The sequence below is a fragment of the Bacteroidota bacterium genome, assembly GCA_016713925.1.
Lineage (GTDB): Bacteria > Bacteroidota > Bacteroidia > AKYH767-A > OLB10 > JAJTFW01.
The window spans coordinates 874,215-989,557 of sequence record JADJOH010000007.1 but is presented as its reverse complement, the minus strand read 5'-3'; the positions used below and the strand labels follow the sequence as shown (position 1 = coordinate 989,557).

Here is a 115,343-nt window from a genome sequence, read left to right as displayed (position 1 = left end):
TGTTTGCCAATCAACGCACCAGATGGGTAGCAGCACAATTCGTCTACTTGAAGAAATATTGGCTAAAGGGATTATTAAATCTACTCATTGGTCGATTTGATTATGCCAATAAAGTAATGCATTATGCACTCGTTCCAAAAGTTATTTTAATTGGTGTGCTGGCTATTATGGGTAGTTTGAATCTCCTTTTTACTAATCTCTTGCCGGGTGCTACCGCCTGGTTTGTTCTATTGCTCTCGTACTTTTTAGCCTATGCGATTGCCATACCCCGCTCCTACTGGAACATGGGTATGATACAGGCCATCCTCAGTTTACCGAAAACAATTTTAGTCATGTTTGGAGCTCTTCTGCAAATAAAAGGAGCGAATAAAAAATTCATACATACACCTCATTCAGCATCATTCGAAAAAACTACCATTTAATTCCCTAATTCATGAATAGTCATAAAATCAAAATTCTTGAAACCATCCGACAAGGACAAATTGGAGGTGGCGAATCGCATGTCCTGGATTTGGTACGTAATCTCAACAAAGACCAGTTTGAGCCGGTGGTCCTTTCCTTCACACATGGCCCCATGGTAGATGAGCTTCGAAAATTGAACATCAAGACTTATGTCGTTGAAACATTAAAGCCATTCAATATCACCACGTACAAGGCTGTTAAAAACATCATCCGAAAAGAGGAAATAGATATTCTGCATGCTCACGGAACGAGATCATTAAGTAACACTATTTTTCCGGCAAAATCGATGGGAATCCCAATTGTATATACTGTACATGGCTGGTCGTTTCATCAGGATCAGGCTTTTCATGTCCGACAGGTAAGAGAACTTTCAGAAAAATTTCTGACAGATAATGTAGATGTCACCATCAGTGTTTCCCGTTCCAATCAACAGGATGGACTTCAGCGTTTCAACATGAAGAGAAGTCGTGTGATTAACTATGGAATCAATCTGGAAAAATTCGATCCCCAACGTAAATTAAAGGATCTGAGAGATGAATTAAAAATACAGCCGGGAAAAACTGTTGTGGGTTATTTAGTCCGGATGACTGTACAAAAAGACCCTTTTACATTGATCAAGGCTATAGCCGAAGTGTCGAAATCTACAAGGGATATACAGTTCTTGTTCATTGGAGATGGGGATTTGAAAAAAGAAAGCATGGAAATGGTAAGTCAAATGGGGATTAGCGACATGGTCACTTTTCATCCCTTCCGTACTGATATTCCTGAAGTCTTAAACACATTCGACATCTATACATTACCATCACTTTGGGAAGGCTTGCCTATTGGAATGCTAAAAACAATGAAATTCTTTACAAATCTCTAATTCCGGAAATCAGAGCAGTAGCCTAGTGAAATCACAAAAATGAGAATAGGTATTGAGGCGTTCAGGATTTTTCGTAACCATAAACATGGGATGGATATTGTGGCCATCGAACAAATAAAGAAGCTTCAATCTTTAGATAAAATCAATACCTACTATTTATTCTGCTTTCATGGTCCGGATCATTTTTTAATTCAGGAAAGTGAAAATTTTAAGATTATCAGATTACCTCGTCTGCCAAGTCCCTTTATGGAGCAGGTAATTTTACCAATACTTTCCTTCGCCTATCAACTCGATCTTTTACACTCTACGGGAAACACTTCTCCCCTATTTCTATCCTGTAAAAGATTAATCACACTACATGATATTATTTATCTGGAGAATAATGAATGTTCCTTTGGCGGATCCATCTATCAAAAGATTGGGAAATGGTATAGAAGACAAGTTGTACCCATAGTCATCAAAAAGGCGGAAATGCTGGTTACTGTTTCCGCTTCTGAACAACGAACAATTGAAAACTTCTCCCCTGAATTAATTGGAAAGGTCTGTTGCATTTATAATGCTGTTTCTTCGCATTTCATGTTGAAACCAATAGCGCAAACATTAACATCCGCGCTTCACTACAAACTTCCCCGTGAACCCTATATTCTATTTCACGGTAATACGGACCCAAAAAAAAACACCATCAATGTACTGAAGGCTTTTGACATTTTCAAAAGAAAGAGTGATAGTAAAATTAAACTAGTTATCACAGATTTATCATCAGGTGTTCTAAATCAACTTCTGAAAAATCATCAACTGAGTGGTTTGAAGTCGGAAATTCATCTGACCAACTACGTCCATAATTCTGAAATGCCGGATTTGTACAACAGAGCTTTAATTTATCTCTATCCCTCCTTACGTGAAAGTTTCGGGATACCTCTGCTTGAAGCGATGGCTTGCGGTACTCCAGTGATTACTTCTGATTGTTCGGCAATGCCGGAAATTGCCGGAGGAAGTGCACTATTGGCTAATCCTGCTTCACCTGAAAATATTGCGGATGCCATTTTGAAATTATATAAAGACGAGAAGCTTAGATGGATGTATACTCAAAGGGGTTTGGAGCGGGTTAGAAATTTTAATTGGCATTCTTCCACCGAAAAATTGTTACAACTGTACTCGACTCTTCTTAAGCCTGCGCTTTCCAAAACACCAAATCTCTCAAAAAGCGAAGGCCAGCCTGCATTTACAAGCTGACCTTACAATTCGATTTATTTATTATTAGTACTTTCTCCAGGCAGTATTGAAACCGCTTGCCATAACTGATGGCAAATAATCAACAACTGTATTATCAAATTTGGAAAGTAATTTTACATTGCGTGTCAACATGGAATAAGGGAAAACCTTTTCTATGCAATTGGAATGTCCAAACTGTAATAAATCAAATCCATGTTTGCTGATCAGATTGGTAATGGCCTGTCGTGTAAAAAACTGTACATGGGTCAAATCTTCCGACTGACTTTGCACAGTGCTATTACTATAACCCAACATCTTTTTTGAATTGGAAATCATATTTCCCATCCACCCTTTTGACAACCGTTGCACCGGACGGGTGATAAGCAATTCCTTGGTCCTACTCCGTTCGGTACACTAGCAATAAAAATAGCCCCCGGACGAAGGATTTCTGATATAGTATTCATTAATCCCTCCGGATGATGTAAATGTTCCAGTACTTCGCTACATATAATAGCATCAAACTGATCACCATCGGTCACTTCTTCAGCGCTACAAACCTTAAAATTCACATTAGGAAGTGTATTCTTTGATTTGGCATAATTTATAGCATTCGCACTAAAGTCGATGCCCGTAACCTGATAACCCAAACTTCCAATTCCCCTTGCAATATTTCCATTACCGCATCCAATATCCAGAATCTTTGCACCGGAATGACAATATGTTTGGATAATTTCAGCAATAAAATTCAATCGTTTTATATCAACAATCTCCGTAAATTCGGTGAATTGACCGACATTAATTTTTTTATTAGACATACATTTATTTTTTAGTAATGTGTTTTTACGTCAATTAATTCTTTTTGTTCTATCAGTTTACTAATTGCTTCAACGTTGGCTTCCCAGGTATGCGTCAAAGCAAATGATCTCCGTGATTTTTCCAAATCTTCTCGATTATCCTCTAAAGCTTTTGCAATCAATGGTTCAAATTCGGCTGCCGATTTCGCGAGATAGGTGTAATCTTTAAAGTACTCCATAAATGGTGTATAAGTGGCCACCACCGGTTTGCCCAATGCGAGATACTCATCAATTTTACGAGGATAATTGCCCATGGTAACAGCATTCACCACTTGCGGATTAATAGCTACATCAAAACTTTTTTATGTAAGAGGGCAAATTCTCCGGTGATTTATTTCCCAGAAAATGAACATTGTTCATCTTGTGCAGGGCGGAATTTTTAAAGGCATCATCCTCCGGTCCTACCAGCACTATCTGCCAATCCGGACGATTTTCCGCAACACGTTCCAGAACGCCTATGTCAAGTCGAATTGAGGTTAAAAAGCCGGTGTATCCAATAATAGGTCCCTTCATATCTATTAACTCCTTGGCAAAAGGAATTTCGGCAGCATCAGCATAAAGTGTAAAGTCACAACCTTGACCTACCATTTCAGCAGCAGGATTGAACTTTCTTGCGTAGGTGGCCAGATAGTCGGAATTAGTTGCGACGATATCTGCTTCGGCAATCAATTTTTCTTCTAAATCCAATGCATGCTTTTGAAAATAAGGGATGGAGCTCAAATTGTCTCTTATATAATAAATGAACAGCTCCGGTTTTAACATCTCTTTCAAATGAAAACTACGAATCATCGATTGATCATTGAAGAGAATAAAACGACGCATACGAATTCTATTCATGGCAGAACGAATATCACTGGAAAAACGACGGTTGTTAATTTTGTTTAACCAGTGAAACATTGAGGAATTGTTAATCCAATTGATTGACTCTGCCAATTGTTTTGGATACAACGTCCATAAATTTTCTGAAACCCTTGTCAAGCCATCCTTTTTGCCTCGTACCACTTCAATACGACGCTTTACCCTTTCATCATTTCGCCCTTTTATATAGGTACTCCTGTCTAAAGGTGGATTCACATAGAGGACACGATTATATTTAGAAAGTTCCTTTGCAATATTTATACAGTTACTTCCTATGGGAATATCCCAGGGTTGAAGTCCTACTATTACTATATCCTGATCTTTAATCATTGGTTCCGCATCTTGATCATTCTACGGATTGCATTTTAAATCGTTACTGCATTTTTTTGCAATTTTCTTATCGAAAGAGGGAGAACATTTTATAAAATATCCCGTAAAATCGAAGAAACAGGTAATAATGTCAGTGGTTGATAACATAAAACGAAATCCGTCCTTAAAAAAACTGGGTCTTCGTCTGCTCATGCCTAAAAATCAGGCAAGACCGAGATGGTGGGTGCAGTGGCTGATCAACCCCTTCGTCCATAATAAGGGAAAAGGGTCAAGGATATGCCAGCGTACACGAATGGATGTGCTTCCCTTCAATAAATTTTCATTGGGAAATAATTCCACTATCGAAGATTTCGCTGTTGTGAATAATGGAATGGGTGCTGTGCATATTGGATCAGGTAGCAGAATTGGAATAAGCAATGTATTAATTGGTCCACTTCGAATAGGCGATAATGTTATCATCGCTCAAAATGTAGTGATCTCTGCATTGAATCATGGTTATGAAGATATTCGTACTCCAATTCGTTTACAGCCGTGTACAACAGCAGAAGTTACAATCGGAAATGATAGTTGGATCGGAGCAAACGCTGTCATAACAGCGGGAGTAAAAATCGGTAAACATGTTGTTGTTGCAGCCGGAAGCATCGTTACTAAAAGCGTACCCGATTTCACTATAGTTGCAGGAAACCCCGCTAAAATACTTAAGCAGTACAATCCAATAACCTCAAAATGGGAAAAATTTGAAAATCCCGTATCACCATTAAAAATTGCTATATGACCTTCCCCGAAATTTTATTCTGGCTCTTTCTTACTGTAATTTTCTACGCCTATTTCGGCTATGGAATTGTGCTGTTCGGCCTGGTGAAAATAAGAGAAATGTTCAGAAAGGACAGAGAAATCATCAATCCGCATTTTGAACCGACGGTAAGCTTTATCGTACCCTGCTTTAATGAAATGGATATTTTAAGGGATAAAGTGACCAATTGTCTGAATTTAGATTACCCAAGAAGCAAAATTCAACTTATATTTATAACGGATGGCTCTTCCGATGGCTCGGAAATATTATTGGAAGAATATCCTGAAATAGAAGTGTTGCATAGTCCTGTCAGAAAGGGCAAATCAGCCGCTGAGAACAGATCCGTGTCTCATGCTAATGGAGAGATAGTAATATTTTCGGATGCCAATACTTTACTTCCCGTCCATGCGGTAAGGTCACTGGTTAAGCATTATATTAATCCTGTTGTGGGCGGAGTCAGTGGCGAAAAAAGAATTATGCAAACCGGGAAAGAAAATGCTGCCGGGGCCGGAGAGGGATTTTACTGGAAGTATGAGTCCATGTTAAAGCGGTTTGATGCAAGACTACTCACTATTGTTGGAGCTGCCGGAGAATTGTTTTCCTTTCGTCGACATCTCTACAAACCTCTTGAGGAAGATACCATCCTCGACGATTTTGTACTATCACTCCGCATTACTCAAGCCGGATATAGAGTTTTGTATGATCCTACAGCAACAGCTACAGAAACGGCATCGGCTAATAGTCATGAAGAACTTAAAAGAAAGATTAGAATTTGCGCCGGTGGATGGCAGGCAATGAGCCGCTTAAAAAGTTTGTTTAATTTCTTCAGTCACCCTGTTCTTACTTTTCAATATATATCCCATAGGGTACTCCGATGGACTTTGGCTCCTCTTTTTTTATTGCTGGCCATCCCTCTGAATATTTTTCTTGCTATCAATGATACATTTTATGCTTCCGTACTCTTTCTTCACGTATCATTCTATCTTCTGGCTGCATTTGGAAGGCACTTTGAAATGAGAGAACTCCGGTTTAAAGTATTTTTCATCCCTTACTATTTTCTGCTTATGAATTATGCTGCAATTGCCGGATTTTTACGGTTCATGAAAGGAAGTCAATCAGCAGTCTGGGAGCGTTCAGAGCGGAAAATTATGATAAACGAAGAGGTGATGTGATATTTTCTGCCATTTGTAAGAAATCGGATAGAAATTTATTTTTCGTTATTCATCTAGCTGTATAATTGGTACGGATTAAGTCCTTCCATTGTATATGCAATCTAAACCACTGAAGTGTCTGTTTTACGGAATTGTGACAGGCCTTCTTATCTTAAGTTTTACCTCTTGTGTTAAAGAAATTGATAAGTATCAGGCACCCGATGTTTCAGCTACACAGGTAACTGATATGAATGAGCTATTGGTGCCTTCCGGATTTAATTTTAACCTTGACAGGGAAGTGACCTTTGAAATCCGGTTGAAAAACAACACTGATGGTCCACTTTCAAAAGTGGTGGTGGACATTATGACTGATCTACCTGAAAATAATGGCAAAGTGCTTTACAGAGGTGCTACAAATTCCGCCGGAATTATTTCCGGAAAGTTCAAGGCCCTTAAAACATTAAATCAGTTTATCATTAATACCGATTATATAGGTATTACCAATAATGCTGTTGTTACCGTAAACAATAACCATATCCAACTGACACTGGGAGGAAGTAATCCACAAAAAGTACTATTTAAGGATATCACTACTATCGGTAATGGATATTCTACTTCTGCGAACAGGACTTCATCCATTCCTAATAAAATGTATTTAGGTACCTGGAATAATCAAGGTGTACCAAATTATATGGAACCTGTTCGGGATATCGTAAGTTCAGCGTTGCTTTCACGCATCAATTATTCATTACCTGAAAGACAGCCTGTACCCATATCACATCCGGAATATATTGCTATAAATACAGCAAGCAATCTTGAAATTACTCAAACAGCAGATGTCTGGATGACATTTGTACATGAAGGTGCGGGTTACAGGAACACCATTGGCTATTATAAATACCATAAAAACAATCCACCCGCTTCAACCAGCGACATCACGAACATTCATATTGTATTCCCTAATCTATCTTACCAAAACTCCGGTGGTGGCCTGGTGAGTGGAGATAAAGTTCATTTAGGAACATGCGGCCCTGATAGTATGATTGGCTTTGTTCTTCTGGCCGATGCCTTCTCCATCAACTCTGCACAAGTAGGAAATGGAAATGGACAATACTATTCCAATGATGATTTAAATCCGGAAGCTTCAGCGACCTTACGCAGTCATAATGTATTACTATGGGATGCTGTTGAAGAAAAAATGATAATAGCCTTTGAAGATCTCCATCGTGGTGCAGGAAGTGATGATGATTTTAATGATGCATTGTTCTATGTCACCACCAATCCATCTGCCGCTATTTCCACTAACCGCGTTAATCCGACGTCCAACCCGAACGATACGGATGGCGACGGAGTAGATGACCTGTACGATGAATATCCCTTTGATATTGATCTCGCTTATAATGATTATTATCCAAGTGCAAACACATTTGGATATCTCGCCTTCGAAGATTTATGGCCTTTCAGAGGAGATTATGATATGAATGATTTACTCATTGGCTACCGGATGAATTCGATCCGAAATGCAAACAATGAAGTCATACAAATTCAATCCAAAATATTTGTAAAAGCAGCCGGAGGTTCATTTCAACATGGGTTTGGAATTGAACTTCCGATACCACCTTCATTTATTGAAAGTGTCAATGGACCTATACTTACTGAAAATATCATCAATGTAAATGGAAATGGTACCGAAGCCGGACAAACAAATGCCGTAGTGGTGGTATTCGATAATTCTACAGCACTTGCACTACGTCCTGCAGGATATTATATCAATACTGAACCGGGATCGCCGGTTGTTGCCAGTGATACCATTCGTTTAGCCATTCGATTTATATCAGGTATTTCGCCTGCCACATTGGGCACGGCTCCTTACAATCCCTTTCTCATCTCCAATAAAAGAAGAGGTTATGAAATTCACATGGCCAATTATGAACCCACTGATTTAGCTGATCCTGCTTTGTTCAATACCGGCCAGGACCGAACGAACCAAGCCATGGGACGCTATTATAAATCAGACAGGAACTTGCCCTGGTGCATAAATATCCCTGGAGAATATGGAATTGTGATTGAAAAGGCCCAGATCATGGATGCCTATTTGAAATTCGCAGATTGGTCTCAATCCGGAGGAACATTATACAATAACTGGTATAGCAATGAGCCCGGTTTCAGGGACCCCACGAAAATTTTAATCAGGTAAATCAATACTATTTATGAAGAATCTTTTTATCCGCATCCACCTCATCAGCGCATTCTTCCTGCTAACTCATACGAGTAAGGCTCAAAAAACAATTGCTGCAGACTCGCTAAAAAATGTTATTGACGGAAATCTATATCCATTTTCAACACTTCATCGGAGATACCATATTACTTTTACCCGGTATCAGACCATTTATCATCTTAAAAAACATCAATGGTTCTCCGGAAAAACCTATAATCATTTGTAACAGTCAGGGAGAAGTGGAAATCAACAGCGATCATTATTTTGGAATTTCTATACGGCGATCCTCCCATTTAAAACTTAGTGGAAAAGGAAGTGCACCTGTCAAATACGGAATTCGTATCTTCAATAAAGTCGGGAGCGGATTGAGTATTGGTGATTATACCTCCTTTGTAGAAGTAGAAGGTGTTGAAGTCGGTTACTCGCAATATTCAGGAATTGTAGCAAAGACAGAACCTTTCTGTGGATTTCTCCGAAGCAGTTTCATTCAGGAAAACACCTCCATTCATGACTGTTACGTCCATCATACCGGCACGGAAGGAATGTATATAGGAAGTTCGTTTTATAACGGGCAGGTCATTCAATGTAACAACACCGCCGTAACCATCTTACCGCCCTTACTCAGGAACGTTGAAGTCTATAATAACATTGTTGAATATACAGGATGGGATGGTATTCAGGTTAGCTCTGCCATCAACACAAGGATTCACCATAATTTGATCCGTTATGATAGTCAGTCAAAAACAGATTGGCAAATGACCGGCATCATCCTCGGAGAAGGGTCGACCGGTGAAATTTATAACAATGAAATAAAGGATGGTGAAGGTTCAGGAATATTTACGAATGGATTGGGCGACATTTACATCTATAATAATAAAATTCTCCGACCCGGAAAAAATAATAACTTATCCAGCGGAAAATACGGAATGTATATCGATGAAAAATCAGCCATATCCGGTATGTACTTTTACATCTTTAACAACCTCATCTTAAATGCGCGAACAGAAGGAATACGGTTTCTAAGTCATAAGGGTAAGAAAAAGAATTTTATAGTAAACAATGTCATTTTAAAATCAGATCTATCTGCCGGTAATTTAGAAGAAGGGTATATAAATATTGTTGGAGAAAAAATAACCTTAGGATCTAATTTCACCACAACGGACCTGAGTCTATTACGATTTCATGATTTTGACAAGGACGATTACCGGATCGAGGCCGGATCGTTATTAATTGATGCAGGACAACTTTTACCATTTAAAAATTTGCTAAACGACTTTGAAGATCACACAAGACTACAAGGGACCGCAATAGACATCGGACCACATGAGTCTTCATTTGAACGCGAAATTTATTCGAACTCTACTACTCAGGATGTGGCCTACCCTAATCCGGTGTCCGGCGCAGACAAAACGACCATAAGTTTTCAAAATCCGGTGGAAGGATGGATTGAATTTATTCTGGTGGATCATACCGGTAAAAAAATAAAGCAGTTGGATCGCAATTACTTTACGGTAGGGACACAATACAAAATCATACAGGTTTCAGAATTAAAAAGTGGTTTGAACTTCATTCAAATCAAGAAACGTATGGACAATTCGATCGTCAGAATTTCAGTCAGCGAACGATAGTTTACAATGTATTATTGAGTATCTTTATAGCCTCAAAAGTCCGGATGACATATGGCTGTTAAAATCGTTGCAGGTAATTGGAAAATGAATTTAAACCGTGGGGAAGCACAAGCTCTGGTTTCCGAGATCACAGGAATGCTTTCCGATGAAGTGACTCACCCTGTAAAAGTCATATTGTTTCCGTCGAACATTTACATTGGTGCCATTACTCAACTCACCTCTTCCGATCATCGTATTGCCATAGGTGCGCAAAACTGCTCCAATAAAGAGTCGGGTGCTTTCACAGGTGAAGTATCTGCCGGCATGCTTAAATCAATGGGGTGCCATTATGTTTTGATCGGTCATTCGGAAAGAAGAGCATATTTTGGTGAAACAAATACCTTGCTCTCTGAAAAAATTGATTCGGCTATTAAACATCTCCTGCATCCTGTGTATTGCATTGGTGAACAGCTGGAGGATAGAAACAATAAGAAGCATTTTGAGGTGATAGAAAATCAATTGAACGAAGGGATATTTCATTTAGACGCACCTGACTTTGAAAAATGTATTATCGCCTATGAGCCGGTATGGGCCATTGGCACGGGTCTGACCGCTTCTGCAGAACAGGCGCAGGAAATGCATGCCTATATTCGTCAGTTGATTGAAAAAAAATATGGAGCCGTCATCGCAGAAAATACATCTATTCTATATGGAGGAAGTTGTAATGATCAAAATGCAAAGGAACTCTTCGCGCTCAAAGATGTTGATGGAGGTTTAATCGGTGGCGCTTCTCTGAAATCCAGAAGTTTTGTCAATATTATTAAATCACTACCCTGATCAGGCGTTTTGCTTTGAAGTGGTGAAGTAAAAATGCAAGCGCGATATTTCCTTTCTCACCCTTTTCCAGATCATTTGATGCAGCTGACCATCCATATCTAATGTTCGCGCAGTAGTCCAGATTCTTGAACTTCCCGATTTAATCATTTTCACGTTTCCAAAACGTTTCATGGCTAAAACCATTTGGCCATCCTCTCCCCTTCTCACATCCGTTCTCCAGCCGATTTGTTTTCCCATTCTGGTATAGAAGGCAAGACTTGTTCCACCGGCAACTAATTCCGGACGGTTAATAGCACGCAGACCAATGGCGATATCTTTAAAGAACTCATAGCATGCGAGACTGAATCTCGACATGTTACCGTCAGGAAGGAAGGAGACACGACCATACGTACAAATAGCTTCTCCCTGCTCCATAGGTGCAATCATCTGATGTACCCAATCCGGAGGATAAATACTATCGGCATCAGCGCATAAATGATACTTTCCTTTTGCCATTTGTAAACCCGCATCTCTGGCATATCCTACACCTTGCAAGGGCTGAAAAACCGATTTAACACCGCAGCGGTCCAAAATTTCCTGCGTACGGTCGGTGGAGTTATTATTGGCTACAATGACTTCCACGGGATATTCCGTATTCAAGGCCGCCAGTGAAGAAAGTGATTTTAAAATCGTTTTCTCTTCATTGTAAGCAATTACTACAATACTCACCAGAGGATTTTTTGAATTCTGACGGGAAAAACCATCTTTAATTCTCTCAATGATTTCCACCGGAATATCATCTACGGAATTATAACTAATGTAATGTTGTTTTACCCATTTCGGCATCCATGGTTGATACATACTGCAGCTATTTATTTGATTACAAACTAGTGGTTAATACGAAAAGAAATGTTCGAAGTTTCAGCCTTTATTACAATCTATTTGTCTTTTGTACTGACTATCTTTGTGCATGCCCCGGTATTTCGCTCATCTCTCCTATAAGGGAACACATTTCCATGGATGGCAATTGCAGCCGAATGCAGATACCGTTCAGGAGCGGTTGAACAAGGCTTTAAAGACCATTTGCAGGCAAGATGTTGAAACAGTTGGTAGTGGCCGGACAGATACCGGAGTCCATGCAACTCAATTCTTTGCCCACTTTGATTTAATAGAAGAACTGAAAGATCCGGCCCACATCACCATTCAGTTAAATGCAGTCCTTCCCGCCGATATCCGGGTTTTTGAACTTATTCATGTAAGTCGTGAGGCACATGCGCGGTTTGATGCCACACAGAGATCCTACAGCTACTATATCTTACAGGAGCCGGATGCTTTTCTCTACGAGTATGGCTGGTTTCAACACCTTCAGCCGGATATTGAAATAATGAATAATGCAGCGCGTCTTTGCCTTGATCGCGAAGACTTTTCCTGTTTCAGCAAAAGCGGTGGACAGCAACTTACCAACAACTGTCATATTCAGGAATGTCGATGGATAAAGGAAGGGAAATGGCTTCGTTTCACTGTTACGTCTAACCGTTTCCTTAGAGGGATGGTGAGAGCTATGGTGGGCACCTTTTTGGAAGTGGGAATGGGAAAAATCAGTGAGCAGGAGTTTGCGGATATACTACGTAGTGGAGACCGGAAGCAAGCAGGTCAGGCAGTACCACCGCAAGGACTCTTTTTAGAGGAAGTATCGTACCCCTATTTCAATGGAAAACGTGTATTCCCTTTTAACAAATGAGTACAGCCGGAAAAGCCTTTGATGGTAATTTATTAAAAAGGATATTCCGATATGCGTCGCCCTACAAGAAGATTTTCAGGTCGGCACTTTTGCTGACCATTGCACTCTCCTTATTGGGTCCGGTAAGACCATTAATGACGCAACAAATACTGGATCATTATATCGCCGGCGAAAATGTTAAGGGAATCATATGGATGAGTATGGGCATGATTGGCGTCCTGATCCTGCAATCCTTTTTACAATTTTTTCATTCGTGGAACACCAATCTTCTGGGACAAAAAGTCATTCGGGATCTCAGAAATACGCTCTTTGAAAAAATGCAAAGTTTCAATTTGCGTTTCTTCGATAAAACGCCCATAGGCACCAGCGTGACCAGAAGTGTATCAGATATGGAAACGGTTGCCGATATTTTTTCGGAAGGATTAATTATCATTATAGGCGACTTCCTTCAATTGACAGTCATCATCACCGTTATGTTTATCGTGGACTGGAGATTGGCGTTGATCAGTCTTTCTACCATTCCATTGCTCTTTATCGCGACCAATATTTTTAAGAATAAAATCAAGGAAACTTTTGGTGAAGTTCGTACGCAGGTAGCGGCCCTCAACACCTTTGTACAGGAGCATCTTACCGGAATGAGAATGGTGCAGGTTTTTGGGAGGCAGGAAGAAGAATTAAGCAAGTTCAAAGCCATCAATCACCTGCATCGTAAAGCGAATAATCGTTCGGTTTGGTATTATTCTATTTTCTTCCCTGTGGTAGAAATACTTTCAGCAGTTTCCATTGGATTAATTGTTTGGTGGGGAGCGGGAGGCGTAATCAGAGAAGAAGTCACCTTTGGAAATCTCATCGCCTTTATCATGTACATCAATATGCTCTTCCGGCCTATACGGGAGCTGGCTGATAAGTTCAATACCTTACAAATGGGAATGGTGAGTTCAGAACGCATTTTCAAAGTGCTGGATGAAGAAGAAGTAACAGTAGATGAAGGAAAACGCGCCCCGGAAAAAATACAAGGTTATATTGAGTTTAAAGATGTTTGGTTTGCCTATGATTTTGATAAGGAAAAACCGGAGGAAGCCAATTGGGTCTTGAAGGGAATAAGTTTTAAAATCTTACCCGGAGAAATCATCGCCCTGGTGGGTGCCACAGGAGCAGGAAAATCTTCCATTATCAATCTGCTCAACCGGTTTTACGAAGTCAGCAAAGGAGAGATTTTGATTGACCATGTAAACATCAAAGAATACAAACTTCATCTGTTACGAAAACATATCGGTATGGTGCTACAGGATGTGTTCCTCTTTTCAGATTCGGTAATGAACAACATTACACTCTACAATAGTTCAATATCAGAAAAACAAGTGCACGAGGCAGCCATTAAACTGGGCGCTTCTGCTTTTATAGAGCAATTGCCTGAAAAATATCATTTCGTCGTCCAGGAACGCGGTAGTGTATTATCGACCGGTCAGCGACAACTCATTTCATTTATCAGAGCTTATGCCTACAATCCTTCCATCTTAATCCTGGATGAAGCCACTGCCAATGTAGATTCTGAAACGGAAGACCTTATTACTAAAGCAACGGAAAACATCACTTCAAAAAGGACTTCTATTGTCATTGCGCATCGATTAGCAACCATACAAAACGCTCATAAAATTATGGTCATGGATCATGGGGAGATCATGGAAAGCGGTTCACATAAAGAGCTATTGGAGAAAAGCGGCCATTATAAAAAACTATTTGAAATTCAATTTAATACACTGAACAACTAGCCGTAAATTTTAAACCATACACTATCAATACTTTACATTGAGCATACATTTCTTTTTGCCTATATTTGCAAGTAGTTATGACTACTAAAAAGAGAGTATTAATGGCCATGAGCGGAGGGATCGACAGTTCCGTTGCTGCCATACTTTTACATCAGGCGGGTTATGAGGTGGTAGGAATAACCATGAAAACCTGGGACTATGCCGGAGCCGGAAAAAACGGAAAGGAAACCGGATGCTGTAGCCTCGACTCCATCAATGATGCACGAAGTATTGCTGTCCAATATGGGTTTCCTCATTATATTCTGGATATACGGGAAGAATTTGGAGAATCGGTGATTGACAATTTTGTAGATGAATACCTGGCAGGTCGAACACCGAATCCTTGTGTCATGTGCAATACGCATATCAAATGGGAAGCACTTTTAAAAAGAGCGGATATGTTAAAATGTGATCATATCGCCACCGGACATTATGCGAAAGTAAGAGAAGAAAATGGACGTTTTGTGATTTCCAGAGGATTGGATCCCGGTAAAGATCAGAGTTATGTTTTATGGGGTGTGACGCAGGAATGCCTCTCCCGCACACTCTTTCCTATTGGGGGTTATGAGAAGAGTGTGATCCGGCAAATGGCCCGTGATATGGGTTTGCACGATCTCGCGAATAAAAGTGAGAGTTATGAAATTTGCTTCATCCCTGACAACGACTATCGGTCCTTCCTGAAGCACCGGGTTCCGGATCTGGAAGATAAACTGGAAGGAGGTTCATTTATTGACAAGAACGGAAATATCCTTGGCAAACACCGAGGGTACCCTTTTTACACCATCGGACAGCGGAAAGGACTTGATATCGCAGTGGGTTCTGCCTTGTATGTTACCGAGATCATTCCAGATTCAAATACAGTTGTACTTGGAGATATCGAAGATCTGGAGCAGCAGAAAATGTGGGTGAGAGATGTAAATCTGGTCAAATATGATCAGCTTCCTGATGACCTTGAAGTATTGACAAAGATCCGTTATAAAGATCCGGGTACCATGGGAAATGTGACCCAGCATGGATCACGTATTGAAGTAGGGTTCTATTCTCCTGTAAAGGCGGTTGCCCCCGGGCAAAGTGCTGTGTTCTACGAAAACGACGATGTAGTTGGCGGAGGATTCATTGAATTGACCAAAAAATCTTTGAACTAATTCATGAATAAATCGTAAAAAAGTTCTAAACTTACGCTCATGACATCCGTACTCAAGTACACCGCTCTGATTTCCCTTGCACTATTATTGAACTCCTGTAGCAAGGACGATGATGGAGGTCAGAATTCCCCGGTAGTCATTTCCGGCTGGGAATATTTTCCTGTTGATTCGGGAATGACACGTTATTATCAGGTGGACTCAGTATATTGGGATCCATTTACGGGAGTGCATGACACGGTCAGTTATGAATTAAAGGAAACTATAGCCGGAGATTTCATCGACAACCAGGGAAGAACAGCTCAGCGCATAGAGCGTTTCCGAAAGGACCTAAGCGGGAATTGGATAATTTATAAGGTTTGGTCGGCGGTACGCACCAACACCACGGCTGAAAATGTGGAAGACAATATCCGTATTCTGAAACTCACCTTCCCCTGCTCTACCGGTGTCAACTGGAATGGAAATGCCTATAATGCACTCGGCGAAAAAACATTTGAATACACGACCTGCAATGTTGGTGGGTCATCCTATTCGCTTCAATTCACTCAAACATCTACCGTTAATCAGGATGATGAACCCGGAAATTTACTCAATGACCGAAATGACCTTGAGAAATACGCAGCGAATATTGGAATGTACTACCGGTTGAATTCATTCGTTGAGTTCAATTTCATTTCCGGCGACACTGTTTCCGGATTCATCTATACTGAAAAGTTAACCTCCTATACCCTATGAAATTCAAATTGATTATTCTTAGTCTGATCTCGCTTCTGACACAAATTACAAAAGCACAGGATCGCTATGTGATTCTGTTTTCAGATAAGAATAATTCACCTTACTCTATTTCCAATCCTTCACAGTTTCTTTCTCAACGTGCCATCGACCGCAGGAATTTGCAAAGTATTTCCATTGACAGTAGTGATCTGCCCGTGAATCCATCCTACGTGCAAGGCGTGATGAATACCGGTGCACAAATATTGAATACGAGTAAATGGTTCAATGCGGTCATTATTCAAACGGCCAACCCTTCTGTACTGGCTGCTATCAACCAATTGCCATATGTTGTTTCAACTACCACCGTTGGACGAATTGCTGCTCCTTCAGATAATGACCCGAAATTTGGCAAAGAACAGCTGATGACGAAGAGTACCATGCGATCGTCACAAACCACCTCAACAAGTTCGCTGAGTTATGGCTTTGGTTATGATCAGGTAAACATGTTAGGATTGACACAACTGCACAATGCCGGATACACGGGGACAGGCGTGTTGATTGCAGTGCTGGATGCGGGATTTCTGGATGCCCCTTTAATGACTTGCTTTAATCACCTATTCACAAACAATCAGATCAAATACACATGGGATTTTGTAGATAATGAAACGGATGTATATGACGACCATTATCATGGTGCTGCGGTGCTCTCCTGCATTGCCGCCTATGTTCCCGACACATTGATTGGTACTGCACCCGATGCGGATTTTATTTTACTACGTTCAGAAGATGCCAATTCAGAATATATCATTGAAGAATACAACTGGTCAGTAGCAGCAGAATTTGCGGATAGCGCCGGTGCGGATATTATTAATAGTTCATTGGGATATACCCGCTTTGATGATTCCACACAAAACCATTTTTACGCGGACATGAACGGTGACCTGAATCCTTCCACTATAGCTGCAGATATAGCGGCTAAAAAAGGAATGGTGGTATTAAACAGTGCAGGCAATGAAGGAGCTTCTTCCTGGAATTATATCAGTGCGCCTGCTGATGCAGATTCTATTCTTTCTATAGGAGCTGTGGATCAATCCGGGAATTATGCCAACTTCAGTAGCAATGGTCCAACTGCTGATGGCAGAGTGAAGCCGGATGTTGCTGCTGTGGGGCAAGGAACCTGGTTGTATTCCCCTTACAGTAGCAATCAGGCTGTGCAGGGAAATGGCACGTCCTTTTCCTCACCGGTGATGGCAGGTGCTGTTGCATGTCTTTGGCAGGCCTGGCCTCAAAAGGGTAATATGGACATCATTCGGGTCGTAAAAAGAAGTGCGAGCCAATTCTCTAACCCGGATACTTTATTAGGCTATGGCATTCCTAACTTCTCACTGGCCAATAGTTTTCTAGATCTGGAAGAATATTCAATTCCTTCGAATATTATTCTTCATGCATTCCCGAATCCCTGGCAGGGAAATACTCCTCTTACCCTTTTGTATTATGCGTCTGGGGGAGCAACAAAGGCAACGATGAAAATATTCGATCTAACCGGCCGTTTGACTTATGAAAATAATTTCAATGTGATTAACGGAGCATACAATCAGCTACAATTGACTCCGGAGCTTTCCAATGGCTGCTACATCATTGAAATCAATGATGAGTTTTCAGTAAATTCAATCAAGTTAATCCGACTTTAGTTTTTAAGCAGCCAGAGCATATAAGCCGATTATTCCCGCGATAAAATAAGGAACCAGAGTAGCCGCACCGGAATAATCCTTTGTAACCCGTAGACCGAAAATCAACATGATCATGGTGAGTGTAGAAAACCAGGCTCCCCAACGGGCGATGTATGGATTATCGCTTATCAACACATGAATGGCACCAATAAAGGACAATGCACCACTGATGAGTTCAAAAACGGTGAGGGAGATGAACAAAAATCCCACATAGCTATATAAAGCATTTTTAACAAATTTCTGCCTTATCCATCCTGATTCGGTTTTGTAATTAATCATCTTATCAATTCCCGATTGGAGAAACACAATCGCCAGAAACGCTGAACAAAAAAATCCGGCCCAGTTAATATCTTGAAGTATCATAATTTAATATTGAAAGGCTAAGATATATAAAATATCAATAATTGAACGGCAGAATTTAACGAGGAAATTCTACTTTCCATCCACTTAAATTTTCAACAGGTCAAAACGCTTATTCAGAATGGTTGACGCATCGGCTTTCAGCCATTTTTCAAGGAGGGTTGCATAGATATTTCTAAAGTCGATCGTATACTGTAAATCGCCTTGATCCAGCATTGACAAAGAGGACATCTCGTTATACATACCCGGTTTATTCAATGCCCCGCCATTCAGGAAAACGCAATTGGCTTTTCCATGATCTGTTCCTCCGCTGGCATTTTGTTCCACTCTTCGCCCGAACTCCGAAAAGGTCATGATCAGGGTATTGTTCCATTTGCCCGAAACTTTTAACTCTGCGGCCAAAGCCCCCATTCCTTCACTATAGATCTTCAATAAGCGCTCCTGCTGATTCTTTTGATTGTTATGTGTATCGAATCCACTAAGCGAGACATAGTACACCTTAGTTTCCCCACCACTGCTGATCAACTCTGAAATCAATTTCAGGTCTTTTCCGAATGCCGTATCCGGGAAAGTAGTCTTGGCTTTATAAATTCTTGATTTATTGTAGAGATAGTTCACGGATTGCTTCGCCTCAGAAAGCACTTTATACAAATAGGAAACCTGTTCCTGTTCCAGATGGTGGTGATCCACATCGGCTAATTGTCCGATGAGTGTTCCCGACAATGCCTTATTCATTTTTTCCGGATGAGAAACCGCGAATCCGTTAACAGTATTGCCTTTTAACGCCAGACTTAATGAATCATCTACTTCGACAGCAGTATGCGGTAAAGCGCATCCGTCACATTTTGCATCCAGATATCGACCGATCCAACCGGTTTTGAGATATTCATTGCTCTCGCTCCCGGTCTGCCAAATATCCATGGCTCTGAAATGAGATCGGTCGGGATTCGGATAGCCTACATTATTTAAGATGCACATTTCACCCTCTTTAAAAAGCCGCTCCATATCTTTTAACACCGGATTAAATCCGGAACTATCCGCTATTTTAATAATGTCCTTCTCAGGTAAGGATATGCCGGGTCGCAAACTATAATACAGGTCATCGCGGAATGGAATCACCGTATTCAATCCATCATTTCCACCGGAGAGTTGTATCACGATCAGCACTTTCTCTTCGGAGGAAGATGATAAATTTAAACCGGGAAACCCCTTCAAAAATCCGGGGATTAATGTCGCCGCGGAGGCGAGGGCACTCTGCGTTAAAAATTTTCTTCTGTTTATATACATCATTTAGCCGACCTGATATTCAGGTAATGTGGTCAGATACATCAACACTTCTTTTATATATACACTTCGGTCATTAATTGATGAAACGGGTCGAAACAGGGACCGTAATGCAGGAGAAACCGGGACTGCCATCATCCATTGAGCGAGCGCATCAAAAAGCTGATCGTCCTTCACTTCTTTAAAATGCGTAATGCAATGCATGAGATTTGCTTCATTCTTTTGTTTGGGTCTGATCAACTGAACATCAAATGCATTATTATTATCTCCTTCCTGTTTTGGCAACTGATCCGGAATTTCATCATTCAACAGGATACGTCCCATCCGCATGCGAAAGGACAAAGAAGAACTATCGATCCAGTTTCTTCCTCCGGGCCAACCCGCAACATTCGGCGGATTGAACAACACCTGGCCTAATAATTTCTGAAATCCGATGGCCACATTTGGATTGGCAAATTCCACTTTAAAATCGCGTATGAGCGGTACCATCAATTCGATTGGAGATTTAATAAGTGCTCCATAATAGGTTGTGCTATAAAACCATTCTGAGAGGAACACTTCCCGCAGCAGCACCTCTATCTCAAATCCGGATTGATAAAATTTTTCTGCCAGAAGATTAATTCTATTCGCATCCAATTTTTCACTTACAAAAGCCTTCCAAAATTTACCGGTAATAAATAATGCTGTTTGCTTTTGTTTCAATAAAATCTCAATAATGTCGTCGCCTGTAAATGTTCCGCTCTTACCTAAAAACTCCTTGGTGGAATCATCATGGATTCTCTCCCTGAACTCAAACATCCCCTCCCGGTTAAATGTCCAACCTGTGAATGCTCTGGCTGCTTCAGTGACATCTTTTTCTGTATAATTTCCATGTCCCAATGTAAACAACTCCATGACTTCACGAGCGAAATTTTCATTGGGATGCGCTTTTCTATTCTGTTGATTATTTAAAAACTGTAACATTGCCGGAGATTTTGAAACTTCCAGCAATAGCGTTTTGAAATTACCCAGTGCATGTTTCCTGATTATATTATTCAGTTGCTGAGCGAATAACGGATTCCCCGAACGACAGGCAAAGTGATTCGCCCAAAACAAGGTCATTTTCTCTCTTAACACCGCCTTGCCCGAGACCATTCTGTTCAACCAGGCAAAATTCAGGTCTTTTATCAATTGTTGCCGTGACAACACCTCCCCTACTTTTGGATTCATGAAATCAGGGGTAGTGTACTTTTCATCCTTACCGATAACCTGCAGAGGAGTGAAATCAACAGCATCCTGCCACAACCATTCATAAGATTGATTTAAAGATCTATTTTGATGAAGACCCGTTAATGGCATTCCAAAACCTGCTCTGGAAAATAAATGTAAAATACTTTTGGGAACCATGCGATTTTGATACTTTATACTTCAGGTAGTTTAACGCAGTAAAATAATTAATATTTCTCTGCTACAACATTACGAAGTAAAAAATCTCATTTTATATAATTCTTCCAAGAAAATCGCAATTTAAAAGAAATATGAAATACGGAAATTTATAACAAATGTGATACAATATTCATAAAATCAACTTCACAATAGACAATTAACCGGTGTTCACCAATCACCCTTCTCCTTCCAACTCATATCTGATCTCAGCCGGTAAGGAACTTAGTACATGTTGAATTTCAGCAGGTGTGACATGTCTTGACAATACTTTGAACACGGCTTTGATGGCATCATCCACGGCACCTTCATAAACGAAATCTTTTAATGCTGCAAAGTCATCTTCCTTCATCACCTCCGTTCTGAAATCTTCAATATGCTTAATTTTTGAAGGATTCATTCTCACTTTCCATCCATCAACATAGACAGCTTTGATGGCCATTGGAAGCTGTGAAAGAAACTGAAAGGATTCCTCAACGGTTAAACGGTTTCGCAGCGCTCTGAGCACACACCGCAGCATTCTTCCCGCTCTATCAGTATCGTCAGTTTTCAATTCCCTGGCCACTTCCGCTACGAAAGCTTTGCCTTTAGTCGCGTAATCATCAAATCTCAGTCCCATATATTAAAGAATTATTTTAGTAATGCTGTCCGGTAGAATTTTGAAGTTCTAAAAATAGAAAAATTCTGCTTTCAAAAAAGCAGCTTTCACAAAAATTAAAAAAATATTCAAAGAAAAACGATGTGGTCCTGAAGCAGTAACCTCATCGAAAACCTGTCTTTCAATCGGAATAAATGAATCTGAAACGTTTAATAAAGGGGATAAACGGAAACTTATCCGCGCTTATCCCCCTATTCAAGCGATATTATTTTATATCTATTTTGCAAGGAAGCCAATCAACTCTTTTCTGAGGTCATTGAAAATCTTCTCGTAAGTATCGACCTGATCTCTCATATTCGTATGGTCATCCCATTTCAGGCGATCAGCGGCAACTTCATTCTTCTTTAGATGGTCTTCAATTACATTTTCATATTCCTTTACATTATGCCTCAAAATATCATTTTGTTCATCCTGTACGATTAGTTGATTTTGAAAATGTTCTACCAGAGCAAGAACTTCCTTGCTGGTATTCTTTTCTGTAACCTGTTCCAGACGATGACGCATAATTTTAATCTCATCCTTATAAAATGCGATTTTATTCAACCACTCACGGTGTTCAGCGTGTAAATCGTAAACATATTTCTTTTCCATAATATTTTGGGGTTTTACATTGCTAAGTTCCTGCGTTTAGTGTTCAAGGGGTATGACTTAATTAAGCAAGAGGAATGACAAGAATCATCTGAAATGATTTTGATAACTTCTCCTCCCGTTTAGACCTCGAACGTGTATAAAGTTAAATAGAAATGGTTGAGTTCAAATAATTTATTGTGGAATAATAGCCATTTGAAGACAGCAGAAGGAATGCAAAATCACATAAACAAGTCATAAATATTTATATAACAACTTCTTACAAACCTAACAGGGAAAGGCTAAATCACTTTACAAAGGATAACCTCTTCGGCAAATTCAAAGTAGAAGTGTTTGGAAATTATCATATTTGTGAAGGGTTGGACATTTTAACCCTTGTAGTGATAGTAAAAGTTAAACGAATCATCAGTTTTAAGTCACAACTTCATTAGCGGTTAGAATGAAAGGTAAAGTTAAAATTACACTTATTGTATTGTTGGTTATGGCCATCGGGACAGAAGTATTCCTGAGATACTATTTTGGATTTTGTGATACCGTCCTGATGAGAGAAGATGCGCATTACGAATATATTCCCCAGGCCAATCAACAGCGATTCAGGTTCAGAAATCATATATTTTACAACTCTTTATCGATGCGTAGTGAAGAAGTGGATACCGGTGCAGTTAAAATTTTAGGGTTTGGGGACTCCATTATCAACGGTGGTGTTTTAACCGATCAGGAAAGTCTTGCCACTACTATTCTCACCGATACGCTCAGCAAAATCAGGAACAGAAGAGTACAGTTTTTAAATATTGCTGCAGGAAGCTGGGGTCCTGATAACTGTTACGAATACATGAAGCAGCATGGAGATTTCAATGCAAGACATATTTATTTATTCGTCAGTTCACACGATGCTTATGACAATATGGACTTCCAAAAAATTGTGGGTGTAAGTGAAAGTTTCCCTGACCAACAATATCCTTTTGCCTTGATGGAATTAATGGACCGATACCTTCTTCCCCGGCTGGGATTTACCAATGAGCATGAGGGGAACGATGTTGGTAGCCTGGGAATAGATAAAAAGCAAAATGACAGTAAATTCAACCCGGGATTTGAATCCTTTCTGAATTACACGCAATCCCATCAGATCGCGCTCACCATTTACCTTCATGCGGAATATTCAGAACTGGAAGCCGGCGAATACAATGAACAGGGAAAGGAAATAATTTCATTTGCAGAGAAAAACAATATTCAACTAATTAAAGAATTGGATAGTAATTTTGAAGCCGGTGATTACAGGGATTTTATTCACCTGAATGAAAGCGGTCAACGAAAAATGGCTTCACTTATATTAAAAAATGAAATTGAAGCAAATACTTCCGTAAACTAGAAGTTTTCTTTGCGTCCGCTTATTTTCCGGGAACCTGCATTCTATAGCCTCAAGGCGGATTCACTTCCCAATCCAATACTTTTTATGCAGTTAGATTGATTAAATTTGCGCATCGATGTCAAGCGCTGCAGCATTTAATGAGTTACTAAAGCAAGATCCTATATTCAAGACGATCATTGCTGTTTTCAAAAAAAATCAAATCCGGGGATATCTCATTGGAGGGTATGTACGTGATCTTATACTGGGACGACCTTGTAAAGACATTGACATTACAATTTTGGGCGATGGAATTCACGCAGCAGAATTGGTCGCTGAGGCGCTGGGTTATTCCAAAGGTCAGGTTACGGTTTTTAAAAACTATGGCACAGCCCTCATTAAGCACAAAGATCTTGATATTGAATTTGTTGGGGCAAGGAAGGAGTCATATGCTCACCATTCGCGCAAACCGGTAGTTGAAAACGGCACCCTGGAGGATGATCAAAACCGTCGCGATTTTACTATCAATGCACTTGCCATCAGTTTAAATGAGAATGACACAGGCCATTTGCTGGATCCCTTTGATGGTTTGGGCGACCTCACCAGGAAATTAATTCGAACACCATTAAATCCTGAAATCACTTATTCCGACGATCCTCTTCGAATGCTCAGGGCGATCCGCTTTGCCACACAACTCGACTTTCAAATTGATCAGGTATCTTTTCAAGCCATCTTCACCCAACGCCAACGCATTAGCATCATCAGTGGGGAAAGAATCATTGATGAAATTAATAAAATTTTACTTTCCAAAGTTCCTTCAAAAGGGTTCCTTTTACTGAGAAGCTCAGGTCTTCTGCCCATCATTTTTCCTCAGCTTTCTGCATTGGAGGGCGTAGAAACGGTGCAGGGCAAAAGTCACAAGGATAATTTCTTTCATACGCTGGAAGTCCTGGACAATCTCGCCCGTACTTCTGATGATCTTTGGCTGCGTTGGGCGGCTTTGCTGCATGATATTGCCAAACCTGCCACAAAAAGATTTGAACCACAGCATGGCTGGACCTTCCATGGACACGAAGACAAAGGGGCCAGAATGGTTCCTCAAATTTTCCGACAACTAAAGCTTCCATTGAATGAGAAAATGAAGTATGTGCAAAAACTTGTGTTACTTCATCTGCGTCCCATTGTGCTGGCAAAAACTGAAGTCACTGATTCAGCAGTGCGCCGATTGCTTTTTGAAGCCGGTGATGACATCGAAGATTTAATGAAACTTTGCCATGCAGATGTCACCACAAAAAATGAATATAAGCAAAAGAAATACAAGGCAAATTTTGAATTGGTCCAGCAGAAGCTGATCGAAGTAGAAGAGAAAGACAAGGTTAGAAACTGGCAACCTCCTATAACCGGAGAGCAAATCATGGAAGAGTTTGGCCTGAAACCGGGGAGAGAAATTGGCATCATCAAAAACACCATCAGAGATGCGATTCTAGATGGAGATATCCCAAATAATTTTGATGATGCTTACAAATTAATGCTCGAAAAAGCAAATGAATTGGGACTTACCCCTGTTAGAAAAAAATAAGCTTAATTTCACTTTTCTTCTTGTCAGTTAAATGAAGCCTTTTATATTTGCATCAAGATAACCTGATCATGCCAGTTGTATACCGATTCCGTGTCGCCTTCGAAGATTATGATGAAATCACGAGGGATATTGAAATTAAAAGCACTCAATATTTCAGCGACCTGCACCATACCATACAGTCTTCCATAGGTTTTGACAACTCAAAGCCGGCCTCTTTCTATATGAGTAATGATCATTGGCTAAAAGGTCAGGAGATTTCTCTGGATGAAAGAAAGGATAAGGATGGTAACAAAGCTTTATTAATGGAGGAAGCACGGTTATGTGATTTTATTGCTGACCCGCATCAAAAAATTTACTACGTTAGTGACCGCGATTCCAACTGGACCTTTCGTATCGAATTGATAAAAATTATTCCTAAAGGAGACGAGACCATCCATTTTCCGCTATGTGTAAAGTCCATTGGCGAAGCTCCGAAGCAATATGTAGTGGTACCGAATATTAAACTATCTGCAATAGAATCCGAAGAGTTTGAAAAATTAATTTCACCTTTAGACGATGATGCCGAGGATATAGTTGAAGAAACCGATAACCTGATGGAAGAAGCGGAAGAGGGAGTGGAGTTGGATGAAATAGAAGGAATGAGTGAAGAAGGCGAAGAAGTGGAAGCGGAAGATGGTGATGGTGAAACAAGCTTCAATGATGCTGAAGATGAAAGTAAGGAAGAATATTAGATTTCATTTTTTGTTACTTAGCGCTTTTAGCGCACTAATTTTGTTTTTTATATTACAGTGATCAGGTTTCTCTAAATACTGCACGATGACAGGCGATAGACCCATTTTGATTGTTATAGCGGGTCCCACAGCCTCAGGAAAAACGAAGCTGGCGATAGATATTGCGGAGTTTTATGCTACCGAAATTATCTCAGCAGATTCAAGGCAATGTTATCGGGAGTTGACCATTGGAACTGCCAAACCATCACCCGAAGAATTGTCAAGTGTTCCCCATCATTTTATTAATTCACATAGTATCACCGAACACTTCAGTGCCGGACAATTTGCTGAACAATCTTCCACATTACTTACAGCCTTATTTAAGAAAAATAAAGTGGTGGTGGCAGTTGGAGGAACAGGTCTTTATATAAAAGCATTGACAGAAGGGTTTGATGAAATGCCGGAGTTAGATGCAGCCATTCGAATTCAATTGAACCAACTCTATGATCAGGAAGGGTTGGCTCCGATTCAAAAGATCGTTGCTGAATCTGATCCGGTTTTTTACGATCAGGTCGACAAAAATAATCGCGCCCGACTCATCAGAGCAGCGGAAGTGATTTTGAGTACGGGTAAACCTTATTCCAGTTTTCGTATAGAGAAAGTGAAAGACCCCTATTTTACCGAGCTCAAAATAGTTATTGATTGGCCACGTGAGTTGCTCTATGAACGCATCAATTTACGTGTTGACCTCATGATGAACGAAGGGCTATTGCAAGAGGTGGAAAGTTTGCTCCCTTTTAAAGAACATAATGCTTTAAAAACGGTCGGTTATACAGAGCTTTTTGAATATCTGGAGGGTAAATTCACATTGCCGGAGGCTGTGGAAAAGATAAAACAGCATAGCCGGAATTATGCGAAAAGGCAGCTGACCTGGTTCCGGAATCAGGGGAATTATAGCTTTGTGGACCCTGCGGAAACCCTCGCCTTATTGAAATACCGGGTGAACCTGAAATAATTGCACTTTTCTAAGATAATACAGTCCCAAAGCCTCTATTTTAATTTCTTAATGGAACTAAGAATTGATTTTCTTAAGTTTGTAGATACATCCTACACAAACATGAAACGAATTATTACACTCCTTGCTATCCTTTGTTCTTCGCAGCTCGTCTGGTCACACGGTGATATTCACCATGACTTTGACCCTCTGCAACAACGGTTTATGAATGACAGCCGTAGACTTCCTGATTATAAATATCAGCAATCCTTACGAGAGCAACCCTCCTGGAAACAATTTATCCAACAAAACGGAGATTGGTGGGTGCAGTTCAATGAAACCAATGCCCGTCCACATAGGGCTTTTGGAACTCCAATTGATATGCAGTTGACCTCTTCCCCTGCAGCTGCCGGTCTTTATTTCCTTAACACCTATTTACCAAACTATCTGCCTGCAAGTGTTAGTCTGGAATTTATTTCAGCTCCTGTCTCCAAGAAATATATCCATACCAACTACATTCAAAAACACAACGGACTTGAAGTTTTATGGAGCCGTGCTACCGTGAAAATGACGCACGATATGAAAGTGGTGATGTTTGGTCTGGATGTCTACGATGATATTAACATCTCTACCACTCCTACCATCACTTCTGCGCAAGCCATTACGGAAGCTTCCAAAGGAATAGTATCTGCTATCACCGGTACTTTCGCTCAACCTGATCTGAAAATCCTGCCTGTACCCGGATACAGAGGGAATAAATACCACCTGGTATATGAAGTCAACATCAGAACATCAGCTGACGGACAAACGCCTGACGATTATTATACGCTGGTAGATGCGATGACAGGTGAAGTATTGTACAGAACGGATAAGATTGTCAGTTTTGCTAATTCCGACATTACCATGACCGGAACAGTTTATCCTACTCATCCCTACAATGCTACTGCTATCGTAAATCTTCCTTACCTAAAAATAACTGTAGGCGGAACCGATTACAATACCGATGTAAATGGACTACTGAATTTGCCCAATACAAGTCCATTCAACGCTACTTTCACATTGGCAGGTCCATGGGCTACTGTGTATACCGGAGCCACCAGCACAGCCGTTCAGAGCTTTACTTCAACTGTTAATCCCGGCCCCAACACCATTAGCTTTGACAATAGTTCAACCGTTCGGCATTTATCTGCATATTACCATACCAATGTCGTCCATGATTTTATGAATTCCAAACTTGCTTCTTTTACCGCCCTTGATTATCCATTGGATGTACGGGTGGACAGAACCGATGGAACATGCAACGCTTTTTATAATGGAACTTCAATTAATTTCTACACCACAGCGGGTGGTTGCTACGCGCTCAGCATGGTGGCAGATGTTATTTACCATGAATACGGACACGGCATAACGGATAAGTTTTGGGATGCAAATGGTCTCAGCTTCAGTAATGGCGGAATGGGTGAAGGCTATTCGGATGTATGGGCCATTTCTATCACCAATAATCCGGTTCTTGGAATAGGATTTAGTGATACGGATCCTACCAGCAATGTCAGAAATTACGACTTCAATAATAATGTTTCCCGTAAAGTTTATCCACAAAATATAATTGGCGAAGTACATGCTGACGGTGAAATTATTGCCGGCGCCTGGTGGTCGACAGCTTTGCTTTTAGGTTCTACTCCACTCATGACCGACCTCTTTACTGAATCGCATTACGGACTTGCCAATGGACCAAATGGTGCGGAAGGACAAGTGTACACCGATATCCTTATTGACGCCTTACAAGCTGACGATACGGATGGAAACCTGAACAATGGTACGCCTAATATAACGGCTATCACTCAAGGTTTCGCACAGCATGGAATCACCTTGTTATCGAACGCTACCTTAAACCATACTCCGGTGGTTACTTCGACACCGGGGATTGATGTTACCTTGAATGCATCTCTCACCAACCTGCAATTTGCATGGGCTTTAGCAGGAGTAAAAGGAGCTTATAAAATAAATAACGGATCATGGAATCCATTTACATTAGCCAATACCGGTGGAAATAGCTATTCCGGAACTATTCCTGCTCAGCCTGCCGGGACATTGATCTCTTACTATATTGGTATTGAAGATATCAACGGAATATTGTCGAATGTACAACCGGTAGGTGCTAACGTAACCGCCAATCCGAACATCCCTTACTTTACCATGGTTGGATTCAACCTCATTTTTACTGATGATTTTGATATTACCAGTGGTCAATGGGTGGAAGGATTAGCTACGGATGGAGCAACAACAGGAATGTGGGAACAAAATGGTCCGGAGCAAACACTAGTGGGCGCAGGAGTGGTGCAGCCTAACTATCAGGTGACGCCGGGCGGCTTTGTTTGTTATGTAACAGGTGGTGTTGCCGGAACTACCGGAGCCGGAGACTATGACGTCGATGGCGGTGCAACAACACTGACCTCTCCCACCTATGATTTATCCTCCTACACGAACCCCACTTTTGAATACTACCGTTGGTATACAAATGATCAGGGTGCTACTCCGGGCACAGATTTCTGGCAGGTTTATATTTCGAATGATGGCACGAACTACATCCCCGTAGAATACACCACTGTAGCTGATCATAGCTGGCGCCGTTTTGTTTTCAGAGTTACGGATTACCTGCCTACCAGTTCCACTTTTACAGTAAGATTTATAGCTGAAGATGCGAATGCAGGAAGTTTAATTGAGGCATTAATGGATGAATTTTCATTGTACGATGGCCCAAGTACTACTTCTATTGCAGAAAATAATGACTTCACTTTACTCCAGGTTTGGCCCAATCCTGCTCAGGACCTTCTGCAAGTAAACTGTGTTCTTAAAAATGCAGCCGCGTATCAATTGAATATTACAGATGCAGTAGGAAAAGTGGTTCATTCGGAATACATAAAACTAAACGCTGGAAATTCAAGTTTACAGCTTCCCGTTCATCAATTAGCGAATGGATTCTACCATTTAAGTTTAATGGGTGAAAAAGGAACAAAGAATATTAAATTCTCCGTCGCACACTAAGAATAAGTCAATATAATCAGATAGGCCCCGGGTAATTCCGGGGTTTATTTGTTTATGGCCAATGCGAAATGGTGACTGGTAATATTGAATCCGTAATTTAAATAGAAACGATGCGCATCATAGCGGTTGGCTCCTAAACCGGAGTCGAGATGGATCTGATTACACTGATGTGCCATTGCCACTGCCTTTACATGATCCAATAGTTTACCTGCATATCCTTTTTTCCGATATTCTTCTATTGTGGAAAGGTCATCAATATAAATAGCCTTGCCCCAATGCAGATGTTCGGTAAAACGATAACCCAATGCCGCAGCAATCACTCCTTCAGCTTCAAAACCGATCAAATGATATCCATTTTGCATCATTTTCAAGAGAATTGGGACAATATTTTCTGAATTCAACTGTGGACGAAGTGCATTCATTACGGCAGTGGCACGCAATAACCCGGCTTCACTATTTATCTCTACAATCATTTTAGAATGTTATTTAAACAAATATAAATCCTTTGCAGAAAAAAAGCTGTCCAGCCACACCCTATAGTACCGGAACTAAGATTTCCTTTGTAATTTGGCAGCCGAAATCTGATAAAATGAGAACCACATTCTGTACATTCCTCCTGCTTTTTGCTTTTATTCATCATGCCTTACCTCAAAACCAGTTTATCAAGGAATACAGATTTCCCCAAAAAATAACGATTGCTGATGGTAATCCTTCTTCTCCCAATGCCTCGGTCTTTATTTATAAACTCGCTGAAGGCAATGGTAAAACACCTCGCAGTACTTCTTTTACCATAGAATTCGATCAGCAGTTACTGGTCAATACACGTGAGGTGAATCATGTGTTTAAGATTTCCTCCGGTTCACTTCGTTTAAAAGGAGATATTGAATACCGCGGCTTCGACATGTCGAATGAGTTGGTACCGGCTTCACTCGACTACCATCTTCGTCTGAAAAAAAGAAACGGCATTTTTCGTGATGTGCCTGTCTCGGTTTCTGTTGTAGAAGGAAAGCCGGAAAACGGAAGTTACAATAACCCCGACTCCGTGAACGAATTTAACAACTACGATCTGGTGAATCATGTTTTCAGGTTTGGCAATTCCAATGCTTTTGAAAATAAGATTAAAATCATCAACAACTATTTTGCTCAGATTGGAGTACTCGATCAGGGTTTTGCTTTACTGCAAACGGTTCAACCGGAGCAGGTAGATAATTTCAGGAACAATCAGCGAAATTTAGTGCTAGCTGAAAAATACCTGAGCGATACCGAAGCGATGCGTTTTGAGAATGGTCTGCCGCTTTCTAACGATGATCCGGGGCGAATGCTGGATAAAATCAATACTTATAAAACAGTTTTATTTCAGAAGAGGGCTGCCATGGAGCTGGTCTGGAGTACGTTGCATATGAATTTTTACGACAGGGGTGTTTATCAGTTGAAAAGAAATAATTTACCACGTGCACGCGAATTTTTTCTCTGGTCTCTCGAAGTAAATCCGCTCTTCTCCCCTTCCTTGCTTCAGTTGGCCATTATAGATTTTAAAACCGGTGATTTGCATGAAACGGTTTGTAAGGCAGATGATATTCTATATAGCCTGCCCACCGATCCTGAAACCAGAGGCATGACCTTTTCCTTACTGGAAGATGTATATCTCACTTATCTGGAAAGAGGACGTCAACATACCACAAAAAAAGATTTCAGAAAAGCATTGGATGATTTAGAATCTGCCAAAAGGATTTGTAATAAATATACTCAGGTAAGATGTTCTGAAGAGCTGACCGAAAGTTTTTCCGCTGCCAAAAAAGGAATCTACGATGAATATCTTGACGAAGCCCGGGACTTTGTCATCCTGAATGATCTGAACCGCGCTGAACGTTCCGCAGGCGATGCCATCCAATTTCAAATGGAAAACAGAACGTATCTGAAAGATGCCTCGGAAGCACAAGCCGTGTTAAAAGGAATCCGACAGAAACGATATGACCTTCTCCTTATAAAAGCGCATCGCTTCACCGATCAAAAAATGTACGATGCCGCTTTATCCTCCTATCAAATTGCGGATAGCCTGTTTGTCACTCAGGAGCTCACCGAAGGGAAAGATGTACGAAAACACATTTTGCTGGCTGCCCGTCCACGTAGTATCGAATTACTCTATGAAGGAGAAGGCCATGTGAAGAACAATGATCTCAAAGCAGCCCGTTCTTGCTACAAAAGATCCAACGAACTTCAATTGAAATACGGACTTCAAACTGATCCTGATATTGTTAAACATACTGCCTCTTTACGAAAAAGCATTTTCACCCAGGAATGCATCAATGTTCAGCAATATGCCGATTCCTGCTACAACAAAGGTCAGTTTTTTGAGATAGATGGAAAATACTTAGAAGCCAATTCTGCTTATGCATCCGGAATTTCAATCATTACTGCCAACAACGAATGTGCGATTTCAAAGGATAGTCTCGAAAGTGCATTACTTCAAATCAGGAATGCCGTCACTTACCTTGAATTGATGCAGCAAGTAAGAAAAGATCAGGACAATGGAAGTTACCAAAACGCCATTGATAATTTCATAAATGCATCTACTTATTTTCAGGAGATGAATGTGCAGCGGTATGGTTTTAATCATGATCCCGATGTGTACCGGTTTATCAGAGAGAAAGGAAGTTTGGGGCTTATCAATTACTCGGGTGACTGGTACCGTGAAAAAGGCGAACTGGACAATTCCTTAGCCATGTATAAACTCTTACTCGACCGGAATTACGATGCGCGTTTTCTTTCCGGATCATTATACAAGCTCGGACAAAAAGTCGGTCAAAAAGATAAACCTCTCAATCCCGGATCACGCTGGAAGGATCTGGTGAAACAATATACGGGCGGAGATAAAAAACTGAATCGTTTTAAAAAGGGATATAAAAAGGGATATAAAAAGGGATATAAAAAAGGGGGGTGAAAGGGATATAATAAGGGATATAAAAGGGATATAATAAGGGATATAAAAGGGATATAATAAGGGATATAAAAGGGATATAATAAGGGATATATTAAAGGATATAAAAAGGGGTATAAAAGGGATATAATAAGGGATATATTAAAGGATATAAAAAGGGATATAAGGGCTGAAAGGAAAATCCGGAACTACTCGAATGTAATTCCGGATTTGGTGATTTTTTAACTCCTATTTTGTCTTGGAAGCATCTGATAAAAACTTCGCGAGTCCGGAATCTGTTAAGGGATGTTTTAAGAGATCCAGGATAGGTTGCAAGGGACAAGTTGCTACATCCGCACCGAGTTCAGCACATTTAATGATATGTAAGGTATGACGGATAGAAGCCGCCAGCACCTGAGTCTCGTAACCGTAGGTTCCATAAATATGTACGATCTGTTCGATGAGTTCCAGACCATCAACTGAAATATCATCCAATCTTCCGATAAAAGGAGAAACATAAGTAGCACCGGCTTTAGCAGCTAACAATGCTTGTCCGGCAGAAAAAACGAGTGTGCAATTTGTCTTGACTCCACTCTGGGAAAAATAACGGATCGCCTTAATGCCATCTTTAATCATCGGCACTTTCACCACAATCTGAGGATGCAATTCTGCAAGTTCTTCGCCTTCTTTTACGATACCTTCATAATCGGTCGCGATCACTTCCGCGCTCACATCACCGCCCTTGGCAATCTCGCAGATATCAACATAGTGTTTTAAAATATTATTCTTCCCTTTAATGCCTTCTTTGGCCATCAGGGAAGGATTGGTCGTTACACCATCCAGAACACCCAGATCATAAGCTTCACGTATTTGATCCAGATTTGCAGTATCGATAAAGAATTTCATGTTTTTTGTGGATTAATGCGCAAAACTAACATTCTTAACTACGCAAATTTCATTTGTTAACAACACGTTTTGTTCAATGATTTTACTATTTTTGTCCCGGGTAAGTCTTATACGACCAGCTCCTTCGAACCTCCCCAGGACCGGAAGGTAGCAAGGATAAGAGGTTGAGCGGTGCGATGTAAGTAGCTTACCCATTTTTTTTTCATGCTTACTGAAAATCAGTTTTTTCCGAATACATTTTGAATTATTTTTGCAACAATGGAATCCCCACCCCTATTGAAAACATCATTGAACTATGGCGCCCTCAGCGGCCTCGGTAGTTTCATTGTTTTTTTCATCCTTATCTCTCTCGGTAAAAACCCTTTAGGTCCTGCATCCTGGGCCGGTGCGTGGATACCCATACTCTTTATGGTACTGGCTACCAGACATTACCGTGATCATGAAAACAACGGATTTGTCTCCTATTGGCAGGCATTCCGTATCGGGTTCCTGACCGCTTCCGCCGGAGCTCTTCTGTTTGGTGCCCTATCCTGGCTCTATGTAACGATGATTGATAATTCTGTTCTCGATACTTTTAAACAGGAAAGTCTGGAGGCTTTGGAGTTAACAGAGGGCATGATGAAGTCCATGATCGGAGAAAGTGCCTTTGAGCAATCCATTGAGAATATCAACAATATGAGTATGAATGAAGTAACGACATCAGATATTTTCAATAAGATGTTTGGAGGATTATTATCGGCATTCATTACTGCCGCCTTTTTAAGAAGAGAACCTGTTTTCCGTGATGAAGAATGAGCGCAGAACATCTTGATATTTCCGTTGTTATTCCGCTCTTTAACGAAGAGGAATCCCTGCCTGAATTGAGCGCTTGGATTGATCGGGTAATGTTGGCCAACTCCTTCGACTATGAAGTAATTTTTGTGGATGATGGCAGCAAGGATAAATCCTGGCAGGTGATTGAATCTATTTGCAGTACTAATTCACATTATAAAGCCATCAAGTTCAGAAGGAATTACGGGAAATCTGCTGCCTTGCAGAAAGGCTTTGAAATGTGTACAGGCAGAGTGGTGATTACCATGGATGCGGATATGCAGGATAGTCCGGACGAAATTCCTTCTCTCTATAAGATGATTGTGGACGAAGGTTATGATCTGGTCTCCGGTTGGAAGCAAAAACGATACGACCCCATCAGCAAGACGATTCCGAGTAAGTTTTTTAACTGGGCGACTCGGAAGATGTCGGGGATAAATAACCTGCATGATTTCAACTGCGGATTAAAATCCTATAAGGTGGATGTAGTGAAGAGTATTGAAGTTTACGGAGAGATGCACCGTTATATCCCGGTGATCGCGAAGTGGGCCGGCTTTTCAAAGATCACCGAAAAATCTGTGGAACACCGCGCCCGGAAATACGGGAGTACTAAGTTCGGATTAGAGCGATTCATCAATGGCTTTCTGGATCTCCTCTCTATCACATTCGTGTCGCGCTTCGGCAAACGTCCGATGCATCTTTTCGGAACACTCGGAACATTGATGTTCGTGGCCGGTTTTTTCCTCGCCGCCTATCTGGGAGCCAGTAAACTTTGGGCGGTTTATAATAATGAATATGCACGACTGATCACCAATCGTCCCTCCTTTTACATCGCCTTAACCTGTATGATTTTAGGAACTCAATTATTCCTCGCGGGCTTCATCAGCGAACTCGTGGGCAGGAACAGCACCGAGCGCAATCATTACCTCATCGAAAAGGAAATCCGTTAATGGCAAAAAAGGTGGTGATTCTCGGATCTGCCTACCCATTGAGAGGCGGTTTATCTGCTTACAATGAACGACTGGCGAGAGAGTTTATGAGCGAAGGCCATGAGGTGATCATCTACACGTTTTCTCTTCAATACCCCAACTTTCTTTTTCCCGGCACAACCCAATATTCTTCTGATCCCGCTCCTGCTGATTTAAAAATAAAGGTGGCAGTGAATTCTATTTCTCCTTTCAACTGGATGAAGATAGGACGTGAGTTAAAGGCACTTAAACCGGATATTCTCCTGATAAAATTCTGGCTCCCGTTTATGGGTCCCTGCTTTGGAACGATTGCGAGAATTGCAGCCGGAAATAAGCATACGAAGGTGATTACCATCCTCGACAATGTAGTGCCTCATGAAAGCAGACCGGGAGATAAACTGTTCACCTCCTATTTTTTGAAATGTTGTCATGGATTTATCGCGATGTCGAAGAAAGTGATGACTGATTTAATGCTATTCACAAAAAGTGAAAACCGCCGTTTGATACCGCATCCTATCTACGATAATTTCGGAGAGAAAGTAAGTAAGAAGGAAGCCTGTCAGCATTTAAAAATTGATGCTTCGGGAAAGTATATTTTATTTTTCGGCTTCATTCGTGATTACAAAGGCCTGGATTTATTGCTCAAGGCAATGGCGGAACCCGGCATGAAAGAAAGTGGCATTCAGTTAATTATTGCCGGCGAATATTACGAAGATTCCAAGCCTTACCTCGACCTGATTGCCAGCCTCGGCATTGAAAAACAACTCATCATCGCTACTGATTTTATTCCTGACAACGATGTAAAATACTATTTCGGCGCCGCGGATCTCGTCGTTCAGCCCTATAAAACGGCTACGCAAAGCGGCATCTCTCAAATTGCCTATCATTTTGAAAAGCCGATGGTGGTTACAGCCGTGGGAGGCTTGCCGGAGATTGTACCGAATGGAAAAGCAGGTTATGTGGTTCCCACGGAGCCGGAAGCTATTTCGAGAGCTATTCTTGATTTTTATTCAGATGACAAGAAGGCTGAAATTCTGCGTGAGGGCGTCGCTGATGAGAAAAAACAATACAGTTGGTCAAGAATCACTAACGGAATCATTGAACTCGCAGAGGCGGTTTAACGTGCGTCTTCTCCCAACAAAAGCTATCTTTGCACTATGATTATTCGAAGTAAAGCCCCGCTGAGAATTGGTCTGGCCGGTGGCGGAACAGATGTTAGCCCCTACTCCGATCTATACGGTGGAGCTATTCTCAATACCACCATTTCATTATTCGCGTCCGCGAGCATTGAGCCGCTCGACAACGGTCGCATAGAATTCCATGCACTCGATAAAGGAGAAATAGTAACCGAAGCCTCGGCACTATCACTGGAAATTGATGGGAAACTCGACCTCTTAAAAGGAATTTATAACAGGGTCGTCAAAGATTTCACGAAGAAGCCCCTTTCCTTCCGCATGACGACGTACGTAGATGTTCCTCCAGGATCCGGTCTCGGTACCTCCTCTACGTTAGTCGTTGCTGCACTCGGTGCATTTATGGAGTGGCTAAAACTACCCCTGGGCGATTACGACCTTGCCCATCTTGCCTATGAAATTGAAAGGGAAGATTTAAAACAAGCCGGAGGAAAACAAGATCAGTACGCCGCTACTTTCGGAGGGGTGAACTTCATGGAATTTTATGGCGATCAGAAAGTGATTGTGAATCCGTTAAGAATTAAACAACATTACCTCAATGAACTTGAGCATAACCTACTGCTCTACTATACTGCAACCAGTCGTTTTTCCTCTACCATCATCGAGGAACAAAGCAGGAATGTGACCAACAAGAATGAAAAATCGATTGAGGCGATGCATAACCTCAAAGAACAGGCGGTCCAGATGAAGGAAGCGTTGTTGAGAGGAAATGTTGATGCGATCGGTGAAATACTTGACTATGGATTTCGAAACAAGAAGAACATGGCCAGTGGTATCAGCAACACGTTGATGGATGAAATTTATACCGCTGCGAAGGGAGCAGGTGCAACAGGCGGAAAAATATCCGGTGCCGGCGGTGGTGGATTTATGATTTTTTATTGTCCGGGAAATACGCGTTACGCGGTGATGGATGCGCTCGGAAAATTCGGAGGTTCGTTTAAAAAATACTCTTTCGTTCAGGATGGCTTAACGACCTGGACCATTTAAAAATAAATATAAAATGGCAAGTGATATCAAAGCGCTCATACGGGCATCCATTGACACCAAGGAATTGGTAGCAAAAGATCAGCAGTTAATTGACGATATACAAAAGTCGGTGACGATGATTGTTACGGCACTAAAAACCGGAAATAAAATTCTCTTCTGTGGCAATGGCGGATCCGCTGCCGATGCACAACATATTGCCGCTGAACTTTCGGGTAGATTCTATACCGATCGCGACCCGCTTTATGCAGAAGCCTTGCATGTAAACAGTTCGTACATGACTGCTGTCGCCAATGATTATTCCTTCGATGTGGTCTATAGCCGGATGATTAAAGGATGCGGGAGAAAAGGCGATGTCCTGGTGGGCATTTCCACTTCCGGTAATTCAAAAAATGTCATTCTCGCTCTGGAAGAAGCACGCAAACTGGGGATGCATACGATCGGGATGACAGGAGCCGGCGGAGGAAAGATGCAAGGCACCTGCGACCTGATGCTCATGGTCCCCAGCAAGGATACTCCACGAATTCAGGAATCACATATCCTCATCGGACATATCATCTGCCAGTTGATCGAAGAAGAACTTTTCGAAAAAAAGTAATGATCAGCGAGTGCATTATTCTTGCCGGAGGACTCGGCACCCGTTTGCGCAGTGTAGTCAACGAAGTGCCCAAGGTGATGGCTCCGGTGAATGAACAACCCTTTTTATATTACCTCATCAAACGACTCAGCGAACAGAATATTCAGCGGATAATTTTCGCCACCGGTTATAAACATGAAATTATTGCCAACTGGGTTCAGGATACATTTCCAAACAGTTCCTTCCTTTTTTCCATTGAAGAAGAACCACTCGGTACGGGAGGTGCTATTCGAAAAGCAATGGAGATGGCTGATACAGAAGATGTGCTGGTGCTGAATGGAGATTCCTATCTCGAGGTCGATTATAACCAACTCCTGGATTTCCATCAGCATAAAAAAGCCGAGGCTACATTGGTATTGAAGTCCATGAAAAACTTTGACCGCTACGGTTGTGTGGAAACAGACAACACCGGGCGCATCACGGCTTTCCTGGAAAAAGAATACAGAGCGGAAGGACTCATCAATGCAGGCGTTTATCTACTAAACCGCACCCGTTTCCTCTCGCATGCATTCCCTGAAAAATTCAGCATGGAAAAAGAGTACCTCGAAGAAAATGTACATCAACTTCCCCTCTACGGATTCACCACGGAAGGCTACTTCATTGACATTGGAATTCCGGAAGATTTTGCAAGGGCACAAATTGATTTTAAAAATAAATGAGCCGGTAATTACGGGCAGCATTCTTAATCATTCAATCCTTAGATTTTAAACAAAAAAAATTGACCAACCAACCACCCTACTCTACTCTCTTCCTCGATCGCGATGGCGTATTGAACACCGAGCGCGAAAAAGACTATGTCAAATCCTGGTCGGAGTTTCAATTTGAACCGGGAGTTTTTGAGGCATTGGAACTATTACAACCGCTTTTCGAACGGATCATCATCGTCACCAATCAACGCGGTGTCGGTGCGGGAATTATGAGTCCCGAGGACCTGGATAACATTCACGGTAAAATGCTCGAAGCTTTTCATCAGCGGGGTATTCAGATCGCTAAAATTTACAGTGCTACCGACGAGGACCGGTCCAGTATCAAACGCAAGCCGCATCCGTACATGGGACAATGTGCAAAGGAAGATTTTCCGGAAATCCGTTTTGAAAAATCCATCATGGTGGGGAATACGCCTTCCGACATGGCCTTCGGGAAATCGCTCGGAATGAAAACGGTGTTTATTGATGATAAAAAAGTTGTTTTCTCCCTCGCCAACCTCGAGCATGCTGATTTTTTAGCTGATTCCCTACTCGACTTCGCCATCAAATTCGATGATGGAAGCATAAAAATCTAGTCCAATAATAAAAATCTCAAAGTTGAACCCCACCTTCGCTAAAGCTTCGGTCGGCAGGCACGGAGGAGAGGAGAAATCAGAGGTGCACGGAGATTACAATAATACACTCCGTGAACCTCCGTAACTCTGTGACTCCGTGGTTTAAAAAGATAGTCTCTATCTATCGAGCAATTCTATGCGTTCGTTGATTTCATCGAAATCGGGGTCTTCCGAGAATTCCTTCCGGATTTGCTGTATCAGCGTTTGCGCAATTTTCAGCTCCGTATTTCTCACCTCATTAAACTTCTCTTCGCTCACCTGATTCACCTTCATCGCGATGGCTTTATAATCATCTCCCACATCACAAAGGAAACTGCGACATACCAATTCCATCATCGTATACATCAGGTACAACTCCTCTCGCGTCAGTTCAATCTTCTCTCCGATTCCCGCTACAGCAAACTTATTAGCCAGTACAGTCACCCCCTCCTTGTTCACCAGATCGATCACCATGGTCCGCTGCACGAAGTCGTAATTTTCCTGCTGAAAAATGAACTGATAGCTCGCCGCCATCGAACGGATGAACAATTTCAGCTCCTTGCTGATCGAAATCTCTATTGAATCTTTGAAAATCTTACGTTCCATTTCATTGAATATTTTGGCAAAAATAGCTTCAAATCACCAAATTTTCCTCTTAAATCCTGCTAAAACAATTCATTTAACATTATTTCGTTAATAAAAGCATGAAATATCTCGCATTTAACTCCTTCGATCTTAATAGCTTTGGAGAGTGCTTACTCTTTCACTATATTAGTATACTGATTCCGGAGTAACCACGTTCCCATTCACACGTACCAAGGACAAAACAAGAAAACATGCAGCAATTTATCCCGCTGAAAACATATAAACTTCTCCCTTTACTCAGCTTAAGCATCCTCCTGCACTCGTGCAATCAGGTGCAAAAGGCGGAAGCACAGCAAAGCATTACGATTCCCACCAAGGAAGAACCCTTCGTCAGAAAAGTAGTCATCTCCAATGAGGACACCACCAGTTACGAGTTTGTAAACGGAGCAGCCATCTTTTCGGAAGGATGGGATTCACTGGCACAGGCACAGTTCTGGAAGCAGATCATGTGTCTTTCTCCCGACTCCTGTATTATCAACGTGGCACGGACCCGTAATCCTTTGCAAACCGCCTGCTATCGCACCTGGACCTCTCAATCTGAATTTGAAAAAACGGCAGTTAGAAAACGGTTGCAGGATGAATTTTGCGTGGACTATGGTGAAGAACTCTATGTGACCAATGGCAAAAGAGAATTCTACGAACACCGCAAATCCATTCCGATCATCAGCAAGGCTGTTGGTTATTTCAAAGAGTACGGTGTTGATCCCTGGTACGCGCAAACGATATTGTTGATTGAAAGTCCGGGCAAGCATACCGCCAAATCCTATGCCGGTGCCGGCGGACCCTTTCAACTGATGAAAAGTGTCGCCACCAAATACGGATTGAAAGTAAATAAATATGTTGACGAACGCTCCGACTTAAAAAGAGCTGCGTACGGTGCCTCCCGATTGATCAGCACGATTTGTATTCCAAAGGTGAAGTCTATGCTGGACACACGTAATATTCCCTATAGCGAGCAGGATATCTGGTTCCGTTTATTGGTATTACATGCTTATCATGCCGGAGCCGGAAACTTAGCCTGCGCTATCAATAAAATCAATCCTGTTTCCGGTGGACAAGAACTCATCAAAACATTATGGAAAACCGAATGTGGCGGATTTAAAAACGAGTCGCAGAACTATTCCCAAATTGCCCTCGCGGCACTGTTGAACTTTGAAGACATTCTCCGCATGGATGGTGATACCGTATTTTTAATTCAGGGAAATAAAATTCTCGCCAACACGACTAGAAATCCACAATTATCGGAGCCCGAAAAAAACGAAGCCCTTTTATACAGTCTCTTAATGTATGAAAGAGATTTAGTAGACGGCACCATTAGCTTTGATTATTACAAGGAGATGGTTGATCATGTCACCACTTCCATCGCAGCAAAAAGCGCGGAACCCAATACTGCAAACATTCACTACCCCCTAAACGATGAGCAACTGGTACGTATCTCTACCAAACTCATCCGCAAAAGAAAAATGGAAGATGCTATTCGCCTCCTGCGTCTGAACATGGATTATTTTCCAACTTCTTCCGCCACCGCACAACAACTCAGCAAAGCCTATCGCATCAGCGGCAATGCCGGACTTTCTCAAAAGTATCTGAGTAAATCAAATGAATTGGGAAATAATCCGTAAATGATAATTTTCTTGTCAATATTATTTATTGGTGGGAAATGATTTTAGTCTACAATACTATTTTTTGCTTCCGGCTTCCGGCCACCAGCTACCAGCTTTGGGCTTAATGGTGATAAACCCTTGCGTCCCCTTTGGACTTCGTAGCTTTAGCGAAGTAGTCCCGCGTATTCCTCGCGCCTTTGCGGTTAACCTACAGCATAGGCTAATCAGAATTTAAATGAGTTACCTGCTTTTCAATGTTTTTCCGTAATTTTATTGTGATGAAAAAATTCTTTTGCGCTTTGATGTTGATGACTGCGGTTTTTGGGGTGGGAAGGTGGTTGCCCAATACAATAATAACTTTTGGGTGTTTGGAGATAGTTCTGGTATTGAATTCAATAATGGATCTACAAGTAATTTCAAATCATCGATGAAAATGTTACGTGGCTCTGCTTCGATAAGTAATACCCTCGGATTAATGGCATATTCATCTAGGAGTGATTTTTTTATTCCTGTAAACGGAAAGGTTTGGAATAAGTATCACCAACATATGCAAAACGGTGATTTAATTTATGGAAGTGGTTGGTATCACGAGAGACTATTTCTGCCTGTACCCGGCTCGGATAGTTTATTGTATCTATTTAGTTGTTGCGTTACTTCCAGTTGTCCTTTCGGATTGTTTTATACTTTGATTGACTTAAGTGCGAATAGTGATTCAGGGGCCATTATCCAAAAAAATGCACCTGTTAATAATTATCCGGCCTTTGATGCTCTTATGGCAGTTCAACATGGCAACGGTAGAGATTGGTGGCTATTGTATCAAAGATGGGATGGCTCAAATGGAGTCCTGAGTTATAATAATTTTTATGTTTATTTAGTGGATAGCACAGTAATTAGTTTAAACTCTGAGCAATTTGTAGGACAAAGTCATTCTACAGGGTTAGGTCATTTAATTTTTAGTCCGAATGGTGATCATTTTGCGAATGTTTCGTTTGCTAATTTAATACAATTGTACAATTTTGATCGCTGTTCAGGAGTTATTTCACTTTGGGAAACCGTAGAAGTTGAAAACGGCCCTCAAGTTAATTATTACTATATTTCAAGTTCCTTTTCGCCTGATGGAAGTAAGCTATATGTCAGTGAAAATTCGGCAATAGATAGTATACCTTCAAAACTGCTTCAGTTTGACTTACAAGCTTCTTCTATAATAAATAGTAAAACCGTTATACATAATTTTATAACTTCTACCGAAGGAATTGCTGATCTGAAACTGGCTCCCGATGGAAAAATTTATTTAGCCGCTGCAGATGAATTAAATTCATTTATTTATGCCGATACATTTTACACTCAAATAAACACCCACCTCTCTGTCATCAACCAACCCGATTCACTCGGTCTCGCCTGCGATTTTCAACCGTTTAGTTTTTATCTCGGTGGAGCTAGATCATATTACGGCCTTCCCAACAATCCCGATTACGAACTCGGCGCATGGGTGGGTTCGCCTTGTGATACGTTGAGTGTTGGGTTGTCCCCCTCGTCCGCAGGACAAGAGGGGGTTGGGGGGAGTTTACATGCATGGTACAATAGCGAGTGGAATATGATTCATGTCAACGCCTCCAAACTCAAAGGAAGAACGGGCAGTTTGCGGTTGTTTGATATGGAAGGAAGGTTGGTGTTTGAGAAAAACATTGAGGTGATAGCGGGAGGGTATGTGACGGGAGAGATACCGATGAATGCGGTAGCGAAGGGGGTTTATCTTGTCAATTTAATTACCGATTCGGAAAGTGTTTCGTCGAAAACAATCAAATTTTAGTTGCCTATAAACTTTTAACTTCAAAGGAATTTTCCTCAATAACCACTTAGGCACTTAGGACACGCAGAGCACTAAGAAAAAGAAAGAATCCTTAGTGTTTATTGTGCTCTTAGTGACTTAGTGGTAAAAAGATAGTTTTTTTTATTTAGTTTCCACGATGACGAGGTTGTTCATTTCGGCGAGGGTTTTGACATTGCCGAAGAGGACGGTTACTTTTTCTTCGCGGATGGATTGTACGATGCCGGTTACTTTTCCGTTGCGGAGGCGAACCTGGACACCTTTCTTTAGATGAACTTTGTTGTAGGCCAATGTCTCTTCTAACTTGATGACATCTTTTTGGCTGAGGACGTTTCTTCGCTCCTGCAACTTTTTGTTGTATTTTTCGAGAACGACTTTTTTATTTTTTGCTTCCTTCCAGTCTTTTACAAAGCGGTGGAATTTATCTTCGAGTTGTTTGGCGAGGCGGAGTTCTTTTTGTCGCACCCTTTCCTCCTGCTGCTCGATGCTTTGCTCCTGGTGCACGACGTTCTTTTCGTATTTATTGACGAGTTCGTTTAACTTTTTTTCCTGCGCCTTATTCATCTCCACCAAGCGTGCGACTTCACTTTTTTCCTTCTCTACTTTATTGAGCAATTCATCCAACAAGAGCGTATTCTTTTTTACTTTCTTGCGGGCTTTGTTAATGACAGAGAATGGAAGTCCGCTTCGTTCGGCTACCACAAAGGTGTAGGAACTCCCCGGCTTACCTACTTCCAGACGAAAGAGCGGCTCGAGTTTCTTCGCATCAAATGCCATTGATCCGTTGATGATGCCCTTGGTGCGATCTGCCAACACTTTCAGGTTCATGTAATGGGTGGTGATGATGCCGACCGCCATTTTGCTGTTTACCTCTTCGAGTATCGCTTCTGCCAAAGCGCCGCCCAAAGCAGGATCAGTGCCTGTACCGAATTCATCAATCAGGAAAAGGGAATTGGCGGATGCACGTTGCAGAAAAATTTTCATATGCCGCAACCGGGAGCTGTACGTACTCAACTCAAATTCCAGCGACTGTGAATCGCCGATATCTACCAGTAAATCGCTGAAGATTCCAAAACGGGAATTGGCATCTGCCGTCACCAATAATCCGGATTGAAGCATCATTTGTAACAAGCCAATGGTCTTCATGCAAACGGTTTTTCCTCCGGCATTGGGTCCGCTGATGACAAGAATACGTTCCTCGCCCTGTAACTTTAGCGTAAACGGAATGGTGTTTTTTCCCGCCGACTTATTGTACATATACAGCAATGGATGTCGCGCATCCCGCACGTCAATTTTCGGGAAAGGGTCGACGTACGGCAGGGAAGCATTCATTTTAATCGCGAGTCGCGCCTTGGCATAGACCACATCGTACACTTCCGATAAACGATAATACGTTTTTAGAACAGGATGATACTTTCTCAAAAATGCTGTCAGTTCATGCAGGATACGTTTGATCTCCGCCCGTTCCTCCTCTTCTAAGGAGAGCAGAAGATTATTAATGCCGATGGTTTCTTCCGGTTCAATGAAACAGGTTTTTCCTGTGGATGAAATATCGTGCACAATGCCTTTCGCACTTCGCTTCTGTTCTGCAACAATCGACACCACGCGTCGCCCGTTACGCCAACTCTCCTCTGCTTCAGAAAGCCAGCCACTCTTCCGGTATTTCTGAATGACAGAAAGATAAATCTGCTCCGACTCCACCCTCTTCCTCGCCAATTGCTTTCGTAATCTTGCCAATTCGTTAGAAGCACTCGATAACACCATTCCTGTATCGTCCATGATGGCATGAATAGCTTCCGGAATTTCTTTTACATACGGCACATCTATCAGATGACGGTGCAATAAAGGATACTTAACATCTCCCGTTTTAAAGAAATTGAAAATAGCTCCGGTCAATGTGACGATGCGATTGATCTGCAGCACCTGCACAGTCGTCAGCATGGAATTCGGGATATAAAGCAATTTGAGCTCGAGGGAAATATCCGGATACCGCTCAGCAGGAAAGGGTTCACCATTCGACAATACCTTCCTCATCTCCTCCGTTTCTTCAAGATGTTGTAAAATCTGCGCGAAATCGACTAAAATCGGAATCTTCTGCACCGCCTTCCTTCCCGCTTCGCCGTTGCATTCCTCTACGGCAAGTAGCCGAATTTTCTCAAACTCCTCCTTAATCAGGGAATGCTCCGGGAATATCTTCATCTGCTGCAAAAGTATACTCCAAAACGCAGTCATCCTCAAAATGTTCACAGGATTGTACTTAAATGCTGATATTCTTAATGATTTATCCACAAATACAATTCTATTGTTGAAAAGATGTATTTCACTTGATAGAGGAAGCTATTTTTGCATCATAAAATCTGATCATGACTGAACTCTCTATTTTGAAAGACTTAACCACGCAAATCCGCAGGGATATTGTGAGGATGGTACACGGCGTACAAAGCGGTCATCCCGGTGGTTCTCTGGGTTGTACCGAGTTCCTTACTGTCCTCTATAAAGACATCTTGCGTCATGATCCTGAAAACTGGAGCATGGATGGTGTGGGACAGGATCTGTTCTTCCTCTCCAACGGACATATCTCTCCGGTATGGTACAGTGTGCTGGCGCGTCATGGTTATTTTCCGGTGCAGGAGCTGGGTACTTTCCGAAAGCTCAATTCGCGCCTTCAGGGTCATCCTGCTACTCATGATCATTTGCCGGGTGTGCGTGTTGCCTCCGGTTCATTGGGACAGGGTTTATCGGTCGCCATTGGTGCGGCACAGTCGAAGAAGCTGAACAATGACGATAGCCTGGTTTACGTTCTTATGGGAGATGGGGAGATGCAGGAAGGTCAGGTATGGGAAGCGGCGATGTATGCCGCAGCTAAAAAGGTGGATAATATCATCGCCACCGTTGATCTGAACGGACAACAAATAGACGGGGCGACCAATGATGTCTTGCCTTTGGGAGATGTCAAAAGTAAGTGGGAAGCCTTTGGCTGGCAAGTGCTGGAGATGGAAGGGAATGATATCGAAAACGTAAGAGCCACGCTGTTAAAAGCAAGAACACTAACCGGATTAGGTCAGCCCACATTGATACTGATGAAAACCATGATGGGAAATGGTGTCGATTTTATGATGCATTCACATAAATGGCATGGCATTGCTCCAAACGATGAACAATTGCAAAAAGCACTTGATCAAAATCCCGTAACCATAGGGGATTACTGAAATTGAAAAGAAGAAGTCCATTTAAAATTGTATTGTGCCTGTTGCTATCCATGCTACTAGCAGGAGTCCATACGGCTATAGCACAACGTGGAGCCCCGGAACAATCGACACGTATTCTCTTCCTCTTTGATGCCTCTCAAAGTATGTACGCCCGCTGGGAAAGTAATACCAAGTATGAAGTGGCGAAGAAGATGCTGGGTGAAATGGTGGATAGTTTACAGGGACTGGAGAACCTCGAACTCGCCATGCGTGTGTATGGACATACCAAGCGCTATCCACCCCAGGACTGTGACGACACCCGGTTGGAAGTTCCCTTTGGAAGAGGAAATAATTTCGCCATCAAGAAACGATTGGAAGAAATAAGTCCTTCCGGCACAACACCCATCGCACGTTCACTCGAAGCCTGTGGCGGGGATTTTCCAAAAAGTCCTGCGAGGAATATTATTATTTTAATTACAGATGGAATTGAAGAATGCAACGGTGATCCCTGTGCTGTTTCTGCGCTGTTACAACGAAAAGGAATCATATTAAAACCTTTCATTATCGGTCTGGGATTGAATAAAGATTTTATCAAATCCTTTGACTGTGTCGGAAATTATTTCGATGCTACGGATGAAACGCAGTTCAAGAATGCATTCAACATCGTCATCACGCAGGCCCTCAACAATACCACTGTGCAGGTAAATTTATTGGATATCACGGGGAAGGCTACAGAAACAAATACGAGCATGACTTTCTACGACCGTCATACGGGAAATATCCGTTACAATCTTATGCATACCATCAATGCCAAAGGTGTTCCGGATACGGTGCAGATTGATCCGCTGGGCGCTTATCGCATGACCGTCCATACCATTCCTGAAGTGACAAAGGATAGTATAACACTGACGCCCGGAAAGCATAATATCATTGCGGTAGATGTACCCCAGGGAGATTTGCAATTTAAAATAGATGGCGCGAATGAGTATAAAAAACTCAAAGCCATCATTCGTAAAAAAGGAGATAAAAACACCTTGCATGTACAGGATTTCGAAGAGGTGACAAGATACATTGTTGGAGAATACGATCTTGAAATTCTCACCACACCCCGTATTTACATCAATGGTATTCATATTGATCAGAGTAAGACCACCACGATTCAGATTCCTTCACCTGGATTTGCGACTATCGTTTGCAATGCACCCGGTTATGGCGATATTTTGCTGGAAGAAAAAAATCAATTGCAATGGGTGCATAGGATGTCCTTGAATTCTATCAAGGAGAGTATCGTACTGCAACCGGGTTTATACCGCATTATCTTCCGACCGAAAAATTCACAGTCCTCCTTATATACCATTGAAAAAACCTTCCGCATCGGATCGGGAAGCAGTATTAGTGTGAATATTAATTGACGACACTCCAGGAGAAAATTCAGAATTGAAACAATCAACTATTTAAAATCAAGTCCTCGCCTACCCTACGGCACTAAAATAAAATCTTTGCATATGAAAAAATATACCTACTCCGAAAAAAAAGATACCCGTTCCGGTTTCGGCGCCGGACTCCTCGAACTTGGTCGTAAAGACACCAGAGTGGTCGCGCTTTGTGCTGATTTAACCGGATCATTGAAGATGGATGCTTTTGCGAAAGAGTTTCCCGATCGCTTTTTTCAGACCGGTATTGCAGAGGCCAATATGATGGGCATCGCCGCAGGTATGACGATAGGCGGAAAAATTCCGTTTACCGGAACCTTCGCTAATTTCAGCACGGGCAGGGTCTATGATCAGATTCGTCAATCCATTGCTTACTCGGAGAAGAATGTTAAAATCTGTGCTTCACATGCAGGCCTGACTTTAGGTGAAGATGGTGCCACACATCAGATTTTGGAAGATATTGGCATGATGCGTATGTTGCCCGGTATGGTGGTGATCAATCCCTGCGATTTCAATCAGACGAAAGCTGCCACCATCGCGATCGCTGCACATGATGGTCCGGTTTACCTGAGATTTGGTCGTCCGGTGGTTCCAAATTTCACTCCTGCTGATCAGGTTTTTGAAATTGGAAAAGCCATCCATCTCAACGAAGGAACCGATGTTACTATCATAGCGACGGGTCATCTGGTATGGAAAGCCATTGAAGCCGGTGAACGATTGGCAGAAGCCGGTATCTCCGCTGATATCATCAATATTCATACAATAAAACCTATCGACGCCGCAGCAATTATTCGTTCCGCAAAGAAAACAGGATGCGTGGTAACGGCAGAAGAACATAATAAAATTGGCGGTTTAGGTGAAGCCGTCGCGCATGTTTTATCTTCCTCCTACCCTGTTCCGCAGGAATTTGTAGCTGTGCAGGATTCGTTTGGAGAAAGCGGTACGCCGGAACAGTTAATGGTGAAATACGGACTGGATACCGATCATATTGTTGCAGCAGTCGAAAAAGTGATGCAGCGAAAAAATGTACACGCCTGAATGGCCGTAATTTAATAAGCGGGGTGTTGAACTCAGGATTTTATTAAAAATTTCTGCCGTCGCTTAAACTATGGGGAAAGATGGTCATCTAATTTTTTCAAATCAATAGCAACCGGGCAATGTATGGCTGAATTCAGTGATCAGGAACTTTTATTGCGATTTCGTGATCCCGATAACCATAACCGGCATTATGCTTTTAATTTATTGGTAAAAAAGTATCAGCAAAAAGTCTACGGACATGTGAGGAGGATGGTGATCGACCATGACGATGCCAATGATCTTATACAAAATACCTTTATTAAAGTCTGGCAGCATTTGGATGGTTTCCGTGAAGACAGTCAGTTGTACACCTGGATTTATCGCATTGCCACCAACGAATGTCTGGGTTTTCTGAAACAAAAGCGGAAGCGGTTCTTTCTCCCCATTGGTGATGTGGAAGGAGAACTATCACAGAAGCTGGTACAAGACAGACCTATGGACGTGAATAAGCTGGAACTAAAACTCCAGCAGGCCATTCTCAGCTTACCGGAAAAACAACGTACTGTATTCAACCTGCGGTACTACGATAACATGAAATACGAGGAGATGTCGGAGGTGCTGGGTACTTCAGTAGGTGCCTTAAAAGCATCCTATCATCATGCCGTAGCGAAAGTGGAGAAAATAATACGAGGAGATTAAACCAATTGAAAAAATATCCATCCTATAAGAAATGAAAAAGCCAACGCACTCTTCTGCTGAAAACGAAGAACTGAAAGATGCTCCTTTGTTGCGATCACTACAGCATGTTGATCTCTTCAAAGCTCCGGAAGGTTATTTCGATGATCTGAGTTCCGCTATTCAGAACAAAATCAGTCAGGGAGATGCTCCAAAAACCAGTACAGTTTACAGCTGGAAGCCCGTGTTTGCTATCGTGAGTGTTTTGGTCATTGCTTTAATGATCGGATATTTTAAGAAGGAGGCCGGCAACACTGAAAAAATGCAGGTAGCCACAATGGAAGAACAGTTTTCCTGTGATGACCTTATTGAAAGCAATTATTACCTTGAAATAGATGAACTGCTCATCGCGGAAGCCATGGAAGATGCCGATGCAACTTCTTTAACTACTGATACGATCTCTGATCTCGAAATTGAAGATTACCTGATCCAATCCGCCGACGAAATCTTATTAACCAATGAATTATAATACCATGAAAACTATCGTTTCCCTTTGCTTCCTGTTGCTGTTTAGCATCATATCGGTTTCTCCTCTTGCCGCGCAACCTCCGGGTGGCCGCCCGAAAATGGACCGTGAGGATATTGAATCCATGAAAATTGCATTCCTCACCCGAAAACTTAGCCTTTCACCGGAAGAAGCACAGAAATTCTGGCCGGTATATAATTCCTTCGCTGATGAAATAAAAAACATCAAGGAAAGTCGGGCAGAACGAATGAAAGACAGCAAGGAAAGTTTCGCCAATATGCCCGACAAAGACGTGGAGAAATTAATAGATGCAGAAATCAGCTCCCGACAGCAGGAATTGGATGTGCTGAAAAAATACCATTCGCAATTCAAACAAACATTGCCTATCAAAAAAGTAGCCATGTTGTATCGTGCTGAAGAAGATTTCAAGAGAGAATTGATTGAAAAAATTCGCGAAAAACGCATGGAAAAAAGAGGACCCGGCAGGGAGTAATCTTGAATTCTCATATTTACAGCGTAAGCCCCCCCACTTTTCAGGTTAAAAAACGTGCTTAATATCGGACTTAAGTTTGTTAAATCTCAGAACAAAATCTCTACTATTTTTTAAAATAAACAACCGGCTATTCATCGTCTTAAAAGTCATATACGGTATACATTTATACCCTATTGCATCCTTTAAGAACTAGCAGCACATTCGTTGTAAAAGCCCTGTAGGGGCGGCATCTCTGTAACCGAAAAGGTCCTCTCTCCTAACAACCACCGGCACCCGACTTTAGGTCGGGTGCCGGTTTTTAGTGGGGGTAGCTGATACTCTTCGTTACAGAGATGCCGCCCCTACAGGGCTGAGAATAATCTTATAACTTCAGTAGTTTTTTTATCACACTACCCTTCTCCGTCCACACCGTTATAAAATAGATGCCGGCCTTGAGATATCCAGTATCCAGCCGGTATTCGCATTTACATAAAACATTACGCAACTTTTGAAGATGAATACAATCGATTTTTCCCGGAAACTCAACTTTATTTTTCGACTTTAAATAATCTTAATTTTGAAGAAGAGAAATTCTGATAATTCAATCTTCTGTTTAAACCTGCCTGCCGAAGCTTCAGTATAGGTAGGTATCAACTTTATTCTTTAGGAGCTAGCAGCATATTCGTTGTAAAAGCCCTGTAGGGGCGGCATCTCTGTAACCGAAAAGGTCCTCTCTCCTAACAACCACCGGCACCCGACTTTAGGTCGGGTGCCGGTTTTTTAGTGGGGGTAGCTGATACTCTTCGTTACAGAGATGCCGCCCCTACAGGGCTGAGAATAATCTTATAACTTCAGCAGTTTTTTTGTCACACTACCCTTCTCCGTCCACACCGTTATAAAATAGATGCCGGCTTTGAGATAAGAAATATCCAGCCGGCATTCTTTTTTGATCATATCCTGAGCAAATAATTTTCGTCCATTAATGTCTGCAATTTGCAATGACAATAAATTTCCATCTGTAAAATGCACTACCACATCTTCCCCTGCAGGATTCGGGTACAGCAGCAAACCATCTTCTACCATCTGCGGAGCGAGACCAACGGGTGCATAACATAATTTACAGAGCCAGATATCACCGCCACCAAGATTATTATGGGACCTGTAGCCACCGGTATCCGCAGCCGTATAAGTAATTCCCATAAAGCAATGATCGGCTGTAGGAATTGCTTGTGTATACTCATCGTGGCCGGTAGTAAAAAATGTTTTATCGAATAGCAATTGTCCGGTAGTATCTACCAGAATCATCCAGATTTGCTCTGCACCCAGATTCGATTCTGACTTCTCACCCGAAACAGGCGAATAGGATTCTCCACTCAGCAAAATTTGTTTATTCGCAGTAGTACGGATCGAATTGAGTTCATCATAATCTGTTCCACCAAACGTTTTATCCCAGACAAAATTTCCGTTCGCGGCCATGTAAACGAGCCAGTAATCATCTCCACCTCTGCACCCTTGCGATTTCTCTCCTCCTGGTCCGGAAAAAGAATCTCCACCAATTAAAAATCCTCTTGCGGTTCCGGGATGCTCCGCAACAGCAAATGCAAAATCGTCACCCGGACCACCAATAGTTTTATCCCACAGCCTTCTTCCCAGGCTATCGACCCGCACTACCCAGTAGTCAAAACCACCTCTGGAAATCTCTGTTTTAGAAAATGAAATCGGACTATTGCTATATCCGGCCAGCAATGCTCCACCACCACCTGTCGGAACCATGGCATAGCAATTATCCGCCTGGATACCGCCGAGTGTATTTTCCAGAATAAAATTTCCGGAAAGGTCCATCTTCACTAACCAATAATCAAAATCTCCCAGTAAAGGAGAGAGTTTATCGCCACCCACTCCGCTGAGGGTCCAGCCGGAAAGGAATAATTTAAAATCAGACGTGAGTACCATTGCATTCAGTTGATCTTGCAATGGACCACCAATTGTTTTATCCCATTGCACTATACCGTTAGTGTCAACAGCAATGACCCAATAATCAAAAACGCCTCTCAGACTATCCGTTTTTTCTCCTCCTACACCGGAAGAAGAAGTCCCTGCCATTATAAAGCCATTGGGTAAAACCACGAGTGCTGAAGGAACATCATTTCCGGGACCGCCATACGTTTTTTCCCAAATGATATTTCCTGATTTATCTAGACGGATCAACCAAAAATCACCCGTTGAGCCTGTGGAATCACGGTTCGGTTGCGACTTATCAAAACCAATTCCTGAGCGGGAATTAGCAAGCAGAATAAAACTACTATCAGCCAATTGCTGAAAACTCACCGGAACATCGGAGGAAAAGCCGGCAATATTCTTATCCCAACTTTTTATCAAAGGTTGTGCAAGATCGCTCCTGCGAAGAAAGACAGCCATGCATTAACACATAAAAATAATTTCATACCGTCTAAGATAACTAATTATAGGCAATCCGTAAAAAGAATTACCGGGATGGATGGTGTTAAACCGTCAGATACATCACTTCTTTCACCGCCTTAATCACCCGTGCCGGATTTGGCAGGAAGGCTTCGATTAAAGTCGGTGCATACGGCAGGGGTACGTCCCCACCCATTACCCGAAGAATCGGTGCATCAAGATAATCGAAAGCATCTTTCTGAACTTTGAAACTTACTTCTGAGGCTATTGAAGCCAGTGGCCAGCTCTCCTCTACAATCACCAGGCGGTTTGTCCTTTTCACGGAATTCACAACAGTGGGATAATCGATCGGGCGAACAGAACGAAGATCGATTACTTCTGCGCTAATATTTTCCTTCTCCAGTTCTTCAGCAGCCTTCAAAGCCACTTTCATCATTTTACCGAAGGAGACGATGGTGACATCCTTGCCTTCCCGCTTCACATCAGCCACGCCAATCGGCATCAGGTATTCCCCTTCGGGTACCATGCCCTTATCTCCATACATCTGCTCCGACTCCATAAAAATCACAGGGTCATTATCACGTATGGCAGTCTTTAATAAACCTTTCGCATCAGCGGGATTTGACGGAACCACGACTTTAAGTCCGGGACAGTTCGCATACCAATTTTCAAAGGCCTGACTATGTTGAGAGCTTAACATTCCTGCAGAACCGGTAGGACCTCTGAACACAATCGGAACATTAAAATGACCACCACTCATACTCATCATTTTCGCTGCAGAATTGATCACCTGATCGATGGCTACCAACGAAAAATTAAAAGTCATGAATTCAATAATCGGACGCAGACCATTCATAGCTGCCCCTACTCCAATACCCGCAAAACCGAGTTCAGCGATGGGCGTATCGATAATTCTTTTCGGACCAAATTCATCCAGCATCCCCTGACTCACTTTATAAGCGCCGTTGTATTCAGCCACTTCTTCTCCCATGAGGAAAACACGTTCGTCGTTCCTCATTTCCTCAGCCATAGCTTCTCTTAATGCTTCTCTAAACTGAATTTCTCTCATTGTTTTGCGTTGGTTTGTTTGACAAAAATATGCTTTTCATGAACCGAAAATGCGCGACAACCTTCATGTCGGGTCTGAAATTTTGATTTTGAAAAAATAGCCGGAATATTAAAGTAAAAAACCGATTTTACGATCTAAATATCAGCAGATTACAATCACTCCAATTCCTCGAGCAGAAATTCAAGTTCCGCAAAAGTATGCTTATTATTTTGTGCTTTGGCCAGTTCCATCCCTGCCTGGACTACTTTTCCGGAAGCTGCTATTTCCCCCTTAGCACGCAGATGAAGGGCCAATTGATAATAAGCAGGTAAATAAGCAGGATGTTGAAGAATCAATTCCTTTAACAGCTCTAAAGCCTTGTCTTTCATTGTTTCATCACTCCCATATTCGAGAGCCAATGCGTATTTGCAAAAGGGATCACCGGGATCCTCCGCCATCATTGCCCTAATTTGCTGAACTCTTTCAGGATTCATTCCAATAGTTTTGACAAAAATACGTCATAAGTACAAAGACAATAATATATAGCCCATTACATGATTAATGTAAGCAAACCTGCAAAATCATATTGGCAAATTGCCCCGTTCTAAGTAGGTTTGCACTTTCTTAATAATTTCTGAAAACATGAAAATACTCGTCTGCATCAGTAATGTTCCTGATACAACCACTAAAATAACCTTCAGTGATGATCTGAAGTCTTTTAATCCGGCCGGAGTACAGTTTATCATTAATCCATATGATGAAATTGCATTGACACGGGCTTTAGAATTGACTGAATCACAGGCTGGTACAGTTACCGTAATCAATATTGGAGATGCAAGTACCGAACCTACCATTCGTAAAGCGCTTGCTATTGGGGCTACCGATGCGGTCCGGATCAATGCTACACCCCGTGATGCCTACTTTGTTGCCGGTCAGATTGCTGCTTATGCAAAAGATAAGGGCTTTGATTTGATCCTTACAGGTAGAGAATCCATCGATTATAATGGCTCACAGGTGGCGTCCATGTTGGGGAGAAACTCGACTTACCTGCCGTTTGCATCGTAAAATCACTGGTTATTGATGGTACAACAGCAACACTGGAACGTGAAATTGAAGGTGGTAAAGAAGTGTTAACTTGCCCGCTTCCATTGGTAGCAAGTGCCACAGAAGGAATGGCCGAACCCAGAATTCCTAACATGCGTGGTATCATGAGTGCCCGTACAAAACCCTTAACCGTTGTTGAACCTGTTGATATTCCGCAGTTGCAACAAATTATTAAGTTTGATAAGCCTCAAAGCAGGGGTCAGGTAAAGCTTGTTGCTGCTGATGAAGTCAATAAATTAGTGGATTTATTGCATGGCGAAGCCAAAGCGATTTAATTCTATCAATTACCTCCAAAAATTAATAAGATGTCAGTTTTAATATACGCAGAAAATACAGGTGGAAAATTCAAGAAATCCACTTTTGAATTGATTAGTTATGCCAATGTGATTGCCAAAGAACTAAAGACAAATCTGGTGGCTATTTCAATCGGCAATGTTGAAAATGCTGAACTGGAGAAATTAGCTAAATACGGTGTTGACAAAGTGCTTTCCGTTACGGGAGATCAATTGAAATTATTTGTTAACCAGGCTTATGCCTCCATCATCGCTGAAGGTGCGAAGGCAAGTGCTGCGGATACTATAGTATTATCTGCTTCTTTTAGCGGAAAAGGATTAGCACCACGAATTGCTGTGAAGATGGATGCCGGCTTTGTGGATGGTGCGATCAGCTTACCTTCTTTCAATGGTAGTTTTACTGTCAGAAAAGGGGCATTCTCCGGAAAGGCATTTGCGGATGTTAGCCTGACAAGTACGAATAAAGTCATTAGTCTGGTACCCAACTCCTATAAAGTGGTAGAAGACACCAAGCCTGTGGTGATAGAGACCTTTGCTCCTGTGATAAAGGAGAGTGATTTCCGGACCATGGTCAAAGAAATTGTCAGAGCAGCAGATAAAGTATCGCTCCCTGAAGCAGAAATTGTTGTTTCCGGTGGCAGAGGTTTAAAAGGTCCTGAAAACTGGGGGATGATTGAAGAATTAGCTGAACTACTGGGAGCAGCCACAGCCTGTTCAAAGCCGGTCAGTGATGCACATTGGCGCCCACATAGTGAACACGTTGGACAAACCGGCATTGCCGTAAGTCCTAATCTTTATATCGCTATCGGTATATCGGGTGCTATTCAACATCTTGCCGGTGTCAGTGCATCAAAAACTATTGTAGTTATCAACAAGGATCCTGAAGCACCCTTTTTTAAAGCGGCTGATTATGGTATCGTTGGTGATGCTTTTGAAGTGATTCCCCGATTAATTGAAGCGGTGAAGGAATTCAAATCGGCACATGCCTGATTTTATTTATCTTCACATAGCAGTTTATGAAAAAAATTAAACTTGAAATCATAGGGCTCTCCTTTAGTCAAACACAAAGCGGAGCATATGCACTTATACTTGGCGAAGAGGAAGGTAAGCGCCGACTCCCTATTATAATTGGAGGATTTGAAGCGCAAGCCATTGCTGTCGAGTTGGAAAACATGCAGCCCAGTCGGCCGTTAACACATGATTTATTTAAAAATTTCGCTATCGAATTCGATATTCATATTGATGAGATTATAATTTACAATTTAAAAGAAGGTATTTTTTATTCCAAATTGATATGTACCAACAAAGAAGGTGAAAGTAAGGAGATTGATGCCCGCACTTCCGACGCGATTGCAATGGCTGTACGATTCAACTGTCCGATATATTCTTTTGAATTCATTCTCTCTTCAGCAGGAATGGTCCTTGATGAAACAGAAGGTGCAACAGAAGAAGAAAAACCTAAAAGTTTACCTAAGAAAAGTGCAGCCACGAAAGTCACGGAAGTGGCCAATGATTACACCTCTTTATCTGTTGAAGAGTTAAAAGAGCTTTTAATGAAAGCCATTGATGAAGAAGCCTATGAAACTGCCTCTAAAATCAGAGATGAGCTTAGCAAACGGAAGAAATCTTCGGAACAATAAAACTACTGCATTGCGATCCTATCAGCAAAAGGTATTTTTTCTTTTTATCCAATTCCTTTTTATTTCCGTCCCCACATTTTCACAGCAGAGCATTTCCCTCTGCAAAACATGGAAATACATCAGCATTATTGATTCAGCAGGGTCTCCGGTGAAGAGAGTTGGTGAAAATGATTTCATGAAATTGACAGAAGATTCAAATGGAAAAAGATTCTCGTATGTACTCGCTCTGGAAAAAATCCGGGCAAAGGGCAGTTGGGAAATCAATGACAGTACACTTCAATTCATCTACGACCCTTCCTCACTGCTTTCGTCCTATATTGACATTCGTTCTTTCAAAATTATTCTTATTGATTCCCTTCGCTTACAGATACAGGAAGTGACCAGTGGAAAAACAAATCGTCTACGGTTTAATTATACAATGCATAAATGATAATTTTACTTTGTATTTATCCACTATAGAACCTTTTTCCCTTACTTTCGTAAAAACATGCTCAACGTATTACCATGAAAAAAGAACATTTCGCTGCCCTACTTCTACTGCTGATGGTTTCTGTTAACGCGAAAGCACAATGGAGTTGGCTTCATCCCTCTCCCCAGGGAAATAACATCAACAAACTGAGTTTTTTAAATACTTCTACAGGATGGGCTGCCGGAGATAAAGGCGCATTGATTAAAACCACTAATGGGGGCAGTTCCTGGGCATTGCAATATCCCGGACATATTGATGACATCACCGAATTGCAGTTCACCGATAGTTTGAATGGATTTATGGCAGCCGGTAGTGATTTATATTATTCCTCTAACAGCGGAACATCATGGAGTATCCGCTATCGTTTTCCATCCTATATCATTAGTGCATTATCTATGGTGGATGCAGATAGCGGAGTTGTTGCTTTGAAAAACGGAAGTTCAATGGGTCAATTATTTAAGACCACTGACGGTGGACTATCCTGGCAGCAAATATTACCCAATACACCCGGAGATATTAATGATATTGCATTGACAGCAAATGGCAATGGAATGCTCGTAGGTACAGGTGCTTTATCCATGCGCACAACAGATTATGGTAATACCTGGAGTTTTGTAGGAATAGCAAGTGCGGTCGAATTTATTGACCTCAGCATGCCTTCCGGACAGAATATTTACATCGCCTCAGCAGCACAAATTTTTCAATCCACAGATGCCGGGGTAACCTTTACGCCCATTGGGAATCCTGCACAAACCGCGGGTACCAACCTCCTTAGCATCGACTTTGTCAATCTCAACAATGGTGTGGTGGGCAGTGAGGCCGGCAATATATTTTTCACTTCAGATGGAGGGGCTAACTGGAATAACTATTTATCCAATGACTGGTTCAATGCGCTGGATGTGTCGGCAAACACAGCGAATAACTTCATCGTTGCAGGAACGAATGGATCGTTACTAAAATCAACGAATGGAGGAACAGCATGGAATGAACTCTCCTCACGTGTTTCTGAAACCAGATTAAATGGTATTGAAACCCTATCATCTACCGAAGCTTTTGCTGCTGGAGTTTCCGGAACGATTTTACACACCACCAACAGTGGAGTGACCTGGACACCACAGGCTAGCAATGCAGGTGGTGAAGACTTACATGATATTCTTTTTGTAAATGCCACAACAGGATTAGCAGTGGGCTCCAGCGGAACCATTGTAAAAACTATTGATGGAGGGGCAAACTGGAATTTTATTTTTAGCGGTATCGGTGAAAATTTATATAACCTTCATAAGACTTCCGGTAATAAAATTTATGTCTGCGGAGCGAATGCAAAAATTGCCTTTTCCACTAACAATGGTGATACCTGGACGGATGTTCCCAATTCATTTACAGGATTAGGATATGACTTTAAACTCATACAAAGCTTTGGAACCGACACACTCATCATCTCCACCAACCAACCTTATCTTGTTACTACCTACGACAATGGTTTAAGCTGGAATTTAGTCAACAATGGAGGGGCTACAGATAATACAGCGATGTATTTCAGCAATAGCATGACCGGATTTACGGGAACCAGTATCGGAGAAATTTATTCGACAGTAGATGGAGGAATCAACTGGTCACTCGAATTGCAAACGAATGGAAATGATCCGATCAATTGCATAAAATTTACGGATCCGTTGAACGGATGGTTCTTCGCCGGCAATGAAATTTACAGAACCGCTAATGGAGGAAGTGTATGGGGAAAAGAAATCAATCCAAGTAAAGCCCCATTATACGACATAGATTTTCTAGTTGGCAACAATGCACTGGCTGTTGGAGATGGTCTCTCCACTATTCTTGCAAGGAAAAATGATATGCAATTGAGTTTACCGACAAATACTTTTTGTACAGACAATGGCTACACGCTTGCCATCAATGCAAATGGCAACTGGAATCCCGGCAATCAATTTCGTATCGAATTATCCGATGAATTCGGTGAGTTTATCTATCCGACAACACTAGGATCTGTTACTGCAACAGGAACAACACCCGTTCCTATCAACGTACCCAACGGACTCATTGATGGAACAGATTACAGGATTAGAATTTTTTCTACCAATCCCCCTATGTGGAGTCCGCTCAATTCTATTCCTATTGAAGTTCGAACATCTCCTGATGCCTATATCGTTGCCGGAGGACCCACAGCCTTTTGTGCAGGAAGTTCTGTCACCTTGTATGCATTTACAGGAGCGAACTGGGTATACCAATGGTATAAAGATGGAGTACTTATCAACGGAGCAAATGCCGATACCCTATTCGTTGATTCCACAGGGAATTATACAGTTAATGTAAGCGATGGTATATGTGATCTCACCTCTCCGATTACGGATGTACTGGTGATCAACTGCAGTGGAATTTCAGAGCAGTTATCTGCCTCAAATTATCTTTTGTACCCCAACCCATCAAAAGACATCATTCGCATCACTTCAAAAGACAGTCGAGCGATTAACAAAATGACCATTACAGATATAACCGGAAGAATTATTGATGTGATTACTCCTGGAGATGCGACAGCTATTCAATTGAATGTTGAAAGTTATCCTCAAGGGATGTATCAGGTGATCATTGATGGAAATAAGCCGGCGGTATTACGATTCATCAAACTCTGATACAAGTCCTGAATTCGTTATCTTCTTCCATTGACGTTGAATCCTTTTTTCTTTCTTTAGAAGGATAGGATTCATTAATAGTACTAATTTCCGTTTTCGAGAAGATGTTAACTTACCGGTTATTATGTGTTGGCGCAAGTCGGTCAAGTCGTGCCATTGTCCGAGTTCCTCTTGAAGTTGATCAAAGAAAGGATGACGCACATCGACCTTTAAACCGAAGTATTGCTTAGTGGTTAACAGTGAAGATAAATACATTACTCTTTTTAGATGAATTCTGGATTTATGCCAACCGGTAGTTTCAGGAGGAGTGTTTATACATTCAACGGACTTTGGCAATTGATTATTCAGAAATTTCACTAAATCTTTAGTATCTATTTTTTTCATGGTGGCAGATAGTTCCATCCTGCTTTCTTCAAGAAATTTTCGCGACTTTATAAATCTCTTTTGCAACGCTCTCATTCGACCGGCGATTACTTTTTCAGAAATTTTCAGGTCACCCAATGATGGGTAGTGAAACAATAGTTTATTTATAATTCCGGTTAACCGAACCTCCCCTGCTAATGAGGAAATGGTTTTCCATTCTTTAAAACAACTGTTTCTTTTTCCCGTAATATGTGAATGCAATTTAGCGGAAGCCAGAATCTTTTTCATCATCACACGCGCTTCGTGCAAATTTTCAGGATGAGAAGTGTGGATAAAGAGATTTAGCTGCTGTAAAGCTTCATCCTGCCACGATTCAATTTTCTTATACCTAATTTTAGTCATTATTTACGGGAAAAAAAGTGATTTTACCGATATACCTTTTATATCCACGCTGAAATTACGATATTCGTTCCATAAAACACTTAAATTTTAAATGTCCACTGTTTACACTAGAGGAAATTATTTCCATTACCGACTGAGCATCTTTTTTCTTCTATTGACATCAATCAGCACTTTGAAGGGTCAGGTTTTAATAGAATTTAAGGGAGATGAAAAAACAATTTATGCTTACAAAGGAGGAGATGAATTCACCGGTGAATATCTAAACAAAGAAAAATGGATGACTGCTTATCCATGGGCCAGGCATTTGTATTGCAGCATGGATGTTAATTACTATTCTGACGGAGACGATCTTATACAGCAAGGCGGGGTATTGTCCATCACCGCCCGAAAAAGTAAAATCACTGCCAGAGCAATACCTTATGAAAGTGATAGTTTCCTGTTACGATGTCCGGACAAACCTACTGTCAGCAACCTTATGACATTTGATTATCAGAGTGGGATAATTTATTCAAAAGAAAAATACACCTATGGATTATTTGAAATTCGTTTTCGCACTGACGTTTCCTCGGGATTATGGCCGACATTCTGGTTGTTTGGGGCAGATAATCAGGAGATCGATATTTTTGAGATGGGCGGATCCAGAGCGGGTGCTTTTCATGTGGATGTGCATTGTAAAAAGGGCTGTAAAAACTATCCTGTATTTTTAGGGTTATTAAGAAAAAACTGGGGCTCCCATTTATATACAACGGCAGACTGGAAAAATAATTTCCATACCATCAGCATCGACTGGCGCGAGGAAGGCATTACCTGGTACCTGGACGGACTGCCTGTCGCATGGTGGAAGGGAACATTCAACGACCCATTGGCTTTAATTGCTAATCTGGCAGTGACCAATAAAGATGGTTCCATTGGAGGAGCGATCACCGGGAGCACGCTGTTTCCTGCAAAATTTGATATTGAATACATCCGCATTTGGCAAAAAGACAACAAACAAAATTACCGCTTTGAAAGCTCAGGAAATGCATCTCCGTTTCGGGTATCTATGCAGAATAATAAAAATTCTGAATCAGCTACTCTGACAAAAAAGAAAAGACCGGAATACAAGAGAAAAATAATAAAAACACCCGTTCAAAGAATCGGCATCTTCCGGGAATCAGCTGATAAACTGTTGGTAAGCATGGAAGGGAATAAGAGTGCTACAGCCATGATAGAACTGACTATAAAAGGTAGTCCGGCAGCGAAGCAGCAGCATGAACTAAAAAACGGAACATCCCTCCTCCCCTTATCCGGACCGGGAATCTATGCGCTTAAAGTAAAATGCGCAGACCAAATGGAGGAGGTATTCATTGAAGTGCAATAGCCATCTCCTGAAACGTTAAATACACCTTCTCAATAATCTAAAGTTCAACACTATATTTGTTTAAAATAAACACTATGAAGCAATTCTTTAAAATATTCTTTGCCTCCATGCTTGGATTTATCTTCGGACTTGGCCTATTATTCTTCCTTTTCATTGTCATCATTTCTATGTCTGTCTCCTCTTTAAAAAATGATGAAGTCATTGTTTCCGAGAATAGCATTCTCCATATCCGACTTGATTTTCCGCTAAAAGATCGTAGTTCGAACAATCCATTTGAAAACTTCAACTTAAACCGGTTTGAGGCAAAACATTCCATTGGATTAAATGACATCTTGAAAAATATTAAGAAGGCCTCCAAAGACGATAAAATAAAAGGAATATACCTTGATGTTACTTCATTAGAGGGAGGCATAGCCAGCATTGATGAAATTCGCAATGCACTACTTCAATTTAGAAAATCAGGCAAGTTTATTTATGCGTTTGCGGATTACTATACACAGGGAGGCTACTATCTGGCTTCTGCTGCCGATAAAATTTATTTGAATCCGGAAGGTTCGGTAGGCTTAACAGGACTTGCAGCACAACTCATGTTTTTCAAAGGAACACTGGAGAAACTGGAGGTTGAGCCGCAGGTCATTCGTCACGGAAAATTCAAAAGTGCTATTGAGCCCTTCATTTTGGATAAGATGAGCGACGAGAACCGTGCCCAGATCCGTGCGTTTGTTGATCCGATGTGGGAACACTTGTCAAAATCGATATGCCTGCAACGGAAAATCAGTACTGATGATTTCAAATTAATTGTTGATTCCATGAAAGCGAGAACAGCAGCAGATGCCAAGGAGTTGAAACTGGTAGATGAACTGGCCTATTTCGATGAATTCACTGCAGCGTTGAATAAAAAAATCGGTAAAAAACAGATGAAAAATTAAATTAGTTTCACTCGGACGTTATAAAAAATCACCCGAACCAAAAGGTACCGGAGCAACGTTCCCTAAGGATAAAATCGCCGTTATCTTCGCTTCGGGATCAATTTCTAATGGTGATGGTGACGATGAATCTATCGGTTCTGATAAATTATCTGATGCCATTCGTTCCGCCAGAAAAGATGAAAAGATCAAAGCAATTGTATTGCGCGTCAATTCGCCCGGTGGAGATGCGCTGGCTTCGGAAGAAATATGGAGAGAAGTACTGTTGGCGAAAAAGGCGAAGCCTGTTATTGTTTCTATGGGTGATGTGGCTGCTTCCGGAGGATATTATATCAGTTGCGCTGCGGATAAAATTGTAGTGCAGGAAAATACACTCACCGGATCTATTGGTGTATTCGGATTGCTGTTCAATGCTGAGAAAATGCTGAAAAATAAATTAGGGATTACCACAGATGTATATAAAACAAATCCCTTTACGGATATGGGAAGCATCGCCCGCCCGCTTACTCCATCGGAGCAATTGATTCTTCAGCAGGAAGTGGATCGTATTTATGATGTATTCACCCGCAGAGTGGCTGAAGGTCGCAAGTTGACACAACCCCAAGTGGACAGTATTGGTCAGGGAAGAGTTTGGGCCGGTGCAAAAGCCATTGAAATTGGATTAGCGGATACACTCGGCGGACTTGAAACAGCCATTGATATAGCTGCCGCAAAAGCAGGAATAAAAGAATATCGTATTACCCAATTACCGGAACAAAAAGATCCATTTCAAGCGATGCTCCAGGATTTTTCTACCGAAGTGAGTACCAAGGTTACCATGGAACAAACCGGAGAGTCGTATAAATACATCAAGGCCATCAAGGAAATTCTACATCTGAACGGTGTGCAGGCGTTGAGTCCCTACAGTGTAAACTTCTAAGCGATAGAAATGGGTAGCACCTGAAAGGAAACCAACATCAATGTTGTCGAAATATGAAACAACCTGCTAGCCACGTTGGGCTTTCAACAAATGCAAGGCCATCAATTCCGAAACATTCTCCTTTGAAAGTATACCCGTCACGACTCCATTGCTGTAAACAGGTACCAGCGGTAAATCCGACTCCATCATTTTCATCCAGACTTTATCCAGCGCATCATTTTCTGTCACTGCATAGTCCACTTTCCGTGTGGAATGGCTGATTAAAGTATCGGGACCATATTCAGCATATCCTTTCAGTAATTCATCACGCGTAACATAGCCGATAACTTCCGCTCCAGATAGCACGAGGAAATCCGTCACATAACCGGAAAGCAAGGCATTCACACCCTCCTGATAAGTGGAAGAATCGGATAATGCGGTATAGGTACTGATCATCGCTTGCTTTACAGTAACGTTTTTGAAAACACTCTGCTGCTGTATCATTTTATTTTCAGTTTGTGCTCCGAAAAACACAAATACACCAATGAGAATCAGGAAAGGATTAAAAAACAAACCTGCTGCTATAAACAGCACCGCGATCGATTGTCCGACGGCAGCAGCAATCTGCGTGGCACGCACTCTCGACCACTTCATCGCCAGTAATGCCCTGAAAACTCTGCCGCCATCCATCGGAAAAGCAGGGATCAGGTTAAACACTATCAACGAAATATTCACGATCATCATGTTCACGGCAAATCCATTCGCTGAATAATCTTCCATATCGAAAGCAATGGGCATTCCCTTTCCAAGGTAAATAATAATTAATAAAACACCTACAATAGCCACATTCACCAGGGGACCGGCAATTGCCACAACGAGCTCTTGCTTGGGATCTTCCGGCATTTTCTCCAGCCGTGCTACTCCACCAATGGGTAGGAGCGTAATATCTCTGGTTTTGATATTGTATTTAGCGGCCGCCAAAGCATGACCGAGTTCATGCAGGAGCACACAAAAAAATAAGGAAAGCATAAAAACAATTTCATGGAGTACATCAGTTACCGTTCCGTTTGCGCTTATACGACTGTAAGCGATCCAGATGAATAAAATAAAAAAGGTCCAATGGATAAAAATCCTGATTCCCTTCACACTCGCAATTTGAAATGCACCTTTCATAGATTGATTAAAGTAATTCGAACTTATTCATTTATTGAAACATGTGGAGAAATTCTAAGTTAACATATTAAAACGAGATTTTTCCACATCGGTAAAAATACTGCAAAAAATCAGGGTGAGAGATGAATAATTCTTCTAATTTTAGACGTAGAATAAATCATTGAATGGAAAATTATCATATAGCTGAAATTCTGGAAGAAACAGCAAAGCTGATGGAGTTGCATGGAGAGAATCCTTTTAAAATCCGATCCTTTCAAAATGCCGCATTAAAAATTGAAAAGAGTTTGGTGAAGCTGGATGGGAAATCCATAGAAGAACTTGAGGCGATGGAGGGTATTGGAAAAAGTTTGAGTCAAAAGATTCATCATTTATTAGTACATAAATCTTTACCGGATCTTGAAAAACTTTTACAAGACACTCCGCCCGGTGTCCGTGAAATGTTGAAGTTAAAAGGACTTGGTCCCAAGAAAACGGCATTACTCTGGAAAGAGTTGCAGATTGAATCACCCGGTGAGTTATTATACGCCTGCAATGAAAACAGGCTGGTGGAGCTAAAGGGATTCGGCTCGAAGACGCAGGATATACTTAAGAAAAGTGTCGAGTACATTCTATCAAAAAAAGGCCATTTTCACTATGCGTATGGGGAGCGCGTTGCCTATGAATTTATAAAGGCAATTCAACTTATTAATAACAGCATTCCACTACAAATAACAGGAGCATTAAGAAGGAAATGCGAAACGATAGACAGCATTCAGTTCATCGCTCCTTTAGCTACTGAATCGACGCTGCAAGAAGCCATCTCTAGTTTACCAGCCGAACTTTATCATTCAACAGATTGTACGAAAGGTGATATTCAACTGACCGGTCCCGGTGATATCAAAATACAAATACTGTTTTATGAAGAAACTGAGGAAGCATGGAATTTATGGAAGACGACCGGAAATGAAAAGCATATCTCGCTCTGTTTTCAAAAACAACCCATTGGTGAATCGGACTTAAAGAAATTGAAATCAGAAATGGAGATTTACGAACAATTCCATCTCCCCTATTTAGAGCCGGAATTCAGGGAAGGACTTCATGAAATTGAAAAAGCAGTTTCCAAAAAATTACCAGCAAAACTCATTACAACCGAACATCTCAAAGGCATTCTTCATAATCACTCCACTTATAGTGACGGCAAGAATACTTTGGAAGAAATGGCCATCGCTTGCCGTGATAAAGGGTATCAATACCTGGGCATTTCTGATCATAGTAAAACCGCATTTTATGCAGGAGGATTAAGTATAGAACGAGTAATCGCCCAGCAGGAAGAAATTGCAATATTGAACACAAAACTGGCTCCCTTTCGAATTTTCTCAGGAATTGAATCCGATATATTAGCAGATGGAAGTCTGGATTACCCGGATGAAATTTTATCGCGATTCGATTTTATTGTAGCCTCTGTTCATTCCGGTTTAAGGATGGACAGTGAAAAGGCAACAGCACGACTACTCAAGGCCATACGCAATCCATACACCACCATTTTAGGACATCCCACCGGTCGTTTACTGCTCGCCAGAGAAGGTTATCCCATAAATTATGAGGAAATTTTAAAAGCTTGCGCTGAGGAAAATGTCGTAGTAGAATTAAATGCACATCCCTACCGTTTGGATCTGGACTGGAGATGGATCGACTATGCTGTACAGCTCGGATTAAAGATTTCCATTAATCCTGATGCTCATTCCATTGAGGGTTATGGTGATATGTATTATGGTGTGGCGGTAGCCAGGAAGGGTTTTTTAAGTGTGGAAGACACTTTTAACGCGCTCTCGCTGGAAGAAATCACGGAATGGTTCAAAAAGAAAAAATCAGCCTTGGGAAGTATTAAATAATATTTCCTAACTTTAGGCTTCAAGTTCATCAACTGATTCTATGCCTATCATCAATTCGGTTTTATCATGGATAATGAAGCAGCGATTGCATCAGATTGAACTATTCATGAAATTTCCGAATGAAGTTCAGCAAGATCTTTTAAAGAAATTGATTGTCGCTTCCCGCTATACTGAATTCGGCAGGCGATTCGACTTTTCATCCATCTCCAGTTCCAGAGAATTCAGACAGCGAATTCCTATTCAGGATTATGAAAGTTTAAAACCCTACATTTTCAGATTAAAAGCAGGGGAACAGCAATTACTATGGCCGAGTGATGTACGCTGGTTTGCTAAATCAAGCGGTACAACCAATGATAAATCTAAATTTATTCCTGTTACTTCAGAAGCGTTAGAGGAATGCCATTACAAGGGGGGAAAAGATTTACTCTGCATGTATTTTCACAATAATCCGGAGACACAATTATTTAACGGGAAGTTATTGACACTGGGAGGCAGTCATCAGATCAATTCCCTCAGCAATGATTCCTTCTACGGTGATCTGAGTGCGATCCTTATACAAAACCTCCCCTTCTGGATACAGTTATTCAGAACGCCGGAGCGGTCTATTGCGCTCATGGATGAATGGGAGGAGAAAATTGAGATGATGGCCAAGACATGCATGTTTGAGAATGTCACTAACATAGCAGGTGTTCCTTCCTGGACATTGGTATTGCTGAAACGCATTTTAGAAATCAGCGGCAAAAGTGATCTCACGGAAATATGGCCCAATCTGGAGTTATTTGTACATGGTGCAGTTAGTTTCACGCCTTATAAAGATCAATTCCAAAAGTTGATTCCAAAATCAGATATGTTTTATCTGGAAACATACAATGCTTCAGAAGGATTTTTTGGTATTCAGGATCGACTCTACAGTGAGGATATGTTGCTCATGCTGGATTACGGCATATACTATGAGTTTTTACCGGTGAGTGAATGGGAAAAAGAAAATCCAACTACGATCACACTCGATGAAGTGAAATTAAATGAAAACTACGCGATCATCATCACCACCAATGCAGGTTTATGGAGATATAAAATCGGAGATACTGTGGCATTTACCAGCTTAAGTCCTTTCAGAATAAGAATTACCGGAAGAACTGCGCATTTTATCAATGCCTTTGGCGAGGAATTAATCATCGAGAACGCTGACAAAGCCATTCAAGCTGCATGCCATGCCACCGGTGCTATTATCAGAGAATACACTGCAGGACCGGTTTATTTCAGTGACAAAAGCAGCGGTGCTCATGAGTGGATCATTGAATTCGTCTCACCGCCGATAGACATCCATGACTTCACTGTTTTATTGGATGATGCGTTAAAAGCACAAAATTCTGACTACGAAGCCAAAAGATACAAGGATAAAGTTTTAGCACTTCCCATTATACATAATGTTCCACCAAATACGTTTTACGAATGGATGAAGCGAAGAGAAAAATTAGGCGGTCAACATAAAGTGCCTCGCCTGTCAAATAACAGAAATTATCTCGAAGAAATTTTAAATAATGTACAGGTTGGCGAATAGGTTTTCATTCCTGTTGTTTTTTCTATTGACTACTTTTTCTGCAACCGGTCAGATGAGGCAGGATTCTATTACAGGCGTAAAAGACTTTAACCTCGATCCTCTTGGCAACTGTTACTACCTGAAGGGTGCAGATATTGTTAAGATCAACAGCAGAGGAAAGGAGCTCGTCCGTTATAGCATGAAGAATATCGGAGCACCCAGCTCCTTTGATGTAAGTAACCCTATGCGGATACTCATCTTCTATGCGGAGTTTGCCACCATTCGGATCCTTGATAATAATCTGGTGGATCAGTCAGAAATTGATTTACGTGAACTGGGACTTCTGCAACCACGTGTGATGGCCGGCTCCCCGGATCAGGGCATTTGGGTGTATGATGAGATCCCGGGTACTTTGATGAAAATAGATGTGAGGTTAAAAAAAAGCAGTTTCTCCGTTGACCTTAACCAATTGATGGGTCGACGACCAAATCCTACTCTTCTGCTGGCCAATCAGGACTGGATTATTCTTAAAGATACCTGTGAAATCATGGTATTTGATCAATTTGGATCAAAAGTAAAATCCATTCCCTTCGAGCAGGAACCCCATCTTATTCAACTCAAGGATAACCTACTGATGATTAACCTGAAGAATGAGCTAATCACTTATAACCTAACCCTAAACGCCGAAGCGAAGACCGCAGTGTTCTGTCCTCCGGGATGCAGCAAATCCCTCCTCTCAGCGGATAAATGCTGGTATATTTTGGATCAAAACCTCTATATTCCTCAATGAACTTTTCAACAGCCTTTGGTTGACTACTCTACAGAAGCTATTTTTGGTCTCTCGATACGATTATCTTTCATGTTTCATTCTTAAAAAAATAAAAAATTGGCTACAAGTTCCCCTACTAAAAATATGCACATTGCAGTGGCTGGCAATATCGGCTCCGGTAAAACCACATTAACAAGTCTGCTGGCAAAAAACCTGAAATGGGAACCACATTATGAAGATGTTGATGACAACCCCTACCTCAATGACTTCTACGAAGACATGCAACGGTGGTCATTTAATTTGCAGATTTTCTTTTTAAACAGCAGATTCAATCAAATACTTAAAATCAGAAAAAGCAATAAGACGGTAATTCAGGACAGAACCATCTATGAAGATGCATACATATTCGCACCGAATTTGCATGCCATGGGTTTAATGACTACCAGAGATTTTAATAATTACCTGGAGTTGTTCAACCTCATGAGTAATTTCGTTCAGCCACCTGATCTTATGATTTATTTGAGAGGCACCGTTCCTGCACTTGTCAATCAGATTCAAAAGAGAGGAAGAGCGTATGAAAACTCCATTCGTCTGGATTATCTCAAGCGCTTAAACGAACGCTATGAAGCCTGGATTTCACAATACGAACAGGGGAAAATATTGATCATCGATATTGATGATATCAATTTTGCTGAAAACCCTGAGCATCTGGGAATGGTCATCAATAAAATTAATGGTGAAATCAACGGACTTTTTTAATCTGCATTTCTGATCTTATTCCAATAAAAAAGGCTGTTCCCGGGGAGCAGCCTTTTTTTATTCTTAGCTATTCTTTATTACTCAATTGCGGATCAGGTTACTTTTGATTCAATCCATTCACTACTTGCTTAGTGATGTCAAGGGAATCACTGGCCAGCAGGATGCCTCCTCCTCTGGAATAACCCAGAATAAAATCATAACCATGCTTCTTATTGAACACTTTCAGGTACGACATCAAATCAACATGGATACTATCTGTCAGTTGCGCTTCTTCTTCCTTGAGTGATTCAAGGAGATTATCACGTTCTTCCATGAGCGCTTGTTGTTTTTTCATCAAGGACTCTTCTCTCAACTGCCTTTCTCCCGCACTCATCCCTGCGGCTCTTTCCTGATACTCCTTGATCTCCTTCTCCAGATAACTGCCCTTATTCATCAGGACTTTATCCAAACTATCCCTCTTCTTACCCATAGCTTCCAGCATATCTTTAAAAAGGGTGTAATTATCCATAAGCGAATCCGAATCAACGAACACAATTTTCGAGTTCAATGCAGGACCGGAAACGGGTATTGTTTCAACAGTATTTCCATCATTAAATCTGAGATAATAGAGATAAGCTACTGCCAGGAACAGTATTACATTGAGAATCAGAGAGGCTTGTTTCAAGATAGTATATTTTTTCCAAAGATAGAAAAGCCTGACTTAATACAAGATCAATCCTCCTGCTGTGTACCTTTGCACCCTTATTTTATGGCAGCATGAGCATACAACAGGAAATCAAGAAACGACGCACTTTCGCAATTATCAGTCACCCGGATGCAGGTAAAACCACGCTTACTGAGAAATTTCTTCTTTTCGGAGGCGCCATTCAAACGGCAGGTGCGGTAAAATCGAATAAAATCAAGAAAAGCGCCACCTCCGATTTCATGGAGATCGAGCGGCAAAGGGGAATATCTGTAGCCACATCGGTCATGAATTTTGAATACAGTGACACTTTAATCACCTTATTGGATACACCGGGGCATAAAGATTTTGCTGAGGATACCTACCGGACACTCACCGCTGTAGACAGTGTTATCCTGGTCATCGACTGCCAGAAAGGGGTTGAGGAACAAACCTACAAGTTGATGGAGGTCTGCAGAATGAGGGATACGCCGGTCATCATTTTTGTGAATAAGATGGACCGGGAAGGAAAATACCCATTTGATCTACTCGATGAACTCGAAGAAAAATTAAAAATAAAAGTTCGACCATTGAGCTGGCCGATCAGCATGGGATCAACGTTTAAAGGGGTTTACAATCTTTATACGAAAAGCCTGTATGCCTTTACCCCTGGCACTGAAAAGAAGCCGGAAGGAATCAGCATTACCAGTTTAGCAGATCCGGCGATTGACAAACTGGCGGGACAATACGCGCCACAACTTCGCGAGGATGTGGATCTCATCGAAGGCGTATATGAAAAATTTGATACGAAGGATTATTTGAGCGGTCAACTGGCACCGGTATTCTTTGGATCGGCGATCAATAATTTTGGGGTTAAGGAAATGCTGGATGCTTTCATAGAAATCTCTCCGGTTCCCGGAGGTAGAACGAGTGATAAGAGAGATGTGAATCCTGATGAAAAAGCATTTACCGGTTTCATTTTTAAAATACATGCCAACCTCGATCCCCGACACCGCGATCGTATTGCTTTTTTAAGAGTCTGCAGCGGAAAGTTTGAACGCAGTAAATTTTACCATCATGTTCGTCTCGATAAGGATATCCGCTTTAACAATCCTGCTACCTTTTTGGGACAAAGCAAGAGCATCATCGATGAAGCCTATCCGGGTGATGTGATCGGATTATACGACTCCGGTAATTTTAAAATCGGCGATACCTTATCGGAAGGAGAGGAATTAAATTTTCAGGGGATTCCCAGTTTCTCACCGGAGATATTTAAGGAACTGGTCAATACCGATCCGATGAAAACGAAACAACTGGAAAAAGGAATTACGCAATTAACGGATGAAGGAGTAGCACAGCTCTTCACACAGTTTGGCGGCAACCGGAAGATTGTGGGTACCGTGGGTGAACTTCAGTTTGAAGTGATTCAATACCGGTTGGAGCATGAGTATGGCGCTTCCTGTAAATTCAATATGATTCAGGTGTATAAGGCGTGTTGGATTACTTCAGAGGATAAAGTGAAGCTCGATGAATTCATTCGTTTCCGTCAGCACCAGGTGGCTACTGATAAAGACGGGAATCTCGTTTACCTTGCCGATTCACAATGGATGCTGGATCAGATGATAAAAAATTATCCGGACCTTCAATTTCATTATACTTCTGAATTCAAACGGAAATCGCTCAGCGAATAAAAGACTTCAACATTACAACCTGACTTTTCCTCTGCCAAAAGCCCATATTAAAAAATCGGGAAAAACTTTGGACCAGGTTTCTTCGTCATGTCTGCCTCCTTCTACTTCCACATACTCGATATTCGTTCCCTTTTCATAACCGATAGCCTGTAGCTCATCTATCAGATCTAGTGTATCTTCAATCGAATCAATAACACCATTGTTATTCCGGTCTGAAAGTTCATCTTCTGTACCGCACTGAAACCAGAAACGCTGATTGCTCACCGAATCCGTTCCACGGACTAATTTATGGATGATACGGTCACTGGCTTCATCATACCCTCCATCGTAGCTCTTACTTCTCCACCAAAAAGAACCGGAGAAAACACCGGTTGTACCGAAGAAATGTGGATAGTTCCAGGAAATGTCAAATGCAGAGAGTCCACCGAGTGAAAAACCTGCAATGGCCGTATGGGCAGGACCCTCGAGCACTCTGAAATTTTTCTTCAGCAAGGGCAAGAATTCATTCACCATAAAGCGGCTATACTTCCCTGCTTTATTGCCCCTGCTCTTATAATCAGGTACTCCTGCCACTCCATATTCGTGCAAGCGGTTATGCGCGTGAATACCGGCAATGATCATTGGGGGAATCACATTTTCATTGTACAATTTCAACAAGGCTTCTTTCACTTTAACCTTATGCAGCAATTGTCCGTCATTTAAAATCAACACAGGAAACGAAAACTGAGGCGTTTCTTTGTACCAGGGAGGCAGTACAATTTCCACTTTCATCTGACGCTTCAGTGCAGCTGAAAAAAAATCTTCAATAAAAATTGTTTTCAAGAGACCTTCCGGCTTCTCTTCCTCAGGTTTACTTTTAATAAGCGGACGTTTACTTGAAGAGTGAGTTGACATTATTTTAATTTCAATACAAAAGTAGAGTTATCGAGGAAACAACGATGGAAAAATTTAACAAGTGCAGCAGAACTTAAGAACAGTAGTTTGTCAATTTTAAGAAGGATTTCTATTTAGAAACAGTTTGAAATTTCAATTCTCCCCGTTCGATTTGTTGAACAATCGATTCAATAAGTTGATCTTCTGCATCGGCCTTATATTCTGATTTCAGGTTGGATCCGAAAAGCCGGGCGAGTCCCTGCCAGAAAAATGCCTGCAATCCCCCTCTCAATTCCTTTACCAACGCATAGGAAGTAGAACCGGTTTCCCTGTCAATCAATTTGATTAAGATGCGTCCTTGAGTGACCGTCAGTTTTTTCAGATCCCTTTCAAACTGATCTTTAAGCTCTGCTTCGGTCTTCTTAATAAATTTCTTCTTCGCTCTTTCATTGGAGATATGCGCCACGCTATCATTGATAAACTTTAATTGCACTGCTGCCAGTTTTGCATACGGATAAGCTCTTAAAACATCGCGTCGCAGCTTGAGGAAGGATTTCATTTTCGCCGCTGCTTCCGGAGAGATGGAGGCATATATTTCGGCGGGAGCAAGATGAATAATCGGCATGGTATCCCCGTCAATAACAGTAGCGAGGACTTTATAACCACCACCGGGCATCTCCAGTTGAGCGGAGACTTTTAATGAAAAGGCAAGTAACAAGAAGAGAAGACTACGGGATTTCATGCCACTCGTCCAAACCAAATATGTGCCAAAATCATGACCTTCTGATTTTCCATGCGGATCTTTGGGTGCCATCGCCAGTAGTAACGACAGGCTTCCTGTTCTTATTGCTTTGATCCTGCAAGAGGTAGGAAAGAATTAATCCGGCTTGCTGTTCTTCTTTTGACAATTCCTCTTTTAAGACAGCCGGGGTAAAATAATGCTTCACAAAATGGGTATCGAAATTACCGCTGGTAAAGGCATCATGTCGCAGGACATAACTACAAAATGGCAAAGTGGTTTCGCAGCCCACAATCACATATTCACGAATAGCCCGCAGCATTCTGGCTATGGCCTCTTCCCTATCCTTCCCATGGGTGATGAGTTTAGCAATCATCGGATCGTAATAAATCGGAATATCCATTCCCTCTTCAAATCCATCATCGACTCTCACTCCCGGTCCCTGTGGACGAACATAGCGAACGAGTTTACCGATATCCGGCAGGAAGTCATTGGCAGGATCCTCCGCATACACCCTTACTTCAACGGCATGCCCTTCAATTTTCAAATCCTCCTGACTAAACGACAATGGATGCCCCTCTGCAATTCTGATTTGTTCCTTTACCAGATCGATGCCTGTAATCATTTCCGTGACCGGATGCTCCACCTGCAAGCGGGTATTCATCTCCAGGAAATAAAAATTCAGGTTTTCATCCAGGAGGAATTCCACGGTACCTGCCCCCACATAATTAGCGGCCTTAGCCACGAGCACCGCGCATTTCCCCATTGCTTCTCTGATAGCAGGAGTCAATACAGAACTGGGTGCTTCTTCAATCACTTTCTGATGCCTTCTTTGGATAGAACATTCCCGTTCAAACAGGTATACAATATTTCCCTGCTGATCGCCCAAGACCTGAATCTCAATATGCCGTGGAGAAGCCACATATCGCTCAATAAAAACCGAACCATCACCAAACGCGGAAGTCGCTTCACTCACTGCCCGTTCGAGCATTTCATCAAACTGATCTTCACTCTCGACAATCCGCATCCCCTTACCGCCACCACCTGCTGAAGCCTTAATCAGAATGGGGAAGCCCACTTCCTTGGCGACTTGTCGCGCTTGAGAAACATCTGATATCGCATAATCCGTACCCGGCACCAGAGGAATATCGAATTTCTTAGCAGCTGCTTTTGCAGATAATTTGTCACCCATGATCTCCATGGACTCCGGAGATGGTCCAATCAAAACCAGACCATTTTTCTTCACCTCCCGGGCAAAGGACGCATTTTCAGATAAAAACCCGTATCCGGGATGAATCGCTTGTGCGCCTGTCTTCAAGGCGGCATCAATAATTTTATCTATTACCAGATAACTTTGCTGAGAGGGTGCCGGACCAATAAAAACGGCTTCATCCGCATAACGGACATGCAAGGCATTTCGATCTGCTTCCGAATAAACCGCAACAGTTTTAATACCCATTTCACGGGCTGATCTCATAATTCTTAAAGAAATCTCCCCCCGGTTGGCAATAAGGATTTTTGTAAATTTCATGGGATAAAACTACTAATTGTTCGCTAATAATTCATCCCATTCTATTCCTTCAACAGCCTATTTATACCATGGAAAAAAGATGATTTGTTAAAAAAATGGAGGAGATTCAATTCTATTTTCAGGATTAACAAAACTAGTCGATGGAAAAGCTTTATTATGAACTTGATAAATATGTCCGCTTTAAAAAAGAAAAGACAGGCTATTGCTTTAATTGATTTTCAGTAGTTCTTTGAAGAAGCGTTCTCCGATTTGGCATCGTACCAAAAAGGTAATCCCAAAACGGATTAGAAACCGCGAAAGCTGCATCATCCGATTTATAATGGTGCAAGGCATGATGTGTCCACCAAAATTTCAGAATTCCTTTGGGAGGTCTGTAGCGATGCACGGCATAATGAATCAGTAAATAAAACGAATACCCTGCAGCAAATCCCGGAAAAAACAGCCAGACATAGGTATCGAAAATCCATGAAAACAATGCATAAAATAGCAATGCCATCCCCAATGACAATACCGGAGGCATCACCAGGCGATCCTTATCCCTTGGATATTCATGGTGCACACCATGTATTTTATATTTCACTTCCAATTGCTTTTCCGTAACGGCATTGAAATGGAAAATCCACCGATGAATGGAATATTCTACCAATGAAAAGGTAAGCATGCCGAGGGGGAACAGATAACACACTTTCCACATTGCCAATTTCGAATACAGGACAGCATAGGTTAACATTGAAAGGGCAATCAGCAGATAGAGGATTACGGGAAAAGCAAAATGTGTCCTGGTCAATGCTTCCAGCAAACGGTTTTCAAAAATGACACCGGTACCTTGATTTTTTATTTTCGCAGATTCCATTTTCAACAAAATAGCTGAACAAATATATAATGAAAAATATCGGAATTCACAACGGGGCGGAAGCTTATTTTTCCGATTCGGAGTGTAAATTCGCTTGAATAAATAAAAAAGGGAAGCCCGGTAAAGACTTCCCTTTCTATTAAAACTATTTCATTTTATCCGACTACTTTCTTCACCAGATCTGCTGCTTCTATCAATTCAATGGCGGAGAACACTTTCAATCCGCTTTCATCAATCAACCGCTTTGCTTCATCGGCATTGGTTCCCTGTAAGCGAACGATGATAGGCACGGGTATTTCACCAATATTTTTATAGGCATCCACAATGCCCTGCGCTACCCGGTCGCAACGCACAATACCACCGAAAATATTCACGAGAATTGCTTTCACATTAGGGTCCTTCAAAATAATTCTGAATGCTTTCTCCACACGTGCTGCATTGGCTGTTCCACCAACGTCCAGGAAATTGGCGGGCTCACCACCTGCCAGTTTGATGATATCCATTGTCGCCATTGCGAGTCCTGCGCCATTCACCATACATCCTACATTCCCGTCCAGCTTCACATAGTTAAGTTCATGCGCCGCGGCTTCCACTTCAGTAGGATCTTCTTCCAACACATCTCTCATCGCTACAAAATCCGGGTGACGGAATAAAGCATTCTCATCCAGATTCACTTTTGCATCTACGGCAATAATTTTATCATCAGAGGTTTTCAATACAGGATTAATCTCAAACATGGAAGAATCCGTTTGATCATAGGCTTTATATAAATTGCTGACGAAACGTGTCATTTCTTTAAAAGCATTTCCGGATAAACCGAGATTGAATGCGATTTTACGTGTCTGGAAAGGTTGCAGACCCACACGCGGATCCACTTCCTCTTTAAAAATACGCTCCGGTGTCTTTTCTGCCACTTCTTCGATATCCATTCCACCCTCGGTAGAATACATGATAATATTACGACCGGTTTGACGATTGAGCAACACGCTCATATAAAATTCGGCTGTTTTACTCGGACCCGGATAATAGACATCCTGCGCGATCAACACCTTATGCACTTTCTTTCCGGCGGGACCTGTTTGTGGAGTCACCAGATTCATACCAATAATCTGATTGGTACGCTCTCTCAGTTCATCCAGATTCTTCGCCAGTTTCACACCACCCCCTTTTCCACAACCACCGGCATGAATCTGAGCTTTCACCACCCACCATTCGGTTCCGGTTTGTTCAGTCAGTTTTTTTGCGGCAGCAACGGCTTCCTCGGCATTTTCAGCTACAATACCTTCCTGAATGGCTACACCAAAACTCTTTAGAATTTCCTTGCCCTGATACTCATGTACATTCATAATTTCTTTCTTGAAGGGCAAAAATAATAAAATATAGGGTTAACTCAGAAATTACTACATTCCCCTGTTAATTGACTGTAATTCAAGGGGAGTAAGATGTGGAAGTAAAACAGGATTAATATTTACTGATTATCCAGGCTATTAAAGGAACCGTTCCTTTATTATTGCAACCTATAATTATACTTCAATTTCCATGCTCAAGGTTTAGTCCAAAAATTGTGTTAACTTTATGACAGGAATTAATATTATAAATGACAATGGACAAATTTTTAAGGACTGGTATATCGGCTCAAATTAAAAATGTAATTTACCGGTGAGCATGACGCTTATCTTATGAAAGGGTATGCAGATAGTTTTCCTACCGCAAATTCAATTCAAGTGATAAACATTTGTCTTTAAAAGTGATTTGGATTAAATGAGAAAACTGATATTTCTATTATTAATGACTTTGTCAACAACTCTGGTAACTGCGCAGGGGTTTTATAATCATGTTTGGCTGTTAGGAAATTTCTTTTTATTCAAGATCCGAAAGGAAGGATATTTTTTGATTCAACTTCTTACACACATACTGTTGAATATAGAAAAATGCCATTTTTAGGTACAGAAGCGACCATCTGCGATGCGCAAGGCAATTTTTTAATGAGCAGTAACGGGATTTGGATTGCAAATGCCAACAACGATACGATGGTGAATGGTGGTGATCTAGCTCCAGGATTTTTAACTTCCAGTTGGCCATATGGAATACCTTTAGGTTATGGTGCATTGTTTTTACCTTTCCCAGGGGATTCAATAAAATATGTACTTTTTCACAAATCAAGACAGGGTCAGTTTGCAATAGATCCAACGATTCTCTACTCTTCAACGATTGACATCAGCCTAGATGGGGGTTTGGGTAGTGTAGTTCTTAAAAATGACAGTATTTTTGCTGATACTTTAAGTTGGGGAATAAGTGCATGTAAACATGCAAATGGAAGAGATTGGTGGATTGTATGTATAAAGGATGGGAATCCCCAATCCTACACATTTTTACTCACACCACTTGGGATTGACACAATGCTTATCCAAAATTTTAGTTTATCCACAAATACTTATGGAAATGTGTCTCAATTGATATTTTCTCAAGATGGTTCGAAATTTATTTATAGTTCTCCAATGAATCAAAGTCCTAGTGGAAACTTAATTATTGCAGATTTTGATAGATGTACAGGTTTTTTTTCCAATATTAATTCTCTTTCCGTATCACCAGCAAGCTATTTGTTCGGACTTGCTTTTAGCCCTAATAGTGATTATGCATATACATGTAGTAGCTCAAAAATATATCAAATAGACACTGACAGCCTTACAGTAGACACAGTAGCCAGCTATGACGGATTCATCTCCCCTCCTGGACAAACTTGTTGTGCTACATCATTCTTTAATATGTACTTAGCCGCTAACGCAAAAATATATATCACCAGCGGCAGTTCGGTTCAGCATCTCCATGAAATGAACTACCCGGATAGTGCAGGGCTTGACTGTGATGTACAACAGCATGCCATTGATTTGGGAAGCTACCTTCACCTCAGAGCCGTCCCCAACCACCCCAATTACAACCTTGGTCCGGTTGTAGGAAGTGTTTGTGATACTTTAACCATAGGGATAGAAGAGCTAAAACACGATTTCAAATTTAGTATTTCGCCCAACCCTACAAGCGATGGGTACATTAAGCTGGTTTATCTCTTACCTCAAAATAAGAATGGGGTGTTTGAAGTTTACAATGTGACAGGGCAACGAGTATTTGAAATGAATTTACCCGCTTGGAGTACGCTTCAGTTTGTAAAAATGCCAGAGATGAGTAATGGTGTGTATACTTGTGTTATTAAAAGCGGATATGAAAGAGCGGGAATGAAATTGGTGTTGATGCGATGATATGAGAAGGCAACGAAGTAAAGTTGGTTAAAGAATATCAATTTTGGAATTGAGAACTTAGCACTTACACTCCCTTCACCGCCGAAACAAACCTGTCATTCGCAGATAAATCTCTGTAAATGCGTACATCTTCAAACAGCTCTACCTCAAGCAAGGCCGCAACATTTTCTGCATATTCCCTGTTGATCTCGAACCATAAATGTCCACCGGGTTTCAATTGCTTTTTTGCAAAGGTGGCAATGTACTTATAAAAGAGTAAGGGTTCGTCATCAGGAACAAACAAAGCAAGATGTGGCTCAAAGCCGGTTACGTTGGTATGGAGCGAAGCAAATTCATTCATGCAGATATAGGGCGGGTTACTGACAATGACATCCAGAGCGGGTAAGCTTACCCCCGGCATCGCATCTTTTAGCACATCCCATCGCAACCAGCTCACCGGTAAATCAAGCGCGGCACTGTTTCTCTCAGCCACTTTCAATGCAGCTTCAGAAACATCCGCACCGAAAACCCTTGCAGTTGGAAAAGCCTGTTTCAATGCCAATGCAATACAACCACTGCCGGTGCCAATATCGAGTAGGTTTCCATCGGCTGATAAAGGATAATCCTGAATGAATGCGATCAACTCTTCCGTTTCAGGTCGCGGAATCAACACGTCCTTACTCACTTCTATCCTCATCTCATTGAACCAGGTATATCCCAACACATATTGAACGGGTTCTGATTTTTTAAGTCGGGCGAGATCATTTACTAAAATACCGGTAAGTTCTTCATCGATCACTTCCAGTTCTTTCATCCTTAGCTCACTGAAAGAATATCCCAGCCGTTCCTGGAGCAGATGACTGGCTAACGCATTGGCTTCGGAACCCTCATAAATGTTTTCCAACTCCGCTTTCACCAAATTTAAAAAGTCTAAAATCGTCATAAAGCAAAAATACATTAAATCTTTCCTTCACAAAAATGCAGGGAGAACAATCTGTAATACTATTTTTGCACGCCGCCCATGTCCAACGATCAACTTTATATTCAACGCTGCTTACAATTAGCAGCCCTCGGGTCCGGACAGGTCGCGCCTAATCCCCTGGTAGGATGTGTTATTATTGCAGACGGCAAAATAATTGGCGAAGGCTACCACCGTCAATTTGGAGAAGCGCATGCGGAAGTAAATGCCATTGATGCAGTAAAAGATAAATCACTGCTTGGCAGAGCGACACTGTATGTGAATCTGGAGCCTTGTTCTCATTTTGGAAAAACTCCACCGTGTACGGATCTGATTATTTCCTCCGGTATCCGAAAAGTGGTGATTGGCATGCAGGATCCCTTTGCGGGGGTCAATGGAAGTGGTATCAGGAAATTACGAGAAGCAGGCATTGAAGTGATTTGCTCAGTTCTGGAAGATGAATGTCTCCTACTAAACAAACGTTTTGTTTGCGCTCATACCCGGAAAAGGCCTTATCTGATTTTAAAATGGGCTCAGAGCAGCGATGGCATTACCGGAAACGGAAAAGAAAGAGTACAAATCAGTAACTCCCTCAGTAAAATCATCGGTCATAAATGGAGAAGCGAAGAAAGCGGCATTCTTATCGGCGCCGGAACCGCTGCGATTGATGATCCTGAACTGAATACCCGGCATTGGCAGGGTGCATCTCCGGTAAGAATCATATTGGATCGATCCGGAAATCTTTGCGGGAAAAGCAATTTAAAAATTTTCGATGGCCAACAACGCACACTTATCTATACACAGCAGGAAAATTATAATTATTCCAACGCTGAAGTCATTCCCCTTTCGGCTTTCACGCCCTTCCTTCCTGCTCTCTTAAGTCATTTGCAACAAGCCGGTATTCATTCGCTCTTAGTGGAAGGAGGACCTCTTACGCATCGTCAGTTTCTGGAACAGCAACTTTGGGATGAGTGCCGGATTTTCATCAGCAACAAAATCATAGGTCAGGGTATTTCTGCACCGGCGATTCCGCAGGGAAAAATACATCTGACATCTATAGGCGATAATCAACTGTTCGAAATCGTTAATCAGCAGCCTGCATGAGTATCTCTTTCCTGATTACCATCACGATTGCAGCGACATTAATGGCATTATTATATGTCATCTTAAAATACTTTCAGCGGTTCGAAGTGAACAATGTGCATGGATTAACATTCAATTATATCACAGCTTCCTCCTTTTCGTTTTTTAATAATTACACACAAAGTGCAGCAGCGTTGGAGAATGTGGGCGATATCCTTATATATGCCTTCGGAATCGGTTTGCTCTTTATTGTCGTTTTTTATATTGCCACCTTAACCGCACAATATTCCGGAATTACCATCACCTCAATAGCCGGGAAGATGTCGATGATCATTCCGATTGCAGGAGGCATCCTTCTCTTCCATGAACTTTTAAACCCGGCGCGGATTATCGGAATCATCACTGCTTTGGCGGCTGTGGTATTGAGCAGTTATCCGTCGGCGCAGAAAGAAGAAGAAAGTACGGCGAATAAAAGACCCGTTTGGATTCTTCCTTTGTTGCTATTTATCGGAAGCGGCATGGTGGATCTTTGTATAAAATTATCAGAGCATTATTTAATCACGACGGAGAACCGAACACTTTTTATATCCCTTTTATTTGGTGCTGCCGGAATCATTGGGATACTCATGACCCTATTCAATTATTTCAAAAACAATATCCGGATTAAAGCCATCAGTATCCTTGGCGGCATTGTGCTGGGCATCACCAATTATTATTCACTCGAATTTCTCATCACCGCGCTATCCTTTCCTCAGGCCGACAGTTCTATGGTATTCTCTATCGCCAACGTCTTTGTCGTGCTGATATCCGTTATTTTTGCATTGGTGCTGTTCAAGGAAAAAATTAGTCGCATCAATTTTGCCGGTATCTTTCTGGCCATACTCAGCATCATCATCCTCGGTGCTTAAATGTTATTTGAAGATACCTATCATACCATTCAGTCTGCTGCCGCTTCAGAAGTCCGTGAACGGGGAAGTCGTTTTCTTGGACTGAGTTATCCGGTGAAGTCGGAGGAAGAAGTAAAAGCCCTGCTTCAAAAAGTAAAGAAAGAACATCCGCAAGCCAACCATCATTGCTATGCATTTCGTCTGACCACCGATCCCACAGTATTCCGTTTCAGCGATGACAGGGAGCCTTCGGGATCTGCAGGGAAACCTATTCTGGGTGCCATTCAATCGAAAGGGTTAACCGATATTCTCATTGTAGTGGTCAGGTATTTCGGTGGAACTTTATTGGGTGTACCCGGATTAATCTCCGCTTACAGATCGGCTGCCGCTCAGGTCATTGAACAATCTACCATTATTGAACAGACCATCAACGATAGCTTTGTTCTGACTTTTCCTTATGAGCTGATCAACGAAGTACATCATCTTTTAAAATTTTTTCCGCTACAAATTAAAAAGCAGGATTACAGCCAGCCGTGTACGATCATTTTCGATATTCGCAAAAAATTCAGCCCCGACTTCGAGAAGAAATTCAAAGAACATCCGAAGCTCAGCTATCAATCTACGCTTGAACCTATTTAACTATGCAACTCCTTAAGAATCTTTGCGGAATTCATGCGCCCAGTGGTGATGAAGAATTGATGCACGCCTTTTTGATAGAATACATTCAATCCAAAATGTGCAGTTGGGTACAGCAGCCGTTGGTAGTACATGGTGAAGATTTCCAGCATTGCATTGTACTCGTATTTGGAAAACCCAGAACCGCCGTTTATGCTCATATGGACAATATTGGTTTCCACGTGAGATATGACCGGGAACTGGTAAAGATAGGTGGTCCGAAAACGGTGAGTGGGTACAAGCTGGCAGGTACCGATTCGAAAGGTTACGTGGAATGTGAGTTGCATGTGAATGAGGAGGACAATAGTCTCAGTTATCAAAACAGCCGGCTCATCGATAGTGGTACTGCACTTAGCTTTAAGATGAATTTCAGAGAAGACAATCAATGGGTACAAAGTTGTTATCTGGATAATCGATTGGGTGTATATGTTGCATTAAAGCTGGCGGAAACGATGGAAGATGGCATCATCGTTTTCAGTTGCTGGGAAGAACATGGAGGCGGTTCTGTCCCCTATCTCACCAAATACATCTGGGAAAATTATAAAATCCGACAAGCCCTCATTGCTGACATTACCTGGGTGACGAATGGAGTACAGCCTGGGAAAGGTGTTGCTGTTTCCTTGAGGGACTCCGGGATACCGAGAAGAATTTTTATCAATAAAATATTACGTCTTTTAAAAGATGAAAACATCCCCCATCAACTGGAAGTAGAAAGTGCGGGAGGCAGTGATGGCAACGAAATACAGAAGCAACCCTACCCCATTGACTGGTGTTTTATTGGTGCACCCGAAGATTTTGTACATAGTCCGGATGAAAAAGTGAATAAGTCCGATATTGATGCTATGCTAAAAGCTTATACGATGTTAATGAAAGAATTATAGCATCCTTCGTTATTTAATTCTACAAAAAACAATATACTAACACATTTTTTTAGAAATAATTTCTGAGTTTTGACAGAAATTCCTCAGGAGCTTTACAGGGCTTATTCGTTTCACTACTCATAAAAACCAACGTTGTATGCGCCTCGCAAATTTTCTCTGATGAATCATTGTAAATTTCATAATTAACAACTATTCGAACCAAAGGCATTACCGGAATACAAGTTTTAATAAGTAGCACATCATCATAAAAGGCCGGCTTAAAGTACTTAACATTGTACTCATAAACGGGCAACAGAAAACCTTCCTCTTCCATTTTTTTATAGCTTATTCCAATTCCTCGCAATGCTTCCACTCGGGCTACCTCAAAATATGAAGCGTAATTACCATAATAAACATAATTCATGCGATCCGTTTCAGCATAACGAACTCTTATAGTAGTCTCGGTTTTAAACATAGTAAATTTTAAGCGAAGATGCTAAAAATAAAAATGCAAAACCAATAGTAATTTTTCTTTTCAATTTGTATTATTGTACAATGAAGGTGTCTTTGCAGCATTATATATTTTACATTGTGGTGGGCATACTACTTCAAGGATGCCATCCCAAAAAGCTAATCTACACCACCTCCAACCAACAATATATTTTTTCTGACCCTTCAAATAATCATATTGACACCGAAAATATGAGTTTTATCAGTTCTTACTCGGACAGTCTGAAAAAGACGATGAATACCATACTCGCAATTTCTGCGCAGGCTATGGTGAAAGAATTACCGGAAGGACTGCTTGGAAATTATTGCGCAGATGCTTGTCTGCACCAGGTCGAGCGCATTTGCAAGCAAGAGAATTATCCAACTCCCGACTTCCTCTTTCTAAACCATGGAGGCTTAAGGGCTTCATTGCCCCGGGGTAAAATCACCATTGGCAATGTATATGAGGTCATGCCCTTTGAAAATGAACTGGTCGTGCTCACGATGAATGGAACCGATGCCGATAGTGTGTTGCAACATATTGCATCCATGGGAGGAGCACCTGTTTCCGGTGTTCGGTTTTCCATCGACGGAAAGCGTGCAAAGGATATCACTGTAAATGGAACCGCATTATCTGCCACAAAAATTTACCATGTTGCAACATCTGATTATCTGGCAAATGGCGGAGATGGATTCAGTGTTTTAAAAAAATTTACTGAAAGAAAAATACTATCTTTGAAAGTACGGGAAGCGCTCCTTCTCGACCTCAAAAATTACGGAATGACCGGTGATTCTATAATTATTCAAAAAGATGGCAGACTTGTCAGGATACAGTAGAAGGACATTTCTCAGTCAATCTTTAAAGGCATTGCTGCTCGCCGGCATTGGAGGAATCAGCACGAATGTATTGGCCCTTCAGGGGTGGAAAAAGCTCACGGTATTACATACTAACGATACGCATAGCCGAATAGATCCATTTCCTGACAATGATCCGAAATTTCCGGGGATGGGCGGCGTTTACAGACGGATGAACCTCATCGAAGAAATAAGAAACGAAGGCCATCCGGTGCTGTTGCTGGACAGTGGAGATATTTTTCAGGGGACTCCCTATTTTAATCTATTTGGCGGAGAGGTGGAATTAAAGGCCATGAGCGCCATGAAATATGATGCTGCTACATTTGGGAATCATGATTTCGATAATGGCGTGGAAGGGCTGGTAAAGCAAATGCCGCATGCCAATTTTCCATTTATCAATTCAAATTATATTTTCGAAAATACACCCTTAGACGGAAAAGTAGAAAAATTTCGTATATTTGAGAGGGTCGGAATCAAAGTGGGAGTCTTCGGCCTGGGAATAGAACTTAAAGGACTTGTTGAAGAACGTCTTACAAAAAACATTATCTTCACAGACCCTGTTCCCTCAGCCAACTCCACCGCCCACCATTTGAAAAAAAACCTCAACTGCGATCTTGTCATTTGTCTTTCCCACCTGGGTTACAAATATGACCATACAAAAATTAGTGATGAATCCCTAGCCATGAACACAAAAAATATTGATTTAATTCTGGGTGGACATACCCATACCTTTCTTGATTCTCCTGCTATAGTAAAAAATACCGAACAAAAAAACGTGCTGATTGCACAAACCGGCTGGGGAGGTATACGAATGGGAAGAATTGACTTTTTGTTTGGGGAGAAGGGTCAAAAAATCACGCATACTTCCTCTACAGTAAAAATTTCTAAAAAGTCAATATGAAATAAATTTTTTTTTAAAATCTTTTTAGACAATATTTGCCGAGTACAATTTCAGTACGATTACAATTCATCAATTCATTCACTTATTTCAAATGCCTTCTGCAGGTATGCAAAAAGAAAAGGATTCTGTAATTAAAGAAAAATCAAGTGACCAGATATGGGAAAACTGTTTGAAATTAATAAAAGACAATGTAAATCCACAAAATTTTAAGACCTGGTTTGAACCCATTAAGGCGGTCAAGCTCGATCAGAATACTTTAACCATTGAAGTACCCAGCCAATTTGTATATGAATGGCTGGAAGAGCATTACATTGGCTTACTGCGAAAAACAGTGAAGAGGGAATTAGGTCCTGAAGGCCGGTTGGAGTATTCTATTTTGATGGAAACCTCCTCTCAAAACACTAAACCTTACACGGTTAAGATTCCTGCCAAGGGCAACAATGGTTTAAAGAATCCTTCTGTAACTATTCCTCAGCAAATCAGTGGTGGAATCAGAAATCCATTCATCATTCCCGGTCTGAAAAAGATTGATATTGATTCTCAACTCAATTCCAATTACTCCTTTGAAAATCTGGTAGAAGGTGATTGCAACAGACTCGCAAGATCAGCAGGTTATGCAGTAGCGCAGAAGCCGGGTGGTACTTCTTTTAATCCACTCCTTATATATGGTGGTGTAGGACTTGGTAAAACACATCTTGCCCACGCGATTGGTATCGAGATAAAAAACAATTTTCCCGGTCAAACGGTGCTGTATGTTCCGAGTGAAAAGTTCATGCATCAGTTTGTTGATTCTGTGAAGAATAACAGTCAGAATGACTTCGTTCATTTTTATCAGATGATGGATGTGCTGATCATTGATGATATTCAGTTCTTTGCGGGAAAGGAAAAAACACAGGATGTATTCTTCCATATTTTCAATCATTTACATCAAAACAACAAACAAATTATTCTTACTTGCGATAAGCCTCCTGTAGATTTACAAGGGATGGAGCAACGCCTGCTTTCTCGCTTTAAATGGGGTCTTGCAGCTGATCTTCAGATTCCGGATCTGGAAACCCGCATTGCGATTTTAAAGAAGAAAATGTATGTGGATGGTATTGAACTATCCAATGAGATTACCGAATATATTGCACTGAGCATCACTAATAATATACGTGAACTGGAAGGTGCTTTGATTTCGATTATCGCTCAGGCTTCACTCAATAAGAAGCCGATTACCATTGAACTTGCCAAGCAAATGATTGACAAGTTTGTAAAAAATACTGTCCACGAAATTTCCATCGATTATATTCAGAAAATCGTATGTGATTATTTCGAACTTCCTCTTGAAGTCCTGAAATCAAAAACACGTAAACGAGAAGTCGTTCAGGCCCGTCAGTTGGCGATGTATTTCAGTAAGCAATTTACCAAATCTTCTCTTTCCAATATTGGAATGCATTGCGGTGGTAAAGACCATGCTACCGTGCTTCACGCCTGCAGAACGGTAAACAACCTCATTGATACTGATAAAAAGTTCAAAGCGCAGGTTGTTGATCTTCAGAAAAGAATTAATCTCTCCCGATAAACAAGTAACACCTAATATTAAGAAGTCCTGACATCCCCTCAGGACTTCTTTCATTTAAATCCATCGCATGAATATTCTAATGGTTTGCCTTGGCAATATTTGCAGGTCCCCGCTGGCAGAAGGAATAATGATAGAGAAACTCCGGAAAGCCGGAAAAAACTACTTCGTGGATTCAGCGGGTACCGGTGGATGGCATTCTGGAGAATCTCCTGATCAGCGATCGATTACAATCGCTGCAAAGCATGATATTGCGATAGATCATCAAAGAGCCCGGAAAATCCATATCGACGACTTTAAACGCTTTGATTTAGTCCTTGCTATGGACAGTAGTGTTTACCACGATTTAATAAAAATAGCGCCTCCGGAATCCCAAAATAAGGTACAACTCTTTCTAAAATATGCCGGTATGGGTGACCGCGATGTGCCTGATCCCTGGTACGGTGAGGCAGAAGATTTCCGGAAGGTTTTTGACCTGATTGATACGGCCTGTGAAAATATTGCTCATAAACTATTGACTAATAATAGTTAAAAGAAAAACAACCTTGTAATTTCCTCCTTTCCACGGATGTATATTTCTTATATCTTTGCAATCTGAAAATTAAATTTCTTCAAAGTCCATGTCGGAAGAGAAAAAACAAGGTATTGAAATCGCTGAAAGCATAGATAAAGCAGAAGCGTACGTTCATGAAAACAAGAAAAGTTTAAGCATTATTGGCGGCGTAATCGTTGCGGTAATACTTGCTTACTTTGGATACAATCAATTTATTGTAAAGCCACAGGAAGAAAATGCTCGGAATGACATGTTCTTTGCTGAACAATATTTTGCGCAAGACAGTTTCGCACTCGCTATAAATGGAGATGGCTCCTATCCCGGCTTTCAGGAAATCGTTGAAAACTACAGTTCAGCTCCTTCCGGAAATCTTGCTCAATATTACCTTGGCATGAGTCTCTTGCAAAAAGGTGAATATGAAAATGCGATTGAAACATTAAAAAATTACGATGCAGAAGATGATATCACCGGTGCATTGGCGCTTGGTGGAATTGCCGGAGCATATGTTGAATTAAATCAACTGGATGAAGCACTCTCTTTTTACAAGAAAGCTGCAGATTGGGATGAAAATAATTTCAGCAAGCCACTCTTCCTCATGAGAATGGGATTCGTGAATGAGCAGAAGAAGGATTATGCTTCTGCCATTGAAATTTACAATCAGATCAAACAAGATTATCCTTTAAGCTCTGAAGCAAGAGATATTGATAAATATATTGGCAGAGCAAGTGCTTTAGGAGGAATTAATCCGGCAGAATAAATGTCTTCAGCACACCAATCACTTTCCTTTTTACCTCAAGATTTACCCAATGCCGGACCCTATCAGTTCGGCATTGTCGTTGCTGAGTGGAATTCAGAAATAACCGAAGCACTTTTAGCCGGGGCTCAGGATGCATTAACACGTGGAGGAGTATTAGCTGATAAAATAACCGTGATCAATGTTCCCGGGAGTTTTGAATTAACTGCGGGTGCATCCCTACTTCTTCCCTCCGAAAAATTTGATGCTATCATTTGTTTGGGTTGCGTTATTCAGGGAGAAACCAGACATTTTGATTTTATTTGTCAGGCGGTCGCGTTAGGATTAACGGAGCTGACTATCAAATACAATAAACCTGTCATTTTCGGAGTGTTGACTACGGACACTTTAGATCAGGCAAAAGAGAGAGCAGGTGGTAAATATGGCAATAAAGGATTTGAAGCCGGAATCACTGCAATTAAAATGGCCTCATTATATTCTGAAAATGTGACTAAGTAGTTGCTCTTCTGAGACGAATTTTATCTTTTAATACCTGAAACAATTCTTTTGCTGTAAATGGTTTTCCTAAGTGTGCATCCATTCCCGACATCAAACTTTTTTCAATATCCTCTTTAAAAACATTTGCGGAAACCCCAATAATTGGGATGGATATATTTCCCGACTGACGAATCACCATAGCGGCCTGATGACCGTCCATCACAGGCATCTGAATGTCCATCAACAGGGCATCATATGATTTTAGAGTCAACGCTTCCACAGCTAACTTTCCATTTTCAACCAGGGTCACCTCACAGTTCATCGACTCCAGCACTTTTCTTATCAGAAGTTGATTGATCACATTATCCTCTGCAACAAGGATATTTAATTTACTCTCGAATACACCATCATTACTATGATTGAGTGTCGGTGCTTTGGCAGTATAATGCCCTCTCTTCACTTTAATAGTGAACCAAAAATCAGAACCGGGGTTGCCATTCATAGAAAGACGTCCCGGACTATGTACTCCGGATGTCCCACCCATTAGTTTTGCCAATTCATTATTAATTGCCAATCCCAATCCTGTGCCACCGTACTTGCGGGTGGTAGAACTATCTGCTTGAGTAAATGCTTTGAAAATATTTTCCTGCTTATCTTCAGGAATTCCAATGCCTGTATCAGATACTGTAAATCTAATAGTGAGATCATTTCCATCCGGCACGCTGATCTCATCTAAGGAAATATCGACCATTACATAACCTGTCTTTGTGAACTTCAGTGCATTGGACAAGTAATTTATTAATAGCTGCCGGGTGCGATAAGGATCCCCCAATACATTAGCAGGAATTTCAGGAGTACAATGCACTTTTACATCAAGCCCTTTCTCCTTCGCCTGAAGCAGATAGGGAACTATCGCCTCATTCACCATTTCTCTTAGCTGAAAATTGGTAGCTTCAATATCTAATTTTCCGTGTTCGATTTTATTGAAGTCGAGAATATCATTCAACAGCACTAACAAATTATCACCGGAATTTTGAATATGTTTCAGATATTCCTTTTGCTGCGGGACATTACACTCCTTTAAAAGAATTTGAGTAAATCCTAAAATACCATTCAATGGAGTTCGGATTTCATGGCTCATATTTGCGAGAAAAACACTCTTTGACTGATTCGCCATTTCTGCATTCTCCTTGGCTTCCATTAGCTTGAAAGCGGCCTTCTTGTATTTTGAATTATCGAATACAGTACCTGCGACTAAAACTCTCTCCCCTGAATCATTCATCATCGGAACCGCACGAGCGTTAAAGTACTTTTGCTGATCAATTCCATCCGTAATACTAAATTCAACTTCTGCGGCTTCCCCTTCTATAAATGCCTTTTTCAATGCAGATTTAACTGCCGGCCAGTCATTTTTATCAATACGCTTCAGATAGGATCGGAAATTCATTTCCTGATCGCCAACCTCCTCAGTAAAAAACAAACTTTTCAGATATTCTGTATACGCAAACTTTTTTAACTGCAAATCAAATTCCCATGAACCAAGTCCGGCAATTCGCTGTGCTTCTTTCAATTGAAATTCTTTTTTATTTAACGTGATATTCGATGCGATTAAGGAAGAGTTGATCTCACCGATCTCACGATTCTTATTTTGAATATCGGCATTCTTCGACCTTATTTCTCCAAACTTAGTCATGAGCACCTTATTCACATTCCTCTTGTCCCTGTATGCTTTGTAAATAATACCTCCCAATACCAAACAAAAACAAAGGGACAGAACCAAACCATTCCTCATACTAATTAACCTGGAATTATAGTAAATCATCTTATCCCGGTTTTCCTGCAAAATTTTTATTTCCTTTCTTTTCTTGTCACTTTCAAAGCCTGCCATCATATCCGCCCGTTGCCAATCTGCTGTTTCTTTTTGCAAATTATTGGATAGAATGTTCACGGTATCTAAAATGAATAGGCTTCAAAATACATTCCCTTACGACTGTAAATTTCTGAAAGGTCTTGAGCTAAGCTTACCGACAACATTTTATCCTGGAGAACTTTTGCATTTTGAAGTGCTCTTCTTGCGAGCTGCAATGCCGAATCAAAATCGCCTTCTTCAAAATAAATCTCACTCAATAGCTGATCTATCCAAACATTTGCTTTCAGGTAGCACTCTTTGTTCAAATTGGAAGCTTCGTACAATATCATCTTAGCTTCCTGATATTGTTTTTGCTGGTAATATACTTTACCAATATCTACCATCGTCTCCAGCATACCGATGGTATGATGAATTGATTTTTCATAGTCAAGTGATTGTCTTAGACAAACCAGTGCGCTATCACTATTTCCCTGTGCAATTTTAAGTTTACCAAGGTTTCCCAATTCCCGTGCTATACCCTTAGGATAGTGCAGGTATCTATCTATTTTCAAAGCATTTTGAAAATAATACTCGGCCTCATCAAATTCCTCTTTCTCAAAATGCACCATTCCAATATTATTAATGGCCAATGCTATTGCCTTAAATATCCTCGGCGGGCAATCTTTGGAAAAAAATTCAAGCATCTCATTGTAGTAAGACATAGCCTGATTGTACTGCCCCCTATTCTGATAGTAAACCCCAAGATGATTCAAACTATAAATTAATCCATAAGTATACTTCAGCTTTTTGGGATAAATCATTTGCAAGAGTGGCGTGATAGAGAGCAGTATCCGGACTAATAAATCTGTAATGATAGGCAAGCTTCTCATGAATCAAAACGCGGTTAGTGTCAAGGGTAATTGAATTCCATAAAATATTTTCAAGCGAATCCTTTTTTACCTGCGCTTTAACAGTATTTGCATTAATTAATAAAAGCAGGATAAATACCCTTAATGAACATATTAAACGCATATTGACAAGGTATTTACTCAACATTTCAAATGGATAGCCTGAATTTTACGGTTGTATGTTAAAAATGTTTCAAATCAGGCTATGAAAATGCCAAATAATATACCTAAATTTGAAGAATTCTTAACTTCAACTAAATGAGATTGATAATTATTCTTACCACCCTTGTGCTACACATGGCTATTGGCCAACAAATCGCTATGGCTCAATCACCTAAGTTAAAGCTTTGTGCAGTACCCACCGATTCAGCCGGATCCACAAAAGTTACATTAAAGGAAGCTCAGGAATGGGCGGATAACTTACCATTAAAAGTGGTTTGTAACGATGGGAAAATCTATCAACTGAATCAGTTTCTTTTCACCATGATCACTATGAATCCTTTACAAACAAAGGAATATGGTCTTGCAAATAATGGCATTCCGATTCTTGCAAGAAAAGCTATTGATCAAATGAAAAAGGGAGACACTATATTTCTGAAAGAAGTATTGGGCAAGGACGCATCGGGTACAGAAATAAAACTTCCCAATATTGTATTTGTGGTCAAAGAGGAAATAACTGAATAATATAAAACACTAAAACACCAGATTTAAAAATGAAAAAACAACTATTACTCCTACTTGCCGGAGTACTTACGATACAAGTGAGCGCCCAGCAAGATTCTGAATCACGAACGGTCAGAAGTAAATACAATTCCGCTCCTGCAATAGAGCAATCAGCTCTATTAAAACTTTCTTCCACGAAGAATGTAACGCCCGGAGTTGCGGCTGTTATCTTCTCTGAAGATTTTGCTGCAGGTTTACCTTCTACGTGGACTGTTACTGATGTAACTGCAACATTTAATGAAATCTGGACCTATTCTACTACCGGTTCAGTTAATAGTCCTACAGCATTAGGAACGCCCGTCACTTTATCTCCTACAAATACTACAGCGTCCAATGGATTCATGTTATTTGATAGTGATATTGGTGGTCCTCCCAGTGCAACTAGCGGCCCGGAAGATTCTGATTTAAAAACTCCGGCAATTAATTGCTCCACCAACCCGGTTGTATTTTTATCTTTCAATGAAGTTTTTGTCCAATATCAGACTGGTGTCGGATTAGTATCAGTGAGCAATGATGGTACTACCTGGACGGATGTTTACAATGCAGAAACCGGTCTGGGTCAAAATCAAAGTTCACCTAACCCAAGAAATGTTGTGGTAGATATCAGCACAGTTGCTGGTAACCAGGCTACAGTATTTATCCGTTTCAAATGGACCGGAAATTATGATTGGGTATGGATCATTGATGATGTTACTGTTTATGAACCTGTTGCTGCTGATGCAGGGGCAATTGCAATTGTTGGAACTGAAAGTGGTTGTGCTTTATCAGCTACTACGCCTATTACTGTAACGGTTAGGAATTTTGGTGGTGCTTCTATCTCTAATGTTCCTGTAAGTTATAGCATTAATGGAGGAACCCCTATAACAGAAACTGTTGCAGGCCCTATAGCTTCTAATGCTACACTTGATTATACATTTACTGCAACTGCAGATCTATCTGTTGCGGGAATTTATACCATTAATGCTTCCACCGCTTTAACCGGCGATACAACTACTGCTAATGACGCGTCTAGCATTCAAGTAGAAAGTTTCAGTGCAAATAATCTCGCTACCCCTTATGTGATGGACTTTGAAGTTGGTGAAGACCTAAGTCAATGGCTGGTAAATGATGCAAATGGAGATGGTGTAAGCTGGGCACTTGTAAATGCTTTGGCCTACAGTGGTACTGATTGTTTGCGTAAAGCAGGAAGTGGGGATTATGATGACGATTGGGTTTGGACAGGTTGCTTTGATTTACAAGCCGGCGTCAATTACACATTGGATTATTGGTATCGCCAATTTGATTTGCAGGCTCCTTGCAGTCTGGAAGTTAAGTTAGCAACTGCCCAGGATCCTAGCTCTTCCACACAATTAATTGCAACAGAAGTTATCGACTCGATTTATCACAATTCGGTAAATACCGTAACGGTGGGAACCAGTGGTGTTTATTATGTGGCTTTCCATGCATTTGTACCTAACCCTAGTCCTGTTGTAGGTTCAAGTTCTTTACGTGTTGATCTTATCAATTTATCTATTGCAACGGCAATCAATGAAAATGCAAATCCGGGTGGTGTGAGTATTTTCCCAAATCCGAGTAATGGAGTTGTTAATTTACGCGTGATGAAATTTGAAAATGCTACTATTCGTGTAATAAATATTCTTGGAAAAGAAATTTACAACAGTCGCATGAGTGATATTAATACTCAAATCGATCTGAGCAATTTTGCAAAGGGATTATACATTGTTAAGGTTGACGGTACTGATTTCAGCTATTCTGAAAGAGTTACCATCAAATAAAGTTTACATTATATTGAAAGGGGGACCTCCTTTATCCTGGTAATGACAAGTCGCGACTTGTCATTACTGAGATAGGGAGGTCTCTTTTCATATAAAGAAGAGTCTAATTACCGTTCCCATTCTGCATAAGAAGTGGGCGTTTCATAGAGCGTCAATTTCTTAACAAGGATATTATTCGGAATTGTAGTTTGTAGTTTTTGAAGAATGTCCAAAAGAATATTTTCGCAACTGGGCTGGTAGCTGGTCAGATATATCCTCTCCCATTCCGGAAATGTCATTGCTGCGAGGGCACTACCCTCTCTCAATAATAAGGCATGATCAAATTGTTGAATGACGGCATCATGTACCCATTTCTTCAATTCGCTGAAGTCAATAATTATTCCATCATATGGGTCACCCCTTTCATTTCTTATATCACCGGAAATCGTGACATGAAGTATATAGGTATGACCATGAATATGTCTGCATTTACCCGGATAATTTTCCAGTGCATGGGCAGTATCAAAAGTAAATATTTTAGTTAGCGAAACTTTCTGTTTTTCCATCAACAAGTATACATTTTTTCTTATTAGCTACACCCCATACTCGTACCACAATTCAGGCATTTAAAACAGGAGCCGGAACGAATGGTAATATGACCACAAGTAGAACAGATGGGCGCATCTCCCATCATCTTTCCGATGAACTCCTGAGTGGGTGGATTAACATCATAACTCAACGTAATACTTTCGGGAGCAGGTTTGATTTTAATTTCTTTCGATTGATCTTTGTTGGTAATAGCAACCGGTTTCACCTGTACCAAATCCTCCCTTTGGAGATATTCAAGCGCAAGCAATCTGAAAATATAATCAATAACAGAAGTAGCGGTTTTAATATTGGGATGATCAACGGGCCCGGAGGGTTCAAATCTGGAGTAGATGAATTTTTCTACATATTCTTCCAAAGGAACTCCGTATTGCAATCCTATTGAAACTGCAATAGCAAAGCAATTCAGCAGCGACCTGAAGGAGGCGCCTTCTTTATGCATATCTATAAAAATTTCTCCCAGTGTTGAATCATCATACTCACCGGTTCTCACAAATACGGTATGACCTCCGACTTTCGCTTTTTGAGTAAAGCCACCTCTCTTACCAGGAAGTCGTTTTCTGTTCACAATACTGGAAAGTTGTCGCTTAAAGGTTGTATCCGTTGACAACATCATCAATTTCTTAGCAGCCTCCAGCACATCTTCTTCCGATAATTCTTTCAATGTTTTCCTTGCCACTGAAGAAGAACTTGATAACGGTTGAGACAACTTAGAACCATCGCGATAGATCGCAATCGCCTTTAACCCTTTCTCCCATGCCGACCAATAACATTTACGAATATCTTCTACTGTGGACTCATGCGGAAGGTTTACTGTTTTGGAAATAGCACCACTCAGAAAAGGTTGAACAGCGGCCATCATTCGAATATGTCCTAATGGTTCAATAAAACGAACACCGGTCTTTCCGCAACGGTTTGCACAATCAAACACCGGAAGATGCTCGTTTTGGATATGCGGTGCTCCTTCAATGGTCATGGCACCACAAACAAACCGATTGGCTGTTTCTACTTCCTCATCTTTAAATCCGAGGAAATGCAACAAATCAAAATGAGGATCCATGTACTGAGATTTGGTGATACCAAGATTATTAAAACAGGATTCACCGAGTGTAAAGTAGGTAAACAGGAAACGAATATCAAAAACAGAAGCCGCCGCCTGTTCTAATCGATCAAGGTCCTCACTCGTAAAGCCTTTTGCAGCTAATGATGCAGGATTAATGAAAGGACATTTTTTTAGTGAGCCACTTCCCAAAATAAATGATATAATATCTGCAATTTGTTTTTCAGAATATTTGAGTTTTCTTAATGCAATATCCAATGATTGATTTACAATTTTAAAGTATCCTCCTCCGGAAAGCTTTTTATATTTTACCAACGCAAAATCAGGTTCAACACCTGTTGTATCGCAATCCATCAATAAACCAATGGTACCTGTTGGTGCTAACACCGTTACTTGTGCATTTCTAAAACCGGACTGCTCTCCGACTTGCACGACTTCATCCCAAACTGAACAAGCCGCATTTAACAAATAGGAAGGACAAAACTTAGGATCAATCCCTGCCGGTTTTACTGCTAAATTTTCGAAAGAATCCAATGTATTATAAGCAGCGTAACGATGATTGTGCATCACCCTCATCATCGCTTCCCGGTTATCATTGAATTTTGTAAAAGCACCCAGCACATCGGCCATTTCCGCTGATGTTTTATAGGCAACACCGGTCATAAGCGCTGTTATTGCAGCGGCCATAGCGCGGGAAGGTTCACTATCATAAGGAAGTCCGTTCATCATCAGCAACGATCCAAGGTTGGCATAACCAAGTCCAAGAGTTCGATAATTAAAAGAGTTTACGGCGACCTCTTCTGAAGGAAACTGCGCCATCAACACAGAAATTTCAAGCACGATGGTCCACAAACGGCAAGCATGTTCAAATCCTTCCACATCGAAAACACCTGTGGACGCATTATAGAATTTACCCAGATTAATGGAAGCCAGATTACAGGCCGTATCATCCAGGAACATATATTCAGAACAGGGATTGGATGCTTTAATTTTTCCACCTGCAGGACAGGTATGCCAATCGTTGATCGTAGTATCAAACTGCAGCCCGGGATCGGCGCACTTCCATGCGGCTTCCACAATCTGATCCATAATAAATTCGGAGGGTAAAGAGTTGATAACTGCACCATCCTTTCTTGAGCGCAAATCCCAGGTATCGCCTTGCTTCACGGCATTCATAAAGGCATCACTCAGCCTTACAGAATTGTTGGAATTTTGACCGGAGACCGTTGCATAAGCTTCACCTTCGTATTCAGAAGAATAACCGGCTGCAATTAAAGCAGCCACTTTTTTCTCTTCTTCCGCTTTCCAGTTGATGAAGGAAAGAATCTCCGGATGATCCACATCCAGACATACCATTTTTGCGGCTCTTCTTGTAGTACCGCCTGATTTAATGGCACCTGCAGCGCGATCACCGATTTTCAAGAATGACATCAGACCGGAGGAATGACCGCCGCCTGATAATTTCTCTGTTTCTCCTCTGAGAGAAGAAAAATTTGTACCAACACCCGAACCATATTTAAAGATTCGTGCTTCCCTCACCCAAAGATCCATGATACCGCCCGGATTCACCAAATCATCTTTCACGGAGAGAATAAAACAGGCATGCGGTTGAGGACGCTCGTAAGCACTGGTAGATCTTTTCAATTGATTATCCACTGCATCCACATAAAAATGACCTTGCTTCTGCCCTTTTATTCCGTAGGTGTGAAAAAGTCCTGTATTAAACCATTGTGGTGAATTCGGGGCGGCCATCTGATTCAGCAACATAAACGCTACTTCATCATAAAAAGCATCCGCATCTTTCTTCGAAGCAAAATAACCATACTGCTGTCCCCAGTCCTTCCAGCAATCCGCCATACGATGTACCACTTGCTTCGCACTATTCTCTCCACCGGTTGAACCATTCTTCAGCGGCACACCTGTTCTTCGAAAATACTTCTGCGCCAGGATATCTGTGGCTACCTGTGACCAACCGACAGGCACTTCCACTTCCTTATTTTCAAAAACAATATCGCCTTTCGGGTTCTTGATCACTGATGAACGCTGCTCATACTTAAAATCAAGGAATACATCCTTATTAATCTCCGTAAAACGACGGAGGATGGTAAGACCTGTTTTCTTTTTTTCCTGACCTGAACGAAGTGCTTTTTTCATGATTCTATCTATATCGAGGGACGAAGTTGCAGGTATAACGCAGAAGAATAAATGATACCCGTCAACTGAAACAGCATCTTATAAACAAAATTATAAACAACTCTCCGCTTCCGGCTGCTTTACTTTATCTTTATTAGAAATCGGCTCAAAATGGGCCGTAAAATGCCTTAAAAACTCGGTCTCCTTTGTTATTCTGTAACCGGAAACATTCTTTTTATCCGCAATCAAAAATCCAAATACTTCAATCACATAATCCAAATGACTTTGTGTGTACACTCTGCGTGGCAATGCCAGACGAACCAGTTCTTTAGGAGCAGGAATTAATTTACCGGATGCGTCATATTTTCCAAACATCACGGAACCCACTTCGACCGATCTGATACCACCGGCTTTATACAACTCGCAAACCAATGCCTGTCCGGGATATTCATCTACCGGAATATGCGGATAAAATGCAGCAGCATCTATATAAACGGCATGTCCACCCACCGGCATTACCACAGGCACACCCATATCATTTAAGTGGCTTCCTAAATATGTTGTACTCACTATTCGGTAATGGAGATAATCAGGACTAAAAACTTCTTTTAAACCCACAGCCAATGCTTCCATATCACGTCCCGAGAGTCCGCCATAGGTGGTAAATCCTTCCGTAATGATCAACAGGTTTTTGCAGGCATCAGACAGTTCCACATCGCGTAGAGCGAGGAATCCACCCATATTCACCATTCCATCCTTCTTGGCACTCATTACAAATGCATCAGCCAGTGCGGACATTTCACGGGCAATCTCCTCATAGGCATTATCCGAATAACCTGCTTCATAATGCTTGATGAAATAGGCATTCTCAGCAATTCTGCAAGCATCCAGCACCATTAAAATCCCATGTTCATGACAGACAGCACTTACATCTTTTGCATTCTTCATGGACACCGGCTGACCACCACCACTGTTATTGGTTACGGTTAAAATGACTGCAGCAATATTTTCTGCACCGCGCCTGCCAATTTCTTCTTTTAACTTCGCGATATCCAGATTTCCTTTAAAATGGTCTTGCTGACTGATAGAAGAAACGGGGAGATCGATGGCTTCGGCACCGGTGAATTCAATATTCGCTCTGGTCGTATCAAAATGCGTATTACTGATAAACGTCTTTCCTTTTTTCCCGAGATAGCCATAGAGGATGCGCTCTGCTGCACGGCCCTGATGTGTTGGTAAAATATACGGCATTCCGGTGAGATGATAAATCGACTTCTCCAATTTAAACCAACTGGAGGCACCGGCATAAGACTCATCGCCCAGCATCATCGCGGCCCATTGCTCCTTACTCATTGCCGAAGTTCCACTGTCAGTAAGGAAATCGATCATTACTTCTTCAGAAGACAGCAAAAAAGGATTGTAATGCGCCTTACTCAGAAAATTTAAGCGTTGTTCCTCGGTAGAAATAAAAACAGGTTCAACCATTTTAATTCTGAAGGGTTCGATGATGGTTTTAAACTTCATATCCATTTATCTTTTAGGAATAATTTATTCAAATGTTGAGATGTAAAAATCATCTGAACCAAACGGGAGTGCAGGAACAGATAACAGATCTGCATGGCAGCCGTTTTAGCTGATCCATACGGGTGCGAAGGAACAACTTAAACGCTATTTGGAAAGTGATCTGGCGCAGAAAATAAACTGACAAATATCATTCATCAACAACTACAAATTAGCTATTGCTGATTTCATACTTATTTCTCAATTTTCTGGACAACGAAAACAAAGAAAAAATAAACCCTGAAATCCATACTCCCGGAAATACAACCAGCCACCAGGCTTCAAAATATACCTTTCCGGAGGCAACAAGACTCCCCAATGAGACAACCTCTGCCGGCAAACCAACACCAAGAAAACTAAGGCTTGCTTCAGCAGCGATATTCCCGGCGAAAGTATAGAGAAGAATGACCAACATCGAAGGCCAGATATTGGGTAGCATTTGTCCAATAAAAATCCTTAATCCACCCATCCCACTCACTTTAGCCGCTTCAATAAATCCCTCGTGTTTTATACGCTGAATTTCAGAGCGCAGTAAACGAGTGATGTCTACCCAACCGGTTATAGATAATATGAAAACAACCGTTGTAAAAGAAGGTTGCATCAAAGAAACTAAGGCGAGAATTAAAATTATTCGGGGAATTGCACTAAATATTTCAGAGAACCTTTGAATGACATTGTCCGCAGAAAAAAACAGGGCATACTTGTAAAAATTGGTTGATCTGATTTTCGCCGCAAACACAATAAAAATTATAAGTAAACCTATTAGTATTGAATTGGCTATAATGCTATCATTTTGGGTAAGCAGATTCATATTAAAAAAGTAGAAGAGGAATAATAGTAATCCTCCTGCCATCAACCAATATACTTTAATTCTATTTTTTCCGGGACCATACCATCCTGCTGCGAATCCGAGTATCCCGCCAATTAAAAATGACAATACTGTACTCAACAATGAAACCATCAATGAAATTCTGGTTCCATACACCATTTGCGCTGCAAGATCATTGCCTCTCATATTGGTTCCCAGCCAATGACGACTACGAATGGGGATTTCGGAAATTTGACCCTTATCATCCCTCCACCATTGTTGATCAAAAGGTCCTGTGAAATCCGTATTTAAAGGATCGGATTTATCAGGCTATAGGGAATAAACGCATGCATGATAAAACAATCATTTTCTGGCAGACTATTTTCTTTTGTTAAACTTTTACTTAGAAACGGAAAAGAAATACTGCCGTCACAAATCCGTATTAACGGTTTATCGTTAGCAATAAACTGGGCGAAAACCGAAACAAAGAGAAACAAAAAAATATAGGCTTCGGCAAAGTAAAATTTCTTCACGTTGAACAAACCACGAATCTTCCATCTCTTCATTTTATCCATGATCAGAAATCCTTGGATCCAACTTAGCAGTAATGATATCCGTAACAAAGAAGGAAACAATAGTGACAAAGCCAGTCAAAAGCAAGACACCGCCTACTACCGGAAAATCTCTCTGATCGCATGCCTGTGCCAAGACCGCACCTATTCCGGGTAAGGAAAAAAGAAAATCAATGATGACACTTCCACCTATCAGCACAGGGACCACACTCATTAATCCTACCAACACGGGGACGAGCACATTCTTCATGGCATAGATTCCTAAAATTGAATTCTCTGAAGCCCCTTTCGCGCGCAAGGTGGTCACATAGGGTTTTTGCAATTCCTCATGGAGCAACTCATAAGTCATCTGAGTCAGATAAACTATCGTACTATAAGCCAGAACAACTGCCGGTAGTATAAAATATTGCCATTGATTTACCAAAGACATCATCCATACATATATTCCTCCACTGGTCACTAATTCAGGTCCTGCAGAAGGAAACATATTTATTTGATTTGGATTTGCGAAAAAGAAGAGTAACAAAGGTACCGATCCAGAAAGTAGGGACTGCATAAAGAAACAGAAAAAAGAATTGAGAAATTTTGTTAAGAGACGATCATCAAACTTCATCATCATTGCACCCATTAAAAGAGCTATGGGAAAAGAAACCAGCATAACAAAAAACACCAAAATGAAGGACAACAAAAAAGGAAATAAGAGTGCATCTTTAACATCCATTCCTCTTAGCCAGGATGTCCCCAGATTACCCCGAAGTAAACCTTTCTGACCGGTATTATTTCCAACTAGCCAATGATGAAATTGATTCTCGATTGTAAATCCAATAACAGGTACCCATTTTTTCCATTGATTAGAATGACTTTGTTCATCAAGGAAAATCCATTTGCGTTTATAGACATTTTTATCAACAGCATTCAAACCTGACATGGAGAAAGTGCGATCTAATTGTGATGAAAATTCTTCCGGATGAACATAATCAAATTTTCGGTCAAAATGTATACGATACCAGGAGCACCATTCATAAGCAGCTTCTGGATTTCCGCTCCAATACGCTGTTTTAATCAGCAGATCTTTAAAGCGTTGATCCGGTAATCTTTTAAATGAATCGGGAACAGCCATTCCGGAAATTGTTACATAAAAAGAGGGAGATTAAATCCCATTTTCCGGTACAATCGCTCATGGTTTTTTATTCGGGCCGTACTTTCCGCTGCATAAAGTTGATCACCTCCGAGAGACATTTTTCGCAGAGGATCCCCGGAAATGGATCTGCTGATAAAAAAAGACAAAAACACCAACATCATCAACCCCAACACAGCACGAAAAAATCTTTTTGAAAACAGCGATTTCATAACGGGTACATCATGGGGTAGCATCTACTTTTACACCAACCATCGGACTTGCTTTAAGAAGATTATACAAAATACCCGGTCTTTCCGCATATAATTCAGCATGCGTAAACCGACGATGTACAGCTGTTCTTCTCACCAAACCGTAGAGAAACACGTAAGGTTGCTCTTCGTCAATCAATTTTTGCAACCGAAACTCCAATGCATTTCGCAGACTATCATTTAAGGTAACAGCGATACTATCAATAATGCGATCGGAAGTTTCATTTCCAAAGCCTGTTAAATTCAATCCCTGACTGTTCCAACTTTGTGTGGACCAAAGCTGACTATAATCTTCCGGAAGAGAAGATGAATTCCATGAGCCCATGATCAAATCAAAATCATGAGAGCACCCTTTCTCTAACCAACCGTTCAAATCAACTGCATTCAATTTTAAAAGCACCCCGGCCTTCTTCATCGACTCGGCAATCATCATAGCCATCTCTTTCCATTCGGGAACTGTTGCCAAAAATATCAACTCTAATTCGAGAAACTGTTTCTTCCCATCACGAAGAGTATAACGAATCCCGGTTTCTTCATCCATCAACCATCCGGCATTATCCAGCAATGTTGATGCCTGAACAATATCCAAAGGGATCAGTTGAAGCGAATGGTTGTAGGAGGCTTTCATTCTGGCCACAGGGCCTGTGACTCTTTTGTTTACACCCTTGTTCACCACTTTTATAATTTCATCCACCGGCGTTAACAATGCCAGTGCTTTTCTGACATCAATATTCTTCAATGCAACCGCACGCTTTTTTTCGTCCGGTTTCATGTTTATGCCAACAAATGTATATCCAAAAATATCCACAAAACGCGAATGATAATTCAGATTAAAGAGAGAGTCTTCTTTCAATTTTAAAAGCGTTCGTGCGCTCAGAGAAGTAGAAGCATCAAACTCTTGCTTAAGGAATGCCAATTCCTGAGTTACCGCATCGGTATTCACTTTAAAAATAATTTTCTCCGGTTCCGATTTTATCTCATAGGCATCAACGTTATTCGTCCAATGTTGCTTTTTCTTTTGCAGCTCTATGGATTGCCCCTGATTCCATGCCGCCACTTTATAGGGTCCAAGTCCGGAGATACGCTTTGGATCAAAACCATTTTCCGCAGCATTGAAAGATGCAGACCAGTCCACCAATGCTTTATTACTTTGGGCTTGAAAAGAAGAATCATTCAATTGTGCAAAACTGACGTTGGCCAATACATTTTCAGGATCAAAAAATGCACGCTGTATGATAGGATAGTCGGACCAAAGGGCGAGATTTTGAACATACACTTTCTTCATTTTAATCATCACCTTATTTGAAGCACCTTCTACCCTCTTCACATCTTCCACCAACTCAAAATAAGGTTTAAATCCCGGATTATTGGTCAGAGGATTTTTTGCCGCTTTCATTGTAAAAATCACATCCTCCGGACTTACCGCAGAGCCATCATCCCATTTCACATCCTCCCGCAATTCAAAAATCATTTCCCGTTGATCGGAAGAAAGTTCAGGCATTCCTTTACAAATACCCGGTTGTATGGTACCCGTCCGAAGATCGACGCGCAGAAGACCGGCATGCAAGTAGAGGAATAGTTCAGCACGCGTTTGCGAATTCCCATTGGCCGGATGCAAATTATCCGGTTCTGCCAGTTCATGTACCACCACTACCGGTTCTTTAGACCAATCGTCACGCCATTGTTCTGGTGCAGGTAATTCGATATATGATTTGGTTTCAACGGCTACATCCACCTCTTTTTTATCCTTACAACTTAAGGTAGCCGATAGAAGCACGACCATTATGAAGTGAATGCTATTGTTTAACAAGGACATCTTCTTTCGAGTATTAATTTATTATTGATTGGTTCAGATAGCATTAGCTCAAGGTAACACATCCTACAACACAGAATTCCCAAGGAATTGCCACTCCCTATTGATCAAGACAAAGATAAAATCAAGATCGAGGCATCAAAATACAAATAAGGTTTGGAAGGAGAAGCAGTTTCACTAAATTTGCAGCCGCCGGTGAGGTGCCTGAGTGGCCGAAAGGAACAGTTTGCTAAACTGTCGTACGGGTAACTGTACCGAGGGTTCGAATCCCTCCCTCACCGCAAACCCCAACAATCGCTGATCTGCCCATGCAGATCGGCGATTTCTGTTTCACGAAAGGTCGCGACCTGTCGTAACCGGATTATGACTCGAGATGTTCGTAACGACAGGTCGCGACCTGTCGTACCTCCCTCACCGCAAACCTGAACAATCGCTGATCTGCCCATGCAGATCGGCGATTTCTGTTACCGACAGGTCACGACTTGTCGCAACCGGGATCTGACTCGAAATGTCAGTACCGACAGGTCGCGACCTGTCGGTACGCAGATCAGTTTTTACAAAGACTCTTGTATTTACTTCAAAGAATGCACAATAGAATATGCATTTTTTTTCAGAAACTGCATACCTAAGAATGCATATAGCTATATAAACCAAAAAGGCTATAGTAATGGAAATTAATAAACTGTTATTCAAGGATTTATAAACCACCCATAATATTCACTCCCGAATGCAAAGCCAGTTCCATCATCGGCAGTAGGGCTTGTTCACGTTCCTGAGGCGAGATACAAGCTCCCGTTGGAATGACATCCGAAATAGTTAGGAGAGTCCCTGCCATCTTTTTCAGATATCTGGCTGTCGAAAACAAGGCAAAGGCTTCCATTTCGACGGCAAGGCAATTATTGTCTTTTGCTATAGGAGGAACGCCCGGTTTCGCTCTATAGAAAACATCACTGGAATGGATCGCTGCAGTTTGCAATTTGACCTCCCTGCTTTTCGCTGTCTCGTTAATAATAGAAAAGCAATTTCCCTGATTTAAAAAATGCTTTTTCAGTATTCACCAAATCGTAAACTTTTAAGTCAGTGGTATAGGCACCGGCAGTCCCGATCCGTATAATACATTGCACATCATAGAAGGAATAAAGCTCATAAGAATAGATGCCAATCGAAGGACAACCCATTCCACTGGCTCCGATAGTAATCCTCACCCCATTAAAAAGGCCGGTGTAATAGAATACGTTTCGGGTATTGCTCACCAAATTACTCTCCGTCAGAAACTTATCTGCCATATATTTCGCTCTTAAAGGATCTCCCGGCATCAAAACCACCGGAGCAATTTGACCATTTTCTGCACTGATATGTAAACTCATACGATTATTTATTGGGAGGTTGAAGATAGAAATATAATAGTTTGGCAAAAGTAGACTATCAATGGAAAACTCTTTTATTCTATCCGGAATAGAATAAAAACACCTAATTACATATTAGAAATCCCAGCGTCGGGGTGGCAGGATTAGCTCTCGTCTGCCTGCGGCAGACTCCGCTGATCCTCTTCGGGGGGAAACTAAAAGCCCATTCACCTGAACCACCTTGCGGTGGTCTTTTCTTTTGTTTGGCTGGCATAAGTAAAGACAGGTCGCGACCTGTCACTACATGACACCCGCCCTAAAAGAAAACCCTGCATTTGCAGGGTTCAGGTGAATGGGCTTTTGTCGGGGTGGCAGGATTCGAACCTACGGCCTCCTGCTCCCAAAGCAGGCGCGATACCGGGCTACGCTACACCCCGAAAATCTAAAAATAGCTATGTAGCTTTTTCGAGAGGTGCAAAGATAAATTAAAATTTAACCTGAAAAGGGGTTTTGCCTGAAATTTCGAATAAATTTGCATCCTTGATATTTTGAACTGATTCCGTAGCTCAGCTGGATAGAGCATCTGCCTTCTAAGCAGACGGTCAGGCGTTCGAATCGCCTCGGAATCACAATTTAAACGCTCAGCTGGATAGAGCATCTCGTCATTTAGTTAAACCGTTGGTTTTACTGCTGACGAGACGGTCAGGCGTTCAAATCGCCTCGGAATCACAACTTAAACGCTTAGCCGGTCAGGTGTGTCGATTCATTTAAATAAATCCGTAATGGATCGTACTCCGCTGACGAAGTTTGACGAGTCGAATCGCCTCGGAATCACAACTTAAACGCTTAGCCGGTCAGGTGTTCGATTCAATTAAATCAATGCATCAAATAAATCGAGTATCTCGTCTAACAAAGTTTGACGAGACGAATCGCCTCGGAATCACAAAAAGCTATTAGCAGAGAACATCCCGTTTTTGTTCAAAATAAACGAGACGATGCACTTAATATCAATAAAAAAATGGGCAACTATAAAGATGCCCATTTTTAATTTCAATTTATATATCGCTTATAAATAAGTCTTTAATAACTTGTTCCTGGAGTTATGCTTTAGGCGGCGAAGGCCGGTTTCCTTGATTTGACGGACTCTTTCACGGGTTAAACCTAATTCTATTCCTATCTCATCTAAAGACATACTTAGCTTAATTCCTATACCAAAGAACATCTTGATGACCTCCGCTTCTCTTTTTGAAAGTGTACTTAGGGAACGATTGATATCTTCAGATAAGGACTCATCAAGCAGGAATGCCGCTTTTATTAATCCAAGATTTCCTTCATTGATTAAGTCCGGTAAACTCATGCCTTGATTTTGATATTGCTTGGCCACAGAAACCACGAAACGCAAGTTTGCTCTGGTTAATTTATCTAATGCTTCCTGATCGCCTTGTCTGATTCTTTGTGCTAATACTACTTCTTCCTGTGGCGTAACCATATTCTCCTTTCCTATATCCTGCAGGTACTTTTCGAGCGATGCACTTTCCCTATTGGTTATGGATTGCGTAATTTTTAACTGTCTCATATTATTGGGTTTTGGGTGTGTTTATTGTTTGAATCAAATACTATGCCATAGAGGCAAAAGAATACCATGACTTTCAGTACGTTAACCAAATAAATTGAAGGATTTATCAACAATTTATTTGAGGAAGTTCATATCCCATCCTTGTAGATGGCTTTAACATTCACTCAATAGATAAACGTTTGAAAGCAATTAATCATTTACCGAAATTGATCTTGTTTTGGTTTTTTACATTATGATTACACAGCATTTGCTAAATGATCGATTTTTCTCCTTAAATAGGCTGTTTAACTCAAAATTGATCCCATTCACGAGGAATTGAAACAGGTTGAAGACCCCTCTTTTCCAACTATTTCACCCTGAAAGTTGAAGATGAATTAGCATTTTTAAAAGTAAAAAACTATCCGGATGCAAACTACTGGAGTTACTGAACCGAAAAATCATTTTCTCCTATCTTCAATAATTTTCTAAAAAAGACGTTATAAAAAATTTAATGAAGTAATTTCGCCGGAACAATGATATCAATTCAGAAACTAGTAATAGCCACCATCTTCCTTATCCTCACAGGATTCAGCGAGATGAAAGCTCAGAAAAAAACAATTGACGAAAAACTGCTCATCCAGTTTTCCGGGGCAGTAGTGAGTGCGGATTCGCTCCAGCCCATCCCGTTTACAAGTGTCATAATCAGAAATGCGAGAAGAGGAACAATCACTGATTATTACGGATTCTTTTCCTTCGTAGCAATGAAAGGGGATACCATCGATTTTCAATACATCGGTTATAAGTCGGCAACCTATATTTTACCGGACACGTTGGATGATAAATATTATTCCATCATTCAACTCTTATCCCGAGACACTATCAATCTGAGAGAAGCAACAGTTTATCCCTGGCCCAGTAGGGATGAATTCAAGCGGGCGTTTCTGGAATTGAAGCTTCCCGGCGATGATTTGAAGCGGGCTCAGCGTAATTTTGAATTGGCTTCTATGAAAGAAATACAGGATCAGGTTCCTTTTGATGGAAGTATAAATTATAAAATGGCATTGCAGCAACGTCAAACACAATTGTATACAGCCGGTCAATATCCTTCTATTACATTGTTAAATCCATTAGCCTGGGCTTCCTTTATTCAAGCATGGAAAGATGGGGCTTTTAAAAAGAAAGACGCGAAAAGACCGTGAGAGAATTGAAAGCACTCTTCTTTTCAGTTCTCCTTCTGTTTGTTTTTACAACAGATATGTCTGCTCAGGATGCTTTATTGCGTGGTGTGGTTAAAGATTCTTCAGGCAAGGCCATTGAAGCTGTTTCTGTCTCAGTTAATGGAGAACCCGGTGGGAGCATCACTGACCAGCAAGGAAAATATGAAATCAAACTGGCGCCCTATCGCGATTTGCTGATCATTTATTCTTTTATCGGGTACGCTACGGAAAGGAGAATGATTCGAATGAATCCCGGAGAGGAGCGTATCTTAAATATTCAACTAAAAAGTACCTCACGCGACTTAGGCACTGTCAATATTGAAGCTGAAAGGCCGGGTGATATTACGGTGATTCGAATAGAGCCACGAACCATAGAACAGTTGCCTAATATCTCCGGAAACTTCGAGAGTTTTTTGAAAACCATGCCCGGTGTAGTTTCAAACAATGAACTCTCCTCTACTTATTCTGTTCGTGGTGGAAGTTTTGATGAGAATATCGTTTATGTGAATGATATTGAAATTTATCGTCCATTTTTAGTTCGTGCCGGACAGCAGGAAGGATTGAGTTTCATAAATCCCGATTTGGTTTCAGAAATTAATTTCAGTGCCGGTGGCTTCAGTGCGATGTACGGCGATAAAATGAGTTCTGTACTGGATATCAAATACCGGACACCTAAAAAATTTGCAGGAAGTGCCTATGCCAGTCTTCAAGGTGCCGGTTTACATCTGGAAGGTGCGAGCAAGAATGAAAAATTTACATGGCTAACTGGTTCCGCCACAGGTCCAATCAATTTGTATTAAAAAAACTGGATACACAAGGAGAGTACAAACCCCGCTTTACCGACATACAAACCGTTTTAAATTTTAAACTGAGCAAGAAGACGGATATTTCATTTCTCGGACATTATTCATTGAACCAATTTAATGTTATCCCCTCTTCCCGGCAAACGGAATTCGGAAGTATCAATGAAGCATTGCGATTTACAGTATTCTTTGACGGTCAGGAGATCGATGAATTCCTCACATCTACAGGTGCCTTGAGTATAAATCACCAGGTGAATGATAGCTTGAAATTGAAATTCATCGTATCCTCTTTTTCTCCAGAGAGCGGGAATTCTTTGATGTATTGGGTCAATATTTTTTAGATGAGCTTGGAAAGAGATTTGGGCTCGGATGATTTTGGTGATGTAGCATTTAACCGGGGTGTGGGTGCCTTTCTCGATCATGCTCGGAATGAACTGGATGCCTTTGTGAGTAATGCATCACATATTGGCACATACAGAGTTCGCAACCATCAATGGCAATGGGGATTAAAGGCACAACAGGAAAAATCAATGATCAATTGGATGAATGGCAATATCGTGATTCAGCTGATTATTCTGTTCCTCATCCTAATGATCAACCCGGGCAACCCGCAGATCCGAATCTCCAAATCGTGTTGAATGGTGTCGTAAAAAATAAAATCAGTTTAACTTCCAATCGCTTTAGTGCCTATCTCCAAAACACCTGGAATCTTGACAGAACGGTTTTCACCATCGGTATCAGAGGTACTTACTGGGATCTGAATGAAGAGTTAAACATCAGTCCGCGCGCTTCAGTTTCCTTCCGTCCGAAATGGAACAAGCGACTTGCATTCAGAGCAGCCACCGGTATCTATTATCAGCCTCCCTTTTACAGAGAGCTGCGCAATCTGGAAGGACAGATAAACAAGGACATCGAATCGCAGCAATCCATTCATTTCGTTTTGGGCAGTGATTACCAGTTTTTGGCCTGGGGGAGAGAGTTTAAGCTGACCAGCGAAGTGTATTATAAAAAGATGAACAATCTTATTCCCTACAAGCTGGACAATACCCGGATCCGTTACCTTGCTAAAAACAATGCTGACGGCTATGCGACAGGGTTAGATTTAAGAGTGAACGGTGAATTTGTAAGCGGTATTGAATCGTGGGTTTCACTGGGCTATCTGAAAACTGCCGAAGACCTGAATGACGATGAATATTATAGATATTTTAATTCCGAAGGAGAAGAAATTGTTCCCGGATTCACATTTAATAATATTGTCACCGATAGTCTTAAAGTAGTGCCGGGAGATATTCCACGACCCACCGATCAGCGGCTTACCTTCAGTATGTTCTTTCAGGATTATCTTCCGAAATTCCCAACTGTGCGTATGCACCTGAATTTGATTTTCGGAACAGGTCTACCCTTTGGACCTCCGGGAAAGGATCGCTATAAAGATTTTCTTCGAGGCCCTTCTTACCGTCGTGTTGATATCGGCTTCTCAAAAATTGCTATTGATGAGGATCAGGAAAATAAATCACGTCTCCCGGTCGTACGGAACTTAAAGTCACTTATTTTTAGTCTTGAAGTATTTAATTTATTACAAGTGAGCAACACCATATCCTATACCTGGATTACTGATGTTTCAGGACGACAATATGGTATTCCCAACTATCTCACCTCCCGATTGCTAAATTTCAAGGTACAGGCTAAATTTTAAGCATGAGTAAGAAAAAAACTTCAACCGGCGGACTTGTCTATTCTACGAATCCCGATTTTAAATTAGAGAAAGAGGTTGTATCCACTTCTTCCATTGCCCCATCACAGCAGGATTTGAAAATCTGGTTAGAGCGTAAAGGCGGAGGAAAAGTGGTGACCTGTATACGTGGCTTTGTCGGCAAAAATGAGGAGATGGAAGATCTGGCGAAAATGTTAAAATCCAAATGTGGTGTGGGGGGAACAGCCAAGGATTGGGAAATTCTCATTCAGGGCGATCACCGCGAAAAGGTGTTGACCATTTTATTGGAGAAAGGTTATAAAGCAAAAAAAGCAGGAGGATAATTACGCTTTCAATGCCAAGGAGGATTCAATCACGCGCGCATAAAAATTCTCATACTGCGGCATGATGACATCTATATCAAATTCCTTCGCTCGTGATAAAGCCTGTGCTTTAAATTTCCACAAGCTCTCATCATCCTTTAGTATGATCGCCGCATTTTTGCCATATCCTCAATATCCCCACATTGCTCATAAAACCGGTGACCCCTTGAATATTCAATTCCGGAATTCCACCGGCATTGGATGAAATCACAGGAACCTGACAGGCCATAGCCTCCAAAGCTGCCAATCCAAAACTCTCGGTTTCAGAAGGCATAACAAAGAGGTCACAAATGGAAAGGATTTCTTCAATCATCTCCTGCTTCCCCAAAAAACGAATATCATCACATAAATTAAGCTCTCTGCAGAGTTGTTCAATATTATGTCGTTCCGGTCCATCTCCAATCAATAATAATTTTGACGGAACCTCCTTTCTTAATTTATCAAACACGTGAACGACGTCTTGTACACGCTTTACCTTCCGGAAATTAGAAGTATGCACAACCAGTCGCTCTCCATTGGGAGCAATCGCTTTACGGAAATGGTCCTTAGCCTTTTTTGAAAATCGCTTCAAATCAATAAAATTAGGAATGACTTCAATTTCATTTGTGATTTTGAAATTATTGTATGTGTCTCTCTTCAGACTCTCCGAAACAGCCGTCACACCATCCGAATGATTAATGGCGAAAGTCACTACAGGTTCATACGAAGAATCTTTTCCAACGAGTGTGATGTCTGTACCATGTAGTGTCGTCACTACCGGCAATACAATACCCTGCACCGCCAGAATCTGCTTAGCCAGATACGCCACCGAAGCATGTGGAATAGCATAGTGAACATGCAAGATATCCAGCCCTTCGAAACGAGCAACATCCACCAATTTACTGGTCAATGCGGTTTCATAAGGAATATAATCAAAGAGGGGATATTTGGCGATGGCCACTTCATGGTAAGAGATATTCTCCGAAAAATAATCTAGGCGCACGGGTTGACTATAGGTTATAAAATGAATACGATGCCCTTTTTCAGCCAGCGCCTTACCCAATTCCGTAGCTACCACTCCACTTCCACCAAAGGTGGGATAACAAACAATTCCAATTCTCATAAACCAAAGTTAGTGAATACAAAGTCGTGTCAGTCACCAAAAGATTTTAATTCTTTAAAAAATCATTATTTATTAATGTGAGAGCGCGTCATAAACGACCTGCATAATGGCTGTCCGAAGGTTTGATTTGGCCAGTTTATTATTTGAGGCAGAGGGATGTACCCTATTTGAAAGGAAAATATACACGAGTCCGTTTTGAGGATCAGCCCATGCACAGGTACCTGTAAATCCGGCATGTCCGAAAGTGAATGAAGAGGAAGACATGGCTGTCGGACCATTTTCGCCCAATGAAACATCCGACCGGTCAAAAACCAAACCGCGTCTGTTTGCACTCTCAGGAAAAGCCTTCGAAGTAAACTTTCTTACCGTTTCCTTCTTAATAAATCGCTTTCCACCATACTCACCGTTATTCAATAACATCTGCATAATTACCGCGAGGGATTGGGCACTACTAAATATTCCGGCATGCCCTCCTACTCCATTCATTAAGGCAGCAGCAGGATCATGAACATATCCATGCACCAATTGCTGTCGAAATGCGGAATCATACTCTGTTGGAATGATTCGATCTTTAGAAATCCATTCGAGTGGTTTATATCCAAATTCATGCAGACCAATCGGCTTAATCAATAAATCATCTATATACTTATCGAGTTCTTTTCCTGATACTCTTTCAATAATCCGTTGAAGAATGAGGATACCCAAGTCGGAGTAAACATATTTCCCCTGCGGTCCGAGCGGTGATTCCACTATGGATTTCCAGATGGAATCGGGATAAGAATCAACAATAAACAAACTATCCGCTACCTGCAAGGTGTAATTTTTCTCAGGCATTCTCCGGTACAAATCACTAGACCAACCGGTAGAGTCCACTGTTTCCATCCAAAAAGGCATCCATGCTTTCAGTCCTGCTTCATGAGCCATCAACTGCCGTATGGTTAAATTTTTCTTATCTGTATTTCTAAGATCACGTAAATATTTAGAAGCAGGCGCATCGATATCGATCAATTTTCGTGATAGAAGCAATATCATACACGTCGTTATTTTGCACCGGTTGAGCATTCATATAGGTATGAAATCCAAACGACTTATTGTAAATCACCTTACTTTTTAATGCTACTAATACCTGACAACCGGGAAATAGCGAATCAATAATTGCAAGTTTAACTAAACTATCTATTTTATTAAACTGATCTGAATTTATTCCTGCATCTTCCGGCAATGTAAACTCCAATTTCCCCTCAGCATTGGTGAGCAAGCCCTCTCCTATTTTAAACCCGGGTGGAGATGATACCGGCAATTGTCCGTTAAAAGCCATGGCTCCAAATATTTTCTGTGCCACCTGGACCTGAGGTAAATAAGTGT

Annotated in this window: 98 protein-coding genes, 3 tRNA genes, 1 other RNA gene and 5 pseudogenes (2 of these 107 cut by a window edge); 67 read left to right on the top strand and 40 right to left on the bottom strand. The window is 41.2% G+C overall.

Going from position 1 to position 115,343, the window contains the following annotated elements; genetic code table 11:
- The 3 genes in view from IPJ86_12375 to IPJ86_12365 are tightly spaced (at most 39 nt apart) and all read left to right on the top strand, a layout consistent with a single transcriptional unit that may run on beyond the window.
- Positions 1 to 422: the end of a glycosyltransferase gene (locus IPJ86_12375; protein ID MBK7888045.1), read on the top strand. Its footprint begins 763 nt before the window's first position; 422 of the gene's 1,185 nt are visible here — the last part of the coding sequence; its start codon lies off the left edge, out of view; the stop codon is at positions 420 to 422.
- Between the two features lie 11 nt (positions 423 to 433).
- Positions 434 to 1,327 carry a glycosyltransferase gene (locus IPJ86_12370; GenBank protein ID MBK7888044.1) on the top strand — a complete coding sequence of 298 codons (894 nt, stop codon included), beginning with the start codon at positions 434 to 436 and terminating at the stop codon, positions 1,325 to 1,327.
- 39 nt (positions 1,328 to 1,366) lie between these two features.
- A complete protein-coding gene (locus IPJ86_12365) occupies positions 1,367 to 2,560 on the top strand; it encodes a glycosyltransferase family 4 protein (GenBank protein MBK7888043.1) in 1,194 nt (397 codons plus the stop codon).
- A gap of 24 nt (positions 2,561 to 2,584) precedes the next feature.
- Here IPJ86_12365 and IPJ86_12360 read toward each other — a convergent pair whose 3' ends face one another.
- The 3 genes and pseudogenes from IPJ86_12360 to IPJ86_12350 all read right to left on the bottom strand — a co-directional run bounded on the left by IPJ86_12360 (position 2,585) and on the right by IPJ86_12350 (position 4,581).
- A complete protein-coding gene (locus IPJ86_12360) occupies positions 2,585 to 2,875 on the bottom strand; it encodes a hypothetical protein (GenBank protein ID MBK7888042.1) in 291 nt (96 codons plus the stop codon).
- A complete protein-coding gene (locus IPJ86_12355; GenBank protein MBK7888041.1) occupies positions 2,872 to 3,354 on the bottom strand; it encodes a methyltransferase domain-containing protein in 483 nt (160 codons plus the stop codon). The genes IPJ86_12360 and IPJ86_12355 overlap by 4 nt, the downstream gene beginning before the upstream one ends.
- Before the next feature lie 11 nt (positions 3,355 to 3,365).
- Positions 3,366 to 4,581, bottom strand: a pseudogene (locus IPJ86_12350) (glycosyltransferase).
- 127 nt (positions 4,582 to 4,708) lie between these two features.
- Between IPJ86_12350 and IPJ86_12345 the strand changes: the two are divergent.
- From IPJ86_12345 to IPJ86_12325, 5 genes are all read left to right on the top strand, one after another.
- Entirely contained in the window at positions 4,709 to 5,356 is a 648-nt protein-coding gene (locus IPJ86_12345) for an acyltransferase (GenBank protein ID MBK7888040.1), read from the top strand.
- Positions 5,353 to 6,546: a glycosyltransferase family 2 protein gene (locus tag IPJ86_12340; GenBank protein ID MBK7888039.1), complete on the top strand. Its 1,194-nt coding sequence runs from the start codon at positions 5,353 to 5,355 to the stop codon at positions 6,544 to 6,546. The genes IPJ86_12345 and IPJ86_12340 overlap by 4 nt, the downstream gene beginning before the upstream one ends.
- A 133-nt stretch (positions 6,547 to 6,679) precedes the next feature.
- Positions 6,680 to 8,722 carry an LruC domain-containing protein gene (locus IPJ86_12335; protein ID MBK7888038.1) on the top strand — a complete coding sequence of 681 codons (2,043 nt, stop codon included), beginning with the start codon at positions 6,680 to 6,682 and terminating at the stop codon, positions 8,720 to 8,722.
- 113 nt (positions 8,723 to 8,835) lie between these two features.
- Positions 8,836 to 10,371 (top strand): right-handed parallel beta-helix repeat-containing protein, encoded by a 1,536-nt coding sequence (locus IPJ86_12330; protein ID MBK7888037.1) that lies wholly within the window; start codon positions 8,836 to 8,838, stop codon positions 10,369 to 10,371.
- 51 nt (positions 10,372 to 10,422) lie between these two features.
- Positions 10,423 to 11,187 (top strand): triose-phosphate isomerase, encoded by a 765-nt coding sequence (locus IPJ86_12325; protein ID MBK7888036.1) that lies wholly within the window; start codon positions 10,423 to 10,425, stop codon positions 11,185 to 11,187.
- Here the strand turns inward: IPJ86_12325 and IPJ86_12320 are convergent, their stop codons facing one another.
- Positions 11,188 to 12,027: a glycosyltransferase family 2 protein gene (locus IPJ86_12320; GenBank protein ID MBK7888035.1), complete on the bottom strand. Its 840-nt coding sequence runs from the start codon at positions 12,025 to 12,027 to the stop codon at positions 11,188 to 11,190.
- A 109-nt stretch (positions 12,028 to 12,136) separates the two neighbouring features.
- Between IPJ86_12320 and truA the strand changes: the two genes are divergently transcribed.
- The 5 genes from truA (at position 12,137) to IPJ86_12295 (ending at position 18,265) form a co-directional block, all read left to right on the top strand.
- The gene (truA, locus tag IPJ86_12315; GenBank protein MBK7888034.1) at positions 12,137 to 12,907 is read left to right on the top strand and encodes a tRNA pseudouridine(38-40) synthase TruA; all 771 of its coding nucleotides are present in this window, start codon (positions 12,137 to 12,139) and stop codon (positions 12,905 to 12,907) included.
- A complete protein-coding gene (locus IPJ86_12310; protein ID MBK7888033.1) occupies positions 12,904 to 14,679 on the top strand; it encodes an ABC transporter ATP-binding protein in 1,776 nt (591 codons plus the stop codon). The genes truA and IPJ86_12310 overlap by 4 nt, the downstream gene beginning before the upstream one ends.
- 77 nt (positions 14,680 to 14,756) lie before the next feature.
- Positions 14,757 to 15,863 (top strand): tRNA 2-thiouridine(34) synthase MnmA, encoded by a 1,107-nt coding sequence (gene mnmA, locus IPJ86_12305; protein ID MBK7888032.1) that lies wholly within the window; start codon positions 14,757 to 14,759, stop codon positions 15,861 to 15,863.
- A gap of 39 nt (positions 15,864 to 15,902) precedes the next feature.
- Entirely contained in the window at positions 15,903 to 16,595 is a 693-nt protein-coding gene (locus tag IPJ86_12300; GenBank protein MBK7888031.1) for a hypothetical protein, read from the top strand.
- The gene (locus IPJ86_12295; protein MBK7888030.1) at positions 16,592 to 18,265 is read left to right on the top strand and encodes a S8 family serine peptidase; all 1,674 of its coding nucleotides are present in this window, start codon (positions 16,592 to 16,594) and stop codon (positions 18,263 to 18,265) included. The genes IPJ86_12300 and IPJ86_12295 overlap by 4 nt, the downstream gene beginning before the upstream one ends.
- A gap of 3 nt (positions 18,266 to 18,268) precedes the next feature.
- Here IPJ86_12295 and IPJ86_12290 read toward each other — a convergent pair whose 3' ends face one another.
- The 5 genes from IPJ86_12290 to IPJ86_12270 form a co-directional block, all read right to left on the bottom strand.
- On the bottom strand, positions 18,269 to 18,667 hold the full coding sequence (locus tag IPJ86_12290) for a DoxX family protein (protein ID MBK7888029.1): 399 nt from the start codon (positions 18,665 to 18,667) through the stop codon (positions 18,269 to 18,271).
- An 84-nt stretch (positions 18,668 to 18,751) separates the two neighbouring features.
- Entirely contained in the window at positions 18,752 to 19,945 is a 1,194-nt protein-coding gene (locus IPJ86_12285; protein ID MBK7888028.1) for a DUF1501 domain-containing protein, read from the bottom strand.
- Positions 19,946 to 19,954: 9 nt separating this feature from the next.
- Positions 19,955 to 21,334, bottom strand: coding sequence for a DUF1800 domain-containing protein (locus IPJ86_12280; protein MBK7888027.1), 1,380 nt, complete (start codon positions 21,332 to 21,334; stop codon positions 19,955 to 19,957).
- Positions 21,335 to 21,548: 214 nt separating this feature from the next.
- Entirely contained in the window at positions 21,549 to 21,983 is a 435-nt protein-coding gene (locus tag IPJ86_12275; protein MBK7888026.1) for a DUF2267 domain-containing protein, read from the bottom strand.
- A gap of 261 nt (positions 21,984 to 22,244) precedes the next feature.
- Positions 22,245 to 22,619 carry a hypothetical protein gene (locus tag IPJ86_12270; GenBank protein MBK7888025.1) on the bottom strand — a complete coding sequence of 125 codons (375 nt, stop codon included), beginning with the start codon at positions 22,617 to 22,619 and terminating at the stop codon, positions 22,245 to 22,247.
- Positions 22,620 to 23,055: 436 nt separating this feature from the next.
- On the opposite strand from IPJ86_12270, the gene IPJ86_12265 reads away from it, so the two are divergent.
- The 5 genes from IPJ86_12265 (at position 23,056) to IPJ86_12245 (ending at position 30,289) form a co-directional block, all read left to right on the top strand.
- Positions 23,056 to 23,985, top strand: coding sequence for a hypothetical protein (locus IPJ86_12265; GenBank protein ID MBK7888024.1), 930 nt, complete (start codon positions 23,056 to 23,058; stop codon positions 23,983 to 23,985).
- 115 nt (positions 23,986 to 24,100) lie between these two features.
- Positions 24,101 to 25,540, top strand: a complete 1,440-nt coding sequence (locus IPJ86_12260; protein MBK7888023.1) for an HD domain-containing protein — start codon at positions 24,101 to 24,103, stop codon at positions 25,538 to 25,540.
- A 68-nt stretch (positions 25,541 to 25,608) separates the two neighbouring features.
- The gene (locus IPJ86_12255; protein MBK7888022.1) at positions 25,609 to 26,271 is read left to right on the top strand and encodes a hypothetical protein; all 663 of its coding nucleotides are present in this window, start codon (positions 25,609 to 25,611) and stop codon (positions 26,269 to 26,271) included.
- Between the two features lie 85 nt (positions 26,272 to 26,356).
- Positions 26,357 to 27,265, top strand: a complete 909-nt coding sequence (miaA, locus tag IPJ86_12250; GenBank protein ID MBK7888021.1) for a tRNA (adenosine(37)-N6)-dimethylallyltransferase MiaA — start codon at positions 26,357 to 26,359, stop codon at positions 27,263 to 27,265.
- Between the two features lie 102 nt (positions 27,266 to 27,367).
- Positions 27,368 to 30,289 carry a M36 family metallopeptidase gene (locus IPJ86_12245; protein MBK7888020.1) on the top strand — a complete coding sequence of 974 codons (2,922 nt, stop codon included), beginning with the start codon at positions 27,368 to 27,370 and terminating at the stop codon, positions 30,287 to 30,289.
- A gap of 44 nt (positions 30,290 to 30,333) precedes the next feature.
- Here IPJ86_12245 and IPJ86_12240 read toward each other — a convergent pair whose 3' ends face one another.
- Positions 30,334 to 30,762 carry a GNAT family N-acetyltransferase gene (locus IPJ86_12240; GenBank protein MBK7888019.1) on the bottom strand — a complete coding sequence of 143 codons (429 nt, stop codon included), beginning with the start codon at positions 30,760 to 30,762 and terminating at the stop codon, positions 30,334 to 30,336.
- Positions 30,763 to 30,878: 116 nt separating this feature from the next.
- On the opposite strand from IPJ86_12240, the gene IPJ86_12235 reads away from it, so the two are divergent.
- A complete protein-coding gene (locus IPJ86_12235) occupies positions 30,879 to 33,230 on the top strand; it encodes a hypothetical protein (protein MBK7888018.1) in 2,352 nt (783 codons plus the stop codon).
- A 225-nt stretch (positions 33,231 to 33,455) separates the two neighbouring features.
- On the opposite strand, the gene fsa is transcribed toward IPJ86_12235, so the two are convergent.
- Complete coding sequence (fsa, locus tag IPJ86_12230; GenBank protein ID MBK7888017.1) at positions 33,456 to 34,112, bottom strand: fructose-6-phosphate aldolase; 657 nt, start codon at positions 34,110 to 34,112, stop codon at positions 33,456 to 33,458.
- A gap of 98 nt (positions 34,113 to 34,210) precedes the next feature.
- Here fsa and ffs point away from each other — a divergent pair.
- The 8 genes from ffs (at position 34,211) to IPJ86_12190 (ending at position 39,986) form a co-directional block, all read left to right on the top strand.
- An RNA gene (gene ffs / locus IPJ86_12225) (signal recognition particle sRNA small type) lies at positions 34,211 to 34,308 on the top strand.
- A gap of 62 nt (positions 34,309 to 34,370) precedes the next feature.
- Complete coding sequence (locus tag IPJ86_12220; GenBank protein ID MBK7888016.1) at positions 34,371 to 34,907, top strand: DUF4199 domain-containing protein; 537 nt, start codon at positions 34,371 to 34,373, stop codon at positions 34,905 to 34,907.
- Positions 34,904 to 35,872, top strand: coding sequence for a glycosyltransferase family 2 protein (locus IPJ86_12215; protein ID MBK7888015.1), 969 nt, complete (start codon positions 34,904 to 34,906; stop codon positions 35,870 to 35,872). The genes IPJ86_12220 and IPJ86_12215 overlap by 4 nt, the downstream gene beginning before the upstream one ends.
- Positions 35,872 to 37,011 (top strand): glycosyltransferase, encoded by a 1,140-nt coding sequence (locus tag IPJ86_12210; GenBank protein MBK7888014.1) that lies wholly within the window; start codon positions 35,872 to 35,874, stop codon positions 37,009 to 37,011. The genes IPJ86_12215 and IPJ86_12210 overlap by 1 nt, the downstream gene beginning before the upstream one ends.
- Positions 37,012 to 37,047: 36 nt before the next feature.
- A complete protein-coding gene (locus IPJ86_12205; GenBank protein MBK7888013.1) occupies positions 37,048 to 38,070 on the top strand; it encodes a dehydrogenase in 1,023 nt (340 codons plus the stop codon).
- Positions 38,071 to 38,083: 13 nt separating this feature from the next.
- Positions 38,084 to 38,665, top strand: a complete 582-nt coding sequence (locus IPJ86_12200; protein MBK7888012.1) for a D-sedoheptulose 7-phosphate isomerase — start codon at positions 38,084 to 38,086, stop codon at positions 38,663 to 38,665.
- Positions 38,665 to 39,363, top strand: a complete 699-nt coding sequence (locus tag IPJ86_12195) for a nucleotidyltransferase family protein (protein MBK7888011.1) — start codon at positions 38,665 to 38,667, stop codon at positions 39,361 to 39,363. The genes IPJ86_12200 and IPJ86_12195 overlap by 1 nt, the downstream gene beginning before the upstream one ends.
- Positions 39,364 to 39,422: 59 nt before the next feature.
- Complete coding sequence (locus tag IPJ86_12190) at positions 39,423 to 39,986, top strand: HAD-IIIA family hydrolase (GenBank protein MBK7888010.1); 564 nt, start codon at positions 39,423 to 39,425, stop codon at positions 39,984 to 39,986.
- A 156-nt stretch (positions 39,987 to 40,142) separates the two neighbouring features.
- On the opposite strand, the gene IPJ86_12185 is transcribed toward IPJ86_12190, so the two are convergent.
- Positions 40,143 to 40,610, bottom strand: coding sequence for a hypothetical protein (locus tag IPJ86_12185; GenBank protein MBK7888009.1), 468 nt, complete (start codon positions 40,608 to 40,610; stop codon positions 40,143 to 40,145).
- Positions 40,611 to 40,840: 230 nt separating this feature from the next.
- On the opposite strand from IPJ86_12185, the gene IPJ86_12180 reads away from it, so the two are divergent.
- Both IPJ86_12180 and IPJ86_12175 read left to right on the top strand, forming a co-directional pair.
- Positions 40,841 to 42,271, top strand: a complete 1,431-nt coding sequence (locus IPJ86_12180) for a transglycosylase SLT domain-containing protein (GenBank protein MBK7888008.1) — start codon at positions 40,841 to 40,843, stop codon at positions 42,269 to 42,271.
- Between the two features lie 274 nt (positions 42,272 to 42,545).
- Positions 42,546 to 44,063, top strand: a complete 1,518-nt coding sequence (locus IPJ86_12175; protein ID MBK7888007.1) for a T9SS type A sorting domain-containing protein — start codon at positions 42,546 to 42,548, stop codon at positions 44,061 to 44,063.
- 141 nt (positions 44,064 to 44,204) lie between these two features.
- On the opposite strand, the gene IPJ86_12170 is transcribed toward IPJ86_12175, so the two are convergent.
- Positions 44,205 to 46,280, bottom strand: a complete 2,076-nt coding sequence (locus IPJ86_12170; GenBank protein ID MBK7888006.1) for a DNA mismatch repair protein MutS — start codon at positions 46,278 to 46,280, stop codon at positions 44,205 to 44,207.
- Positions 46,281 to 46,444: 164 nt separating this feature from the next.
- Here IPJ86_12170 and IPJ86_12165 point away from each other — a divergent pair, with 164 nt between their 5' ends.
- The 6 genes from IPJ86_12165 (at position 46,445) to IPJ86_12140 (ending at position 51,413) form a co-directional block, all read left to right on the top strand.
- Positions 46,445 to 47,290, top strand: coding sequence for a transketolase (locus IPJ86_12165; protein ID MBK7888005.1), 846 nt, complete (start codon positions 46,445 to 46,447; stop codon positions 47,288 to 47,290).
- Positions 47,291 to 47,340: 50 nt separating this feature from the next.
- Positions 47,341 to 48,681, top strand: a complete 1,341-nt coding sequence (locus IPJ86_12160) for a VWA domain-containing protein (protein ID MBK7888004.1) — start codon at positions 47,341 to 47,343, stop codon at positions 48,679 to 48,681.
- Positions 48,682 to 48,774: 93 nt separating this feature from the next.
- Positions 48,775 to 49,740 carry a transketolase family protein gene (locus IPJ86_12155; protein MBK7888003.1) on the top strand — a complete coding sequence of 322 codons (966 nt, stop codon included), beginning with the start codon at positions 48,775 to 48,777 and terminating at the stop codon, positions 49,738 to 49,740.
- Positions 49,741 to 49,863: 123 nt separating this feature from the next.
- Positions 49,864 to 50,418 (top strand): sigma-70 family RNA polymerase sigma factor, encoded by a 555-nt coding sequence (locus IPJ86_12150; GenBank protein MBK7888002.1) that lies wholly within the window; start codon positions 49,864 to 49,866, stop codon positions 50,416 to 50,418.
- Positions 50,419 to 50,449: 31 nt separating this feature from the next.
- The gene (locus tag IPJ86_12145) at positions 50,450 to 50,923 is read left to right on the top strand and encodes a hypothetical protein (protein ID MBK7888001.1); all 474 of its coding nucleotides are present in this window, start codon (positions 50,450 to 50,452) and stop codon (positions 50,921 to 50,923) included.
- A 4-nt stretch (positions 50,924 to 50,927) separates the two neighbouring features.
- Positions 50,928 to 51,413 carry a hypothetical protein gene (locus tag IPJ86_12140; protein ID MBK7888000.1) on the top strand — a complete coding sequence of 162 codons (486 nt, stop codon included), beginning with the start codon at positions 50,928 to 50,930 and terminating at the stop codon, positions 51,411 to 51,413.
- Between the two features lie 822 nt (positions 51,414 to 52,235).
- Here IPJ86_12140 and IPJ86_12135 read toward each other — a convergent pair.
- The 3 genes from IPJ86_12135 to IPJ86_12125 form a co-directional block, all read right to left on the bottom strand.
- Complete coding sequence (locus IPJ86_12135; GenBank protein MBK7887999.1) at positions 52,236 to 53,810, bottom strand: T9SS type A sorting domain-containing protein; 1,575 nt, start codon at positions 53,808 to 53,810, stop codon at positions 52,236 to 52,238.
- An 85-nt stretch (positions 53,811 to 53,895) separates the two neighbouring features.
- Positions 53,896 to 54,879 carry a pyruvate dehydrogenase complex E1 component subunit beta gene (locus IPJ86_12130; GenBank protein ID MBK7887998.1) on the bottom strand — a complete coding sequence of 328 codons (984 nt, stop codon included), beginning with the start codon at positions 54,877 to 54,879 and terminating at the stop codon, positions 53,896 to 53,898.
- A gap of 155 nt (positions 54,880 to 55,034) precedes the next feature.
- Positions 55,035 to 55,352 (bottom strand): tetratricopeptide repeat protein, encoded by a 318-nt coding sequence (locus IPJ86_12125; protein MBK7887997.1) that lies wholly within the window; start codon positions 55,350 to 55,352, stop codon positions 55,035 to 55,037.
- A gap of 148 nt (positions 55,353 to 55,500) precedes the next feature.
- Here IPJ86_12125 and IPJ86_12120 point away from each other — a divergent pair.
- The 5 genes and pseudogenes from IPJ86_12120 to IPJ86_12100 all read left to right on the top strand — a co-directional run bounded on the left by IPJ86_12120 (position 55,501) and on the right by IPJ86_12100 (position 61,009).
- Positions 55,501 to 56,237 (top strand): annotated as a pseudogene (locus IPJ86_12120) (electron transfer flavoprotein subunit beta/FixA family protein).
- Between the two features lie 30 nt (positions 56,238 to 56,267).
- A complete protein-coding gene (locus tag IPJ86_12115; GenBank protein ID MBK7887996.1) occupies positions 56,268 to 57,245 on the top strand; it encodes an electron transfer flavoprotein subunit alpha/FixB family protein in 978 nt (325 codons plus the stop codon).
- A 26-nt stretch (positions 57,246 to 57,271) separates the two neighbouring features.
- Positions 57,272 to 57,895 (top strand): bifunctional nuclease family protein, encoded by a 624-nt coding sequence (locus IPJ86_12110; protein MBK7887995.1) that lies wholly within the window; start codon positions 57,272 to 57,274, stop codon positions 57,893 to 57,895.
- Positions 57,858 to 58,325, top strand: a complete 468-nt coding sequence (locus tag IPJ86_12105) for a hypothetical protein (protein MBK7887994.1) — start codon at positions 57,858 to 57,860, stop codon at positions 58,323 to 58,325. The genes IPJ86_12110 and IPJ86_12105 overlap by 38 nt, the downstream gene beginning before the upstream one ends.
- A 74-nt stretch (positions 58,326 to 58,399) precedes the next feature.
- Positions 58,400 to 61,009: a T9SS type A sorting domain-containing protein gene (locus IPJ86_12100; protein ID MBK7887993.1), complete on the top strand. Its 2,610-nt coding sequence runs from the start codon at positions 58,400 to 58,402 to the stop codon at positions 61,007 to 61,009.
- Here IPJ86_12100 and IPJ86_12095 read toward each other — a convergent pair.
- A complete protein-coding gene (locus IPJ86_12095) occupies positions 60,989 to 61,774 on the bottom strand; it encodes a CHAD domain-containing protein (GenBank protein ID MBK7887992.1) in 786 nt (261 codons plus the stop codon). The genes IPJ86_12100 and IPJ86_12095 overlap by 21 nt on opposite strands.
- Before the next feature lie 91 nt (positions 61,775 to 61,865).
- On the opposite strand from IPJ86_12095, the gene IPJ86_12090 reads away from it, so the two are divergent.
- Positions 61,866 to 63,134, top strand: coding sequence for a glycoside hydrolase family 16 protein (locus tag IPJ86_12090; protein MBK7887991.1), 1,269 nt, complete (start codon positions 61,866 to 61,868; stop codon positions 63,132 to 63,134).
- 74 nt (positions 63,135 to 63,208) lie between these two features.
- Positions 63,209 to 64,979, top strand: a pseudogene (gene sppA / locus IPJ86_12085) (signal peptide peptidase SppA).
- A 66-nt stretch (positions 64,980 to 65,045) separates the two neighbouring features.
- On the opposite strand, the gene IPJ86_12080 reads toward sppA, so the two are convergent.
- Positions 65,046 to 66,131, bottom strand: a complete 1,086-nt coding sequence (locus tag IPJ86_12080) for a site-2 protease family protein (protein MBK7887990.1) — start codon at positions 66,129 to 66,131, stop codon at positions 65,046 to 65,048.
- 164 nt (positions 66,132 to 66,295) lie between these two features.
- On the opposite strand from IPJ86_12080, the gene polX reads away from it, so the two are divergent.
- From polX to IPJ86_12060, 4 genes are all read left to right on the top strand, one after another.
- Positions 66,296 to 68,002, top strand: a complete 1,707-nt coding sequence (gene polX / locus IPJ86_12075; GenBank protein ID MBK7887989.1) for a DNA polymerase/3'-5' exonuclease PolX — start codon at positions 66,296 to 66,298, stop codon at positions 68,000 to 68,002.
- A 40-nt stretch (positions 68,003 to 68,042) separates the two neighbouring features.
- Positions 68,043 to 69,563: a GH3 auxin-responsive promoter family protein gene (locus IPJ86_12070; protein MBK7887988.1), complete on the top strand. Its 1,521-nt coding sequence runs from the start codon at positions 68,043 to 68,045 to the stop codon at positions 69,561 to 69,563.
- Entirely contained in the window at positions 69,553 to 70,332 is a 780-nt protein-coding gene (locus tag IPJ86_12065; GenBank protein MBK7887987.1) for a hypothetical protein, read from the top strand. Before IPJ86_12070 ends, IPJ86_12065 begins: the two co-directional genes overlap by 11 nt.
- A 123-nt stretch (positions 70,333 to 70,455) precedes the next feature.
- Positions 70,456 to 71,070, top strand: a complete 615-nt coding sequence (locus tag IPJ86_12060; protein MBK7887986.1) for a deoxynucleoside kinase — start codon at positions 70,456 to 70,458, stop codon at positions 71,068 to 71,070.
- Positions 71,071 to 71,167: 97 nt separating this feature from the next.
- Here IPJ86_12060 and IPJ86_12055 read toward each other — a convergent pair whose 3' ends face one another.
- Entirely contained in the window at positions 71,168 to 71,734 is a 567-nt protein-coding gene (locus IPJ86_12055) for an OmpH family outer membrane protein (protein ID MBK7887985.1), read from the bottom strand.
- A gap of 92 nt (positions 71,735 to 71,826) precedes the next feature.
- Here IPJ86_12055 and IPJ86_12050 point away from each other — a divergent pair, with 92 nt between their 5' ends.
- Positions 71,827 to 73,422, top strand: a complete 1,596-nt coding sequence (locus IPJ86_12050) for a peptide chain release factor 3 (GenBank protein ID MBK7887984.1) — start codon at positions 71,827 to 71,829, stop codon at positions 73,420 to 73,422.
- Between the two features lie 12 nt (positions 73,423 to 73,434).
- Here IPJ86_12050 and IPJ86_12045 read toward each other — a convergent pair whose 3' ends face one another.
- The 5 genes from IPJ86_12045 to sucC form a co-directional block, all read right to left on the bottom strand.
- Entirely contained in the window at positions 73,435 to 74,316 is an 882-nt protein-coding gene (locus IPJ86_12045; GenBank protein ID MBK7887983.1) for an esterase family protein, read from the bottom strand.
- A gap of 109 nt (positions 74,317 to 74,425) precedes the next feature.
- Positions 74,426 to 75,109 carry a DUF4294 domain-containing protein gene (locus tag IPJ86_12040; protein ID MBK7887982.1) on the bottom strand — a complete coding sequence of 228 codons (684 nt, stop codon included), beginning with the start codon at positions 75,107 to 75,109 and terminating at the stop codon, positions 74,426 to 74,428.
- Complete coding sequence (gene accC / locus IPJ86_12035; GenBank protein MBK7887981.1) at positions 75,069 to 76,565, bottom strand: acetyl-CoA carboxylase biotin carboxylase subunit; 1,497 nt, start codon at positions 76,563 to 76,565, stop codon at positions 75,069 to 75,071. Before accC ends, IPJ86_12040 begins: the two co-directional genes overlap by 41 nt.
- Positions 76,566 to 76,764: 199 nt before the next feature.
- Positions 76,765 to 77,418, bottom strand: coding sequence for a sterol desaturase family protein (locus tag IPJ86_12030; protein MBK7887980.1), 654 nt, complete (start codon positions 77,416 to 77,418; stop codon positions 76,765 to 76,767).
- 155 nt (positions 77,419 to 77,573) lie between these two features.
- Complete coding sequence (gene sucC, locus IPJ86_12025) at positions 77,574 to 78,764, bottom strand: ADP-forming succinate--CoA ligase subunit beta (GenBank protein MBK7887979.1); 1,191 nt, start codon at positions 78,762 to 78,764, stop codon at positions 77,574 to 77,576.
- Between the two features lie 492 nt (positions 78,765 to 79,256).
- On the opposite strand from sucC, the gene IPJ86_12020 reads away from it, so the two are divergent.
- Entirely contained in the window at positions 79,257 to 80,672 is a 1,416-nt protein-coding gene (locus IPJ86_12020) for a T9SS type A sorting domain-containing protein (GenBank protein MBK7887978.1), read from the top strand.
- A 64-nt stretch (positions 80,673 to 80,736) separates the two neighbouring features.
- Here the strand turns inward: IPJ86_12020 and prmC are convergent, their stop codons facing one another.
- On the bottom strand, positions 80,737 to 81,594 hold the full coding sequence (gene prmC, locus IPJ86_12015; GenBank protein MBK7887977.1) for a peptide chain release factor N(5)-glutamine methyltransferase: 858 nt from the start codon (positions 81,592 to 81,594) through the stop codon (positions 80,737 to 80,739).
- A gap of 78 nt (positions 81,595 to 81,672) precedes the next feature.
- Between prmC and ribD the strand changes: the two genes are divergently transcribed.
- From ribD to IPJ86_11995, 4 genes are read left to right on the top strand one after another with little or no spacing between them, the layout of a single operon-like run.
- Positions 81,673 to 82,713, top strand: a complete 1,041-nt coding sequence (ribD, locus tag IPJ86_12010) for a bifunctional diaminohydroxyphosphoribosylaminopyrimidine deaminase/5-amino-6-(5-phosphoribosylamino)uracil reductase RibD (GenBank protein ID MBK7887976.1) — start codon at positions 81,673 to 81,675, stop codon at positions 82,711 to 82,713.
- Positions 82,710 to 83,600, top strand: coding sequence for an EamA/RhaT family transporter (locus tag IPJ86_12005; GenBank protein MBK7887975.1), 891 nt, complete (start codon positions 82,710 to 82,712; stop codon positions 83,598 to 83,600). The genes ribD and IPJ86_12005 overlap by 4 nt, the downstream gene beginning before the upstream one ends.
- Positions 83,601 to 84,218 (top strand): YigZ family protein, encoded by a 618-nt coding sequence (locus tag IPJ86_12000; protein ID MBK7887974.1) that lies wholly within the window; start codon positions 83,601 to 83,603, stop codon positions 84,216 to 84,218. It begins immediately after the preceding gene.
- 2 nt (positions 84,219 to 84,220) lie between these two features.
- Positions 84,221 to 85,135, top strand: coding sequence for a M20/M25/M40 family metallo-hydrolase (locus tag IPJ86_11995; GenBank protein ID MBK7887973.1), 915 nt, complete (start codon positions 84,221 to 84,223; stop codon positions 85,133 to 85,135).
- A 49-nt stretch (positions 85,136 to 85,184) separates the two neighbouring features.
- On the opposite strand, the gene IPJ86_11990 is transcribed toward IPJ86_11995, so the two are convergent.
- A complete protein-coding gene (locus tag IPJ86_11990; GenBank protein ID MBK7887972.1) occupies positions 85,185 to 85,589 on the bottom strand; it encodes an acyl-CoA thioesterase in 405 nt (134 codons plus the stop codon).
- An 80-nt stretch (positions 85,590 to 85,669) separates the two neighbouring features.
- Between IPJ86_11990 and IPJ86_11985 the strand changes: the two genes are divergently transcribed.
- The 6 genes from IPJ86_11985 to IPJ86_11960 all read left to right on the top strand — a co-directional run bounded on the left by IPJ86_11985 (position 85,670) and on the right by IPJ86_11960 (position 90,725).
- Positions 85,670 to 86,440, top strand: coding sequence for a 5'-nucleotidase C-terminal domain-containing protein (locus IPJ86_11985; GenBank protein MBK7887971.1), 771 nt, complete (start codon positions 85,670 to 85,672; stop codon positions 86,438 to 86,440).
- Positions 86,415 to 87,359 (top strand): metallophosphatase, encoded by a 945-nt coding sequence (locus IPJ86_11980; GenBank protein MBK7887970.1) that lies wholly within the window; start codon positions 86,415 to 86,417, stop codon positions 87,357 to 87,359. The genes IPJ86_11985 and IPJ86_11980 overlap by 26 nt, the downstream gene beginning before the upstream one ends.
- Before the next feature lie 91 nt (positions 87,360 to 87,450).
- A complete protein-coding gene (gene dnaA / locus IPJ86_11975; protein MBK7887969.1) occupies positions 87,451 to 88,923 on the top strand; it encodes a chromosomal replication initiator protein DnaA in 1,473 nt (490 codons plus the stop codon).
- A 67-nt stretch (positions 88,924 to 88,990) separates the two neighbouring features.
- Entirely contained in the window at positions 88,991 to 89,452 is a 462-nt protein-coding gene (locus IPJ86_11970) for a low molecular weight phosphotyrosine protein phosphatase (protein ID MBK7887968.1), read from the top strand.
- Positions 89,453 to 89,540: 88 nt separating this feature from the next.
- The gene (locus IPJ86_11965) at positions 89,541 to 90,230 is read left to right on the top strand and encodes a tetratricopeptide repeat protein (protein ID MBK7887967.1); all 690 of its coding nucleotides are present in this window, start codon (positions 89,541 to 89,543) and stop codon (positions 90,228 to 90,230) included.
- Entirely contained in the window at positions 90,231 to 90,725 is a 495-nt protein-coding gene (locus IPJ86_11960; protein MBK7887966.1) for a 6,7-dimethyl-8-ribityllumazine synthase, read from the top strand.
- Here IPJ86_11960 and IPJ86_11955 read toward each other — a convergent pair.
- Positions 90,718 to 92,652 carry a response regulator gene (locus IPJ86_11955; GenBank protein ID MBK7887965.1) on the bottom strand — a complete coding sequence of 645 codons (1,935 nt, stop codon included), beginning with the start codon at positions 92,650 to 92,652 and terminating at the stop codon, positions 90,718 to 90,720. The genes IPJ86_11960 and IPJ86_11955 overlap by 8 nt on opposite strands.
- 5 nt (positions 92,653 to 92,657) lie before the next feature.
- Positions 92,658 to 93,443 carry a tetratricopeptide repeat protein gene (locus IPJ86_11950; protein ID MBK7887964.1) on the bottom strand — a complete coding sequence of 262 codons (786 nt, stop codon included), beginning with the start codon at positions 93,441 to 93,443 and terminating at the stop codon, positions 92,658 to 92,660.
- Between the two features lie 276 nt (positions 93,444 to 93,719).
- Between IPJ86_11950 and IPJ86_11945 the strand changes: the two genes are divergently transcribed.
- Positions 93,720 to 94,145, top strand: coding sequence for a hypothetical protein (locus IPJ86_11945; GenBank protein ID MBK7887963.1), 426 nt, complete (start codon positions 93,720 to 93,722; stop codon positions 94,143 to 94,145).
- Between the two features lie 29 nt (positions 94,146 to 94,174).
- Positions 94,175 to 95,959, top strand: a complete 1,785-nt coding sequence (locus IPJ86_11940) for a T9SS type A sorting domain-containing protein (protein ID MBK7887962.1) — start codon at positions 94,175 to 94,177, stop codon at positions 95,957 to 95,959.
- 107 nt (positions 95,960 to 96,066) lie between these two features.
- Here IPJ86_11940 and IPJ86_11935 read toward each other — a convergent pair whose 3' ends face one another.
- The 6 genes from IPJ86_11935 to IPJ86_11910 all read right to left on the bottom strand — a co-directional run bounded on the left by IPJ86_11935 (position 96,067) and on the right by IPJ86_11910 (position 105,849).
- The gene (locus tag IPJ86_11935; GenBank protein ID MBK7887961.1) at positions 96,067 to 96,504 is read right to left on the bottom strand and encodes a 6-carboxytetrahydropterin synthase; all 438 of its coding nucleotides are present in this window, start codon (positions 96,502 to 96,504) and stop codon (positions 96,067 to 96,069) included.
- Positions 96,505 to 96,527: 23 nt separating this feature from the next.
- On the bottom strand, positions 96,528 to 99,758 hold the full coding sequence (locus IPJ86_11930) for a vitamin B12-dependent ribonucleotide reductase (protein ID MBK7887960.1): 3,231 nt from the start codon (positions 99,756 to 99,758) through the stop codon (positions 96,528 to 96,530).
- Between the two features lie 90 nt (positions 99,759 to 99,848).
- On the bottom strand, positions 99,849 to 101,261 hold the full coding sequence (locus tag IPJ86_11925) for a tryptophanase (protein MBK7887959.1): 1,413 nt from the start codon (positions 101,259 to 101,261) through the stop codon (positions 99,849 to 99,851).
- Between the two features lie 208 nt (positions 101,262 to 101,469).
- Entirely contained in the window at positions 101,470 to 102,312 is an 843-nt protein-coding gene (locus tag IPJ86_11920; GenBank protein ID MBK7887958.1) for an ABC transporter permease, read from the bottom strand.
- 360 nt (positions 102,313 to 102,672) lie between these two features.
- Positions 102,673 to 103,797 carry an ABC transporter permease gene (locus IPJ86_11915; GenBank protein ID MBK7887957.1) on the bottom strand — a complete coding sequence of 375 codons (1,125 nt, stop codon included), beginning with the start codon at positions 103,795 to 103,797 and terminating at the stop codon, positions 102,673 to 102,675.
- 240 nt (positions 103,798 to 104,037) lie between these two features.
- On the bottom strand, positions 104,038 to 105,849 hold the full coding sequence (locus IPJ86_11910) for a hypothetical protein (protein MBK7887956.1): 1,812 nt from the start codon (positions 105,847 to 105,849) through the stop codon (positions 104,038 to 104,040).
- A gap of 224 nt (positions 105,850 to 106,073) precedes the next feature.
- Between IPJ86_11910 and IPJ86_11905 the strand changes: the two genes are divergently transcribed.
- Positions 106,074 to 106,160, top strand: a tRNA-Ser gene (locus IPJ86_11905).
- Between the two features lie 416 nt (positions 106,161 to 106,576).
- Here IPJ86_11905 and IPJ86_11900 read toward each other — a convergent pair.
- Positions 106,577 to 107,246, bottom strand: a pseudogene (locus IPJ86_11900) (purine-nucleoside phosphorylase).
- A gap of 342 nt (positions 107,247 to 107,588) precedes the next feature.
- Positions 107,589 to 107,662: transfer RNA gene (locus IPJ86_11895), tRNA-Pro, on the bottom strand.
- A 118-nt stretch (positions 107,663 to 107,780) separates the two neighbouring features.
- On the opposite strand from IPJ86_11895, the gene IPJ86_11890 reads away from it, so the two are divergent.
- A tRNA-Arg gene (locus IPJ86_11890) sits at positions 107,781 to 107,854 on the top strand.
- A 437-nt stretch (positions 107,855 to 108,291) separates the two neighbouring features.
- On the opposite strand, the gene IPJ86_11885 is transcribed toward IPJ86_11890, so the two are convergent.
- Positions 108,292 to 108,801, bottom strand: coding sequence for a hypothetical protein (locus tag IPJ86_11885; GenBank protein ID MBK7887955.1), 510 nt, complete (start codon positions 108,799 to 108,801; stop codon positions 108,292 to 108,294).
- A gap of 512 nt (positions 108,802 to 109,313) precedes the next feature.
- Here IPJ86_11885 and IPJ86_11880 point away from each other — a divergent pair.
- The 5 genes from IPJ86_11880 (at position 109,314) to IPJ86_11860 (ending at position 112,837) form a co-directional block, all read left to right on the top strand.
- Complete coding sequence (locus tag IPJ86_11880; GenBank protein ID MBK7887954.1) at positions 109,314 to 109,979, top strand: carboxypeptidase-like regulatory domain-containing protein; 666 nt, start codon at positions 109,314 to 109,316, stop codon at positions 109,977 to 109,979.
- Positions 109,976 to 110,797 carry a carboxypeptidase-like regulatory domain-containing protein gene (locus tag IPJ86_11875; protein ID MBK7887953.1) on the top strand — a complete coding sequence of 274 codons (822 nt, stop codon included), beginning with the start codon at positions 109,976 to 109,978 and terminating at the stop codon, positions 110,795 to 110,797. The genes IPJ86_11880 and IPJ86_11875 overlap by 4 nt, the downstream gene beginning before the upstream one ends.
- A complete protein-coding gene (locus IPJ86_11870) occupies positions 110,755 to 111,141 on the top strand; it encodes a hypothetical protein (protein MBK7887952.1) in 387 nt (128 codons plus the stop codon). Before IPJ86_11875 ends, IPJ86_11870 begins: the two co-directional genes overlap by 43 nt.
- 152 nt (positions 111,142 to 111,293) lie before the next feature.
- A complete protein-coding gene (locus IPJ86_11865) occupies positions 111,294 to 112,496 on the top strand; it encodes a TonB-dependent receptor (protein MBK7887951.1) in 1,203 nt (400 codons plus the stop codon).
- 2 nt (positions 112,497 to 112,498) lie between these two features.
- Positions 112,499 to 112,837 (top strand): translation initiation factor, encoded by a 339-nt coding sequence (locus IPJ86_11860; protein MBK7887950.1) that lies wholly within the window; start codon positions 112,499 to 112,501, stop codon positions 112,835 to 112,837.
- Here the strand turns inward: IPJ86_11860 and bshA are convergent.
- The 3 genes and pseudogenes from bshA to IPJ86_11845 all read right to left on the bottom strand — a co-directional run.
- A pseudogene (gene bshA, locus IPJ86_11855) lies at positions 112,838 to 113,978 on the bottom strand (N-acetyl-alpha-D-glucosaminyl L-malate synthase BshA).
- A gap of 72 nt (positions 113,979 to 114,050) precedes the next feature.
- Entirely contained in the window at positions 114,051 to 115,010 is a 960-nt protein-coding gene (locus IPJ86_11850) for a beta-lactamase family protein (protein MBK7887949.1), read from the bottom strand.
- Positions 114,958 to 115,343, bottom strand: partial view of a hypothetical protein gene (locus IPJ86_11845; protein MBK7887948.1) — the 3' portion only. It continues 1,597 nt past the right edge of the window; the window shows 386 of its 1,983 coding nt (coding positions 1,598-1,983); the start codon falls outside the window, past its right edge; its stop codon occupies positions 114,958 to 114,960. Before IPJ86_11845 ends, IPJ86_11850 begins: the two co-directional genes overlap by 53 nt.

Excerpts from the sequence above, each read along its gene's own strand:
- IPJ86_12255 (MBK7888022.1), top strand. The coding sequence starts at position 25,609 with ATGCCAGTTGTATACCGATTCCGTGTCGCCTTCGAAGATTATGATGAA.
- IPJ86_12270 (MBK7888025.1), bottom strand. The coding sequence starts at position 22,619 with ATGGAAAAGAAATATGTTTACGATTTACACGCTGAACACCGTGAGTGG.
- IPJ86_12215 (MBK7888015.1), top strand. The coding sequence starts at position 34,904 with ATGAGCGCAGAACATCTTGATATTTCCGTTGTTATTCCGCTCTTTAAC.
- prmC (MBK7887977.1), bottom strand. The coding sequence starts at position 81,594 with ATGACGATTTTAGACTTTTTAAATTTGGTGAAAGCGGAGTTGGAAAAC.
- IPJ86_12160 (MBK7888004.1), top strand. The coding sequence starts at position 47,341 with ATGCTACTAGCAGGAGTCCATACGGCTATAGCACAACGTGGAGCCCCG.
- polX (MBK7887989.1), top strand. The coding sequence starts at position 66,296 with ATGGAAAATTATCATATAGCTGAAATTCTGGAAGAAACAGCAAAGCTG.
- IPJ86_12135 (MBK7887999.1), bottom strand. The coding sequence starts at position 53,810 with ATGGCTGTCTTTCTTCGCAGGAGCGATCTTGCACAACCTTTGATAAAA.
- IPJ86_12320 (MBK7888035.1), bottom strand. The coding sequence starts at position 12,027 with ATGTATCAACCATGGATGCCGAAATGGGTAAAACAACATTACATTAGT.
- sucC (MBK7887979.1), bottom strand. The coding sequence starts at position 78,764 with ATGAATGTACATGAGTATCAGGGCAAGGAAATTCTAAAGAGTTTTGGT.
- IPJ86_12235 (MBK7888018.1), top strand. The coding sequence starts at position 30,879 with ATGAGAACCACATTCTGTACATTCCTCCTGCTTTTTGCTTTTATTCAT.
- IPJ86_12005 (MBK7887975.1), top strand. The coding sequence starts at position 82,710 with ATGAGTATCTCTTTCCTGATTACCATCACGATTGCAGCGACATTAATG.
- dnaA (MBK7887969.1), top strand. The coding sequence starts at position 87,451 with ATGCCTTCTGCAGGTATGCAAAAAGAAAAGGATTCTGTAATTAAAGAA.
- IPJ86_12115 (MBK7887996.1), top strand. The coding sequence starts at position 56,268 with ATGTCAGTTTTAATATACGCAGAAAATACAGGTGGAAAATTCAAGAAA.
- IPJ86_12325 (MBK7888036.1), top strand. The coding sequence starts at position 10,423 with ATGGCTGTTAAAATCGTTGCAGGTAATTGGAAAATGAATTTAAACCGT.
- IPJ86_11910 (MBK7887956.1), bottom strand. The coding sequence starts at position 105,849 with ATGGTCGTGCTTCTATCGGCTACCTTAAGTTGTAAGGATAAAAAAGAG.
- IPJ86_12105 (MBK7887994.1), top strand. The coding sequence starts at position 57,858 with ATGAGCTTAGCAAACGGAAGAAATCTTCGGAACAATAAAACTACTGCA.
- IPJ86_12360 (MBK7888042.1), bottom strand. The coding sequence starts at position 2,875 with ATGATTTCCAATTCAAAAAAGATGTTGGGTTATAGTAATAGCACTGTG.
- IPJ86_12340 (MBK7888039.1), top strand. The coding sequence starts at position 5,353 with ATGACCTTCCCCGAAATTTTATTCTGGCTCTTTCTTACTGTAATTTTC.
- IPJ86_11865 (MBK7887951.1), top strand. The coding sequence starts at position 111,294 with ATGGCAATGGGGATTAAAGGCACAACAGGAAAAATCAATGATCAATTG.
- truA (MBK7888034.1), top strand. The coding sequence starts at position 12,137 with ATGCCCCGGTATTTCGCTCATCTCTCCTATAAGGGAACACATTTCCAT.
- IPJ86_12095 (MBK7887992.1), bottom strand. The coding sequence starts at position 61,774 with ATGACTAAAATTAGGTATAAGAAAATTGAATCGTGGCAGGATGAAGCT.
- IPJ86_11885 (MBK7887955.1), bottom strand. The coding sequence starts at position 108,801 with ATGAGACAGTTAAAAATTACGCAATCCATAACCAATAGGGAAAGTGCA.
- IPJ86_11870 (MBK7887952.1), top strand. The coding sequence starts at position 110,755 with ATGGCTAACTGGTTCCGCCACAGGTCCAATCAATTTGTATTAAAAAAA.
- ribD (MBK7887976.1), top strand. The coding sequence starts at position 81,673 with ATGTCCAACGATCAACTTTATATTCAACGCTGCTTACAATTAGCAGCC.
- IPJ86_11915 (MBK7887957.1), bottom strand. The coding sequence starts at position 103,797 with ATGGCTGTTCCCGATTCATTTAAAAGATTACCGGATCAACGCTTTAAA.
- IPJ86_12110 (MBK7887995.1), top strand. The coding sequence starts at position 57,272 with ATGAAAAAAATTAAACTTGAAATCATAGGGCTCTCCTTTAGTCAAACA.
- IPJ86_12240 (MBK7888019.1), bottom strand. The coding sequence starts at position 30,762 with ATGATTGTAGAGATAAATAGTGAAGCCGGGTTATTGCGTGCCACTGCC.
- IPJ86_12090 (MBK7887991.1), top strand. The coding sequence starts at position 61,866 with ATGTCCACTGTTTACACTAGAGGAAATTATTTCCATTACCGACTGAGC.
- IPJ86_12260 (MBK7888023.1), top strand. The coding sequence starts at position 24,101 with ATGTCAAGCGCTGCAGCATTTAATGAGTTACTAAAGCAAGATCCTATA.
- IPJ86_12050 (MBK7887984.1), top strand. The coding sequence starts at position 71,827 with ATGAGCATACAACAGGAAATCAAGAAACGACGCACTTTCGCAATTATC.
- IPJ86_12030 (MBK7887980.1), bottom strand. The coding sequence starts at position 77,418 with ATGGAATCTGCGAAAATAAAAAATCAAGGTACCGGTGTCATTTTTGAA.
- IPJ86_11985 (MBK7887971.1), top strand. The coding sequence starts at position 85,670 with ATGAAGGTGTCTTTGCAGCATTATATATTTTACATTGTGGTGGGCATA.
- IPJ86_12070 (MBK7887988.1), top strand. The coding sequence starts at position 68,043 with ATGCCTATCATCAATTCGGTTTTATCATGGATAATGAAGCAGCGATTG.
- IPJ86_12040 (MBK7887982.1), bottom strand. The coding sequence starts at position 75,109 with ATGGCACCCAAAGATCCGCATGGAAAATCAGAAGGTCATGATTTTGGC.
- IPJ86_11980 (MBK7887970.1), top strand. The coding sequence starts at position 86,415 with ATGGCAGACTTGTCAGGATACAGTAGAAGGACATTTCTCAGTCAATCT.
- IPJ86_11860 (MBK7887950.1), top strand. The coding sequence starts at position 112,499 with ATGAGTAAGAAAAAAACTTCAACCGGCGGACTTGTCTATTCTACGAAT.
- IPJ86_12125 (MBK7887997.1), bottom strand. The coding sequence starts at position 55,352 with ATGAATCCTGAAAGAGTTCAGCAAATTAGGGCAATGATGGCGGAGGAT.
- IPJ86_12365 (MBK7888043.1), top strand. The coding sequence starts at position 1,367 with ATGAGAATAGGTATTGAGGCGTTCAGGATTTTTCGTAACCATAAACAT.
- IPJ86_12330 (MBK7888037.1), top strand. The coding sequence starts at position 8,836 with ATGTTATTGACGGAAATCTATATCCATTTTCAACACTTCATCGGAGAT.
- IPJ86_12290 (MBK7888029.1), bottom strand. The coding sequence starts at position 18,667 with ATGATACTTCAAGATATTAACTGGGCCGGATTTTTTTGTTCAGCGTTT.
- IPJ86_11940 (MBK7887962.1), top strand. The coding sequence starts at position 94,175 with ATGAAAAAACAACTATTACTCCTACTTGCCGGAGTACTTACGATACAA.
- IPJ86_12245 (MBK7888020.1), top strand. The coding sequence starts at position 27,368 with ATGAAACGAATTATTACACTCCTTGCTATCCTTTGTTCTTCGCAGCTC.
- IPJ86_12265 (MBK7888024.1), top strand. The coding sequence starts at position 23,056 with ATGAAAGGTAAAGTTAAAATTACACTTATTGTATTGTTGGTTATGGCC.
- IPJ86_12310 (MBK7888033.1), top strand. The coding sequence starts at position 12,904 with ATGAGTACAGCCGGAAAAGCCTTTGATGGTAATTTATTAAAAAGGATA.
- IPJ86_12180 (MBK7888008.1), top strand. The coding sequence starts at position 40,841 with ATGCAGCAATTTATCCCGCTGAAAACATATAAACTTCTCCCTTTACTC.
- mnmA (MBK7888032.1), top strand. The coding sequence starts at position 14,757 with ATGACTACTAAAAAGAGAGTATTAATGGCCATGAGCGGAGGGATCGAC.
- IPJ86_12355 (MBK7888041.1), bottom strand. The coding sequence starts at position 3,354 with ATGTCTAATAAAAAAATTAATGTCGGTCAATTCACCGAATTTACGGAG.
- IPJ86_12080 (MBK7887990.1), bottom strand. The coding sequence starts at position 66,131 with ATGAAAGGTGCATTTCAAATTGCGAGTGTGAAGGGAATCAGGATTTTT.
- IPJ86_12280 (MBK7888027.1), bottom strand. The coding sequence starts at position 21,334 with ATGGTTCCCAAAAGTATTTTACATTTATTTTCCAGAGCAGGTTTTGGA.
- IPJ86_11990 (MBK7887972.1), bottom strand. The coding sequence starts at position 85,589 with ATGTTTAAAACCGAGACTACTATAAGAGTTCGTTATGCTGAAACGGAT.
- IPJ86_11920 (MBK7887958.1), bottom strand. The coding sequence starts at position 102,312 with ATGAGAGGCAATGATCTTGCAGCGCAAATGGTGTATGGAACCAGAATT.
- IPJ86_11930 (MBK7887960.1), bottom strand. The coding sequence starts at position 99,758 with ATGAAAAAAGCACTTCGTTCAGGTCAGGAAAAAAAGAAAACAGGTCTT.
- IPJ86_12200 (MBK7888012.1), top strand. The coding sequence starts at position 38,084 with ATGGCAAGTGATATCAAAGCGCTCATACGGGCATCCATTGACACCAAG.
- IPJ86_12210 (MBK7888014.1), top strand. The coding sequence starts at position 35,872 with ATGGCAAAAAAGGTGGTGATTCTCGGATCTGCCTACCCATTGAGAGGC.
- IPJ86_12155 (MBK7888003.1), top strand. The coding sequence starts at position 48,775 with ATGAAAAAATATACCTACTCCGAAAAAAAAGATACCCGTTCCGGTTTC.
- IPJ86_12000 (MBK7887974.1), top strand. The coding sequence starts at position 83,601 with ATGTTATTTGAAGATACCTATCATACCATTCAGTCTGCTGCCGCTTCA.
- IPJ86_11970 (MBK7887968.1), top strand. The coding sequence starts at position 88,991 with ATGAATATTCTAATGGTTTGCCTTGGCAATATTTGCAGGTCCCCGCTG.
- IPJ86_12195 (MBK7888011.1), top strand. The coding sequence starts at position 38,665 with ATGATCAGCGAGTGCATTATTCTTGCCGGAGGACTCGGCACCCGTTTG.
- IPJ86_12205 (MBK7888013.1), top strand. The coding sequence starts at position 37,048 with ATGATTATTCGAAGTAAAGCCCCGCTGAGAATTGGTCTGGCCGGTGGC.
- IPJ86_12100 (MBK7887993.1), top strand. The coding sequence starts at position 58,400 with ATGAAAAAAGAACATTTCGCTGCCCTACTTCTACTGCTGATGGTTTCT.
- IPJ86_11935 (MBK7887961.1), bottom strand. The coding sequence starts at position 96,504 with ATGGAAAAACAGAAAGTTTCGCTAACTAAAATATTTACTTTTGATACT.
- IPJ86_11965 (MBK7887967.1), top strand. The coding sequence starts at position 89,541 with ATGTCGGAAGAGAAAAAACAAGGTATTGAAATCGCTGAAAGCATAGAT.
- IPJ86_11960 (MBK7887966.1), top strand. The coding sequence starts at position 90,231 with ATGTCTTCAGCACACCAATCACTTTCCTTTTTACCTCAAGATTTACCC.
- IPJ86_12145 (MBK7888001.1), top strand. The coding sequence starts at position 50,450 with ATGAAAAAGCCAACGCACTCTTCTGCTGAAAACGAAGAACTGAAAGAT.
- IPJ86_12140 (MBK7888000.1), top strand. The coding sequence starts at position 50,928 with ATGAAAACTATCGTTTCCCTTTGCTTCCTGTTGCTGTTTAGCATCATA.
- IPJ86_12185 (MBK7888009.1), bottom strand. The coding sequence starts at position 40,610 with ATGGAACGTAAGATTTTCAAAGATTCAATAGAGATTTCGATCAGCAAG.
- IPJ86_12060 (MBK7887986.1), top strand. The coding sequence starts at position 70,456 with ATGCACATTGCAGTGGCTGGCAATATCGGCTCCGGTAAAACCACATTA.
- IPJ86_11995 (MBK7887973.1), top strand. The coding sequence starts at position 84,221 with ATGCAACTCCTTAAGAATCTTTGCGGAATTCATGCGCCCAGTGGTGAT.
- IPJ86_12295 (MBK7888030.1), top strand. The coding sequence starts at position 16,592 with ATGAAATTCAAATTGATTATTCTTAGTCTGATCTCGCTTCTGACACAA.
- IPJ86_11945 (MBK7887963.1), top strand. The coding sequence starts at position 93,720 with ATGAGATTGATAATTATTCTTACCACCCTTGTGCTACACATGGCTATT.
- IPJ86_12300 (MBK7888031.1), top strand. The coding sequence starts at position 15,903 with ATGACATCCGTACTCAAGTACACCGCTCTGATTTCCCTTGCACTATTA.
- IPJ86_12150 (MBK7888002.1), top strand. The coding sequence starts at position 49,864 with ATGGCTGAATTCAGTGATCAGGAACTTTTATTGCGATTTCGTGATCCC.
- IPJ86_12370 (MBK7888044.1), top strand. The coding sequence starts at position 434 with ATGAATAGTCATAAAATCAAAATTCTTGAAACCATCCGACAAGGACAA.
- IPJ86_11925 (MBK7887959.1), bottom strand. The coding sequence starts at position 101,261 with ATGAAGTTTAAAACCATCATCGAACCCTTCAGAATTAAAATGGTTGAA.
- IPJ86_12045 (MBK7887983.1), bottom strand. The coding sequence starts at position 74,316 with ATGTCAACTCACTCTTCAAGTAAACGTCCGCTTATTAAAAGTAAACCT.
- IPJ86_11950 (MBK7887964.1), bottom strand. The coding sequence starts at position 93,443 with ATGAGAAGCTTGCCTATCATTACAGATTTATTAGTCCGGATACTGCTC.
- IPJ86_11880 (MBK7887954.1), top strand. The coding sequence starts at position 109,314 with ATGATATCAATTCAGAAACTAGTAATAGCCACCATCTTCCTTATCCTC.
- miaA (MBK7888021.1), top strand. The coding sequence starts at position 26,357 with ATGACAGGCGATAGACCCATTTTGATTGTTATAGCGGGTCCCACAGCC.
- accC (MBK7887981.1), bottom strand. The coding sequence starts at position 76,565 with ATGAAATTTACAAAAATCCTTATTGCCAACCGGGGGGAGATTTCTTTA.
- IPJ86_12345 (MBK7888040.1), top strand. The coding sequence starts at position 4,709 with ATGTCAGTGGTTGATAACATAAAACGAAATCCGTCCTTAAAAAAACTG.
- IPJ86_11850 (MBK7887949.1), bottom strand. The coding sequence starts at position 115,010 with ATGATATTGCTTCTATCACGAAAATTGATCGATATCGATGCGCCTGCT.
- IPJ86_12165 (MBK7888005.1), top strand. The coding sequence starts at position 46,445 with ATGACTGAACTCTCTATTTTGAAAGACTTAACCACGCAAATCCGCAGG.
- fsa (MBK7888017.1), bottom strand. The coding sequence starts at position 34,112 with ATGAAATTCTTTATCGATACTGCAAATCTGGATCAAATACGTGAAGCT.
- IPJ86_12130 (MBK7887998.1), bottom strand. The coding sequence starts at position 54,879 with ATGAGAGAAATTCAGTTTAGAGAAGCATTAAGAGAAGCTATGGCTGAG.
- IPJ86_12220 (MBK7888016.1), top strand. The coding sequence starts at position 34,371 with ATGGAATCCCCACCCCTATTGAAAACATCATTGAACTATGGCGCCCTC.
- IPJ86_12170 (MBK7888006.1), bottom strand. The coding sequence starts at position 46,280 with ATGAAGATATTCCCGGAGCATTCCCTGATTAAGGAGGAGTTTGAGAAA.